The organism is Variovorax boronicumulans, assembly GCF_029892485.1.
GTDB classification, from domain to species: Bacteria; Pseudomonadota; Gammaproteobacteria; order Burkholderiales; family Burkholderiaceae_C; genus Variovorax; species Variovorax boronicumulans_B.
The window spans coordinates 170,848-282,550 of record NZ_JARXVG010000009.1; the positions used below are offsets into that span (position 1 = coordinate 170,848).

Below are 111,703 nucleotides of genomic sequence, written 5' to 3' on the forward strand. Positions count from 1 at the left end.
GATTCGATGCCGGGCGTGTGGAACACCAGGTCGTCGAAATTCGCCGGGCTCTGACGCACGCCAGAAGGGGGAAGCGGTGCGTGCGTGAGCGTCACGCTGCGCGAGCCGCCGCCGGATTTCCAGTGGCCTGCAACGGCGCCGTCGTCACCGAACCAGTCGAGTGCCGCGGCCACGGCGTCCTGCACTTCGTAAGCCTGGCCGGCGTCCTGCAACGCATCGGTCCAGGGGGCGGCGTCGAGGGTGCGGTTGCTGCGGCGTGCGGCGATCAGGGCATCGGCGAGGGCGGTCATGGATGGGTTCATCCGGCGATTCTGTCAGTTGCGAGGCGGCACATCAGGTTTCCACGTGCACGTTGCCGTCCTTCACCACCTTCGCCCACTTGGCAATTTCAGTGCTGATGAACTGCTTGAACTTGTCCTGCGAACCGCCGCCGTCTTCCGCACCGTAGGTGTCCATGCGCTCCTGCACATCGGGCATTGCAAGCACCGTGTTCACATCGCGATTCACTTTCTGCGCAATTGCGGCCGGCAGCTTGCCCGGGCCGACCAGCCCGTACCACGTGGTGGCCTCGAAGCCTGCGAAGCCTTGCTCCTGCATCGTCGGCACGTTCGGGTGACCCTTGGCGCGCTTGGTGCGCGTTTGGGCGACAGCAATCACTCGGCCGTTCTTCACGTGCGGCGTGGCGGCCGTCATGGTCTCGAAGCTGTACTGGATCTGTCCCCCCATCAGGTCGGCGAGCAACGGGCCGCTGCCCTTGTACGGCACGTGCAGCGCATCGACGCCGCCTTGCAGCTTGAACATTTCCAGCGCCAGATGCTGCGCAGAACCCGCGCCGGCCGAGCCGAAGCTCACGGTGCCGGGCGCGGCCTTGCAGGCGGCGACGATGTCCTTCACCGTGAGCCCCTTCTGCGACGGGCCGGCGATCAGCAGGTTGGGCGTGACGCCCACCAGCACGATCGGCACGAAGTCGCGCTCCACGTTGTAGCGCAGCTTGGGCTGCAGGCTGGGCGCGAGTGCGTGGCTGTTGATGTGCGCCATCAGCAGCGTGCTGCCGTCGCTGGGCTGCTGGGCCACGTAGTCGGCCGCGAGCACGCCGGCAACGCCGCCCTTGTTCTCGACGATGACCTGCTGGCCCCACATGATCGTGAGCTTCTGCGCGACCACGCGCGCGAGCGCATCGGTGCCGCCGCCCGGTGGAAAGCCCACCACGATGCGAACCGGCCCCGAGGGCCACTCCTGCGCGAAGAGCCGGGGCACGCCCAGCGTGGCGGCCGCGGCGCCTGCGGCCTGGATGAGGGAACGTCTTTGCATCATCTTTGTCTCCGTGGTGTTGGGGGTCCGATGCGTGCCGGCCTGTTGACAGGTCCGGCAAGGTAGGGGCCGCCGCATCGTTCGAGCGATGCGTTGCGGACGGTGTGTCGCAGGTCTATGCGGCTTTCTGCAAGCCGACCGGCGCCGCCGCGTGATTCGCGAAATGGTCCATCGCCGCCTGCACGCCGCTGCCCGCGAGCTTGATGCCCGAGAGCTTCATGCCCATCTCGACGCCCGCGACCATGGCCACGAGCGTCAGGTCGTTGCTGTCGCCCAGGTGCCCCATGCGGAACATGCGGCCCTTGAGCTTGCCAAGGCCCGTGCCGAGCGAGAGGTCGAAGCGCTGGTGGATCAAGCGGCGCAGTGCGTCGGCATCGATGCCTTCGGGCGTGATCACGCCGGTGAGCACGGGCGAATACACGGCCGGGTCGGCGCACTGGATCGGCAGGCCCCAGGCGTTGACCGCCGCACGCACGCCGGCGGCCCAGCGCTGGTGGCGCGCGAACACGTTGTCCAGCCCTTCGCCGAGGATCATGTCGAGCGATTCCGACAGGCCGTACAGCAGGTTCGTGTTGGGCGTATAGGGCCAGTAGCCGTCCTTGTTCATCTCGACGATTTCGTCCCAGGCCCAGAAGGCGCGCGGAAGCTTTGCGGTCTTCGAGACTTCGAGCGCGCGCGGCGAGAGCGCGTTGAAGCTGATGCCGGGCGGCAGCATCAGGCCCTTCTGCGAGCCGCTGATGGTGACGTCCACGCCCCATTCGTCATGCCGGAAATCCGCGCTCGCGAGGCCCGAGATGCTGTCGACCATCAAGAGAGCAGGGTGGCCGGCTGCATCGATGGCCTTGCGTACCGAGGCGATGTCGGAGGTGACGCCAGTGGAGGTCTCGTTGTGCACCACGCACACGGCCTTGATCTTCTTCTCGGTGTCCTTGCGCAGGCGCGCCTCGATGAGTTCGGCCTGCACGCCGCGGCGCCAGCTCGGCGCATTGGGCAAGTGTTCGTCGGTGCCGGCCACGGCCAGGAATTCGGTCGAGAGGCCCAGGCGCGTGGCCATCTTCTGCCAGAGCGAGGCGAAGTGGCCGGTCTCGTACATGAGCACGTGGTCGCCCGGGCTCAACGTGTTGGCGAGCGCGGCCTCCCAGGCGCCGGTGCCTGACGCGGGGTAGATGGCAACCGGATGCTTCGTCTTGAAGATCTGCTTGATGCCGCCTAGCACCTTCAAACCCAGCGTGCCGAACTCGGGCCCGCGATGGTCGATGGTGGGGAGGCTCATGGCCCGCAGGATGCGGTCGGGCACCGGGCTCGGGCCGGGAATCTGGAGGAAATGGCGGCCGGTGGGGTGGATGTCGAGTTGCAGCATGGACTGTCCTTTCACTTTCAGTTTTGCATTCAAAATGCATTTATGTTCGATGGTTTACCCTTAATCCATGGGGTTGTGAGCCCCATTTTTTGCATTCAAAATGCACTCAAAGGGAACACCCATGACCGCCGAAATCATCGAAATCTCCAGGCTCGCCCTCCATGACCAAGTCGCTGCGCGCCTTCGCACCATGCTGGTCGAAGGGCACATCGCACCCGGCGCCAAGCTCAACGAGCGCGAGCTGTGCCTGCAACTGCGCGTGTCGCGCACGCCGCTGCGCGAAGCCATCAAGCTGCTCGCGGCCGAGGGGCTGGTCGACCTGTTGCCGAATCGCGGCGCTGTAGCGGTGAAGCTCACCGAGGCCAACGTGCTTGACACCTTCGAGGTGCTGGCGATGCTCGAAGGCATGTCGGGCGAGCTGGCCGCCAAGCGCATCACCGACGAAGAACTGGCCGAGGTGCGCGCGCTGCACTACGAAATGCTGGCCTGCTTTTCGCGGCGCGATCTCTCGGGCTACTACCGGCTGAACGCGCGCATCCATACGGCCATCAACGAGGCCGCGGGCAATCCGGTGCTCGCGAGCACCTACCGCTCGATCAATGCGCGCGTGCAGTCGTTGCGCTTTCGCACGAACCAGAACGAGACAAAGTGGAAGCACGCGGTCGACGAGCACGAACAGATGATCCAGGCGCTGGCCGCACGCGATGCGCCGGCGATGCGCAAGGTTCTCATCGCGCACGTGCTGCGCAAGCGCGACACGGTGCTGGAGCTCCTGCGGGCCGGCGAAATCTATCCACAAGCCAACAAAGCGAGCTGAACGCCACGCCATGCGCATAGATCCCGCCAGCCACATGCAGCCAGCCGGAACCGTTCTTCCGCCCAATGACACCTGCGAGCTGCTCGCGCGCCGGCTGCGTGCCGAGACGCAAGGCAAGGTGCTGTTCGACGACGGCTCGCGCGGGCGCTACGCCACCGACGCGTCGATCTACCAGATCACGCCGGTCGGCGCCTTCGTGCCGACCAACGACAGCGACATCGCCACAGCCATCGACATCGCACGCGACCTGAAGGTGCCCGTGCTGGCGCGCGGCGGTGGTACCAGCCAATGCGGACAGACCACGGGCGCCGCGCTGGTCATCGACAACAGCAAGCATTTCCGGCGCGTGCTCGACGTGAACGTGGAGGAGGGCACTGCGACCGTCGAGCCCGGCCTCGTGCTCGATCACCTGAACGCGAAGCTCAAGCCGCTCGGGCTCTGGTACCCGGTCGATGTGTCGACGAGCGCGCAGGCCACGCTGGGCGGCATGGCGGGCAACAACTCCTGCGGCTCGCGCTCCATCGCCTACGGGAACATGGTGCACAACGTGCTGGGCGCGAGCGCGTGGCTGTCGAGCGGCGAGCTGGTCGACTTCGGCCCGACGAGCACGCTCGGCGTAGGCGCAGCCGGCATCGCGCAGTTCGTGCGCAGCCTCGCGCGGCAGCATCGCGATGCGATGGCGGAGAACTGGCCCAAGGTGATGCGCCGCGTGGCCGGCTACAACCTCGACATCTTCGACAACCAGAGCGAGAAGCCGTACACGGCCGATGGCAGCGTGAACCTCGCGCATCTGCTGATCGGTTCGGAAGGCACGCTCGCCTATACGAAGAGCCTGAAGCTCAAGCTCGCGCCGCTGCCGCGCGCGAAGGTGCTGGGCATCGTGAACTTCCCGACCTTCCATGCGGCCATGGATGCAGCGCAGCACATCGTGAAGCTCGGGCCCACGGCGGTGGAGCTGGTCGATCGCACGATGATCGAGCTGAGCCTCGCGAACCCGGCTTTCAAGCCGACCGTGGAGACTGCGCTGATCGGCAAGCCTGCGGCCATCCTGCTGGTCGAGTTCTCGGGCGCCGACAAGGCCGCGCTGCTGCCGCAGCTGAAACAGCTCGTCGAACTGATGGGCGACCTGGGCCTTCCGGGCAGCGTGGTCCAGATGCCCGACGACGCACGCCAGAAGAACCTGTGGGAAGTGCGCAAGGCCGGCCTCAACATCATGATGAGCCTCAAGGGCGACGGTAAACCCGTGAGCTTCATCGAGGACTGCGCGGTGCCGCTCGAACACCTGGCCGAATACACGGATGCGCTGACCGAGGTGTTCGCGAGACACGGCAGCCGCGGCACCTGGTACGCGCACGCCTCGGTCGGCACGCTGCACGTGCGGCCGATCCTCGACATGCGCGCCGACGGCGCCACGAAGATGCGCGCCATCGCCGAAGAAGCCAGCGCGCTGGTGCGCAAGTACAAGGGCGCGTTCAGCGGCGAGCATGGCGACGGCCTGTGCCGCGGCGAGTGGATCGAATGGCAGTTCGGCCCGGCCATCAACGAGGCCTTTCGCGCGATCAAGAAGAAGCTCGACCCGATCGACCTGTTCAACCCCGGCAAGATCATCGACCCGCCGCGCATGGACGACGGCTCGCTGTTCCGCTTCGCGCCGCCGACCGCGCCCAAGCCTTACCGCCGCATCGAACTCAAGCCGGTGCTCGACTGGTCGTCCTGGAACGTCAACGCCGACCCCGTGACCGAGGTGGCCACCGCACCCGGCACCGGCGGCGACAGCACCGGCGGCCTCGCCAAGGCCGTGGAGATGTGCAACAACAACGGCCACTGCCGCAAGTTCGATGCAGGCACCATGTGCCCGAGCTACCGCGTGACGCGCGACGAGCAGCATCTCACGCGTGGTCGCGCCAACACGCTGCGCCTCGCGCTCTCGGGTCAGCTCGGCGCCGACGCCTTCACCAGCGAGGCCATGCACGAGACCATGGACCTGTGCGTCGGCTGCAAGGGCTGCAAACGCGATTGCCCCACGGGCGTGGACATGGCGAAGATGAAGATCGAGTTTCTCGACCACTACAAGAAGCGCCATGGCCACACGCTGAAAGACAAACTCGTGGCCTACATGCCCGACTACGCGCACAGGGCGAGCCGCATGCCGTGGCTGCTGAACCTGCGCAACAGCGTGCCGGGTGCGGCGTGGCTCGGCGAAAAGCTGCTGGGTTTCTCCGCGAAGCGCTCGCTGCCCGAGTGGCGCAGCGACACCTTCTGGCGCGCGAAGGGCAACGAGCCCGGATTGTTCGCCGACCAGGCCTCGGTGCTGTCGGTGGCGGCGCGGGGCGGCAAGGCGGCGGTGCTCTTCGTCGACACCTTCAACGGCACCTTCGAGAGCGAGAACGCCTTTGCGGCGGCGCGCGTGCTCGAAGCGGCCGGGTATGTGCTGCACACCGTCGAGAAAAGCGGCGGCCACCATTGCTGCGGCCGGACTTTCCTGGCCAGCGGCATGGTGGACGAAGCCAAGGTGCGCGCCGAGGCGCTGATCGATGCGCTGCTGCCGCTCGCCCAGGCCGGCATCCCCATCGTCGGCCTGGAGCCTTCGTGCCTGCTCACGCTGCGCGACGAGACGCTGGTGATGGGCTTCGGCGACAAGGCGCAGATCGTGGCGAAGCAGGCGCTGCTGTTCGAGGAATTCATCGCACGCGAAATCAAGGCAGCCCGGTTCAAACTGGCGCTCAAGCCGTCCACGACACCGATCCTCCTGCACGGCCATTGCCATCAGAAGGCCTTCGGCGCGGTGAGCCCGATTCTGGAAGTGCTCAAGCTGATTCCCGGTGCCGAGCCCGAGCTGATCGAGAGCTCCTGCTGCGGCATGGCCGGCAGCTTCGGCTACGAGGCGAGCCACTTCGACGTCTCGATGCAGATGGCCGAGGCGAGCCTGTTGCCCGCGATCCGCGCGAAGCCCGATGCGGTGGTGGTGGCCGATGGCACCAGCTGCCGCCACCAGATCGGCGACGGCGCGCAGCGCGAGGCGGTGCATGTGGCCGTGTTGCTGGCGCGGCACCTGATTCCGGCGAGGCGGTAAACCGCCCGGCTGGCGGGCAGGATCGCGCAGGCTGCCGCAGAATGGGCGCCCCAGATCCGATGTCCTCCGCGCTCACTTCTTCCTCCCTCCGCGCGCAGCCCACGCTGCGGCTTGCGTTCGCGCTGTCGATGGGCGCGGCAGTCTCGCTCGGCATCACCCGCTTTGCCTACGCGCTGTTGTTGCCGCCGATGCGCGACGACCTCGGCTGGAGCTACGCGCTGGCCGGCGGCATGAACACCGCCAACGCGGTCGGCTACCTCGTGGGTGCGCTGGTCACGCCGACGCTGATGCGGCGCTTCGGCGTGGCGCGGCTCCTGATCGTCGGCGCCGTGCTGGCCAGCGTGTTCATGGCGGGCAGCGGCTTCGTGACCGATGCGCCGGCCTTGCTGCTGCAGCGCTTGCTGGCCGGCGTGGCCAGTGCCTGGGTGTTCGTGGCGGGCGGGTTGCTGGCTGCGCGGCTCGGCGAAGCGGACGCACGAACCGGCGGGGCCGCGCGCGGCGGGCTGCTGCTGGGCATCTACTACGGCGGCACCGGCTTCGGCATTTTGTTGTCGGCGTTGCTCGTGCCGCAGGTGCTGCGCTGGGCGTCAGATGTGCCGCACGGATGGACCTGGGCGTGGTGGGCGCTTGCGCTTGCGAGTGCCGCTGCGACCTGCCTGCTGGCCTGGGCCGCACGCGCAATGCCCGATCCGCCGGCCGCGGCAACACCGTCTGCCGTCAGTGCGATGCAGTCCGAGGCCGAGGCCGCGGCGCTGCGTCAATTCGGCTGGGCGCTCGCGGGTTACGCGCTCTTCGGCATGGGCTACATCGGCTACATGACCTTCGTGATCGCGCTGCTGTGGGAGCAGGGCGCCAGCGCCGGCTTCGTCACCTTGTTCTATGCCTTGCTGGGCATCGCTTGCGTGGCCTCGTCGCGCCTGTGGGCCGGGCTGCTCGACCGCTACCGCGGCGGCCAGCCGCAGGCGCTGCTGAACGGGCTGCTCGGCGTGGCCACGTTGCTGCCGGTGCTGAGCCCCTCGGCGCCGGTGGCGTTGGCCTCGGGCGTGCTGTTCGGCGGCGTGTTCCTGTCGGTGGTGGCCTCGACTACCGCGCTGGTGCGCCACAACCTGCCGCCGGCACGCTGGGCGCAGGGCATCAGCCTGTTCACCATCGTCTTCGCGCTCGGGCAGATCGTCGGGCCGACGGTGACGGGCTGGATTTCGGATGGCCCGGGCGGCCTCGCGCGCGGGTTGGTGGCCTCGGCGATCGCGCTGTGGATCGCGGCGGTGCTGGCGTCGCGCCAGCATGCGTTGAAGGAGATTGGATGACGGGACAAGACGACAACGGCTTCGCACTGTTCGAGACCTCGATCGGCATGTGCGCCCTGGCCTGGGGACCGCTCGGACTGGTCGGCGTGCAACTGCCCGCCGACGAGGGCGGCCCGGCCACGCGGGCGCGCATGCGGCACCGCTTTCCGGACCTGCAGGAAGGGCCACCGAACGACATGGCGCAGCGCGCCATCGCCGCCATCCAGGGCCTGTTGCAGGGCGTGCACGACGACCTGAGCCACATCGTGCTCGACATGCGCGGCGTGTCGGAGTTTCACCAGCGGATCTACGCCATCGCGCGAAGCATTCCGCCGGGGCAGACGCGCACCTACGGCGAGATTGCGGAGGAGCTCGGTGACAAGGGCCTGTCGCGTGCCGTGGGCCAGGCGATGGGGCACAACCCCTTCGCACCCGTGGTGCCTTGCCATCGCGTGCTCGCGGCGGGCAACAAGCCCGGAGGGTTCTCGGCTGGCGGTGGCGCGCTGACCAAGCTGCGCATGCTGGGCATCGAGGACGCGCGGCCGAACGGGATGGCGTCGCTGTTCTGAGGCCTCTCGTTCAGAGGCCTGCGAGCCGTTGTCTCATCGACGCGATCCGGGCTTCGCTGCCGGGGCAATCGCCGCCAACACGAAATCGATGAACGCCCGCACCTTCGCCGCCGGCAGATGCCGCGACGGGTACAGCGCATAGAGCGGGAATCGCTCGTCGGGCCAGTCGGGAAACAGGTCGATGAACTCGCCGCTGTCGAGCTGCGACTGGATGCCCACCGCCTTGATCTGTGCCACGCCGACACCCGCGAGCGCGGTGGCGAGGATGGTGCCGGCATCGGTCAGCAGCAGCCGGCCGGTGGTCGGCACCTTGACCAGCTTGCGGCCGCGCTGGAACTCCCATGCGTAAGGCTGCCCCGTGACCGGGTTGCGCACCTGGATGCATGCGTGGTTCACCAGGTCCGCCGGCTTTGCAGGGCGGCCGTGCCGCTTCAGGTAGCCCGGCGTTGCGACGGTGACGATGCGCGTGTCCATGAGCTTGCGCGCCACCAGCGACGACGAAGGCGGCTCGCCGAAACGCACCGCGATGTCGAAGCCCTCGGCCACCAGGTCGCCGAGCTGGTCGCGTGCGACGAGCTCGAGCGAGAGCTCCGGGTGCAGTTCGAGAAAACGCGGGATGTGCGGTGCCAGCAGCAGGCGCGAGGTGAAGGCATCGGTGTTGACACGCAAGCGCCCGCGTACCGCACCGGATGAGCCCGAAGCGATCGTCACCGCGTCTTCGATGCCCAGCACCAGCGGATTGACGTTGGCGTAGAGCAGCCGTCCTTCGTCGGTGAGGTTGAGCGAGCGCGTGGTGCGGTCGAACAGGCGCACGCCGATGCGTGCCTCCAGCCGTGCAATGGCGCGGCTGACGCCCGAGGGGGTGAGGCCGAGGGCAGTGGCTGCGCTCGCGAAGCTGCCGCCTTCGACGACTGCGGCGAGCACGCCCACGTTGGAGAGAAGCCGTCCATCGAGCGCCATGTGTTCATTCGTGATCAGGTGTCATGAATGATATGCCACCAGGTCGCTTTACTCAAAGGCGGGCGCTTTCTACATTCGTTCCATCGCATTCACTCATTCACTGGAACAAAGGTAAATCTCATGTACGCAATCACCGGTATCACCGGCAATGTCGGCGACGCCGTCGCGCGCAGCTTGCTGGCGCAAGGCCATCCCGTTCGCGCGGTGGTCCGCGATGCGGCCAAGGGCAAGGCCTGGGTCGACCTAGGCTGCGAAATCGCCATCGCAGAAATGGAAGACGCCCAGGCGCTGACGCACGCGTTCACGGGCGCTCGAGGCGTCTTCGTGCTGCCGCCGCCGAACTTCGACCCCACGCCCGGGTTTCCGGAGGCAAAGGCCGTCATCACTGCAGTGAGCCGGGCGCTTGTTGTGGCGCGGCCGGCTCGCGTGATCTGCCTTTCGACCGTCGGCGCGCAAGCCGCCCAGTCGAACCTGCTGAGCCAGCGCACCTTGATGGAAGAAGCGTTGGCGGCATTGCCGCTGCCGGTCTCGTTCCTGCGGCCTGCATGGTTTCTCGACAACGTGAGCTGGGACATTCCGCAAGCGCGGGAGCGGGGCGTGCTCTCCAGCTTCCTGCAGCCGCTCGACAGGGCCGTGCCCATGGTCGCCGCGGCGGATGTGGGACGGGTTGCTGCGGAGTTGATGGTGCAGGTGGGCGCTGTCGAACGCATCGTCGAGCTCGAAGGTCCCGAGCGTGTGAGCCCGAATTCGATCGCTGCGGCACTCGCAGAGGTTCTGGGCCGCGCGGTTCAGGCCGAAGCGGTGCCGCGCGAAACCTGGGGTGCACTCTTTCGCGCGCAGGGTGCGAGAGACCCGATGCCGCGCATCCAGATGCTCGACGGCTTCAATGAAGGATGGATCACCTTCGAAGGCGGCGATTCGACCGTGCGCAAGGGCAAGCTCGGGCTGGTGGAGGTCATCCGCTCGCTGGCGGGCTGAGCGGCGAGAGCATCTCCTCGAACCACGCCGCCACATGCCGTGCCTCGGGCGCCGCATCGGGCGCAAGCCCGTAGTAGTAGCGGTCGAGCGTCATGCGCAGCGCAGGCAGCGGCGATTGCAGCCGCCCCGAAGCCAGGTCGTGCGACACCAGCGATGTCGGCGCGAGCGCGATGCCGAGGCCATCGACCGCGGCCTGCAGCACGAAATGCAGGTGATCGAACTGCAAGCGGCCCGCTGGCTTGGTGCGCGGTGCGCCGACCTGTTTCTTCCACGCGTCCCAGTCGTCCTTGCGCGTCTTCGCCGACAACTGAACGTGCGACGACAGCGCGCGCAGGTCCGCGAGCGGATGGGCCTTGAACAGGGCCGGCGCACCGACGACGAGCACCTCGTCTTCGAGAAAGGGATGCACGGCGATGGAGGAGGGCCAGCCTTCGAGCCCGCGGCGCACGGCGATGTCGAAACTGCCCGCTGCCTGCTCGGGCATCACCGTGCTGGTGACCACCTGCGGTTCGATGTCGGGATGGCGCTCGACGAACGAGGGCAGCCGTGGAATCAGCCAGCGCACCGCGAACGAAGGCCGCACGTTGATCCGCACTGCGCGGGCCGGGCCTTGCGCCTGCAGCGCCTGTGCGGCCGCATTGATCTGCGCCAGCGCCGGTCCCGCCTCGGCAAAGAACTGCTGGCCTTCCGCAGTCAGCGTGACCTGGCGGATGCGGCGCTCGAAGAGTGCGACGCCCAGGCATTCTTCGAGGCTCTTGATCTGCCGGCTCACCGCACTGTGCGTGACATGAAGCTCCTGCGCCGCGCGCGTGAAGCTCTGGTGGCGCGCCGCAGCGACGAAGGCGCGCACGGCATTGAGGGGCGGTTCTCGGAGCGGCATGTGTGCAATTTTCTCACGCATGAGGGGCGTTAATCTCGTTTGTCAGCCTGCGGTGCCGCGGCGCACCATGCGGTCTCGATGTCTTCCATGCCCCCCCCGCCAACGCCCCGCGCCACCGACCTGGACTCCCGCCACGCGGCCATCGCGCTCGGGCTTTCGCTGCCGGCCGACGTCGTTCTCTACCTGCTGCTGCCGATGTACGCCGGGCAGTTCGGCGTGTCGCTGGCCGAAGTCGGCATGCTGCTCGCGGCCAACCGGCTGGTGCGCATCGCGGGGTACCGCTGGGTTGCGCGCTTCTATGCGCGCAACGGCGACCGGCCGACCTGCACCATCGCCGTCGTGGCCGCCGCCGTCTGCGGCGTGGGCTACGCGACGCTCTCGGGTTTCTGGGCGCTGCTGCCGCTGCGGCTGATGTGGGGGCTGTGCTTCGCGGCGCTCAATCTTTCCACGCAGGCGCTGGCCACGGCCGACCCGATCGGCGCGGCGCGCCGCAACGGGCGGTCGCGTGCCTTCATCGCGATGGGGCCGGTGCTGGCGCTGCCGCTGGGCGCGGTAATGGCGCACTGGGTCGGGCCGCGCGCGATCTTCGGCGTTCTTGCGGTGTTCTCGCTGCTGGCGGTGTTCGCGACACGGCGGCTGCCGGCGGCACCGCATCGCGTGGAGAGGCCGGCGCGTCGCTTCAAGCGGCCCGACAGCCTCGACGGCTGGTCGTTCATGGAAGGGCTGGCGCTCGACGGGCTCTTCATCGTCGGCCTGTCCTATCTCGGCAAGGACCTGCTGCCGGGCAGCGCGGTGATCGTGGCCGGCCTGCTGCTGGCGTTGCGCTACCTCGCGGAGATCTTCCTGAGCCCGGTCGGCGGACACCTGGCGGAACGCTTCGGTGCCGAGCGCCTGCTGGTGAGTCTTTCGCTCATGACGGCCATCGCGCTCGTGGGTTTCGGCTTCGGCTGGCTCTGGAGCTGCGCCGCGCTGATCGTGGTGCTGCGCGCGTTGCAGTTGCCCTTGCTGCCGCCCATCGTGGCGCGCCGCACGCCGGGGCCCGAACGCGTGCATGCGCTGGCCGCGCGCTCGGTGTGGCGCGACATCGGCGCCGGCACCGGGCCGCTCATCGCGGGGCTGCTGCTGCCGGTCGCGTCGCCGCCGTGGGTCTACGGCATTGCCGCATTGCTGCTGGCGGGCATGGCGCTGGCCTGCGGCCGGAATCCATCGCACCATCCGACATCCCACACGCAGGAGCGAACTTCAAGATGACGACTTCCCATGCCATCGACACCGTGGCCCGGCTCGAAGCCCTGTTCGGCCAGCCCGGCGAAGCCTCGCTCAGGAAGGAGGTGCCGTACCTGCATCCGAGCTACCAAGCGCTGATTGCCGCATCGCCGTTCGCGGTGCTCGCGACGACCGGCCCCGAGGGGCTGGATGCATCGCCGCGCGGCGATGCGCCGGGTTTCGTGGCGGTGCAGGACGAGAAGACGCTGCTGCTGCCCGAGCGCCGCGGCAACAACCGCCTCGACAGCCTGCGCAACATCGTGACCGATCCGCGCGTGGCCTTGCTCTTCCTGATTCCCGGCGTCGGCGAAACGCTGCGCGTGAACGGAAGAGGGCGCATCACCGTCGATCCGGGCGTCATGGCGCGCTTTGCCGTGGAAGGCAAGCTACCGCAATGCGTGATCGAAATCCAGGTGGAGACGGTCTACTTCCAATGCGCCCGCGCGATCCAGCGCTCGAAGCTCTGGGCACCAATGGCTGCGGACGCAAAGCGCGAAGTGCCGACGGCCGGGGCCATTCTTTCTGCGCTGACCAATGCGGCGTTCGACGGCGCGGCATACGACCGGGAACTGCCGGCGAGGCAGCAGGCAACTTTGTACTGAGGACCATTGTGTTTCCAAGGTTCAGCAACATGTCACGCAAAGCAACCGCCAGGGGTGGCAGGGCCTTCCAGGGAGGGGTGGCAGTGTAGACTGCCAGGTTTTTCCAATTGGCGGTAATGGTGCAAGTGTCAAGGCGCACAGGCTTCACCGGCTCGGCGCTGATTCGCTTGCTCGCTCGACTGACCGACATCGAAGTCCCCGAGCCCAGACAGGCTTTCGCGGATCGATTGAGCCAATGGCTCGGCTGGACCGATGCCATCTCCCTGTCTGCGGCGCTGAACGGCGGCGTGGCGCCAGCGTCTTCCGGCGTGCGTTCGGCCGGCAATCCCGAAGAACGCGAATGCAACCGCGTGCGCGCCGCGCTGGCCAGCGCCATCGCGCAAGACATGCAAGGCGCCGCACGGGACGCCACGGCCGACTTTGCGGCCTGTCGCCGGCGCTACCACGCCAGGCAGCAGGCGATGCAGTCGAGCATCGGCCCCTTGCGGGGGCGCATGCGGTCGACGCTGGCAACGCGTTCGCCGGACATGGCACGGCTCGCGGCGGTGGATGTGGTCATGGAGCAGGTGCTGGGTGCACAGGAGCATCGATTGCTGGCGACCGTGCCCGCGATGCTCGAGAAGCACTTCGAGCGGCTGCGGCAGGCCGATACAGATACCGAGGGCGAGCCCGGCGCGTGGCTGGGCGTGTTCCGCAAGGACATGAACGACGTGCTGCTCGCCGAGATGGAAATCCGATTTCAACCGGTCGAAGGGCTGCTCGAAGCCCTTCGCGCAAGGTAACCAGAGTTTCATGACCCAACTTCTTCATCGCATCGTCTTCGTCGTCGGCCTGGCCGTCGTTTGCTGGGTCGGCATCGGATACATCGGCTCGAACCCGCTGGCGCTGGCGATCACCGTGCTCATCGGCGCGTTCTACGTGGTGGGCGCGCTGGAGCTGCACCGCTTCGGACAGGCGACGACCACGCTGACAAGGGCCGTCACCGACATGCCCGCGCCGCCGACCAGCCTGGGCGAATGGCTCGACAAGCTGCATCCTTCATTGCGCAACGCGGTGCGCCTGCGCATCGAGGGCGAGCGCGTCGGCCTGCCCGGCCCGGGCCTCGCTCCGTACCTCGCGGGCCTGCTCGTGCTGCTGGGCATGCTGGGCACCTTCCTCGGCATGGTGGTCACGCTGAACGGCACGGGCACGGCGCTTGAAGGCGCGTCGGACCTGCAGGCCATGCGCGCCTCGCTGGCCGCGCCGGTCAAGGGCCTGGGCGTGGCCTTCGGCACCTCGCTCGCGGGCGTGGCAACCTCGGCGACGCTCGGTCTTCTCTCGGCCCTGAGCCGGCGCGACCGGCTGCAGGCCGCGCAGCTGCTCGACACGCGGATCGCGACCACCTTGCGCGTTTTCTCGCTGGCGCATCAGCGCGAGGAGTCCTTCAAGCTGCTGCAGCGCCAGGGCGAGGCGATGCCCGCCCTGGTCGACCGGCTGCAACTGATGATGGCGACGATGGAGCGCCACAGCCAGGCGCTGAACGAGCGCCTGATTTCCAGCCAGGACAGCTTCCACGGCAAGGCCGAGGCCGCGTATGCGGGCCTGGCGTCTTCCGTCGGCCAGTCGCTCAAAGATGGCCTCGCCGACAGCGCCCGCATCGCCGGCGCGACGATCCAGCCGGTGGTCGAAGCCACCATGGCCGGCATCGCCCGCGAGACCGCCTCGCTGCACCACACCATCGAACAGAGCGTGCAACGGCAGCTCGACGGACTCTCCACCCGCTTCGAGGCCAGCACCACCACCGTGGCCGACATCTGGAAGACCGCGCTCACTGGCCAGCAACGCACGAGCGAAGCGCAAGCCAAGGATTTGCGCGCCACGCTCGACCAGTTCGCGCAGACCTTCGAGCAGCGTTCGGCTTCGCTGGTGGACGGTGTCGCCACGCGCCTTGAAACCACGGTCGAGCGCATGTCGGACAACTGGCGCAGTGCGCTCGCACAGCATGAGCGCGCGAGCGAAACCCTCTCGGGCGACACGCACCGCGCGCTGACCGCAGCAGCCGCCACCTTCGAGCAGCATTCGGCATCGCTGCTCGGCACCGTGGGCCAGGCGCACGCCGACCTGCAGGCCGAGATGGCTTCGCGCGACCAGCAACGCCTGTCCGCCTGGACCCAGGCGCTCGAAGCGATGGCCGTGTCGCTCCAGCAAGAGTGGCAGCAGGCGGGCGCGCGCAGCGAGAACCAGCAGCAGGAAATCTGCACGACGCTGGCGCAGACCGCCAAAGACATTTCCGCCCAGAGCGAAGCGCATGCGAAGAGCACCATCGCCGAGATCGGTCAGCTGATGCAGGCCGCCTCCGAGGCGCCCCGCGCCGCCGCCGAGGTGATCGCCGAGCTGCGCCAGAAGCTCTCGGACAGCATGGCGCGCGACAACGCGATGCTCGACGAGCGCAGCCGCATCCTCGGAACACTTGAAACGCTGCTCGATGCCGTGAACCACGCATCGACCGAACAGCGCTCGGCCATCGATGCGCTCGTGGCCACGTCGGCCGACCTGCTGGACCGCGTCGGCACGCGCTTCACCGACAAGGTCGACACCGAAACCGGAAAGATGGCCGACGTGGCCGCGCAGATCACCGGCAGCGCCGTCGAAGTGGCGAGCCTGGGCGAGGCCTTCGGTTTCGCGGTGAAGCTGTTCACCGAATCGAACGACAAGATGAGCGCGCACCTGCAGCGCATCGAAAGCGCGCTGGGCAAATCGATGGTGCGCAGCGACGAGCAACTGGCCTACTACGTGGCGCAAGCCCGCGAGGTCATCGACCTGAGCATCTCGTCGCAGAAGCAGATCGTCGAAGACCTGCAGCAGCTCGCTGCGCAACGCGATCACCGCGCAACAGCGGGCAGCGAAGCGTGATGACCGAGGACATCGACGCCGGCACCGAGGCCTCGGTGCCGGTATGGGCCGTCTTCGGCGACCTGATGTCGGGTTTGCTGGGCGCCTTCGTGCTGATCCTGGTGTGCGTGATCGGCATGCAGCTCGAACTCGCGACCAAGCTCGAGGCCGAGGTCAAGCAGCGCAAGGTCGAGGCCGAGCGGCTGCAGACGCTCGAGCAGGCACTGGCCGGGCCGCTCGCGGCGGGCCGGGTGACGCTGAACAACGGGCGCATCGGCATCAGCGGCAGCGTGCTGTTCGCGTTGAACTCCGCGGAATTGCAGCCCGAAGGCCGGCAGTTGCTCAAGAGCCTGGCGGCACCGCTGACCGCGTACCTCCAGGCCCGCGACGAGATGCTGATGGTGAGCGGCTTCACCGACGACCGGCAGGTGCGCGGCGGCAACCGCCAGTTCGCGGACAACTGGGAGCTGTCGGCCCAGCGCGCCTTGACGGTGACGCGCACGCTGATCGAGGAGGGCATTCCGTCGTCGTCGGTCTTTGCTGCGGCGTTCGGTGCCGAGCAGGCGGTTGCGTCGAATGCCGATGCCGACGGGCGATCGAAAAACCGGCGCGTGGAGATGGCGCCCACGCCGAAGCGTTCGGACCTGAAGACAAAGCCTCGTGAGTAGCGACGAAGCCAACGGTGTCGACGCGACGCTCGACGCATGGCGCGAGCGCGGGGCACATCGCCTCGACCCGGTCCGTTTTCATTTCATCGAGACGCTGGCCAGGCGCGCCGCAGACCACGGCGGGGATGCGCGGCGCATGCTGGACGAGCGGGTGGCCGCACTGCTTGCGGCTTATGGCGAGGAATTCGAAAGCGCGCCAGACACGGCAACTGCTGCTGTCAGGCAGTCCGTACGCGGGCCGCTCGCGGAGCTGACCGACCACTTGGCGAAGCACGCTTCGTCCGATCGGATGGACCCGGCGACCAACGAGCTGAAGATGCTCCAGTTCTTCCGGAGCACCTGGTCGAAGCTGAGCGCCGAACGCCGCCTCACGCAATCGCTGGCCAGGCTACCGCAGAACGCCGGCCCGCTCAACTCGCACAACCTCGTGCACCAATCGCTCACGCTGATGCGCGAGCTGTCGCCCGAGTACCTCAACAAATTCGTGTCGTATGTCGACGCCTTGCTGTGGGTCGACCAGGCGAATGCCGGCAATGCGCCGTCGGGTGCGGATGCGCCGCGCGCCGAAAGCGGCAAGAAGACGGGGCGCAGCAAGTCCGGCTGACGCTTCCAGCCAGCGCGCCGTCTGATCAGGCCTGCCCCTGCGCCGCCTGCTCCGCCCGCGCATCGTGCCCGATGATCAGCACCAGCACGAACCCCAGCGCCGACAGCAGCGCAAGGAAGAGCACCGCGTAGAAGTCGTTGCCCATGCGGTCCTTCAGCGCGCCGAAGATCGTCGGACCGATGTAGCCGCCGAGGTTGCCGATGGAGTTGATCCACGCAATGCCCGCTGCAGCCGCGGTGCCGCTCAGGATGGCGGTGGGCAGCGTCCAGAACATCGGCAGCGCGCTGAAGATGCCGAACGCGGCGAGCGTCACGGCCGCCATCTTGGGAATGGGCGCGCTGGTTTGCGCGGCCACCACCAGGCCCACGACGATGCACGCGAGCGGGATCAAGAGGAACCACTTGCGCTCCTTCTTCGCGTCGGAGGCACGGGTCCAGAACACCATCGCGATGGCGCCGATCAGGTACGGAAAGGCGTTGATGAAGCCGATCTCCACGTTGCCCAGGCCGCCGAAGCCCTTGATGATCTGCGGCAGGAAAAAGCTCAGGCCATACAGCGGCACGGTGATGCCCATGTAGACGAAACCGAGGCCGATCACGCGCGGGTTCAGCAGCGCCTGCTTCCATGAAATGGTGTGCAGCGCCTCGCGGCTGCGGCGCTCGCCGTCGAGCGTGTTTTGCAGCCAGTCGCGCTCTTCGTTGGAGAGCCACTTGGCATCCTTGGGACCGTCGGGCAGGTAGAACAGGATGAAGAAGGTCAGGATCAGCGAGGGAATCGCCTCGAGGATGAAGAGCCACTGCCAGCCGTGCATGCCGCCCACGCCATCCATGTTGAGGATGAAGCCCGAGATGGGCGAGCCGATCACCGTGGAGATCGGGATCGCGAACATGAACCAGCCCACGATGCGCGCGCGGTACGCCGCCGGAAACCACAGCGTGATGTAGAAGATCACGCCCGGAAAGAAGCCGGCCTCGGCAATGCCGAGCAGAAAGCGCACGACGTTGAAGCTGGTCGAGCCGCCCACCCAGGCCTGGGCCGCGGAAAGAATGCCCCAGCTGAACATGATGCGGGCGATCCAGCGGCGCGCACCGAAGCGCTCCAGCGCCATGTTGCTCGGCACCTCGAAGAGGAAATACGCAAGGAAGAAGATGCCGGCCGCGCTGCCGAACACGGCGGCGGTGAAGCCCAGGTCCTTGGACATCGCGGCACCGGCAAAGCCGAGGTTCACGCGGTCGAGGTAGGCGATGAAGTAGCTGATCATCAAGAGCGGCAAGAGCCGCCAGCTGATCTTCGAGATGGTTCTTTGTTCGATGGGGTTCACGGTGTGTCTCCTGTTATGTGAAGGTTTTTGTGGAGCCTGTCCGGTGACAGGTGGTGGGGGTCAGGACGCCTGATCTTCTTCTTTTTGCTGTGCCCTCATGATCTGGTGGCGTTGCCAGTAGTGGCCGACGGCGCCTCGGAAGTTGTCTTTCTGCTTGCCGAGGCCCGCTACCTTGACCTTGGTGGTGCGCGCGCCCAGCACGCCCTTGTCGTGGTGCGTGACGATCAGCGTGTCGCCGAAGCTGCCGTCCTTGTAGGTGAGGCCCTTCACCTCGTCCCACGCGATCGTCGAGCCGCCGTCCGCGCTCGGATGCAGGCCGGTGTAGTCGACCACGATGCGCTCGCCGCCCTTCAATGCGAACTCGAGCGGCGGAAAGTGGCGCAGCACGACGATGCGTTCTTCTTCGTTGGCCGGTTCGTAGCGGTAGGCCAGGCTCAGTTCGTGGTTCTGGACGAAGCGCTGCTCGTACTCGCTCCACAGGCGTTGCTCGATGGCCGGGGCGGTCTCGATCTCGTCGGCCCAGGTGGCCTGCGGTGCGGTTGCGACGATGGCGCCGTACACGCTCTCGGGCACATGGTGATCGACGTTGCGCATGCGTTCGAGCAGCGGCGGATGGCTGTCGTAGGGGTGGGGCACGTCGGCCGTCTTCATCGTCTCGATGAACGCCTCGGAGCTGGCGTAAGGCGGCAGCCCGTCGGCCACGAAGCGGGCGATGCCCAAAGCGCCGTCGTGCTGGCGGTTCTGCGCGAAGAGCTTCTGCTCGACGTCGTTGCGGTAGCTCGCGTAGGCCGAGATCTTGATCAGCGACTGCACGATGGCGCTCGGCGCCGTGAGACTCGCGGACACGCGGTCGGCCTTGTATTCGCGCTCGCGGCTGTCGCGTGCGAGGGCGAACTCGAAGATCATGCGGTACAGGCGCAGCAGGTAGTGCGCCACGATGGTGAGACCGCCGCTGCGCATCTGCCAGGTGTACTGGTCGAATTGCCGCAACTTGGGGCCCAGCGCCGCGCTGCTGCGGGTATCGCCGCCGCCCAGGTGGGCCAGCTCGTGCGCCAGCACCGCATCGGCCTCGGACTGGTCGAGCACGCGCAGGAGCGGAAGGCTCACGAACAGCGTGCGGCCGTTCAGGGTGCGTCCGCCGACTTCGATGGGCGCTTCAGTCACGAAAAAGTTGGTGTCGATGCCCGCGACGATCTGGTCGGGCGGCGCGGTCTTCACGCGGCCCGCGAGCTGGCGGATGCGCTCCCACAGTCGCGGCGCATCGGCCTGTGCGATGAGCTCGCCATCGATCGCGTTCACTGACGGCAGCTTCTTGAACAGCGTGTAGACCGCATAGAACACGGCCGCAGCGGCCGCGACGCCGGCAATGATGATCAGCTTGACGTAGTAGCTGTGCCAGAAGAAGGCGGTGAGCCAGAACGAGAGCCACACCAGCATCGCGCTCTGCAGCACGACCTCGACGGCACTGGACACCGTCATGAGCCGCCAACCCGCGACGAAGCTCGCATAGCGCAGGCCCCGGTTGGCGAAGGCCAGCGCGCCGAGCACCAGCGCCGCTGCGAGCAGTGCTGCGCCCAGCGCCAGCGTCCAGAGGGCAGCGCGGTCGGCCCAGTGGAACTGCCACTGCATCGAGTAGGGGCTGCACACCTTGTCATGGAAATTCTTGTCTTCCGGTGCGGTGGCGTCGCAGGCCTTGGAGAGCGGATGGCTGCGATAGAACGCGGTGGCCTCGGCCTTGTCGTCGGCGGAGAGACGGGCATCGGAAGTGATGCGTTTTTCAACCGCCTGCAGGAACTCGGCGTCCTGCGAGCGCAGTGCGTACTCGGTGAAGACCAGCGTCGCCGCCGGTATGGCAAAGAGCGACACGAGGGTCAGGAGAAACACGCGAAAAAGATCGGCGTGGATCGTTCGGGCGAAGGCCATGGATAACTCCTCCTGGATGGCAGATGCTGTGAATTGTTGTGGAAGCGGTCCGGGAAGCCGATAGCGTAGCCGCCGAGCGCGTCGCTGTGAAATTTCGTGGCGCGTCAAGCGCATGCGACCGCCGACCAGCCAGCAAATAAGGTTATCGCTTTTGCATCGTTCCACGGCTTGGAACGCAGGTATAGCCTTCGGCCTCACCTATGCCTACAGCCTCTGCATCCACCCCCGATTCCTCTTTCAACCCGGCTCCGTCGCCGGTGGCCTGGATCGCCGGTGTCGGCGCCAGCGCCGGCCTGGGCGCGGCGCTTGCACGGCGCTTCGCGGCCGAGGGATTCCTCGTCGCACTGACCGGCCGCACCCCGTCGCAACTCGCCGCGGTGGCCGCTGAAATCGAAGCCGCCGGCGGGCGGGCCCAGGTGTTCGCGGGTGACGTGGCGAGCGAGGCCGAGATCCACGGCATCGCGCAACGCGTGCAGGCATTGGGCCCGCTGTCGGTGGCGATCTTCAATGCGGCGAGCGCGGTGCGTGCGCCGACGCTGGAGATCTCTGTCGACCAGTTCACGCAGGCCTGGCGCACCAGCGCGCTGGGCGGTTTCATCTTTGCGAAAGAGGCCTTGCAGGGCCTGCTGGCCAACGGCTTCGAGGCCACTGCACCCAGGGCGCGCGGCAGCCTGCTGTTCACCGGCGCCACCGCGGCCCTGCGCGGCAAGCCGCCGTTCGCCGCCTTCGCGGCGGCCAAGGCCAGCCTGCGGTCGTTGAGCCAGAGCCTGGCGCGGGAGTTCGGACCGCAGGGCATCCACGTGGCCCACGTGGTGATCGATGGCGGCATTGACGGCGAGCGCCTGCGCAGCAACGCGCCCCAGCGCGTGGCGCAGGCCGGCGACGACGGCCTGCTGCAGCTCGATGCCATCGCAGAAAACTACTGGCAGCTGCATGTGCAGCACCGCAGCGCATGGACGCAGGAACTCGACCTGCGTCCGTTCAAGGAACCCTTCTGAGGAGTCATGCCGCATGGGCAACGCATCGAATGGCCAACTGGTGGCCGGCACGCTTTCCTCGGTGGAGGCGGAGCTCAACTACCTGAAGGCGGGGCAGGGCAGGCCGGTGAGCTACACCTTCGAGCCGCCGCCCGGCGTGCCCTGGGTAACCGGCGAACTGGAGCCGCGCCGCGTGGCCATCCGCGATGGCCGCCCGCTCGTGGCGCTGCGCGAACTCTCGCTGGACCGCAGCGGCTTCACGCAGATCTCGCACCGCAGCGTGGTGGCCGACTTCTCGCACGACGCGACCATCCGCGATATCTACTACCGCGAGGCCGAGGCGCTGCTGCGCGACGTGACGGGCGCCGAGAAGATCGTCGTCTTCGATCACACGCTGCGCGACAGCGCGCAGGGCTCGCGCCGCACCGCCGAATTGCGCGAGCCGGTGCGGCGCGTGCACAACGACCAGACCTTCGTCTCCGCACCGCGCCGCGTGCGTGACCACCTGCCGCCCGACGAAGCCGAAGAGCGCCTGAAACACCGTTTCGCCATCGTCAACCTGTGGCGCCCGCTGGCCACGGTGGAGCGCCTGCCGCTCGCGCTGTGCGATGCGCGCTCCATCGCGTTCGAGGACATGGTGCCGAGCGACCTTGTGTATCCCGACAAGGTGGGCGAGACCTACTCCTTCACCTGGAACCCCAAGCACCAGTGGTACTGGTTCCCGAGGCTGCGGCCCGACGAGGCGCTGCTGCTGAAGATCTACGACTCGCGCGACGACGGCACCGCGCGCTTCACCGCACACACCGCGTTCGAAGACCCGACCGGCGCGCCCGAAGCGCCGCCGCGCCGCAGCATCGAGTTGCGCGCGCTGGTGTTCTGGCCGGCCGAATGACGCCATGAGCACAAGCAAGCAGCTGCGGCTGGGCGCCTTCATGCGCCCGGTCAGCATCCACACCGGCGCCTGGCGTTACCCCGGCGCATGGCGGGATGCCAACTTCAACTTCGCGCATTTGAAGCAACTGGCGCAGACGCTGGAGCGCGGCCGCTTCGACGCTTTCTTCATGGCCGATCACCTGGCCGTGCTCAACATGCCTATCGAGGCGCTGCAGCGCAGCCACACGGTGACGTCGTTCGAGCCATTCACGCTGCTGTCGGCGCTGGCGCAGCACACGAAGCACATCGGGCTGGTGGCGACCGCATCGACCACCTTCGACGAACCGTTCCACATCGCACGGCGCTTCGCCTCGCTCGACCATCTGAGTGAGGGCCGCGCGGGCTGGAACATCGTGACCACCTCCAACCCCGACGCGGCGCTGAACTTCGGCCGCGACGACCACATGGAACATGACGAGCGCTATGCCCGCGCCCGCGAGTTCTACGACGTGGTCACCGGCCTGTGGGACAGCTGGGCCGACGACGCCTTCGAGCGCGATGCCGAAAGCGGCCGTTTCTTCGACCCCGCGAAGCTGCATGTGCTCGACCACAAGGGCAAGTACCTCTCGGTGCGCGGGCCGCTGCACATCGCGCGGCCGGTGCAGGGCTGGCCGCTGATCGTGCAGGCGGGCGCGTCGGAAGCAGGGCGGCAGCTTGCGGCGGAAACGGCCGAGGCGATCTTCGCGGCGCCGGGCACGCTGGCCGCGGCACAAAGCTTCTATGCCGACATCAAGGGCCGCATGCGCAAGCTCGGGCGCGAGCCGGACCACCTCAAGATCCTGCCCGCGGCCTTCGTGGTGGTCGGCGACACGGTCGAAGAGGCCCGCGCCATCCGCGCGAAGCTCGACAGCCTGGTGCACTACGACAGCGCCATCGCCTCGCTCTCGATCCAGCTCGGCCACGACGCCTCGAAGTTCGACCCCGATGCACCTCTGCCCGACGTGCCCGAGACCAATGCCAGCCAGAGCAGCCGCGCCCGGGTGATCGAGCTGGCCCGCAGCGAGAACCTCACGGTGCGACAACTGGCTCAACGCCTGGGCGGCTACGGCGGCCTGGCCTTCGTGGGCACGGCGCAGACCATCGCCGACGAGATGCAGGAGTGGCTCGAGACCGAGGGCTCCGACGGCTTCAACGTGATGTTCCCCTGGCTGCCGGGCGGGCTGGACGCCTTCGTCGACAAGGTGGTGCCCGAGCTGCAGCGCCGCGGCATCTTCCGGCGTGAATACGAAGGTCGCACCCTGCGCGAGAACCTTGGTTTGCCTCGCCCTGCCAACCGATTCTTTTCCCCGGATTAGCAACGGACCCGGGCCCGCAGGCAACCGACCCCACGCCTGCATCGATTGGCGCGCTTGACGACAATCGGATCAATGCGTTCTTCCCCCTTCTTCAAGATGGCCCTCTTGCTGGGCCTGCTCTCGGCCATCGGGCCCTTCGCCATCGACATGTACCTGCCCGCGCTGCCCGCCATCGGGCAGAGCTTGCGCGCCGACATCGGCGCGGTGCAGATGAGCCTCACGGCGTTCTTTCTTTCGCTCGGCGCGGGCCAGCTGCTCTACGGGCCGATCTCCGACATGGTCGGGCGCAAGCCGCCGCTGTATGCCGGGCTGGTGCTCTTCGCATTGGCCAGCGTGGGCTGCGCACTGGCCACCGACATCCAGACGCTGATCGCGCTGCGCTTCATCCAGGGCCTGGGCGCCGCGGCCGGCATGGCGATTCCGCGCGCCATCGTGCGCGACCTGCACACCGGCACCGATGCGGCGCGGCTGATGTCGCTGCTGATGCTGGTGTTCAGCGTGTCGCCGATCCTTGCGCCGCTCGCGGGCAGCGCGGTGATCGCGGTGGCGGGCTGGCGCGGCGTGTTCTGGGCAGTGACCATCGCCGCGGTGGCGGGCCTCGCGATGATGGTCAAGCTGCTCGACGAAACCCGGCCCGCCTCCGAGCGCGTCGAAAGCAGCCTGGGCAGCGCGCTTTCGGCCTATTGGCTGCTGCTGCGCGACTGGCATTACCTCGGGCTGGTGTTCATCGGCAGCTTCGCGATGGCGGGCTTCTTCACCTACCTGGCCAATTCGTCGTTCGTGATGATCGACCACTACGGTCTCTCGCCCGCGCTGTACAGCGTGGCTTTCGGTGTGAACGCAGCGGCCTTCATCGGCGCCTCGCAGTTCACCGGCTCGCTCGGCGAGCGATACGGGCTGGTCAATCTCGTGAAGTTCGGCGTGGCGTGCTGCGGCGTTGCCATGGTCGGGATGTTCGTCTACTTTGCGATGGGCGGCGACAGCATCTGGGTGCTCATCGTTCTGTACTTCATCGCCTCGGGCTTCATGGGCCTCGTGATCCCGACGACCGGCGTGCTGGCGCTCGAAATGCACGGCGCCATCGCAGGCACCGCCTCGGCGCTGCTGGGCACGCTGCAGATGCTGACGGGCGCACTGGCGATGGCGGTGGTGGGCTTCTTCACCGATGGCCGGCCGCTGCCGATGGTGGCCGGCATGGCCTGCGGTGCGCTGATTGCGGGCGTGCTGACCTGGCTCACGCTGGGCCGCGTGCGTTCCGAACCCACACGAAGGACGCAGGAAGCGTGAGTTCGATACACCCGGGCGCCGCACTGGCGAGCGCCGAAGACAACACCCTCAAGCCCATCGACGGCCTGGCCTCGCCCGCACGCGGCTGGGCCATGCTGGTCATCATCCTCGGGCTGATCGTGGCGGTGCTGGACGGCACCATCGTCAACCTCGCACTGCCGGGCATCGCGCGCGAACTGCAGGCCAGCCCCTCGCAGGCGATCTGGGTGGTCAACGCCTACCAGATCGCCACGCTGGTGATGCTGCTGCCGCTGGCTTCGCTGGGCGACCTCGTGGGCTACCGGCGCGTGTACCTGGTGGGCATGGCGGTGTTCGCGCTGTCGTCGCTGGCGGCCACTTTCGCCAATTCGCTCGGCACGCTGATTGCGGCGCGCGCCTTCCAGGGACTGGGCGCGGCGGGGATCATGAGCGTCAACGCGGCGCTGGTGCGGCTGGTGTATCCCTCGTCGCAACTGGGCAAGGGGATGGCGATCAACTCGCTGGTGGTCGCCACGTCTTCAGTGGCCGGGCCTTCGGTGGCGGCGGCGATTCTCTCGGTGGCCTCGTGGCCCTGGCTCTTCGCGATCAACGTGCCGCTGGGCATCGTCACCTTCGCGCTCGGCATGAAGGCGTTGCCGTTCAACCGCGTGGCACCGGCGGCCGGGCTCCGGTTCTCGCCCGTCGACGTGACGCTCAACGTGCTGATGTTCTCGCTGGTGTTCCTGGGCGTCGACAGGCTGGGCGTGCGTGAAGGCGGCGTGGACGGCGGCGGCGGTCACTGGTCCGCCTGGGCCATCCTGCTGGCCGGGCTGGCGGTGGGCTTCGTCTACCTCCGGCGCCAGCGCACGCAGGCAGTGCCGCTTTTCCCCATCGACCTGCTGCGCATTCCCGTGTTCGCGCTGTCCATGGGCACCTCGGTGGCCGCGTTCTGCGCGCAGATGCTGGCCTACATCGCGCTGCCGTTCCTGCTGCTCGATGTGTACGGCCGCAGCCACATCGAGGCGGGCCTGCTCATCACGGCGTGGCCGCTGGCCATCGTGGTGATGGCGCCCATCGCGGGGAAGCTGATCGGCAAGTATCCGGACGGGTTGCTCGGCGGCATTGGCCTCGGCCTGTTGGCCACCGGCCTCGCGCTGCTGGCCGCGCTGCCGGCGCACCCGGGCAATGCCGACATCGCCTGGCGCATGGCGCTGTGCGGCCTGGGCTTCGGGCTCTTCCAGTCGCCCAACAACCACACCATCGTCAGCTCCCCGCCCGCGCACCGAAGCGGTGCGGCCAGCGGCATGCTGGGCACGGCGCGGCTCACGGGCCAGACCTTGGGCGCGGTCGTTCTGGCAGGGGTGTTCGGCGTCTGGAGCCCGCACGGCGGACACGGCCCGGTGGTGGCGCTGGTGCTGGCTGCCTGTTGCGCGGCAGTGGCGGCAGTCTTCAGCAGTCTGCGGCTGAAGACGACAAATCCGCACCACTGAATAGGGTAGGGTACGGCCCCATGAAGGAAGTACCTGACACCGTGGTCTGCCCGGGTTGCGACGCGGTCTACGCCCGCACACCCCTGCAGCCGCGCGACGTGGCCCGCTGCCCGCGCTGCGGCACCGAGCTGGACAGGCACACCGGCTCGCAGCAGCAGCGCATCCTGCCGCTGACGGTGACGAGCCTGATCATGTTCGCCATCGCCAACCTGTTTCCCATCGTCGAGATCGAGCTTCGCGGCCTGACCAGCCAGACCACGCTGGCCGGCGCGGTGGTGGTGCTGGGGGCGGAGGGCATGTCGTTGGTGGCGCTGCTGGTGCTGGCCACGACCATTCTTTTTCCGCTGCTGCAGCTGTGCATCCTGGCCTACCTGCTGATTCCGCTGCGCCGCGAGCACCGGCCGCTGGGCTTCGCGATCCTGGTGCGCATGATGCAGTCGCTGCGCCCGTGGGGAATGATCGAGGTGTTCCTGCTCGGCGTGCTGGTGGCCATCGTCAAGCTTTCCAGCATGGCGACCGTCGTGCCGGGGCCCGCGCTCTGGGCCTTCATGGCGCTCACGGTCACGCTGACGGCGGTGCTGTCGTTCAACCCGGGCGCGTTCTGGGAAATGACTTTCCGCGCCGCGGGCGACGAAGAGAAGGAGGCTTCCGCATGAAGCTCTTTCCTCGTTCCTTTCCCTTTCGCAGGCCGCGCGAAGCGCAGCCGCCCGCCGAAGAGGCTGCGCACGACCCCGACGCACCCGTCGCCACCGCCGCGTCGCTCGGCCTCCTGGCCTGCCCGCACTGCGCAGCCGTCTGGCAGGGCGCCGAGGAGGGCGACGCCTGCGGCCGCTGCGGCACCCACCTGCATACACGCAAGCCGCAGAGCCTCACGCGCACCTGGGCCTTCCTGATCGCGGCCTGCATCATGTACATCCCGGCCAACATGCTGCCGGTGATGATCACCCGCACGCTGTTCGGCGCGCAGTACGACACCATCCTGAGCGGGGTGATCTATTTCTGGGTGTCGGGTGCGTACGGGCTGGCCGCCATCGTCTTCATCGCGAGCTTCCTGGTGCCCCTCTTCAAGCTGGCGGTACTTTTCGTGCTTGTGGTGATGGCCCAGCGCGCCAGCACCTGGCGGCAGCACGAGCGGGCGAAGCTCTATCACATCATCGAGATCATCGGCCGCTGGTCGATGCTCGATGTGTTCGTGGTGTCGCTGCTGACCGGGCTGGTGCAGATCCAGGGCTTCGCGGTCATCACTGCGGGCGTGGGCATCGCGGCCTTCGGTTCGGTGGTGGTGCTGACCATGCTGGCCTCGCTGAGCTTCGATCCGAAGCTCACCTGGGACAGCAAGGAAGCGCAGGCGGTGCAAGAGAGTTTCGAGAACAGGGAAGAACAAGCAGCATGAGTGAAGAAGATCCGCAACCGCAAGACAAACCGGCGCCGTCCGCGCCACCATTGCCCAAACCCCAGGTCAAGCGCCGCCGCGAGTGGCTGCCCTCGCTGATCTGGCTGATTCCCATCGTGGCAGCGCTGGTCGGCGTGACGCTGGTGGCGCGCATCCTGCTGGAGCGCGGCCCCGAGATCGTGCTCACCTTCAAGACCGCCGAAGGCCTGGAGGCCGGCAAGACCGCCGTGAAATACAAGGACGTGCAGATCGGCCTCGTGCAGAGCCTGCGCCTGGCGCGCGACCGCTCGCATGTGCGCGTGCTGGTGCAGCTCAACAAGGACGCCGAGAGCTTCACCTCCGACGATTCGCGCTTCTGGGTGGTGCGGCCGCGCCTCGATACGTCCGGCATCTCGGGCCTGGGCACCTTGCTCTCGGGCGCCTACATCGGCGCCGACGCCGGTGTGTCGAAGGAAACCGCCGGCGAATTCAAGGGCCTGGAGGCGCCGCCCATCGTCACGCGCGACGACTCGGGGCAGCAGTTCTTGCTGCGCGCCACCGACATCGGTTCGCTCGACGTGGGCTCGCCGGTGTACTTCCGCCGCATCAAGGTCGGCCAGCTCGCCGCCTACGAACTCGACGGCGACGGCCGCGGCGTCACACTGCGCGTGTTCGTCAACGCGCCCTACGACAAGTTCGTGGGCGTCAACACGCGCTTCTGGCAAGCCAGCGGCATCGATGCGCAACTGAGCGCCAGCGGCTTCACGCTGCGCACGCAGTCGCTCGCGACCATCCTCCTGGGCGGCATCGCCTTCCAGGCACCCGACGACGCCATGGGCCCGCTGGCCAAGGAGAACACCGCCTTCCTGCTCGCACAGGACGAAGCCACGGCCATGAAGGAGCCCGACGGCCCCTCGCAGACGCTGCTGATGTACTTCAACCAGTCGCTGCGCGGCTTGGTGCCCGGCGCGGCGGTCGATTTCCGCGGCGTGGTGATCGGCGAGGTCAAGTCGATCGGCGTGGAGTTCGACCGCGCCGAGCGCGAGTTCCGCATGCCGGTGCTGGTGCAGATCTACCCCGACCGCCTGCGCCGCCGCGAGACCGGGCAGCCGCAGGGCACCGAGTCGCGCGCCACGCAGCAGGAGCGCCTGCGCTTCCTGGCCGAGAAGGGGCTGCGCGCCCAGTTGCGCAACGGCAACCTGCTGACCGGCTCGGTCTACGTCGCGCTCGATTTCTTCCCGAAGGCGCCGCCCGCGAAGATCGACCTCACGAAGAGCCCGATCGAGCTGCCCACCATGGCCAACAGCCTGGACGAGATCCAGTCGCAGGTGCAGGAAATCGCGAGCAAGCTCAACAAGGTGCCCTACGAGCAGATCGCGGCCGACCTGCGCACCACGCTCGCCACGCTCAACAAGACGCTCACCAGCGCCGAGCAGACTGTCACGCGCATCAACAACGACGTGACGCCCGAGCTGGCCGCGGCCATGAAGGACGTGCGCAAGACCGTGAACACGGCCGAGCGCACGCTGGCCGACGATTCGCCGCTGCAACAGGACATGCGCCAGACGCTGCGGGAGCTGACCCGCGCCGCGGGCTCGGTGCGCGTGCTGACCGACTACCTGGAACGCCATCCCGAGTCGCTGCTGCGCGGCAAACCGGACGACAAGAAATGATGAAGAAACCTGCATTCGGAAAACCCGCGCTGATCGTCGGCGCTGCCTTGATGGCGCTGGCCGGTTGCGCGAGCAAGCCCGACAGCTACTACACACTCGCCAGCCCGGTCGCGGCCGCCGATGCGGCGCCGTCGACATTGGGCAGCCCTGCGCCGCTCTACATCGAACTCGCACCGGTGGCGGTGCCCGAGCGCTTCGCGCGGCCCCAGATGGTGGTGCGGCAGCCCGGCGGCAGCGTGCAGGTCGAGGTGCTGGAGCAGCACCGCTGGGCCTCGTCGTTCGAGAACGAGCTGCGCGATGCGCTGTCCAGCAACATCTCGAGCCGGCTCGGCGCGCTGGACGTGACCAAGGGCGGACGGCAGAGCTCGCAGCCGGTCTGGCGCGTCGCCGTGCAGCTGCGGCAGTTCGATGCGGTCGATGGCGGCCGGGTCGACGCAAGCTTCAGCTGGACGCTGCGCCGCTCCGACGAGGCGCGCACGGTGGTGTGCCAGCTCGACGTCGGCGAAGCGGTCGGCGGCGGCATGGACGCGGTGGCGCAGGGCGCGCAGCGGGTGACGGCGGCGGCGGCCGCGGCCATTGCGCGCAGTCTGGGCGCGGCGCGGGCGAACCCGGCTTCCACGGCATGTGCGCTCTGATTCTTTGTCTTTCTCCCTCCCCTCCCGGGGGAGGGCGGGGGTGGGGGCGCGCGGCCCTTGATCAGACGCTGCGAATCTGCAAGTGCCGCTTGCCCCCATCCCAACCTTCCCCCGGGAGGGGAAGGAGCAAGACCGAAACCCGATAGATCGGAGACCCCATGGCACAGATCGGCAAGGCGCCCTGCGACGACACGCTGATCCTGCATGGCGCCCGGGCCGGGGAGAGTGCCTGCCCCGAGGCCTCGAAGCCCTGGGTGCTGGCCGCGGCCATCGTGGGCTCGAGCATGGCCTTCATCGACGGCACGGTGGTCAACGTCGCGCTGCCGGCGATCCAGGCCGACCTGCACGCCACGGCTTTCCAGGCGCAATGGGTAGTCGAGTCCTATGCCTTGCTGCTGGCGGCGCTGCTGCTGGTGGGCGGCGCGCTCGGCGACCACTTCGGCCGGCGCCGCATCTTCGCCATTGGCGTCGCCATCTTCGCGGTCTCTTCGGTGGCCTGCGGGCTGGCCGCCAATGTGCAGCAACTCATCGCCGCACGCGCGGTGCAGGGCATCGGCGGGGCCTTGCTGGTGCCCGGCAGCCTGGCGCTGATCAGCGCGGCGTTTCCCGAGAAGGAGCGCGGCAAGGCCATCGGCACCTGGTCGGGCTTCAGCGGCATCACGGCGGCCGTGGGGCCGGTGCTCGGCGGCTTCCTGGTCGATCACTTCTCGTGGACCTGGGCCTTTCTCATCAACGTGCCGATGGCGCTGCTGGTGCTGTGGATCACGTGGCGGCACGTGCCCGAAAGCCGCGGTGCTTCGGCCGGCGGCGGGCTGGACTTCTGGGGCGCGTTGCTCGCCACGGCCGGGCTCGGCGGCGTGGTCTACGCCTTCATCGAGGCGCCCACGCAAGGATGGAATTCGCCCGCCGTGCTGGCGGCCCTGGCCATCGGCATCGTGGGGAGCGCGGGTTTCATCGCGGCGGAGCGCAAGGCGCGCACGCCGATGCTGCCCCTGGGCCTGCTGCGCATCGGCAATTTCAGCGGCGCGAACCTGCTGACCCTGCTGCTCTACGCGGCGCTGGGCGGCGGGCTGTATTTCTTTCCGCTCAACCTGATCCAGGTGCAGGGCTACTCGGCCACGGTGGCGGGCGCGGCGCTGCTGCCGTTCATCTTCATCATGTTCGCGCTCTCGGGCTGGGCCGGGCAACTGGTCGATCGCTTCGGCCCGCGCCTGCCGCTGGTCATCGGGCCGGCCATCGCGGCGGTGGGGTTCGCGCTGCTCGCGGTGCCGGGCGCAGGCGCGAGCTACTGGACCGGCTTCCTGCCCGCGGTCGTGGTGCTGGGCTTCGGCATGACGGTGACGGTGGCGCCGCTCACCACCACCGTCATGAACGCGGTCGGGCCGGACCTCGCGGGGGTCGCGTCGGGCGTCAACAACGCGGTGTCGCGTGCGGCCGCGGTGCTGGCAATCGCGGTGTTCGGCGCGGTCATGGCCTGGGCCTTCGATGCCGCGCTGGCCGATGGTCTGCGCAGCATGGGCGCATCGGCGGAGGTGTCGGCGTTTCTCGAGGGCGAGCGCAGCAAGCTCGCTGGCGCGGCGATGCCGCCGGGCGTCGATGCGGCCACGGCCGCTTCCGTCAAGCGCGTGGTGGCCGAATCGTTCGTGGCGGGCTTCCGCTGGGTGATGCTGCTGAGTGCAGGGCTGGCCGCGCTGAGTGCGTTGAGCGCCTGGCTGATGATCTCGTCGGATCGGGCACCGCGAGCATGAGTCGATGACACGCGCCCCGAATTACGGCGCCGGCCAGTCCGACAAAAGCAGATCGAGCTCCGCCCACAGCGGATCGCATTGCCCCGCCCGGAAGGCAGCCGCCCTGAAGGTCGGGTGCTCCCCGCGATAGGTGTCCCAAAGCTGCCGATGCCCATCGGCCACGCAGGCCCGCACATTGGCAAGCCGGTCCGCCGCCTTGACCACGAGCGCGAGTTCTTCATCGCCCGTCACCAGGGCCATCGCCGCATAGGTCCTGGCCTTGCGCTCCTTGCGGTTGGCGCCCGGCGCATCGGTCAACAGCGACACGCAACGGGCCACGAGGTCGCCGAAGCGCGCCTGCACGTCCGGCACCGTGGCATCGGTGTCTTCCACCACGTCGTGCAGGTAGCCGACGACCCGCGCCTTTTCTCCATAGGGCTGGAGCAGGGCGACCACCGCGTCCAGGTGATGCACGTAGGGATGCGGGCCGTACTTCTGGTCGCCGTGCATTGCGATGGCGTAGTTGCGTGCGGCTTCGGGTGTCGATAAGGTCATTGGGCATCCGTCCGTTGGGTTTTCCATTCTGCCTTTGCGGGCATCCTGCACCCGGGCGAAAGACCGGGTCCGGCCGATGTCGAAGCGCCCGGCCATTTTGTTCGTTTACCCTCGCGGTCCCGGAGCTCGTGCCGGCGTTCCCCGCCCGGATGCCGATGCGCAGGGGTTGTGACGATGAAAACAGGAAGGATTCCGTGAGCAGAATCACCGATGTGGCCCGGAAGGCCGGGGTGTCGACCAGCACCGTGTCGAACGTGCTGAACGGACGCAGCGAACGCATGGCCGCCGAGACGCTGGCCCGCGTCGAAGCTGCGATCCGGGACCTCAAGTACCGGCCCAACACCTCCGCGCGGCAGCTCAAGACGGGCCACACGCCCTTGCTGGGCCTACTGGTGCCGTCGATGGCCAATCCGATGTACGGCTTCATCGCGCGCGAGGTCGAGGCGGCGGCACAGGGGCGCTACGGGTTTCGCATCATGATCGGCAACACCTACCGCGATGCGGAGAAGGAACGGCACTTCTTCGAAGACCTGATGGCGCACGGCGTTCGCGGCGTGATCATCATCTCGTCGATGGTCGATGAGCAGCACGTGGAAGCCGCCGCCCGGCGTGGGCTGGTGGCGGTGAGCTACGACCGGCGCGCCACGCCGGGGGTGCCCTCCGTCATCGACCATGTGACGGTCGACAACTTCGAGTCTGTGCGCATCGCCACCTCGCATCTGGTCGAACAGGGCCACCGGCGGCTGGCTTTCGTCACGCCCTCCGGCCGCACGATGAGCCGGAACGAGAAGATCAGGGGTTTTCTGGCCGCAGCGAAGAGCGCGGGCCTGGAAGGCAGCGCGCAGGTCATCGAGAGCCTGCCGCTGGACGAGTACGGCGATTCGATGATGAGCGAGCTGGGCCGCATGCAGGCCCGCCTGCTCGCGAAAGCGACCGATCGTCCCACGGGCGTGATCGGCGTGAACGACCTGCTGGCCTTCGGACTGATGGCGGGGTTTCGCGACGCGGGGCTTTCGGTGCCGGAGGACGTGTCGGTCGTCGGGATCGACAACGTGTTTCTCTCCACGCTCATGCACCCCGCGTTGACCTCGGTGCGCGTGCCGGTGCCCGAGATGGCGCAGGTGATGGTCGAGCGGGTGATGAGCCGGCTGGCAGATCCGTCGTTGCCGACGCAGGAGTCTGTCTTTGCGCCCACGCTGGTGGCGCGCGATTCGGTGGTGCCGCCGCGCGCTTCATGACCACGGTTTTCGTCAGCCATCCGCAGAGCAGGCTCGCCCACTATTTCGGCGATCGCGCCACGGCCGCGCTGCGGGCCATTGCGCAGGTGCGCTTCAACCCGACGGACAACGAACTCTCTTCTGTTGAACTGGCCGCGCTGGCGCAGGGCTGCGATGCGATCGTGTCCTACCGGCAGACGGCGGGCGACGAAGCGCTATTCGCCGGCCTGCCCGATCTGAAGGCGTTCGTGCGTTGCGCCATCGACATCCGCAACATCGACGTGGCCGCGGCCAGCCGGCACGGCGTGCTGGTGACGCAGGCGAGCGCGGGGTTCGTCGCGGCGGTGTCGGAGTGGATCGTGGGCGCGATGATCGACCTGGCGCGGCACATCAGCGTATCGACGGCGCTGTACCAGGCGGGCCGACCGGCAGTGCCGGCGATGGGCCGCGAGCTGCGCGGCAGCACGCTGGGGGTGATCGGCTACGGGCAGATCGGCCGCTATCTGTGCGACGTGGCGCTGGCGCTGGGGATGCGCATCGTGGTGCACGACCCGTATGCCTCGACCGGGCGCGCGGAGTTGGCGCAGGTCGGCCTCGATGCGCTGCTGGCGCAGTCGGACTTCGTCGCCTGCCTGGCACCGGCCCATGAAGCGAACGAGAACCTGATGAACGCCGCCGCCTTTGCCGCGATGCAGCCGCATGCCTTCTTCATCAATGCCTCGCGCGGCAACCTCGTGGACGAGGACGCGCTCCTCGCCGCGCTAGACGCCGGCACCATCGCCGGCTGTGCGCTCGATGTGGGCCGCGCGTCCGACCAGATGCCGTCGCCGCACGTGGCCGCGCATCCGCGCGTGATCGCCACGCCGCACATCGGCGGTCTCACGCCGCCGGCCGTGGAGCACCAGGCGATGGAGACGGTCGCGCAGCTGGGCGAGATCTTCCGGGGGCGGGTGCCCAAGGGCGCAGTCAATGCGCCGGATGCTTTCCGCTGGCAGAAGGCTTTCGGCTGATCTTCCAGTCGACGCGCTTCATGGCGACGAGGGTAGCCGGCGCCGATCCCCCCGGGCGGCAGGCGGAATGCCTACCCCTCCGAGAACTCGGCTTGACACGGTTTATTCAGGATTGATACTGAACTCCCCGGTTCAAGGAAACGCTTCATGCAAAGAATTACCCCGTGCCTCTGGTTCGACGGCGACGGAGAAGAGGTGCTGAGCTTCTACACCGGCATCTTCCCGAACTCCCGCGTGCTCGACCGGCTGCACTGGCCGGCCAACGGCCCGGGCCCGAAGGACGGCAGCCTGCTGACGGCGACCTTCCAACTCGACGGGCAGGAATTCATGGTGCTCAACGGCGGCCCCGACTACAAGTTCACGCCGGCCATCTCGATGTCGGTGAGCTGCGAGACGCAGGCCGAGGTCGATTACTACTGGGACAAGCTGCTCGAAGGCGGCGGCCAGCCGTCGAAATGCGGCTGGCTCACCGACCGCTTCGGCGTCTCCTGGCAGGTCGCGCCCACGGCCATGGTCCGCATGTTCCAGGACAAGGACCCCGAGAAGGCCGGCCGTGCGATGCGCGCCATGATGGAGATGACCAAGCTCGACCTGGCCACCGTGCAGAAGGCCTACGAGGGCCGCTGACCCTCGCCTGGTTCGGCGCCGTTCACACCAGCTTGTGGATGGACTTCCTACGCCACACCAGCTGGTAGTACGCAGTCTGCAGCAGCAGCATCGCGCCGAAGGTCACGGGGTAGGCGATCCAGATCCCGTCGAGCCCGATGCGGTGGCTCATGACCCAGGCCACCGGCACTTCCACACCCAGGATGCAGACGATGGAGATCAGCGTGGGCACCAGGACCGAGCCGCTGGCGCGCATGATCCCCGAGATGGCCGCGGCCATGCCGAAGATCACCAGGCTCCACAGCATGATGTGCAGCAGCGTCTGCGCGATCTCGATCACCGGTGCGCTGGTGATGAAGAAGCCCATGAGCGGCCGCGAGAACAGGTAGCCCAGCAGCACGAGGCCGCCAGTCAGCAGGAGGTTCATCATCAGCGCCGTTTTCGCGATGGCGCCGAGCCGGTCGGCGCGGCCCGCGCCGATGGCCTGCGCGCCGAGGATCGACGCGGTGATGGCAATGGAGATCGCCGGGAACTGCACATACGCGACCACCTGGTTCACCGCTCCGTAGGCCGCCGTGGCGTTGGAGCCGTAGCTGTTGACCATCGACAGCAGCACCACCTCGGCCAGCGCCACCACGATCATCTGCACGCCCGTGGGCACGCCGATGCGCAGCACCGCCTTCAGGAGCTGCGGCTGGATGCGCAGGTAGCGGAAGAACTCGGCATCGGGCGCCAGCGGGCTCTTGCGCTGGCGCAGGCGAAAGCCCAGCCAGGTGGTCGCCACCGCGAACGACAGCACCGAGGCCCATGCGCCGCTCGCCACGCCCAGCTGCGGCAAGCCGCCCCAGCCGCGGATGAGCGCGGGCGTGACCACCAGGCCGATCAACGTGGAGATCACCAGCGTGAGCAGCGGCGTGACGGTGTCGCCCACGCCGCGCAGCATGGCGGTGGCCAGCAGGAACACGAACACGCCGGGCATCGCGATCAGCATGATGCGGGCGTAGCGCGTGGAGTCGGCCAGCACGTCGGGCGGCGTGCCCAGCGCGGCCAGCATCGGCGTGGTGAAGGCGCCGCCGAACACCGCGATCACCAGGCCCATCAGCACGCCGACGGTGAGCGTGGTGCCGGCCACGGCCTTGGCCTTGGCGGCATCGCGGGCGCCCCAGGCCTGGCCGATCAGCACCGAGGCGCCGGCGCCCAGGCCGATGATGAAGGCAATGAAGAAGAACATCACCGGAAAGAAGCTGGACACCGCCGCCAATGCGCCCACGCCGAGCATCTGCCCCACGTAGACGTTGTTGAGCGTGCCCGAGAGCGACTGCAGGATGTTGCTCAGCAGCATCGGCGCGAGGAAGAAGAGAAAGACCTTCCACAGCGGACGCGCCGCGCCCACGGGTGCCACGGGCACGCCCTTCATGCCGCTCGGGCCGCCCTGGCTGGTCGTGGGGCTCTCTGGGGTTGCTCTCATGCGGGGGTGCTCCAGCCGGCGGCTGACAGTTTTTGAAGATGGGTGCGCAGGTCCGCGGGCCAGGCGTCGATGAGGCCCTCGAAGCGGTTGCGCTCGCCGGCGAACAGCGCGCGCGTGGCTTCCTCGAAGCCGGGCAGGGCGCCGGCGATCGCGGTCATGAAGCGGTAGGTGGCTTCGCGCGAAGCACGCACGGCGTCGCGGTCGGCGTTCACGCGGCTGGCTTCCTGCACCAGCCGCCTGAGCGCAACCGATGCGCCGCCGGGCTGGCGGTTGAGCCAGTCCCAATGGCGCGGCAGCAGGGTGACTTCGCGCGCGACCACGCCCAGCTTGGGCCGGCCCACGCCGCGCGGCGCGTCGTCATGGGCCTCGGTGGCGGCCACGTGCGGCACGACGCCGGCCCGGTTGTGCACATCGAAGTCCAGCGACTCGCCGGTCTGCTCGTCGAACACGAGATAGGGCGTGTCGTCCTTGCGCTCGCGCAGTTGGGCGAGCACGTCGGCCGTGCTGCCTTGGGCAATGCGCTTGAAGCCGGCGAAAACAATGAGGTTGATGGGTGACGTATCGGATGCCATGTCGAATCGTTTGTTCTTTCTTCCGGTCCCGTTCGAAACGAGGTGGGTAATCTACCCGTTGAGCGGCTCGGACGTTCGGTGAGTGTGCGGCGTGCGGGCCAGGCAAAACGCAAGGAGCGCGGCGTGGAGGGGCGGCAGGCTTTCCGGCGCCAGCGATTCCACCGCATCGGCGCAGATCGCCTCGACCGTCGTGACCGCAGCTTGCATCAGTTTCCGGCCGCCGGGGCGGATGGTTGCGTGACGGCGCCTGTCTTCGTCCGCGCCGGCCGTGCGTTCGGCCAGTCCCGTTTTCTCGAGCAGGACCATTTTGCGAAGCAGCGCCGACATCGGCAATCCCAGGCCGTGCGAAAGCCCAGCCATCGCCATGCGGCCGCCTTCGGCATGCAGCAGCAGATGGAGCAGCCTGAAGTCTTCGTAGTCCAGCCCATGGAAGGCGCCCAGGTCTTCCTGGAGCTTCAGGTTCAGGCTGGCATGGGCGCGGCTGATGGCGAGGCAGAAATCCAAAGCATCGGCGGTCATGGCGTGTTGTAGCCCTTGTCGCCGTTGCACTGGAGTTCTTCGCGCCAGAGTTCGAGCAGCTTCCCGAGCTCGGCGGCGCGGTCGAAGGCCGGGTCGTCGCGTTCCTTGACGCGGTCGATCACCTCGAAGCTGAAGTGCCCGGCGCCGTGGGCGATCCAGTCGTGCAACAGCGCCTTGTTGCGGTGCGAGCGCAGGCCGAGTTCGAAGCGGGCCCGGTTCATCGCGCCCTCGACGTCCAGACTGCCGGCCACGTAGACGCGGCCGTCGAGCGTGTTGCGGATGACGAAGACGCCGGCGGGGCGCACCGTTTCCTTGTATTTCCTGACGAGGTCGCGCCGCGTCTCTTGAGGCATGTTCATGCCGCTCATATTACCCGGGTGAAATTGAAAACACAATATAACCCGGGTAAAAAGAATGGATCAGCCTTCCCGCAAACGCTTCCAACCACGGTGGATGCCACGGTTGAACACCCGCACCACCCGCCACGGCCGGCTCTGGCGAACGAGGTTCAACACCTGGTCCTTCCAGGCTTTCCAGCGCGGATACCAGCGGGCGAACAAGGGAATGCGCATCAGCGGGCCTTCGACCAGCTGGAAGATCCGCGCCACGATGGCCGTGCCCGCCAGCTTGGCGAGCAGCAGCACGGCCACGCCTGTCGCGGCATGGCCGTGGGCGAAGAGAAAGAGCGCCAGCATCTTCACCGGCAACAGCAGCAGCACCGGCACGAAGAAAGCCAGCAGGGCCCCCCAGGGCGGCAGGCTGCGCAGGCGTTCTTCCAGGCGTGCCCAGAAGGGAAGACGAGACAGCCGCCCCACCAGGGCCGCCAGCGGCTCCCACCCCCACTCCTCGAAGAGCAGGAAGGGAACGACGAGCGCCGTGGCCACTGCGCGGAGCAGGGAGCGCACGGCGCGCGGAATGCGCATGCGGGATGTCATGCGCAAAGGGTACGGCATCGCGCGGCCGGGTGGTCCGGCCGCGCTGCCGCCTGCAGCGCAGGCAGCGCCGTGCTACTTCCGGGCGGGCCGGAAGAACAGGTACTCGCCGCGACCCAGTTCGGGCGTGACCTCGTAGCCCGAGCACACGTCGCTGCCGCACTGGATCACGACGACGCGCGGCCAGATGGTCGCCGACGTCGGATAGCCGGGCAGGTACTGCGGCACGTGCCAGACACCCAGGTCGCCGACAGGCTCGGCGTTGTCGGTGCCGCTGGCGTTCTGCAGGCCGCTGCCGAAGGTCACCCGCTCGATGCGCAGGTTGGGAACGACAGGGCCGGCGGAGGCGGTGGCCACGCAACAAGCCGCGATCCAGAGGAATACGGTCTTGGTCATCATGGGCTCCACGCGGTCATTGCGAAATGGCCGCAGCCTGCGGTGCCGACGCGATCTCGCCGAGGGGCTCGCTGTCGGGGACGCTGGCAAGCTCGACCGGCATCGCCACCGCGGCCTGGTACTGCTCTTCCTGCGCCTGCTGCGCGGGCTGCACCGCGGCGACCGGTTGCGGCGCGGGTGCCGCCTGGACGACGGGCGCCTGCGGCAACGGCAGCGGTGCCGGCGCGGGTGCTGCCACGGGTACGGCAGCAGGCGGGGGCAGCGATGCCATCGGCGGTGCAAGTGCCACTGCGGGCTGCGGCTGCGCCTGCTCCACCGCTACCGCCTGCACCGGCGGCGCCATCGCGGCAACCGGTTGTCCGATCACCTGCGCGGCGGCGTTCGCCGGCGACGCATACGGCCCGAATGCACTCACGCGCTCCGCGGCGGTCATGGATTGCGGGCACTTCGTGCCGGTCATCTCCAGCGCTGCCATCGCCGCCGAATCCATGCAGTCCATGGCGAGCGAGGCTGCCTTCATGCCCTTGTTCCAGAGCTCGCGGCTCATCTTCAGGCGCTTGCAATGCTCGTCCGTCCAGGTGGTCCCGAAACTGATGCCGACGCCCGGACCGTTCGCACTGGCGCTCGTGCTGCCCATGCAGGTGTCGTTGCTGGTCGTCAGGTTGGGTCCGTTGACCGACGGCACGTTCTTGATCGTGTAGCTGCCCCGGTAGTCCACGGTGTTGGTCGTGGCGCCGGTGTTGTTGATGTTCTGGTTGCTGTTCAGCGTCGAGCGGGTGGTGGTGTCCGCCGGCGTGTTGCTGTTGAAGTTCACGGCCTGGGTGTTGCCCTGCGCCGATGTGGTGGCCGAGCTCGATGACTGGTTGTTGGCGCCGCCCGCCGTCTGCGCAAAAGCGCCGCCCGCGGACAAACCCATCAAGGTCAGGACAATCAGTTTTTTCATGTTCTCACTCCTTTGAAAGCGGAGGAGGGGGCGTGCCCCTCCTCATTTGCGGGTCCGGCAACCGTTGCATGCCCCGTTCAGGGAGCCGATGCGACTGCGCCAGCGCCAGCCGTGCCGCCGGTGCCGCCGCCGTTGCTGATGCCGCCCGCATTGCCGATCGCGAAGTTGGTCACGCCGAAGGAGCCGCCGGCCGAGCCTGCCGTTGCCGATGTGGTCGTGCCGTTGACGAAGCCGTTGATCGCGCCCGACGAGGCGTTGTAGCCCGACGTCGTGCCCGAGGTGCGCGTCACCACGGCCAGACCGCCGCCAGGACCTGCTGCCGTTGCTGCGGTGTTGTTGGTGCTGGAATTCGCGGTGCCGCCTGCAGCGCCGCTGACTGCGTTCGGGCCGCCTGCAGCGTAGTTGGCGCTGGAGCTCGCACCTGCGTTGGCCGATGCGTTGGCACCGCCGAGCGCAACGCCGTTGCCGGTCGTCGCAGCGACGCTGGTCACGCGGCCCTGGGTCGTTGCCGAGCCGCTGGCCGTTGCACCACCGACACGCAGGCCCGGAACGCTGATTGCGCCGCCTGCCGCTGCGGCGTTGGCCGAGGAACTGGAAGTCGCTGCGTTGTAGCTCAGTGCGCTGCCGGTGCCGGAGCTCGCTGCCACCGACCCGGCCGCGCTGGAAGAACCCGTGTTCGTGCTGGTGACGGCAAGGGCGGTGGTGCTTGTCGCCGAGGCCACGCCTGCAAGCAGGACCACGGCTGCCGTGATGAGAGTCTTCTTCATGATGATGCTTCCTCGATAGTGTTGAAACGATCCGATTGCCGGCGGAATCCGGCCATCAGCCAACGGTCAGCGAGCGCGGATTGGATGTTTCCGTTGCGACCGGGATGCAGTTTCAGCGTCGAGGAAGAATCCAAAAATGCCCTGTGATGGGTAATGTGAGGCTATGGCGAAAGCTAGGGGGTAGCGCCTCTCCGGCACCCTGCCGAAAGCCTTGTTTCCGCATGACGGCGCTTGCTACATCTACTTCTTTAGTACACATTAGCCTGGGATTGCAACAAGACGAAACCAAAGTAATCAAAAAATCGACCAAAGAAAATTTGAGTAGAAATGAATTAACTTTTGCTAACGAACTCGCGGTAGTTTGTAGTTTGTGTCACTAGGGGATAGGAATGGAAAATGAACTTGACGTTTCGTTGACCGACATGGGTGGCAGCGCCAGAGGTTTTTCGAACCCTGGCCAGTTCGGCGGGCTGCTCGCGCCCTCTGCCGACACACTTCCCTGGCCTGATTACCTGACGGGGCAACAGACCAAGCCGGTGCGCGTCGTGCTGGTGGACGACGACCCCTTCGTGAGACGCGTCATCGCCCAGGAGTTGCTGGGCGACCTGCGCATCCAGCTCGAAGGGCAGGCAGGCAGCCTGCGCGAAGGGCGGCGCCTCTTGATGCAGCATGAATTCGATGTGCTCATGGTCGACATCCGACTCGGTGACGGCAGCGGTTTCGAGCTGATCGAGGAAGCCAAGAAACACCGCAGCGCCGCCGAGATCATCGTCATCTCGGCGATCGAGGACGAACCCCAGGTGCTGCACGCCTTCGAGCTCGGCGCCTCGGGCTTCCTGGTGAAGAACGCATGGTTCCAGAGCTATGCGCAGGCGGTGCTGCAGGTGGTCAACGGAGGCGCCGCCATCACCCCGCGGCTGGCCCGCCGCCTGCTCGTGCACCTGGACCACCAGCGCACCAACCAGAGCCCGGTGCGCCCGCCCGAGACCAAGGCGGCGCTCTCCGCACGGGAGCGTGAAGTGTTGCGACTTGTAGCCACGGGATATGTGACCGAAGAAATCGCATTGCAGCTCACCATCAGCGCGCAGACCGTGAATGCCCATGTGAAGAACATCTACCGCAAGCTGCATGCGCACACCCGCGCGCAGGCGGTGAGCTTCGCCTCGCACCGGGGGCTGCTCTGACACCGCTTCAACGGTGTGCAACGCGCCGGTCCGTTCATGCTGTCCTCGGTGCTCGCGTTCCCGCACTACCTGGAAGACCAGTTCGTGTGGCTCTCCGTCGCCGCATGGGCCGCGCTGCTCGCCTGGCTGTGGCCCCGCGCCTCGCGACGCCGGATGGTGCTGTGGACCGCGCTGGCCTGCGCGCTGCATTTCACGCCGCTGGCCGCGCAGGTGCTGCGCGCCACCACGGTGCTGACTGTGGAGGGCGGTGACATCCCGGTGGCCTTCTGGGCGCTGCAGGGCGTCAACGTGGCGGTGTTCGGCATGATCGTCGGCATCTGGTATCTCTCGCGCCGCCGCGCCGCGCGCTACCGGCAGGTGCAGGCGGTGCTGGCCGAGCGGCGCCGCATTGCCAGCGACCTGCACGACGGCGTCGGCTCCCGGCTGATGGCGCTCCTGGCCAGCCAGGACCCGCGATCGGCCGAGCCGAGCGAGTTGTCGATGGCGCTGCAGGCCTGCCTGCTGGAACTGCAGATGACCGTGGACTCGCTCGACGACGAGCCCTCGGCCACCATCGCCGAGCGGCTGGCCCATCTGCGCTACCGGCTGCGGCCAGCCTTCGACCAGCTGGGCATCGACCTCGTGTGGAACGTGCACGAGGTGCCGCTCTCGCATGCCATCTCCGCCGAAACCGCGATGCAGGTCTGCCGTATCGCGCAGGAAGCCTTGTCCAACGCGCTGCGCCATTCCCATGCGAGCTGCGTCGAGGTCCGCTTCGGCCCGCTGGGGCGATCGCACGGGCTCATCCTCGAAGTGCAGGACGACGGCCACGGCCTCGATGCCTCGGCCCGCATGCCGCTCGAGCAGATGGGCAAGGGGCTTCGCAGCATGCGTGCGCGCGCCGATGCGCTGCACGGCGAACTGGCCCTCATGGACGCGGTGCCGCACGGGCTGTGCATCCGCCTCGTGCTGTCCGACCAGGCGCTGGCCGCCTCCGCGCCCGAAACCGAGAGCAGCCTGTAACACGCCTGCGGCACTGGCCGCCGGCACCCGCCCGCGCCTATGGCAAACTCCCGCGCTTTGCCAGGGATGCGCTCAAGACATGCAGAAAATCATTCGCCAGCTCGCCACTGAGATCAAGGTCGGCGAGCACCAGGTGAAGTCCGCCGTCGAACTGCTCGACGAAGGCGCCACGGTTCCGTTCATCGCCCGTTACCGCAAGGAAGTGACCGGCGGCCTCGACGACATCCAGCTGCGCGAACTCGAAGCCCGTCTTTCCTACCTGCGCGAACTCGAAGACCGCCGCGTGGCGGTGCTCAAGGCCATCGATGAGCAGGGCAAGCTCACCCCCCAGCTCCGCGCCGCGATCGAATTCGCGCCCACCAAGCAGGAGCTGGAAGACCTGTACCTGCCGTTCAAGCAGAAGCGCCGCACCAAGGGCCAGATCGCCCGCGAATTCGGCATCGAGCCGCTCGCCGACAAGCTGCTGGCCGACCCGACGCTGGACCCGGCCGTCGAAGCGAAGGCCTTCCTGCAGCCCGCCACCACGCTGGACGACGGCAAGCCGGGCCCCGATTTCTCCACCGTGCCGCTCGTGCTCGACGGTGTGCGCGACATCCTTTCGGAGCGCTGGGCCGAAGACGCCGTGCTGGTGCAGCGCCTGCGCGAATGGCTCTGGGCCGAGGGCTTGCTCAAGTCCAGCCTCATGGCCGGCAAGGACGAGAACAACGCCGACATCGCCAAGTTCCGCGACTACTTCGAGTACGACGAGCCCATCGGCCGCGTGCCCTCGCACCGCGCGCTGGCCGTGTTCCGCGGCCGCGCGCTCGACATCCTCGATGCCAAGCTGGTGCTGCCGGTGGAGCCCGAGCCGGGCAAGCCCAGCATCGCCGAAGGCAAGATCGCGCTGCACCTGGGCTGGAGCCATGCCGGCCGCCCCGCCGACGACCTTCTGCGCAAGTGCGTGGCCTGGACCTGGCGCGTGAAGCTCGCGCTCTCCACCGAGCGCGACCTCTTCACGCGCCTCCGCGAAGAGGCCGAGAAGGTCGCGATCAAGGTGTTCGCCGACAACCTGCGCGACCTGCTGCTGGCCGCGCCCGCCGGCCCGCGCGTCGTGATGGGCCTGGACCCCGGCATCCGCACCGGCGTGAAGGTGGCCGTGGTCGATTCGACCGGCAAGCTGGTCGAGACCGCCACGGTGTTCCCGCACGAACCGCGCAAGGACTGGGAAGGCTCGCTCCATACGCTGGGCAAGCTGTGCGCCAAGCACGGCGTGAACCTCATCGCCATCGGCAACGGCACCGCCAGCCGCGAGACCGACAAGCTGGCCGCCGACCTCATCAAGCTGCTGGCCAAGATGGCCGCGCAGGCCGGCGCACCCGAGATGACGGTCGACAAGGTCGTGGTCAGCGAAGCCGGCGCCTCCGTGTATTCCGCCAGCGAATTCGCCTCGCAGGAAATGCCCGACGTGGACGTGAGCCTGCGCGGCGCCGCCTCCATCGCGCGCCGCCTGCAGGACCCGCTGGCCGAACTCGTGAAGATCGATCCCAAGAGCATCGGCGTGGGCCAGTACCAGCACGACGTGAACCAGAGCGAACTCGCGCGCACCCTGCAGGCCGTGGTCGAAGACTGCGTGAACTCGGTGGGCGTGGACCTCAACACCGCGAGCGTGCCGCTCCTGAGCCGCGTGTCCGGCCTCTCGGGCAGCGTGGCCAAGGCCGTGGTGCGCTGGCGTGAATCGAACGGCGCGTTCTCCACCCGCAAGCAGTTGCTCGACGTCACCGGCTTCGGCCCCAAGGCCTTCGAGCAGAGCGCGGGTTTCCTGCGCATCCGCGGCGGCGCCGACCCGCTGGACATCACTGGCGTGCACCCCGAAACCTATCCGCTGGTCGAGCAGATCATCGTGAAGACCGGCAAGCCGATCGCCGAGCTGATGGGCCGCGCCGAAATGCTCAAGACCCTGAAGCCCGAACTCTTCGCCAATGAGAAGTTCGGCGTCATCACGGTCAAGGACATCCTGGGCGAACTCGAGAAGCCCGGCCGCGACCCGCGTCCCGACTTCAAGGTGGCGCGCTTCAACGATGGCGTGGACGACATCAAGGACCTGGTCGAAGGAATGATCCTCGAAGGCACCGTGAGCAACGTCGCCCAGTTCGGCGCCTTCGTCGACCTGGGCGTGCACCAGGACGGCCTGGTGCACGTGAGCCAGCTGAGCCACAAGTTCGTGAACGATGCGCGCGAGGTCGTGAAGACCGGCGACATCGTCAAGGTCAAGGTGATGGAAGTGGACGTGGCGCGCAAGCGCATCGGCCTGTCGATGAAGCTGGATGCGGCGCCCGCGCGCCGCGACGGGCCGCGCGACAACCGCTTTGAAGGCGCCGGGCGCGGCAATCAGCAGCAGCCGCGCCGCGACAACGCGCCGCAGCCCGCGGGGCAGATGGCCAGCGCGTTCGCCAAACTGCAGGGGTTGCGCAAGTAAACCGCGCTGCACGTTTCTTGCTGACCCACCCGGCATGAAAGCCCTGCGCATCTACGCCGGCCCCGCGGCCCGCAAGCACATCCAGCAGAACGGCCTGCGTCCTGAGGACGTGCGCACCATCCCCGGCGCGGCGGGCGGTCCCAAGGGCCTGATCCTCGGGCCGCTCGATCGCTTCATCTTCGGCCGCTGGCTCACGCAGTCGAGCCAGCCGGTGCATCTGGTGGGCGCATCGATCGGCGCCTGGCGGCTCGCGACGGCCTGCCTGCACGACCCCGGGGCCGCCTTCCAGCGCTTCGAGCACGACTACGTGCGCCAGCAGTTCGAGGTGCCGCCGGGGCAGAAGCGGCTGACTCCGCGCCAGCTCAGCGAGCGCTTTGCCCAGAGCCTGGTCGACTTCTACGGCGGGCGCATCGGCGAGGTGCTGAACCATTCGCGCTACCGCCTGCATGTGGTGACTTCGCGCGGGCGCCACATCCTCGGGCGCGAGGGCAGGGCGCGCACGCCCGTCGGCTACCTCGGTGCTTTCGCGTCCAACAGCGTCTACCGCAAGAGCCTGGGCGCGTGGCTGGAACGCTGCGTGTTCTCCACGCCCGGCGCGGCGCTGCCTTTCGGCACGCAGGACTTGCGCACCCGCCAGCACGCGCTGAGCGAAGCCAACTTCAACCTGGTGCTGCAGGCCTCGTGCTCGATCCCGTTCCTGCTCGCCGCGGTGCACGACATCCCGGGCGCGCCGCGCGGTGCGTACTGGGACGGCGGCATCACCGATTACCACCTGCACCTGGACTACCGGACTGCCCACGACGAGGCCGACGAAGGCATCGTGCTGTACCCGCACTTCCAGCGCGCGGTGGTGCCGGGCTGGCTCGACAAGGGGCTGCGCTGGCGCCACAGGTCCACGGGTTTCCTGGACCGCATGGTGGTGCTCGCACCCGATCCGGAATGGGTGAAGTCGCTGCCCAACGGCAAGCTGCCTGATCGCAAGGACTTCATCCATTTCCAGAACGACCCGCAGGCCCGCGTCACGGCCTGGGGCAAGGCCACGCGCGAGGCGCAGCGGTTGTCGGACGAGTTCGAAGGCTGGCTCGTGAACGGGCGCACGCCCGACGTCCTGCCTCTCTGAGCGGGCGAGGGCGTTTGCCGCCGGGGCAAACCCTGACGGGCGTTGCAGGTGGTGCTTCGAGAATGGACCGATCCATTCAGAAGCAACAAAGAAAGAGACAAGCCCTCATGCCGCCTTCCACGCTGACACGCCGCCGATTCACGCTCGCCGCCGCCGCGAGCAGCCTCGCCGTTCCGTCCTTCGCGCAGACCGCGTGGCCGAGCAAGCCGATCCGCATCGTCGTGCCCTACACGCCGGGCGGCTTCACCGACCAGATGGCGCGGCTCGTGCAGATCGGCCTGCAGACGCGGCTGGGCCAGCCCGTGCTCATCGACAACAAGCCCGGCGCCAACAGCCTGATCGGCGTCGACGCCATCGCCAAGGCGCCACCCGACGGCAGCACCTTCGGCGTCGTCATCGCTGCGTATGCGGCCAACACGACGCTGTACCCCAAGCTGCCCTACGACCCGCAAAAGGACCTGGCGGGCGTTTCGCTGATGGGCGTCTCGCCCTTGCTGGCCGCGGTGAACATCGATGCGCCATTCAAGACCGCACGCCAGCTCATCGACTACGCGCGCGCCAACCCCGGCAAGGTGAGCTTCGGCTCCTCGGGCAACGGCTCGGCCGCGCACCTGACGACGGAGCTGTGGAAGTCGCTCACGCAGACCTACATGATCCACATCCCGTACCGCGGTGCCGTGCCCGCGCTGACGGACCTGATGGGCGGTCAGATTCAGCTGTTCTTCGATGCGCCCACCGGACTCATCAACCAGGCCAAGGCCGGCAAGGTGCGGTTGATCGGGGTTGCGGGCGACAAGCGCCTGCCGGCCACGCCCGATGTGCCGACCTTCATCGAGCAGGGCTTCGCGGGTTTCACCGGCAGCACCTGGGCCGGCATGCTCGCACCGGCCGGCACGCCGCGCGACATCGTCAGGCGCATGTCGGAAGAGGTGGCGCGGATCATCCGAAGCGACGAGACGCGCGCCAAGCTCGATGCGATGGGCACGATTCCGGCGGGCAGCACGCCGGAGGAATTCGATGCGTTCATCACGGCGGAGACGGCCAAGTGGGGGAAGGTCATCCGCACGGCGGGGGTGAAGGCGGAATAGCGGCGCCCCTGAAGTGCGGGCAAAACACCCTACATTGCCCGGATGAAAAACTCCGCCTTCGAACACAACATGCGGCCCTGCCTGTACTTCGTTGCCGCCGCGGCCCTGGGTGCCTGCGCCGCACCGGCCTTCGCGGCCGGTCTCGATTGCAGCCGTGCTGCCACCCGTACCGAGAAAGCGATCTGCGCCGACGAGAACCTGCGCAAGCTCGACGTCCAGCTGTCCACCGTCTACGGCCGGCTGGCCTCCGCTCAGCCCGCGCAACGCGGTGCACTGCGGCGCGCACAGATGGACTGGCTCAAGACCCGCGACCGCTGCGGCGCCGACACAGGCTGCATCGCAACACGGCATGAAGAACGGCTGACAGCGCTTCAAACACAGCTGCGCTACGTCAATGCCTACAAGCCCGACGACGTGGACCGCGAGGCGCTCGAAGAGCTGCACCAGGCCGTGGAAGCGATGCGCAAGACCGATGCGGAGTTTCCGCTCGAGAAAGTCATCGACGCGTTGAGCATCAAGACGGGAACGACCTCGTTCTCCAACACGCGCGATGACAACCGATCGGGCGAGGATGCGCATTTCCCCACCATCCAGCCCAAGGGCGTGACAGCCGACGAATGGCGCGCGCTAAGCGCGTCGGGGATCGAAGGCGGCGGCGAAAACGGCGTCGGATCCTATACCTTGATGGACATCGACGGCGACGGTCAACGCGACCTGGTGATCGACTCCTACGTGGGTGGCACCGGGCTCTTCAACGAAATCAGCGTGCTTCGCCGCAAGGGCGCGAAGTTCGGGGGCGTCGGTGCGCCGGCCCCGGCGGGCCAGGCCGATGACAGCGGCGCGTCGACCCTCTACATGACCAACGGCCGCGGCAGCAACCAGCAAGGCGAATGGATTCGCCTGCGCGGGCGCGTCTATGCGGCTTACCGGAATAGTCAGTACGGCGTGGACAACGTCTATCTGCTGAGGCCGCTGACGATCGTCGGCGACGTCCCGATACTGACGGTGCGCTACCGCTATCGGCTCTCGATCCCCAAGGTCCAGAAAAACGAGGAGAAGCGGACTTCGACCACGCTGGACAACGCCTTGCATGCGGCGCTGACGCATGCACTCGGTCTGATCGACACCCGCGCGGCGCGCGATGCAGGCTCCGTGGACAAGCCGCTGTGTCCGGTCCCCGAAGGCACCAGCGACGACGACCGCAGCAACTACACCAGCTACGGCCCCGGCCACTACAGCTACGAGATCGTGGGAGACGTTCCCGTCCGCGTCGGGCAGCAGTGCTACATCGGACGGCTGGTGGACTGGTTCGGCGGCTATTCGGCAAAAAACAAACTGTTCGCGTCGTTCTCGATGCGCAAGCCCGCCGATTCCGCCAGTGAGCAGACCTACACCGTTCAGGGCGTGCGATCCGTTGTTGGAACTGCCGCATCGATTTCGAAATTCGACATCGGCAATTGATCGAAGCCGTCGCACATCAGGCGCAGAGCCTGCGACGGCCCTGGCCCTACATCGACGCTTCGAGCATCGCCTTGTAATCGTCGCGCGAAGCCAGCCGCGGATTGGTCTTGTGGCAGTGGTCGGCCATCGCGCCGTCGATGATCTTCTCGAACAGCGCCGGCGTGACGCCCACTTCAGCCAGGCCCTTGGGCAGGCCGAGGCGCGCATTCATGTCGCGGATCGCATCGCCCAGATCGCCGGCCGAATCGAGGTGCATGGCCTGCGCCATGCGCTGCAGGCGCTGTTCCTTCTGTACCGACTCGGCACCCGCGTTGAAGTGGATCACCGCGGGCAGGAAGAGGGCGTTGAGCGTGCCGTGGTGCAGGCGCGGATCGACGCCGCCGAGGCTGTGGCTGAGCGAATGCACGCAGCCCAGGCCCTTCTGGAAGGCCATCGCGCCTTGCATCGATGCGCTCATGAGATTGAGGCGTGCCTCGCGGTCGCTGCCGTCCTTGGTGGCGCGCTCGATGTGCAGCCAGGCGCGCTCCAGGCCGTCCAGGCCGATGCCGTCGGCCGGCGGATTGAATGCGGCCGACATGAAGGTTTCCATGCAGTGCGCAATGGCATCCATGCCGGTGGCGGCCGTCAGTTTGGGCGGCAGGCCCAGCGTGAGCTCGGGGTCGCAGATCGCGGCCTTGGGCATCAGGAACCAGCTGTGGAAGCCGAGCTTGCGGTGGTCGTCGACGATGACGATCGCGCCGCGCGCCACTTCGCTGCCGGTGCCGCTGGTGGTGGGCACCGCGATGAGCGGCACCGCGCGGTCGGTGATCTTCGGCGAGCCGCCTTCGATGGTGGCGTAGGTCTTGAGCGGGCCTTCGTGCGTGGCGGCGATGGCCACGCCCTTGGCGCAGTCGATGGCCGAGCCGCCGCCCACGGCGATGAGGCCGTCGCAGCGGCCGCTGCGGTAGAGCTCGACGGCCGCGCGCACGGCGGCTTCCGTGGGGTTGGAAGGCGTCTGGTCGAACACCGAGACCTCCAGGTCTGCGATGGCATCGAGCGCCTTCTGCAGCACGCCGGCCGCGCGCACGCCCGCGTCGGTCACGATCAGCGGACGGTGGATGCCGATGCGCGCGCACTCGCTGGACAGCAGCTTGATCGCGCCGAATTCGAACTGGATCTGGGTGAGGTATTGGATGAGGGCCATGGGACGTGGGTGGGGTGCCTGAATGCGTGGGGCAGTACGATTGCCGACCACCCGAATCTAACAACAGGGGGCAGTCTTGCAAATGAACAAAACCCTTGTCGCTGTCGCACTCGGCACATGACTACCCACCCTTCGATGAGCCTCCCCCCACACCCGCTGACTGCGAAGATGGCCAGCGTGGTCGAGCGCATGGCGCGCGCCGGCCATCCGACGCTCGACCAGCTTTCGCCCGCCGAAGCCAAGGCCTCTTACGAAAAAGGTGCCGGCGTGCTCGAAGTGCCCAAGCCCGAGCTGGCGCGCATCGAGGACTTCAGCATTCCCGCGCGCGACGGCTACGCGATTCCCGCACGGCTCTATGCGCCCTCGACGGCGGTGCTGCCGGCGCTGATGTACTTTCACGGCGGCGGCTTTACGGTGGGCAACATCCGCACGCACGACACGCTGTGCCGCGTGCTGAGCCACAAGAGCGGCTGCGCGGTGGTGTCGGTGGACTACCGGCTGGCGCCCGCGTTCAAGTTTCCGACCGCATCGAACGATGCATGGGACGCCTTCGCGTTCCTCGCGCATGAGGGCGGACGCATCGGCATCGACATCACGCGCCTCGCGGTGGGCGGCGACAGCGCCGGCGGCACGCTGGCTGCCGTGTGCGCCATCCTCGCGCGCGATGCGGGCCTGCCGCTCGCGCTGCAGATGCTGATCTATCCCGGCATGACGGCGCACCAGGACACGGCCTCGCACCGGCGCTTCGAGCACGGCCCGCTGCTGACGAAGGCGATGATCGATTTCTTCTTCGCACAGTACGTCCGCACGCCGGCCGACCGCGACGACTGGCGCTTTGCGCCGCTGCTGGCCGACGACGTCGACGGCGTGGCGCCCGCGTGGATCGGCCTGGCCGAATGCGACCCGGTGGTGGACGAAGGCATCGCCTACGCCGACAAGCTGCGCGCCGCGGGCGTGCAGGTCGACCTGGAGATCTACCGCGGCGTGATCCACGAATTCATCAAGATGGGCCGGGCATTGCCCGAAGCGCTGCAGGCGCAGAACGACGCGGCCCGGGCACTCAAGGAAGCATTGACACCATGACAGAGACGGCAGCAAACCGGCGCGAAGACTTCCGCTTTTTCCACCGCCTGCGCGTGCGCTGGGCCGAGGTGGACATGCAGAAGATCGTCTTCAACGCGCACTACCTGATGTACTTCGACACCGCCATCGCCGACTACTGGCGTGCGATGGCGCTGCCGTACGAAGAGGCGATGCATGCGCTGGGCGGCGACCTATACGTGCGCAAGGCGACGATCGACTTTCGCGCCTCGGCGCGCATGGACGACGTGATCGACGTGGGCATGAAGTGCGCGCGCATCGGCAATTCGTCGATCGTGTTCGAGGGCGCGCTGTTCCGGCAGGACCAGTACCTGGTCGGCTGCGAGCTGGTCTATGTGTTCGCGGACCCGGCCACGCAGACCTCGAAGCCGGTGCCCGCGGCGTTGCGCGAAGTGCTCATGGGCTTCGAGGCCGGCGAGCCGATGCGCACCGTGGAGACGGGTGGCTGGGATGCGCTCGGCGAAGGCGCCAGCGCCCTGCGGCGCGCGGTGTTCATCGAGGAGCAGAACATTCCCAAGGAGCTGGAGTGGGATGAACACGACGCCGTGGTGCTGCACGCCGTGGCCCGCAATCGCATCGGGCAGGTCATTGCGACCGGCCGGCTGCTGCATGCGGAAGATGGTGTCTCCCACATCGGCCGCATGGCGGTGCATCGCACGCTGCGCAGCGGCGGGCATGGCGCGGCCGTGATGCAGGCGCTGGAAGAAGCGGCCCGGGCGCGCGGGGACCGCGAAGTCGCGCTCAATGCGCAGCGCAGCGCCGAGCGGTTCTATGCGCGGCTCGGCTATGCGGTGCACGGCGAGCCGTTCGAAGAGGCCGGCATCCCGCACGTCGAGATGCGCCGGTCGCTGCGCTGAACCCTTTCGCTCAGTAGCGAGCGGGCGGGTCCGGCACGTAGCCGGGGTCCGAGCCCGGGAATGGCGATGGGCCGGCCGGACGCGGCCAGCGCGGCGTGGGCGGCACCGGGATCACGCCCGCGGCGATGAGGTTCTCGCGGCTGTCGTAGCGAATGCGGACCACTTCATCGGGCGTCGACTGGGCGCGCTCGAAGTTCGTCTTGCCGACGTAGGAGGTTTCGCGCCGGCCGTGGGCCGTGCCCAGGCTCGGGGCCGGGGCCTGCCGGCGTGCCAGGCTGCCGGCGGGGGCCTCGGCCGAAGCAGCAGCCTCGGCGGGCGCCGACTTGGCCCGGGCATCGCCCATCGAAGACGACTCGCTGCGCAGTTTGCCGTCACGGCTGCTGTACTCGTCGCGAGACGGGGAGGGCGCGACCGACGGCGGGGGCGGCGCCGGAATGTTCTCGCGGAACATCGCGACACCGATCACGCCCACGTCGTCCGGGCGGCCGGTTCGGCTCGCATAGGAGTTGCCGGCGGCAGCGAACTCGAAGGCGGCGATCTGCGAATCGCTCTTGCGCCAGCCGGTGATGTCGCTGAACTCGCGCGCGCCGAACACATAGCCGGTCTGCCCAATGCCCGCGGTTTCGCCGGTGACGACGTTGACGCCGTCCACCGACATCACGGCCATGAGGCGTTCGCCCATCGCATTGCGCGCCCGGATGGCATAGCGCGCGCCGGGGCGGCCGGCCACCCAGTATTCGCCGCGGTGCCGGTAGATCGGCAGCTCGGCGCCGCTCGTGCGGTCGACGATGGCGATCTGCATGAGCGAGCCGATGCGGCTCGAGGTGGTGGGCGGGGCGAAAGGCCGGGCCGGGCTTTCGGCGCAAGCCGACAGGCCAGTGGTGAGGGCGGTCAGGGCCAGGACGGTGGAAAAAACTCTGCGCTTCATGGTGCTCTTCCTTGCCAGGAGTGGATCGATGCAGGCTTCTACGGCGCAGCATCGACGGCGGGGTTAAGCGACGCGCAAAAAAATGGCGCCATCTTTTTCGATGGCGCCGAACGCCCCTCGGATCGGGGCGTTGGGGGAAGAAAGATCAGATGTCTTCGAGCAGCGGATAGGGGAGCGGCTCGACCGACAGTGCCGGGCCGCCGGCCGAGCCGGCATGCAGGCCGCCGGCTTCGAGCGCCGAGATCTGCATCGAGACCAGCGCCGACCAGCCGCCACCGGGCACCTGCGCCGCCTGGGCCACGGTGCCGACGGGCTGTCCGCCATCGCCGGCAGCGAACACTTCCTGTCCCACCGCCACGGCCGCATCGGCCTGCATGAGGTAGGTGCGCCGCTTGAGCGTGCCGCGGAACTGGCTGCGCGCCACGATCTCCTGGCCGGGGTAGCAGCCCTTCTTGAAGTTCACGCCGCCCACCGACTCGTAGTTGATCATCTGCGGCACGAAGGCTTCGATGATCGGCGTCGTCACGGTCACGATGCCGCTGCGGACTTCGCTCCATTGCCAGAGTTCGGGGTCAAGCTTGGGGCCGGCTGGCGCAGCATGGCCCGCGGGGGCGATCCAGAGCGCGCGCGGCACGCCATCGGCCGGGTAGAGCGACACCACGCTGATGTCGTCCCCGATGGCCGTGCGCTTGCCGGGCGGCGTGGCCGCATCCAGGCCGTTGGCGGTGAGCGCGGTGCCGGCCAGGCCGTGCAGCGCGAACTGCTCGGTGGCGTCGGTCAGCTTGACCTTGGCGCGCAGCACATACATCGACAGGCGCTTGAGCGTCGCGGCGAGGATGTCGCGGCTGCACACCAGCAGGATCAGCTCGGGCTGCGGCCGGAGGCCGATGAAGCTCGCAATCACGCGGCCCTTGGCGGTGCAGAGCGCGGCGAGCCGGGCTTCGGTGGCGCCGAGGAGGGAGAAATCCTGCGTCAGCTGCCCGTGCAGGAAGCTGGCGGCGTCGGGGCCTTCGGCGCGAATCACGCCGAGGTGGGAGAGGGTGGCTACCCCGTTGAGAACGACTGTGGTCATCGCTGAATTATCATGGCCGTGCCTGTTCCTTCCGGGCGTCAGGGACTCCTTCCCTTTTCCTCCTCTATCCACTGCTTCCCATCGGATTCGTGCGCAGCTTCTTTCTTACGCTCTTCCTGCTCGCCGCCCTGATCGCGCTCGCGCTCGGCGCCGGCGGACTCTGGTGGGTGCACCAGCCGCTCAAGATGTCGGCGCCGAGTGCCGATCTCTCCATCGAGCCCGGCACCACGCCGCGCGGCATTGCCCAGGCGGTGGCCAATGCCGGCGTCGATGTGCAGCCGCAACTGCTCTACCTGTGGTTCCGCGTCTCGGGGCAAGACCGCCAGATGCGCGCCGGCAGCTACGAGCTGGAGCGCGGCGTCACGCCGAAGCTGCTGCTCAACAGCCTGGTGCGCGGCGAAGAAGCCACCCGCAGCCTGGTGCTGGTCGAGGGCTGGAACATGCGGCAGGTGCGCGCCGCGCTGGGCAAGGCCGAGCAGCTCAAGCCCGAGAGCGTGGGCATGACCGACGAGGCGCTGATGGCCAAGCTGGGCAAGCCCGGCGTCCACCCCGAAGGCCGCTTCTTTCCAGACACCTACACCTACTCGAAGGGCTCGACCGACATCGCCCTGCTGCAGCGCGCGATGCGCGCCATGGACAAGAAGCTCGAAGCCGCCTGGGCGGCGCGGGCGGCCGATTTGCCGCTCAAATCGGCCGATGAGGCGCTGATTCTGGCCAGCATTGTCGAAAAGGAGACAGGAAAGGTGAACGACCGCGCCGAGATCGCCGCAGTCTTTACCAACCGCCTGCGCATCGGCATGCCGCTGCAGACCGACCCGACGGTGATCTACGGCCTCGGTGCCACCTTCGACGGCAACCTGCGCAAGAAAGACCTGCAGACCGACACCCCCTGGAACACCTATACCCGCGGCGGCCTGCCGCCCACGCCGATCGCGATGCCGGGCAAGGCGGCGCTGCTGGCCGCTGTGCAGCCGGCGCAGAGCAAGTCGCTGTACTTCGTTTCGCGCGGCGACGGCACCAGCCAGTTCAGCAGCTCGCTCGACGACCACAACCGCGCGGTCAACCGCTACCAGCGCGGCGGTGGTACCCCCCAACCCAAGGCAACGCAATGAGCGCCGCGCCGGGCCGCCTCAAGCAAGCTTGCACCGCAGCCGAAGGCGGAGGTCATTTTCTATGAGCGACGGTCTGTTTCTGACGCTGGAAGGCATCGATGGCGCGGGCAAGTCGAGCCACCTCGATGCGATGGAGGCGCTCTTCGAGGCGCAGGGCCGCACCGTGGTGCGCACGCGCGAGCCCGGCGGCACGCCGCTGGCGGAAACGCTGCGGGGGCTGATCCTGGAGCAGCCGATGGACCCGCTGACCGAATCGCTGCTGGTGTTCGCGGCGCGGCGCGACCACATCGTGCAGGTCATCGAGCCGGCACTGGCGCGCGGTGACCTGGTGCTGTGCGACCGCTTCACCGACGCGACCTTCGCCTACCAGGGCGCGGGGCGCGGCTTCGATGCCGCCGTGCTCTCGACGCTGGAACAGTGGGCGCAAGGGGGCAGGGCGCAGGGACTGTTGCAACCGCACATCACGCTGTGGTTCGACTTGGCGCCCGAGATTGCGGCGCAGCGGCTGGCCGGTGCGCGTGTGCCCGACAAGTTCGAGGCTCAGCCGGTCGAGTTCTTCCGCCGCGTGGCGCAAGGCTATGCAGACCGCGCCGCCGCCGACGCGCAACGCTTCGTTCGCATCGACGCCAGCCAGGCCCGCGACCAGGTCTGGCAGCAGATCGAAACGGCGCTGGTGGCGCGCGGCGTACTGGCACCTCAAAGCGGAGTTGCGCGATGAGCGTGCCGACCCTTACGCCCTGGCTGCGGCAGCCGCTGGCCGAACTGCTGCGCCAGCGCGGCCATGCCTGGCTGCTGCAAGGCCCCTCGGGCATCGGCCAGTACGAACTGGCTTTGGCGCTCGCAGCCGCCTGGCTGTGCGAGCAGCCGGTGGAAGAGGGCGGTGCCGCCTGCGGCCACTGCCCCAGCTGCCACGCCATCGAGGTCCGCACCCACGCCGACCTGTGCGTGCTGATGCCCGAGGTCGCCATGCAGGAACTCGGCTGGCCGCTCGATGAAAAGGCACAGGCCGACATCGACGACAAGAAGCGCAAGGCGAGCCGCGAGATCCGCGTCGAGGCGATGCGCGATGCGGTCGGCTTTGCGCAGCGCACCAGTGCGCGCGGGCGCGGCAAGGTGGTGCTGGTCTATCCGGCCGAGCGCATGAACACCATCACCGCCAACGCGTTGCTCAAGACCCTCGAGGAGCCGGTCGGCGACGTGCGCTTCGTGCTTGCCAGCGAAGCCGCTTGGCAGTTGCTCCCCACCATTCGCAGCCGCTGCCTGGGCTTCACGCTGCCGTGGCCCGAAACGGCCGAGGCCGAAACCTGGCTCGTCGCGCAGGATGTGCCGGCCGCCGATGCGGCCGCCCTGTTGCGTGCCGCCGGCGGCCGGCCCAGCGATGCCTTGCGGCTCGCTCGCTCCGGCCAATCGCCCAAGGCGTGGTCGCTGTTTCCCAAGGCCATTTCGCGCGGCGATGTCGGGGCCCTGTCGGACCATGCGCCCGCCCAGGCCGTTGGCGCGCTGCAGAAGCTTTGCCACGATCTGATGGCCGTCGGCAACGGCGCCGAGCCACGTTTCTTCGAGGCGGCCGACCTGCCGGCAGCGCCGTCGCGGCTGGCCCTGGCGCGCTGGTCGAAGTCGCTCGCGAATGCCGCGAGAACCGCCGAACATCCGTTCAATGCAGGTCTCATGCTCGAAGCGCTTGTGAGCGAAGCGCGAAGCACCCTAAACTCAGCCGCTCGCCGCCCATGAACCAACCCGTCGCCCCCGCCGCCGCTGCGTCCGCAGCCTCCACGCCCGCCAGGCCGAGCGTCATCCAGCTCGCCATCAAGGAGAAGGGCGCGCTTTATGCGGCGTACATCCCGCTCTTTGCCGAGGGCGGCATCTTCATTCCGACCACGCGCGAATACCGGCTGGGCGACGACGTCTATGTGCTGTTGACGCTGCCTGAAGACCCGCAGCGCTATCCGGTGGCTGGCAAGGTTGCGTGGATCACCCCGGCACGTGCGGCCGGCAACCGGGCGCCCGGCGTGGGCATCCGGTTTCCCTCGGACGAAAAATCGCGCCAGCTGAAGGCGCGCATCGAGGCGGCCCTCGGCGGCTCGATGGCTTCGGACCGCCCTACCCAAACCATCTGAGTCTTCTGCCGTCCCGGTGACGCGGAACTCCGTGCACGGTGCCACCTCCCACGAGCGACGGGTGCAGGTGCACCGGCTCCACTCTATTTCCGATGTTCACAGATTCCCATTGCCACCTGACCTTCCCTGAGTTCGCGGACCAGATGCCGCAGATCCGCGCCGCCATGGCCGCGGCCAAGGTCGATCGGGCCCTGTGCATCTGCACCAAGCTCGAGGAGTTCGACGACGTGCAGGCGCTGGCCGCCAGCTACGACAACTTCTGGGCCAGCGTGGGCGTGCACCCTGACAACGAGGACATCGCCGAGCCCAGCGTCGAAGACCTGGTGCGGCTTTCGGCCCGTCCCCGCGTGGTGGCCATCGGCGAAACCGGCCTGGACTACTACCAGATGGAAGAGCGCAAGGGCGGCCGCAGCATCGCCGACATGGAGTGGCAGCGCGACCGCTTCCGCGTGCACATTCGCGCGGCGCAGCAGACCCGCAAGCCGCTCATCATCCACACCCGCGAGGCTTCGGCGGACACGCTGGCAATCCTGAAGGAGGAGGGCGAGGATGGCTCTGGCGGCGCGGCAGGTGGCGTGTTCCATTGCTTCACCGAAACCGCCGAGGTGGCGCGCGCGGCGCTCGACCTGGGGTTCTACATCTCGTTCTCGGGCATCCTGACTTTCAAGAAGGCGCAGGACCTGCGCGACGTGGCCGCCTTTGTGCCGCTGGACCGCATGCTGATCGAGACGGACAGCCCCTACCTAGCGCCCGTGCCGTACCGCGGCAAGACCAACAACCCGTCGTACGTGCCCTATGTGGCGCAGCAGATCGCCGAACTGCGAAAGGTACCCGTAGAGGCCATCGCCAAGGCCACGAGCGACAACTTCGAAATCCTGTTCAGGGACGCAAAATCATGAAAAACTACTTCAAGAAGTCGTTGTATCTGCTTGTCATGGCTGCATCTTTTGCGGCGCATGCCGGATCGTTCGAAGACTTCTTCCGCGCCGTTCGCGGTGACAACGCCAGCGGCGTGCGCACCTTGCTCAATCGCGGTTTCGATCCCAACACGCTCGACGAACACGGCCAGACCGGGCTGATGATCGCCCTGCGCGAGCCGTCGCCCAAGGTCATCCAGGTGCTGCTCGAATCCCCGCAGCTCAACGTGGACCTGGCCAATGCCAAGGACGAAACCCCGCTGATGCTGGCCGCCATCAAGGGCCAGCAGGACCTGGTCACCCAATTGCTCAAGCGTGATGCCGCCGTCAACAAGACCGGCTGGACGCCGCTGCATTACGCCGCCACCAGCGGCCAGCTGACGATCATGAAGGTGCTGCTCGACAATTACGCCTTCATCGATGCGCAGTCGCCCAACGGCACCACGCCGCTGATGATGGCCGCCATGTACGGCTCTGGCGAAGCCGTGAAACTGCTGCTGGCCGAAGGCGCCGACACGACGATGAAAAATCAGTTGGGCATGACGGCGGTCGATTTTGCGAACAAGGCGAATCGCGCGGAGGCCGCGGAGCTGATCACGGCAGCGATGAATGCAAAGACCAGTCCGAAAGCGCCTCCGAAGGACGGTAAGTGATGAGATTGGGCCGCGTTGTGTTTGCGCTGGGCTTGACGACTTTCATGCTCGATGCCGCGGCTCAGCACGCGGTCTACAAGTGCATCCAGGGCGGCAAGATCGCGTATTCGAACGAGCCGTGCCCTGACGCCAAGAAGGTGGAGATCAGGCAGACCAGGGGAGTGAATTACGAAGGCAGGGGATCCGGAGATTCGCCCAGGCGCTGAGGGCTGAATCCATCGCTTGCAGGCGCGGAGAACATCAAGAAAAGGACGCCTGCGCACTCATGCGAGACTCTGTGAAGAAGGAGAAACAGAGATGAATACGTTCCTATTCATGGCCGTTTTGTTCGCCGCCGGGGTGATAGTGTTCCTGGTGGTGGCCAAGAAAAGGTCCGAACAGAGCCCCAGTGGCTTCGTCGACAAGCCCAAGGCCCGGTCGCCGCTCAGCGCGCGCGAGCAGGCGATGTACAACAGGCTCGTGCAGACACTCCCGGACCTCGTGGTGCTTCCACAGGTCAGTTTCGGCGCATTGCTCACGGCCCGCACGCGCGCGGCGCGCAGCACCTTCAGCCGCAGGATCGCCGACTTCGTCGTGTGCGACCGCTCGTTCAAGGTCGTGGCCGTGGTCGAGCTTGGCGACAAGAACCAGAAAGACAAGGCGCGGCGCGATCGGGACCGTGACGCCATGCTGATCGAAGCCGGATACCGTGTGTTGCGATATCAGCGTGTGCCGGACATCGGGCGTGTGGAGGCGGATTTCGATCCATCGTTGGCTTCTGTCAGTCCGCAGGGTTCCTGAGGGGGCGTGGCGAGACTCTAGGAAAGGCGGTATTCGTTGGTGCATCTAAAGAACACAATGTGTGTTATGTTAAATACCATATCCATTACTCCGTTCGCGATGCGCTACCCGTCCATGTTCTGAAGCCGGTGCTCAAAGCTTCGCCACCTGCGCCAAGCACCGGTCCAGGGATGCACTACTCCTTCTGCGTCATCCGGTCGGAGTAAACACATGGTCTTGCTTCAGCGACACGAACCAGGAAAGTAGTCATTCGGCAACGGGAGCAGCCACGCGATCCAGCGCCTCGACTGCATCCGCCGGCAACGCCAGCTTCCCGGCGGCCAGGTTCTCGCGCAGGTGCCCGACCGACGAGGTGCCTGGAATCAGCAGGATGTTGGGCGAGCGTCGCAGCAGCCAGGCCAGTGCCACCTGCATCGGTGTGGCGCCCAGGCGTTGTGCAACGTCGGAGAGCCCTGAGGACTGCAGCGGGGTGAAGCCGCCGAGCGGGAAAAAAGGAACGTATGGAATGCCGTCGCGCGCCAGGTCGTCGATCAGCGCGTCGTCGTTGCGATGCACGAGGTTGTACTGGTTCTGAACGCAGGCGATGCGGCAGATGCGGCGCCCTTCCGCGACCTGGGCGGGTGTGACGTTGCTCAGGCCGATGTGGCGCACAAGGCCCTGGCGCTGCAGCTCGGCCAATGCCGCGAGCGGCGCCTCGATCGAGCCCTCGACCGGGCCATGCACATCGAACATGATGCGCAGGTTCACCACGTCCAGAACGTCCAGCCCGAGGTTGCGCAGGTTGTCGTGTACCGCCTGGGCCAGTTCCTCTGGAGAGAACGCCGGCAGCCAGCCGCCCGTGTCGGAGCGGCGCGCCCCGATCTTCGTGACGATGACGAGGTCCTTCGCATAGGGCGCGAGAGCCTCGCGGATGATCTGGTTGGTGATGTGCGGCCCGTAGAAGTCGCTGGTGTCGATGTGATCGACGCCGCTGGCGACTGCTTCGCGCAGCACGGCCAGAGCCGCCTCGCGGTCTTTCGGCGGGCCGAACACGCCGGGGCCGGCGAGCTGCATGGCGCCGTAGCCGAGCCGTTGAACCGCGCGGTCGCCGAGGGTGAAAGCGCTGGGAGTCTGCGTGGTGGACATGATGTTTTCCTGGGAGCTGAAGGGATGAACGAGGTGGTGAAGCCCAGTCTAGGCAGCCCGCCTCTGTTTGATAAGTCGCCATAATCGGCACGGGCTGTGCAGGATTCAGAACAATGAAGGTCGACCTCGGGGATCTCAACGCTTTCGTGGCGGTGGCAGGCGCGAAGGGCTTTCGCGACGCGCGCGTCTGAGCGGCGCCAGTGCATCGGGCTTGAGCGAGGCGGTGCGCCGGCTCGAAGCTCAACTCGGCGTACGGTTGCTCCACCGCACGACGCGCAGCGTGCGGCCAACGGAAGCGGGAGAACGCCTGCTCGAGCGGCTGAGGCCCGCGCTCACCGAGGTCGAGGCGGCGCTCGACGTGGTGAACGGCTTTCGCGACCGGCCAGCCGGCACGCTCAAGCTCAACGTTCCGATCAGCGCCGCGCGCCTCGTGCTGCCATCGATCGTGCCGCCCTTTCTTGCCGCTTATCCGGACATCTCTCTTGAAGTGATTGCGGAGGACGGCTTCGTCGATGTGCTGGCGGCCGGTTGCGACGCCGGCATCCGCTATGACGAGCGGCTCGAGCAGGACATGGTGGCCGTGCCGATCGGCCAGCGCTTGCAGCGCTTTGCTGCAGCGGCCGCTCCGTCCTACCTCGATCGCCATGGCCGGCCGGAGCATCCGCGCGATCTGCTTGGCCACAACTGTTTGCGCGGCCGTTTCGCCAGTGGGTCGATGCCGCCGTGGGAGTTCGAGCGCGACGGCGAAACCTTGCGCATCGACGTGACCGGTCAACTGACCGTGCGGATCGGCGCAGCGGCAGAACTCTCGGTCGATGCGGCGATAGCCGGCGCCGGCGTGGTCTACCTGTTCGAAGACTGGCTGCGGCCTCACCTTGACAGCGGTGCGCTCGAACCCATCCTCGAGCCCTGGTGGCCGCGTTTCTCCGGCCCCTTCCTCTACTACCCCGGCCGCCGATTGCTGCCGGCGCCGTTAAGAGCTTTCGTGGATTTCATACAAAGGGCGTCCTAGCTGCGCTGCAGGCGCCCTGCCCTCCGAATCCCGAGCCTGCACCGTCGCACCGTCCCAACCTGTGGGGTCAATGGCGCCCGCGTTGCGCCGCCGCAATCCCTGTCGTAGCCTGCACTTCCCGTGGCCCTGCACTCGTTTCACCCCTCCGTCGCCCAGTGGTTCCTTCGGACTTTTCCCAGCCCCACCTCGGCCCAGTCCGAGGCGTGGCCGGCAATACGTGCCGGGCGCGACACGCTCGTGGCGGCGCCCACCGGTTCGGGCAAGACACTCACGGCCTTCCTGGCGGCCCTGGACGACCTGGTCCATCGGGGACTCGAGCCCGCAGGCTTGCCCGATGAAACCGCCGTGGTCTACGTCTCGCCGCTAAAGGCGCTCTCCAATGACATCCGCCTGAACCTCGAGGCACCGCTCGCGGGCATTCGCGGCGAGCTCGCGGCGCTCGGGCTGCCCGACGTCGACATCCGCACCGCCGTGCGCACCGGCGACACGCCGCAGCGCGAACGCCAGCAGAGCCTTCGCCGGCCGCCGCACATCCTGGTGACCACGCCGGAGTCGCTGTACGTCCTGCTCGGCTCGGCGTCGGGCCGCCAGATGCTGTCCACCGTGCGCAGCGTGATCGTCGACGAGATCCATGCCATTGCCGCGAGCAAGCGCGGCAGCCACCTGGCGCTGTCGCTGGAGCGGCTGCAGGACCTGTGCATGGCACAAGGCGGCGCGCGGCCGGTGCGCATCGGCCTGTCGGCCACGCAGAAGCCCATCGACGAGGTCGCGCGCTTTCTCGTCGGCGCGGGCGCGCTTGGCCCCGACGGCATGGCCGACTGCGCCATCGTCGACATCGGCTATGCCAAGCAGCGCGACCTGGCACTCGAACTGCCGCCGACGCCGCTGGAAGCAGTGATGTCGGGCGACCAGTGGATACAGGTCTATGCGCGCGTGGCCGAACTGGTGTGGCTGCACAAGACCACGCTGGTGTTCGTCAACACGCGCCGAATGGCCGAGCGCGCGGCGCGGCACCTGGGCGACATCCTCGGCAAGGAAGCCGTGGCCGCGCACCACGGCAGCCTGTCCAAAGAGACGCGGCTCGACGCCGAGCAGCGCCTCAAGCGCGGCGACCTGAAGGTGCTGGTGGCCACGGCATCGCTCGAACTGGGCCTGGACATCGGCGACGTCGACCTGGTGTGCCAGCTCGGCTCGCCGCGCGCCATCGCTACCTTCCTGCAGCGCGCGGGGCGCTCGGGTCACGCCGTGGGCGGGGTACCGAAGGCGCGGCTTTTTCCGCAGTCGCGCGACGAACTGGTGGAGTGCGCCGCCCTGCTCGATTGCATCCGCCGGGGCGAGCTCGACGCGCTGCGCGTGCTGCCTGCACCGCTGGACGTGCTGGCGCAGCAGATCGTGGCCGAGACCGCCTGCCGCGAGTGGAACGAGGACGATCTCTTCGCGCTGGTGCGCCGCGCCTGGCCCTATGCGAGCCTCACGCACAAGCGCTTCATGGACGTGGTCCGCATGGTGTCCGAAGGCTTCACCACGCGGCAGGGCCAGCGCGCCGGCTACGTGCACCGCGACGCAGTGAACCACCTGCTGCGCGAACGCAAGGGCGCCCGCATGACGGCACTGACCTCCGGCGGCACCATCCCCGAGACCGGTGACTACACGGTCGTGCTGGAACCGCAGGCCGACAAGATCGGCACGGTCAACGAAGACTTCGCGGTCGAGAGCCTGGCGGGCGACGTGTTCCAGCTCGGCAACACCAGCTACCGCATCCTGAAGATCGAGCCGGGCCGCGTGCGCGTGGAAGATGCGCACGGCGCCGCGCCCAACATTCCGTTCTGGCTCGGCGAGGCGCCGGGGCGCAGCGACGAGCTGTCGTTCGGCGTGTCGCGCCTGCGTGAGGAAGTGGCGCTGGCATTGGAAGCGGGCGGCCGCGACGAAGCGATGAAACTGCTGGTGCACGCCATCGGTCTGGACGACGAGGCCGCGCGCCAGATCGTCGAGCATCTCGCCCATGCGTTCGCGGTACTCGGTGCGCTCCCGACGCAACGCACGCTGGTGATGGAGCGCTTCTTCGACGCCTCCGGCGGCATGCAGCTGGTGATCCACTCGCCGTTCGGCAGCCGGCTCAATCGCGCATGGGGCCTGGCGCTGCGCAAGCGCTTTTGCCGCACCTTCAACTTCGAACTGCAGGCCGCGGCGACGGAGGATGCGATCGTGCTTTCGCTGTCGACCAGCCACAGCTTTCCGCTCGACGAAGTCGCGCGCTACCTGCACTCGGCCTCGGCGCTGCACGTGCTGGTGCAGGCGCTGCTGGACGCGCCGCTGTTCGGCGTGCGGTGGCGCTGGAACGCAACCACCGCGCTGGCGCTGCCGCGCTTCAGCGGCGGCCGCAAGGTAGCGCCGCAGTTGCAGCGCATGCGCTCCGAAGACCTGCTCGCGGCCGTGTTTCCCGACCAGGTCGCGTGCGCGGAAAACATCGTCGGAGAGCGCGAGATTCCCGAGCACCCGCTGGTCGCGCAGACGCTGGACGACTGTCTGCACGATGCGATGGACGCCGATGGCTGGCTCGCGCTGCTGCGGCGCATGGAATCGGGCGAGGTGCGCATGCTGGCGCGCGATCTGCCGGCCCCCTCGCCGCTCGCGATGGAAGCGTTGAACGCGCGTCCCTATGCATTCCTGGACGATGCGCCGCTGGAAGAACGCCGCACGCAGGCCGTGCAGAACCGCCGCTATACCGAACCCGAAAGCGCCGACGAGATCGGCCAGCTCGATCCGGACGCCATCGCCAGCGTGCGCGAAGAAGCCTGGCCGCAGCCGCGCAGCGCCGACGAGATGCACGAGGCGCTGGGCATGCTCGGCGCCTTGAGCGACGACGAAGTGAAGCAACAGGCGGACTGGAAGAAGTGGCTGGCCGCGCTCGCCAAGGCCGGCCGCGTGACGCGCCTGCTGCTCGAAGGCAAGGGCCGCACCGCGCGCGGCCTGTGGGTGACGGCCGAGCGCCTGCACCTGCTGCAGGCCGTGGCGCCCGATGCGCCGATGCAGCCCGCCATCGAAGCCCCCGCCGACGCCGAGCAGCCGGCCGACCGCGACGCAGCGCTGCGCGAACTGCTGCGTTCACGCCTCGGCGGGCTCGGCCCCGTCACCGTGGTGCAGCTGGCGGCGCCGCTGTTCCTTCCGCCCGCCGACGTCGAAGCCGCCCTCCTCGCGCTACAGACCGAAGGCAGCGTGCTGCAGGGCCGCTTCACGCCCGGCACCGCAGAGCTCGAATGGTGTGAGCGCCATCTGCTGGCACGCGTTCACCGCTACACGCTCAAGCGCCTGCGCCGCGAGATCGAACCGGTCGAGCCGCGCGACTTCGTGCGCTTTCTCTTCCAGTGGCAGCACATCGGCGAGAGCTCGCGTGTGCGTGGGCCGGAGGCACTGTCGGGCATCCTGTCGCAGCTCGAAGGCTACGAGGCGCCCGCGCCGCTCTGGGAAGCCGAGTTGCTGCCCGCGCGCGTGGCCGACTACGCCGGCGCCTGGCTCGACGACCTCTGCACCGCGGGACGCGTGCTGTGGACCCGGTTGCGTCCCGCCGCCACCGAGGGCCGCAAGGGTGCGGGCAACCTCTCGCTGCGCGCCACGCCGTTGGTGCTGCTGCCGCGCCGCAGCGCGGCGTTGTGGACCAGCCTGGCGCCTGCCCCGGTGGACGACGACACGCTGGGCTCGCGCGCCGTGCGCGTGGCCGCGCACCTGGCGCAGCACGGCGCCTGCTTCTTCGATGAGATCGCATCGGGCACGCGGCTGCTGCCGGTTGAGATCGAAGAGGCGCTCACCGAATTGGTCGCCAAGGGCCGCGCGCGCTGCGACAGCTACGCGGGCCTGCGCGCCCTCCTGGTGCCGGCGTCCAAGCGCGCCTCGGCGGACACGCGGCGCCGGCGGCGCACGCCGCTGTTCGGCATCGAGGACGCGGGCCGCTGGACGCTGGTGCGGCCGCCCGCCGCCGCCGAAGCAATGGCCGCCAGCTCCGGCGAAGCGATCGAACAGGTCGTGCACGTGCTGCTGCGCCGCTACGGCGTCGTCTGCTGGCGCCTGCTCGAGCGCGAGGCCGCATGGCTGCCGCCCTGGCGCGACCTGGTGCGCGTGTGCCGGCGGCTGGAGGCGCGTGGGGAGATCCGCGGCGGCCGCTTCATCGCTGGCGTGTCGGGCGAGCAGTTCGCGTTGCCCGAAGCGGTCGCGTCGATGCGGCAGGTGCGTCGGCAGCCGGGCGACGGCGCGCTGATCGCGCTCGCGGCCAGCGATCCGGCCAACATGCTGGGCACCCTCATGAACGGACCCAAGGTGCCGCGCGTTGCGGGCTCGCGCGTGCTGTACCGCGACGGCGTGCCGGTCGCGACCAGCGTGGCGGGAGAAATCACGTTGCTGGCCGCGCTCGACACGGCGCAGACGCAGGCCGCGAGGCGTGCGCTCTCGCTGGAGCCGTCGCTGCACGTCTTCGAACTCGTCGCACAGCCCTCCGCTTGAGGCCGAGCTGAAGAACAGGTTCGGCGACACGCTCAGGCGGCGGCCCTGGCTGCGCGCGCGACCTTCGACGCCAAGGACAGATCGGCGAGCCACGCCTTCCACGCGGCGGCCTTCTGTTCGGGATCTCCCCGCAGCAGCGCGGACGGATGCAGCGTCACCAACACCTTGCGCCCTGCCGCATCTTCATGCCATCTCCCGCGCTCGCTCATCACTGCCACATGGCGTCCGAGCAGCGAGCGTGCCGCAACGGCACCCAGCGCGATCAGCGCCTCGGGCTCGACCAGGGAAATTTCACTCTCCAGCCAGTGACGGCAGGCATCCGCCTCACGCTGCGCGGGTGTCTTGTGGATGCGGCGCTTCCCGCGCAACTCGTATTTGAAATGCTTCACCGCATTGGTCACGTACAGCTTGTCGCGCGACCATCCCAGTTCCGCCACGGCGCGGTCGAACAGCCGTCCGGCCGGCCCGACAAAGGGTCGGCCCGCCAGGTCTTCCTTGTCGCCCGGCTGCTCCCCGACCACCATCAGCCGCGCATGCACAGGCCCTTCGCCGAACACCGACTGCGTCGCGTTTTCGCCCAGCGGGCATTCACGGCAAGCGTTTGTCGCCTCGCCGAGTTCCTGCAGGGCGACAAGGGGCTTCAGGCCGCGGCCATGCGCCGACATTCCAACTCGCACTGCTTGCAGGCCTCGGCGCAGCGTTGGCAGTGGTCCATGTCGTGTGTGAGGCATTCGTCGCCGCAGAGCCTGCAGACGTCGGCGCACAGCGCGCATACGAGGCCGGCGTTCTCGCTGTTTCGCGCCATGACGCCTGCGGCAACAGTGCAGATCGCCGCGCAGTCCAGATCGAGCGCAATGCATCGCGCCATGGCGTTCGACCCTTCGCTGGCGCATGCCGCGGCGCAGCGGTTGCAGGCGGTGGCGCAGGCATTGCAGAGCGCGATGCACCGCGAGAAGTCGGGCGGTCCGGTCATGGTCGGGCGCCTCGCCGGGACTGGATCTGGTTGCCTCCGCCTACGTGGCTCTCCCGATCGTGCCGGCTCTCGGGCGTGCGGCGCGGCTCGTTGCGCGGGGTGGGTTCCTGATGGCCAGCCTTGTTGTGCTCCGAGGGCTTGGGGGCATCACGTTCGTCGGCGTCGTTGTCGGTATCACGCGGATTGGGTGTCGTCATTGCTGCTCCTTGGCCAGGTTGAAAATTGACTTTCTCGTCCTGAAGGAGGGCCTGGACTGTGGGAATAGACCTATGCCGGGCGTCGTCCATCGCTCGCGGATGGCATGACGCAGCATCCGTCGACATCGCCTCGGGCAGGCTTGCGCGCTGCTACGCCTTCTTGGCCCAGGCGCTGCACCACCCTTTCGCATTGACCTGCTTGCCGGCAAACAGCGCGCAATTGCCCTGCGCATCCGCCGGCTTGGACTGCCACAGCGCGCAGCCATTGCACAGCTGGGCGTTGTCGTGCTTGGGAAACTTCTTCGCGTCGACCTTCGCCGAATCGGCGGCGTAGCTCAAGGCCACGGCTTGCGGGTCTTTTTCATCGAGCCTGGCCTGGGCCATCGAGCGGGTGGCGGACAAGGCCGTGCCCGTCGCGGCGAGCGTGATCATGAAGGTGCGGCGGCTGGTGTTCATCGTGGATCTTTCGTTGTGTGTGAGAGCAAGACCGGACTGTCCGGCGCGTTGCCGCGCTCGTTCAGGCCCCCGAGCACGAGAACGCCCGTGGCGAGCAGGGTGACGATGCTGAAACCCAGGAACTGGAGCGTTCCTTTCAACATGATGTTCATGGCGCGGCCTCGGTGTGGGGTTGTGAATCCATCGTTCTGGAATGCCGGGATGGCTTGCGGTCATTCTTGAACGCTGGGCAGCGCGCGGCCTTGCGCAAGATCAAACGGCGGGAGCGTTGCGCGGCGCGAACCACGCAAGCCGCGGCCTCACGGTGTCAAGGCCGCGCGCTTCGACACGCGCGGAGGAATCGGGATGTAGCTCCTGTTCGCGCCGCGCATGACCAGCAGCGCCACGGTGTCGCTCTCCGGAATGGTGCGGATCGCCGCATCGAAATCGGCCAGGCCGGCCACACGCACGTCGTTGACGGCGACCAGCGCGTCGCCGTAGCGCAGCCCTGCCCGCTGCGCCGACCCCGAGACGCCCTGCACATAGAGGCCGGGGTCCTGCAGGCTGATGCCGAGCACGCCCTTGCGTTCCGCGAGCTCGAGTCCGAAGCGGAGCTCTTGCGTGTCGGCGCGCGCAACGAGCTTCGGCGCGATGTCCGGCGCGCTCTGGGCCACGCCCACCTGCACCGTCAACGGCGCCCTGTGGCGCCAGATGCGCAGGGCCAGCCGGCTGCCCTGGGTGGCGCTGGCCACGCGCTCCTGGATTTCGGCATAGGGCATCGCCGCAGCAGCGGCACCGACCGCCAGGACCACATCGCCACTGCGAAGCCCCGCGGCCTCGGCCGGACTGTCCGCATCGACGCGCACCACCAGCGCGCCCGATGCGGCCTCCAGGCCGAATGCCTGCGCCAGCTCGGCCGTGAGCGGCTGGGTGCGCGCGCCGATGTGGCCGCGCGTCACCCGCCCGGTGGCGCGAAGCTCGTCCGCCACCCGCATCGCGGTGTCGATGGGCAGGCTGAACGACACGCCGAAGTACCCGCCGCTGGCGGAATAGATCATCGAGTTCATGCCCACCACGTTCCCGTGCTCGTCGAACAGCGGGCCGCCCGAGTTGCCAGGATTGAGCGCGACATCGGTCTGGATCAGCGGCACCCCGTTGCCGCCTGGCATGTAGCGCGGATTGGCGCTCACCACGCCGGCCGTCACGCTGCGCTCGAAGCCGAACGGCGCGCCCATTGCCGCGACCCATTCGCCCGGACAAAGCTCGCTGCTGTGGCCGACGGTCACCACCGGCAGGTTGGACGCCGCAATGCGCAGCAGCGCGACGTCGGTGCGGCGGTCGATGCCCACCACCTCGGCGTCGAAGCGACGCTGGTCCGCCGTGGCGATGGAGATCGCCTGTGCCCCCGTCACCGCATGCGCGCTGGTCAGGATGTAGCCGTCGCGATGCACGACGAACCCCGACGCAAAGCCGCGCCCCCCGCCCTGCCCCAAGCGCGTCGAAGGCTGCATGTCGCCTGCGACTGGCCAGTCGTTGCCCGCCCCCGCGACGGTGATGCTCACCACCGCTGGCGCCTGCCGGGCGGCCGCTGCCACGAAGTCGGCGCCCTGCGAGGCCGAGGCCGGACGGTCCAGGCACGAGCGCGTCTGCGACCAGGCGCCCATGCCGGACGCCATCGCGAGTGCGCCCACGACGGCGGCGATCGTCCTTCGCGCCAGGATGTGGTTGTTCATTCAGCGCACCAGCAGCACCGGCACCGTGCAGGCGGCCAGCACCTTGGTGGCGACCGACCCCAGCACCAGATTCGCCAAGGTACCGTGACCATGCGATCCCATGACGAGGAGATCGAATTTGCCTGCTTGCGCGAACGCTGCGATCTCGGTGGCCGGATGGCCGATGCGATGTTCGAAGCGTGCCTGGATGTCGTGGCCAGCGAACCATGCGCGAACAGGTTCCAGCACCATGCGCGCGTCGTCCTCGTAGTAGCCGTGCACAAGGTCCGGCCCCGCAAAGGCTGCGGCGCGGTGGGGCACCGGCATCACCGCATGGAAGGCCGTGAATGCATGGCCCGCGTTCGCCCATTCCTTGTGGGAGAGCAGGTAGGACAGCATGCGATTCGTGTAGTCGCTGCCATCGACGGCAAGCAGGATTTTCATGATGGCTCCTTGGGCGGGGACGCTCCCCCGGTGAACGAATGGTCGTTGTGCGGCCTCTGGTTCACCTTGCGCCACATCAAGAAAACCAGGGGTGTGCGGCCTGGCTTGTGCAACAGCAGGCTCAGAGCGCCGGCCCCAGTCCAATGGGCGCAGGCACGAGATTCACGATGCGCGTGAAGAGCGCGTTGTATTCGAGGTCGGGTACATGCCCGGTCATCGGGTCGCGGTTCTGGGCGAAGGCTTCGTCCAGATCGAGCCAGTCGTCCTCGGTCAGCACGCGCTCGGCCAGCGGCAGGATCTCGCGCTCTTCCAGCGCCATGTGGTTCAGGTAGAAATCGACGTACTCGGCAACCGTCCTCTCGAAGAGTTCGCGCCGCGATTCACCCAGCATCTCGAACGCGAGCAGCGCGTGCTCGACGTCGCGGATCCTGCGCTCGCCGCGGGCGTGGTCGCTGTCCAGCTTGTCCAGCAGGTCCCGCGAGATGGGCGTCCTGGCGCGCAGCTTGGGAAACAGCAGTTCGGTCTCCTTGCGGTGGTGGCGCTTCTCGGGAAACTCGTCCACGTAGAAGAGCATGGCGCGCAGTGTCGCGAAGTCGGGCAAGGTGCCCTTCTTGCGGTGCTGCTCGAGCAGCATGACGATGGAGCGGAGGATGGCCGCGAGCGCAGCGTGCTCCTGGCGAATGATGCGAACGGTGGCGTGGGTCATGAATGTCTTCCTGTGCATGCCCGAAGGGTTGCGCTTTTGTGTGTGCGCAGGCTTGCTCCAGATCAAACCCTGGCAATCGGCAGGCTTCGCACTTGATCGAAATCAACTCTCGCTGCGTACCCGTGCGGATACTGGAACACCCCCTTCAACGCCACGGAGTCGTGCCATGTACCAGCGAATTCTTGTTCCCATCGACGGCAGTTCCACGTCCAGCCGCGGGCTGGAGGAAGCCATTCAGTTGGCGAAGCTGACGGGCGGGCGCCTGCGCCTCGCGCACGTCATCGACGAGTTGTCGTTCGCCCTCTCCATGGACGCCTACGCAGGCCTTGCCGGCAACTGGCTCGAAGAGTTGCGCGGCAATGCAGCGAAGCTGCTGGAGGCCGCGCGGGCCAAGGCAGCCGAGGCCGACGTCCAGGCCGACACCGTGCTGCTCGATCGCTTCAAGGGCACGGTGCACGAGCAGATCGCCGCGGAAGCCGAGGCCTCAAAGGCCGACCTGATCGTGATCGGCACCCACGGCCGCCGCGGCATCGGCCGCTGGGTGATGGGCAGCAGTGCGGAACACATCCTGCGCACCGCGCCCGTGCCGGTGTTGCTGGTGCGCGCACCCGAAAGCGCCAGGAACGAGCACGAGCGCTTCACGCTGCCGGGCGGGGAACTCGCCAGCCAGTGAGGCTTCGGAAGCCCGGGGCCGCGATGCGCGGGCGATCCGGGCGATGTCCACAGGGTCTGCCTCCAGACCGCTGTGCCTTTCTGTCGATCCTTCTCCAGCGGCCGCTGGCTGGCGGGCTCAGCCGTCCAGCGGCATGCCACCGCCCAGACGGCGGATCCACAGGTCCGTGAACTCGCGCTGCACGGCGCCGGTTGCGCGCTGCCAGCTGGTCAGCATTTCCCATTGCTGGCGCTGCACCAGGAACATGCGCCTGACGGCGTCCATCTGCCAATCCAGGGCGAATTGAAGGCAACCGGTGCCCAGGGGTGCCGGATGCATCGGGGTGGGCGAAAAAGAATCGTCGGGCATGAGGGGTATCTCCGGGAATGTAAGGATCGATCCTAGGCACGCGTCGCCGGGACGGCTTGATGCACATCAAGCCACGCGCGGTTGCCGGTCTGTTGTGGGACTGCACGGTTCACCGGCCTTGATACAGCTGCCGGCGTTCCGGCAGCCGTGCAATCAGTGCCCGTTTGCGCCATGCGCCCCGATGCCGGTCTCCGAGCGCACCTGCTGCGCGATGAAGCCGCCGCGGTCGACCTGGGCCCGGGCGCTGCGGTCCAGCACCGAGAACAGCCAGATGCCCGCGAACGCGATGCTCATCGAGAACAGGCAAGGCGAGGTGTACGGAAACGGCGCCGAGCCCGCCGGGTAGCCGAAGGTGGCTTCCCATACCGAAGGCGAAAGCACCGTCAACCCCACCGAAGACACCAGCCCGAGGAAGCCGCCGATCACCGCGCCGCGCGTGGTGCAGCCCTTCCAGAGCACCGACATGAAGAGCACCGGGAAGTTGGCCGAAGCCGCGATCGCAAACGCCAGCGACACCATGAAGGCGATGTTCTGCTTCTCGAATACGATGCCCAGCACCACCGCCAGCGCACCGAGCGCCAGCGTTGTGATCTTGGACACGCGCAGCTCGGCCGCGCTGCCCGCATCGCCCTTCTTGATGACGGTGGCATACAGGTCGTGCGAGACGGCCGACGCGCCCGACAACGTGAGGCCCGCCACCACCGCGAGGATGGTCGCGAAGGCCACCGCCGAGATGAAGCCCAGGAACACGTTGCCGCCCACCGCATTGGCCAGGTGGATCGCCGCCATGTTGCCGCCGCCCTTGAGCACGCCCTTGGCGTCGAGGAAGTCGGGGTTCGTCAGCACGAAGGTGATGGCGCCGAAGCCGATGATGAAGGTCAGCAGGTAGAAGTAGCCGATCCAGCCCGTGGCCCACATGACCGACTTGCGCGCCTCCTTGGCGCTGGGCACGGTAAAGAAGCGCATCAGGATGTGCGGGAGCCCGGCCGTGCCGAACATCAGCGCCATGCCGAAGGAAATGGCCGAGATCGGGTCCTTCACGAAGTTGCCCGGGCCCATGATCGACTGCCCGATGCTCGCGGCCATCTGCGCCGTCTTGCCGTCCTTGAGTGCCAGGTCGGTCTTGACCTTGACCGCGCCCGCGAACATGGCCTCGGGGCTGAAGCCGAAGTGCCACAGCACCGAGACGGCCATGAAGCTCGCGCCGCCCAGCAGCAGGCCGGCCTTGATGATCTGAACCCAGGTGGTCGCGGTCATGCCGCCGAAGAGCACATAGACCATCATGAGCGAGCCCACGATGACCACCGCGATCCAGTATTCGAGGCCGAACAGCAGCTTGATCAGCTGCCCCGCCCCCACCATCTGCGCGATCAGGTAGAACGCCACCACCACCAGCGTGCCTGAGGCCGCGAAGATGCGCACCGGCGCCTGCTTGAAGCGGAAGGCCGCCACGTCGGCGAAGGTGAACTTGCCGAGGTTGCGCAGCCGCTCGGCCATGAGGAAGGTGATGACCGGCCAGCCCACGAGAAAGCCGATCGAATAGATCAGCCCGTCGTAGCCCGTGGCCATCACCGCAGCCGAGATGCCCAGGAACGATGCCGCCGACATGTAGTCGCCCGCAATGGCAAGCCCGTTCTGGAAGCCCGTGATGCCGCCGCCGGCCGTGTAGAAGTCGGATGCCGAGCGGGTACGCGCCGCTGCCCACTTGGTGATGAAGAGCGTGCCCACCACGAACAGCGAGAACATGCCGATCGCGGTCCAGTTGGTGGGCTGGCGCTGGAGCTGGCCCAGGTCCGCGCCCGCAGCGAGTGCAGCTGCCGAGGCAGCGCCCAGCGCAAGAAAGAGGACAACGGATCGCATGCGCAAGAGACCGGCGTTCATGGCTTGCCCACCTTCTGCACGGCCTTCACCACGGCGTCGGAGAGGGTGTCGAACTCCGCATTCGCGCGGCGCACGTAGTAGCCCGTGATCGCGATGGTGAAAAGGATCACGCCGAAGCCCACCGGCATGCCCAGCGTCATGACGCCGTCGCCGATGCGCCGCGCGAGGAACTCCTTGTCGAAGGCCACCAGCAGCACGAAGCCGTAGTACACGACGAGCATGCACACGGCCAGCGTCCAGCCGAAGCGGTCGCGTCGGCGCCTGAGCTGCTTGTATTGCGGATGCGCGGCAATGCGCGCGACCAGATCGTCTTGCATGGAGTCTCCTGATGGGGGTATCGAACGGGTTCGACCGGATTAGGAACGGCCCCACCGCGCAGAAGCTTGCGCTGGCGCAAGGTTTTCTTCATCGCTGTCGGCAAGATCGCATCACCCTCACGAAAGACACGAGACATGAACGCACCCGACTTCCCATCTCGCCTTCCGGTCTACGCCCCGCCGGAGGCACTCGTCCGCACCGCCCACATCGCCGGCCGTGCCGCCTACGACGCCCTCGTGGCCGAAGCCGAGGCCGACTACGAGGGCTACTGGGCCCGTCTGGCGCGCGAATTCGTCGGCTGGAAAACGCCGTTCACGAAGGTGCTCGACAGCAGCGATGCCCCCTACCACCGCTGGTTCGAGGACGGCACCCTCAACGTGTCGTGGAACTGCCTGGACCGCCAGGTGGCCGCCGGCAAGGGCGACAAGGTGGCCATCGTCTTCGAGTCGGACGACGGCAAGGTCACCCGCACCACCTACGCCCAGCTGCTCGCGCAGACCTGCCGCATGGCCAACGCGCTGAAGGCGCGCGGCGTGAAGAAAGGCGACCGCGTGGTCATCTACATGCCGATGTCGGTCGAAGGCGTGGTGGCCATGCAGGCCTGCGCGCGATTGGGGGCGATTCACTCGGTGGTGTTCGGCGGTTTCTCCGCGCATGCGCTGCGCGACCGCATCGCGGACACCGGCGCCCAAGTGGTCATCACGGCAGACCAGCAGGTGCGCGCGGGCAAGCAGTTGCCGCTGAAGGCGATGGTCGACGAGGCGCTCGCGCTGGGCGGCTGCGAGGCGGTGACATCGGTGATCGTCTATCGCCGCACCGGCGCAGCCATTGCCTGGACACCGCGCGACCTGTGGATGCACGAGATCACCGAGGCGCAGAAAGACAGCTGCGAACCCGAATGGGTGGGCGCCGAGCATCCGCTCTTCCTGCTCTACACCTCGGGCTCCACCGGCAAGCCCAAGGGCGTGCAGCACAGCAGCGGCGGCTACCTGCTGCACGCGGCGCTGAGCACGAAGTGGACCTTCGACATCCATGACGACGATGTGTTCTGGTGCACCGCCGACATCGGCTGGGTCACCGGCCACACCTACATCGCCTACGGGCCGCTGGCCATCGGCGCGACCGAGGTGGTGTTCGAGGGCGTCCCCACCTTCCCCGACGCCGGGCGCTTCTGGCAGATGATCGAGCAGCATCAGGTCACGGTGTTCTATACCGCGCCCACGGCGATCCGCTCGCTCATCAAGGCGGCCGAAGGCAACTCGGCCATCCACCCCGACCGCTACGACCTGCGCAGCCTGCGCGTGCTGGGCTCGGTCGGCGAACCGATCAATCCGGCCGCTTGGGAGTGGTATCGCAAGCACGTGGGCGGCGGCCGCTGCCCGGTGCTCGACACCTGGTGGCAGACCGAGACCGGTGGCCACATGATCACGCCGCTGCCGGGCGCCACCGACCTGGTGCCGGGCTCCTGCACCCTGCCCTTCCCCGGCATTGCCGCGGCCATCGTCGACGAGACCGGCAACGACCTGCCCAACGGCGAGAGCGGCCTGCTGGTCATCAAGAAGCCCTGGCCGAGCATGATCCGCGCGGTCTGGGGCGACGACGCGCGCTACCGTTCGAGCTACTACCCGCCGGAGCTGCGCGGCTGCTACCTGGCGGGCGACGGCGCGGCGCGCGATGCGGCCACGGGCTACTTCACCATCGGCGGGCGCATCGACGACGTGCTGAACGTCAGCGGCCACCGCATGGGCACGATGGAGATCGAATCGGCGCTCGTGGCCTGCACGGCGCTGGTGGCCGAGGCCGCGGTGGTGGGCCGGCCCGACGAGACCACGGGCGAGGCGATCTGCGCGTTCGTGGTGCTCAAGCAGCCACGCCCCGAGGGCGCGGAAGCGGTTCGCCTGGCGGCCGAGCTGCGCGCCTGGATCGGCAAGGAAATCGGCCCCATCGCCAAGCCCAAGGAGATCCGCTTCGCCGACAACCTGCCCAAGACGCGCAGCGGAAAGATCATGCGCCGCCTGCTGCGCTCGGTGGCCAAGGGCGAGGCGATCACGCAGGACGTGTCGACGCTGGAGAACCCGGCGATCCTCGATCAGTTGACCGAGGCGCACTGAACCGGAACCCGTCCTGTTGAAACCCCTCCCCTAGCTCCAGAAAGAAAAACCATGAATCCGGACATCCAGCTCAGACACGATGTCTTCGCCCAACTCAACTGGGACCCGGCCGTCAACGCCTGCGACGTCGACGTGCAGGTGAAGAACGGCGTGGCGACCTTGCGCGGCGAGGTGGCCGACGAGGCCCAGCGCGAGGCCGCGGAACGCGCCGCGCGCCGCACCGACGGCCTGGCCACCCTGTTGAACAGGCTCATCGTCCGGCCGGCCCGGGCGAACGAATCTCGCGACCTCGACGTCCAGCGCTCATTCGCGTGAACAGGGTGGCGTCTGCGCCGGCTGCATTCGCTTGCGCGAGAGAACCATTTGATACAGATCAAGGTTCGTGCAGCGATGCATCGGAAGAATCGGATCTCCAACACCACCCAGGAGTCCGATCTTGGATACGACGCCACTCCAGCAGTCCCCACTGACCCGCGGCGCACCGCGATGGCTTGCAAAGATCGAAAGTGCTCACCTGAAGCCTGTCGATCGAACATCGGCGAATCCGTGGCCAGGCTTTCTGGCCGGCCAGGCGGAGAAGCCGGTCCGGGTGTTGCTGATCGACGAGGACGGCAATGCACGGCGCTCGATCGCCCATGAGTTGCTCGCCGACGCGCGCGTGTGCGTGGCCGGCGAGGCGGGCAATCTGCCGGAAGCGCGGCGCCTGCTGGCACAAGGCGAATTCGACGTGCTCATCCTCGACATCCGGCTCGGTGGCGGCAAGGGATTCGACCTGATCGACGTCGCCAGGCAGCACTGCAGTTCAGCCGAGGTCATCGTGCATTCGACGCTGGACGACGAGGTTCATGTCCGCCGTGCGTTCGCCGCGGGCGCATCGGGGTACCTGGACAAGAACTCCTGGTTCCAGAATTTCACGCAGGCCGTGTTGCAGGTCGTCAACGGCGGCGCCGCCGTCTCGCCCAATGTCACCCGGCACCTGCTCAGCCGGCTGGGGCCGGTCGCTCCCTGGCAACCGGCCGACGACGGCCCGCTCCGCAGGAAGCTTTCGGTGCGGGAGCGGGAAGTGCTGCTGCTCGTGGCCAAGGGCCACCTTACCCAGGACATCGCCCACCAGCTGTCCATCAGCGCACAGACCGTGTGCTCGCACATGAAGAACATCTGCCGCAAGCTGCAGGTGCACACACGTGCGCACGCGGTGACCATGGCCACCAGCCTGGGCTTGCTATAGCCATGCCTTCGTCACCGGCTTGATCGCCATCAACCCCCGCGCGTGCCCGCATGCCCATACTGCAACGTCCACCCCCGAAAGCAGTCACTACATGCCCTCCTCTCCCGACGACCTCACGCTGCTCGATGCCTGGTGGCGCGCCGCCAACTACCTCTCGGCGGGACAGATCTACCTGATGGGCAACCCTTTGCTGCACGAGAAACTTACGCTTTCGCACATCAAGCCGCGGCTGCTGGGGCACTGGGGCACGACGCCGGGCCTGAACTTCATCTACGCGCACATGAATCGCGCCATCAACGCACGCGATCTCGATGCGATCTTCATCGCGGGCCCCGGCCATGGCGGGCCGGGCGTGGTGGCCAACACCTATCTCGAAGGCACCTACAGCGAGGTGTACCCGGCCATCGGCCAGGACGCCGAAGGCCTGCAGCGGCTGTTCACGCAGTTCTCGTTTCCCGGCGGCATTCCGAGCCACGTCGCGCCGGAAACGCCCGGCTCCATCCACGAAGGCGGCGAGCTGGGCTATTCGCTGCTGCATGCCTACGGCGCGGTGTTCGACAACCCGTCGCTGCTGGCCTGCTGCGTGATCGGCGACGGCGAAGCCGAGACCGGAGCGCTCGCGGCGAGCTGGCATTCCAACAAGTTCCTGAACCCCGCGCGCGACGGCGCGGTGCTGCCGATCCTGCATCTGAACGGCTACAAGATCGCCGGCCCCACCGTGCTGGCGCGCATCGAGGAAGAAGAACTCACGCAGCTGCTGCGCGGCTACGGCCACGAGCCGTATTTCGTGGTGGGCGACGAGCCCATGGCCATGCACACGCAGATGGCGGCCGTGATGGACACCGCGCTCGACAGCATCCGCGCCATCCAGGCGAACGCCCGCAAGAACGGCTTTCACACCCGGCCGCGCTGGCCGATGATCGTGCTGCGCTCCCCCAAGGGCTGGACCGGGCCGCGCGAGGTGGACGGCCTGCAGATCGAGGGCACCTTCCGTGCGCACCAGGTGCCGCTCGCGGATTTCGCCAGGAAACCGGGCCACGTCGAACTGCTCGAACAATGGCTGCGCAGCTACCGTCCTGAAACGCTGTTCGATGCGCGCGGCGCCCTGCGTCCCGAGATCGCGGCGCTCTCACCTCAAGGCCGGCGCCGCATGAGCGCCAACCCGCATGCCAACGGCGGGTTGCTGCTCAAAGACCTGGCGATGCCGCCCTTTCGCGCACACGCCGTGCCCGTGACAGCACCCGGTGCGATCGATGCCGAGGCCACGCGCGTGGCGGGCGAGTTCCTGCGCGAAGTGATGCGCGCCAGTGCGCAAGACCGCAACTTCCGGGTGATGGGCCCGGACGAGACCGCGTCGAACCGCCTGGGCGCCCTGTTCGAGGTGACAGGGCGCGCAACGACAGCCCAGGTCTGGCCCGGCGACGACCACCTCTCGCCCGATGGCCGGGTGATGGAAGTGCTGAGCGAGCATCTGTGCCAGGGTTGGCTCGAAGGCTATCTGCTGACCGGCCGGCATGGCTTCTTCTCGTGCTACGAGGCCTTCATCCACATCATCGATTCGATGTTCAACCAGCACGCCAAGTGGCTCAAGGTGGCGCGCGGCATCGGCTGGCGTCGGCCGATCGCCTCGTTGAACTACCTGCTCACGAGCCACGTCTGGCGGCAGGACCACAACGGTTTCAGCCACCAGGACCCGGGCTTTCTGGATCACGTGGTGAACAAGAAGGCCGAGGTCGTTCGCGTGTACCTGCCGCCGGACGCCAACACCCTGCTGTCGGTGGTGGACCATTGCCTGCGCAGCCGCAACTACGTGAACGTCATCGTGGCCGGCAAGCAGCCCGCGCCCCAATGGCTGGACATCGAGGCCGCCACGCGCCACTGCACCACGGGCCTGGGCATCTGGGACTGGGCCAGCAACGACGAAGGCGACACGCCCGACGTGGTGATGGCCTGTGCGGGCGACGTGCCCACGCTGGAGACGATGGCGGCCGTCCACCTGCTGCGCGAGCACGTACCGGCAATGAAAGTGCGGGTGGTGAACGTGGTCGACCTGATGGCGCTGCAGTCGCCCGAGGCGCACCCTCATGGCCTCTCGGATGCCGATTTCGACGCCATCTTCACGACCGACAGGCCGGTGATCTTCGCGTTCCACGGCTACCCGGCGCTCATCCACCGGCTCATCTACAAGCGGCGCAACCACCCGGGCTTCCACGTCCACGGCTACTGCGAGGAAGGCACCACCACCACGCCCTTCGACATGACGGTGCTCAACCGCCTCGACCGCTTCCACCTGGCCGCCGATGCCATCGCGCGCGTGCCGCGCCTGGGCGACAGCACAGGCCACGTGCAGCAGCACCTGCGCGACAAGCTGCTGGAGCACCGCGCCTACATCACCCGCCACGGCCAGGACATGCCGGAGATCGAAAACTGGCGCTGGACGCGATAGCCGTCGGCAAGGCCGCGAGAAGCACCGCAGCCGAAGCTTGCGTGCTACCCTGACCTGGATCCAGGATGTTGACAACATTCGTGCTCCATATCCTTGCCCACGCATGAAACCTGCCTCTCACATCGCGGTTCTCGACGACGAGGTCGATATCACGCTGCTGCTGGCCAACTACCTGCAGGGCCACGGCTTTCGCGTCACCCAGGTGCACAACGGCCGGGCCCTCATGACGCTGATGGAGTCCGATCCCGCCGACCTCGTGCTGCTCGACCTGGGCCTTCCCGGTGAAGACGGCTTCTCGATCGCGCGGCGGATGCGCGAGAGCTGGCGCTGCGGCCTCGTCATCGTCACCGGCCGGGGCGATGCGGTGGACAAGGTGGTGGGCCTGGAGGTGGGTGCCGACGACTACGTGACCAAGCCCTTCGACCTGCGCGAACTGGTCGCTCGCGTGAAGGCGGTGCTGAGGCGGCTGACGCCCGAGCCGCCTCTCTCCGCGGCGCCCGCGGCACCTGCCGCAGCCTCCGCGGACAAGCTGCGTTTCGCCGGCTGGCAACTCGACACCGCCGCGCGCAGCCTCAGGAATCCGCAAGGCGAGGAAGTGACCCTGACTGGTGGCGAGTTCGACCTGCTGCAGGCCTTCGCCCGCCACCCCGGCCGCGTGCTGTCGCGCGACTTCCTGCTGGAGCAGACACGCGGACGCGAAGCCGCGCCCTTCGACCGCACGATCGACGTGCAGGTCGGACGCCTGCGCAAGAAGATCGAGGCAGATGCGGACGACCCGCAGCTCATCAAGTCGGTGCGAGGCGCCGGCTACATCCTGACCCCACCGGTCTCCCATGGTTGACGCCGCGGACAACCCGCCCTTCCTGCCCGACATACCCATCCAGGGGTTGCCCTCGGGCATCGAGGAAGGCAGCGTCTTCCGCTCGCTCTTCATCGCCTACCCGGATTCGCTGCTGCTGGTGGACCAGTCGGGCAGCATCATGATGGCGAACCCTTCGGCCGCCGCGCTGCTGGGCTACTCGGTGGGCGAACTGGTGGGCCTGAACGTCGACGTGATGGTGCCCGACAGCATTCGCCCGCGCCATGCCTCGTACCGCGAAGCCTACGGCCGCGCGCCCCGCGCTCGCCCCATGGGCACGCACATGGAGCTGGCGGCCAAGCGCAAGGACGGCAGCGAGGTCATGGTCGAGATCGCGCTCAGCCCGCTGCAGAGCCATGGGCTGCCTTTCGTGGTGGCGGCCATCCGCGACATCGGTGCCTACCCGCGCGTCAAGCAGGCGCTGCAACGCGCCCGCTACAGCGAGCACCTGGCGCAACTGGGCCGCCTCGCGGTGGACACGCGCGACCTGCAGGTCGTGCTCCAGCACGTGCCGGAAATCATCACCACCGCCCTGCAGGTCGAGGTTGCCGTGGTGTGGCTGCTCGATGGCAACCGCCTCGAATTCAAGGTGGCCAGCGGCGTCGGCCTGCTTGCCGGCGAGGAAATAGGAGCGCGCGTTGCCAACCGGCCGGATACGCCGCCCGGCTTCGTGTTCGCCCAGGGGCGTCCGGTGGTGGTGCCCGACTACCGCCTGGAGCATCGCTTCGAGGTGCCCCGGGCGTATCTGGAAACCGGCCTGGTGAGCGCGCTGGCCGTGCCGCTGAGCGACCGTGGGCGCGTGATCGGCATGCTGTCGGTGCGCTCCAAGGAATCCAGGCGCTTCGGCGACGAGGAGGTTCGCTTTCTCGAATCGCTGTCCAACCTGCTGGCCACCAGCCTGCAGCGCGTGCAGACCGAAGAGGCGCTGAGCCATGCGCAGCGCCTGGAGAGCGTCGGCCAGCTCACGGGTGGCATCGCGCACGACTTCAACAACCTGCTGACCGTCATCCAGGGCAACCTCCAGGTGCTCGAAGAGTTGCCCGCGCTTGCACAGGACGCTCATGCGCAGCAGCTGGTGAGCGCTGCCACGCGCGCCACGCGGCGCGGTGCCGAACTGACCGGCAAGCTGCTGGCGTTCTCGCGGCGGCAGATGCTGCAGCCCAGCGCCGTCGACACGCGGGCGCTGCTGCATTCGCTGGCCGACATGCTGCGCCGCACGCTGGACCAGCGCATCCGCATCGAGATCGATACCGCGCCGGGCTGTCCGCCCGTGACCGCCGACCCGGGACAACTGGAGTCCGCGCTGCTCAACATCGCGATCAACGCGCGCGATGCCATGCCCGAGGGCGGCGCGCTTCGCTTTCGCACCGAGCTGTGCGGTGCGCTGCCGGCAGCCCTGCGCAGCGACCGCAACGACCCGAACAGCGATGCCGCCGCGCGCTTCGTCGCCATCTCCATCGCCGACAGCGGCACGGGCATGTCCGAAGACGTGAAGGAGCGCGCCTTCGAGCCCTTCTTCACCACCAAGGAAGCGGGCCGCGGCACGGGCCTCGGCCTGAGCACTGTGTATGGATTCGCCAACCAGTCCCGCGGCGCCGTCGCGATCGACAGCAAGCCGGGCCATGGCACCACGGTGACGCTCTACCTGCCGTACCACGAAGATGCCCGCCCGTCGGCCGCCATGGAAGAGCCCGCCGACGAAACGATTCCGCCCGGACTTCTTGTCATGCTGGTGGAAGACGACGCGGAGGTCCGCAAGATGGTGGAGACCTTTCTCGCGACGCTGGGCTGCGAGGTGGTCGCGGTTGCCACGGCCGAGCAGGCGCTCTCCACGCTGGACGAAGGCGTCGGGCCCGTCGACCTGCTGCTCAGCGACATCGCCCTGGGTGCCGGCATTCGCGGCACGCGGCTGGCGGCCGAGGTGCAGCGGCGGTTTCCGCAAATGGCGGTGCTGCTGATGTCGGGCTTCTCGTCGGAACTGCTGGATGCCGACCGCGAGGTGCCGCAGAACTGGGAGCTGCTGCGCAAGCCCTACTCGCGATCCGAACTGGCGCAGGCCATGGCGAAGGTGCTGGCCAACCGCGACTGAAATTGCGCGGGACGGGGCCGCCTTACTGGAGCATGGCGGGTGCACGCACCATGGCAGGCGCCAGCGCGGGGGCCAGGCAACGCTGCACGAATGCCGCGAGCGCGCCCACATCGGGGATCTGCACATCGCGCCGCCCCTTCGTCGCGAACCCGATGACCTTGTCGCGCGCCAGCCGCGAGAGCGCGCGGCTCACGCTTTCGAGCGTCATGCCCAGGTAGTTGCCGATCTCGGCGCGCGTCATGCGCAGCGTGATCTCGTCGGTGCGCATGCCGCGCTCGGCCAGCGACTCGGCCCAATGGCGCAGGAACTCGGCCACGCGCGCATCGGCGGGCAGCGTGCAGACGGACATCAGCGAGTCCCGGTCATGCGAGATCTCGAGGCTCATGGCGGTGTGCAGGACCTGCAGCAAGGCGGGGTGCGCCGCACAGGCGGCCAGCAGGGCGTCGTACGACACCGCCCAGATCTCGCCGGTGTCCATGGCCACCGCATCGCACGAGTAGCGGCTGCCCGCGATGCCGTCGAAGCCGAGCCAGTCGCCGCGGAACTTCAGGCCCGCCACCTGCTCGCGCCCATCGGCCGAGAGATTCACGATCTTGAAGAAGCCCGAATTCAGGATGTAGAGGTTGCCGAAGCGCTCGCCGGCCTGGTAGATCACGTCGCCCGTATGCACCACACGGCGCTGCGGCTTGAGCTTCTCGCACAGGAGCTTCAGCGTGTCGGCCGTTTGCCGGCCCGCGCACTCGCTGCCGATGGGTGGCAGGACCGGTGCGGTCTTCGTGAGGGTGGCGGTGTTGAGCATCTGGAATCCTCGGGTGGTCTGTCGCGTGTCGATGGATGGATGCTAGGAAGCCACCGGCAATGCAATGACAACGGCCGGAATCGGTGGGTAACGCTCGGTGAATGCAGTGTGTCCGGCGTGTATCGACGACCTGTGGCGCGCAGCAAGCCATGGGGCCATGGGCCCGCGCCTTGACCTGCATCAAATCCGGGAGCGCCGCTGTCCCTAACCTCGGCAGGTCACATACCGACCATTGCCATGCCCCTCCCTCAAAAGATCCGTGCCCCGGAGCCCGTGCCGCAGCTCTCGCCGCTGAAGGTGACGAGCCTGCTGTGCCGTGCGCGGCTGCTCCAGCACGCCGCGCTGGAGGGGAACACGCCCCGGCTGCTGCGCGGCAAGAACCTGGGGCTGCTGTGCGACACGCCGCCCGACGAAGCGCAGGCACTGTTTCTGCGCGCCGCCGAGGAACTGGGCGCACGTGTGGCCGTCATGCGCTCGGGCATGTCGCTGCTGGATGCGCCGCAGGAGGTGCAGCACACCGCCCGCATGCTCGGCCGTCTCTACGACGCGGTGGAATGCCAGGGGCTGGACCCAGGGTTGGTGCTGTGCATCGGCCAGCACGCCGGGATCCCCGTCTTCGACGGCGCCGCAACGAAAGGCCATTCCGCGGACCGCCTGGCCGAATTGCTCGGCGACCGGACCCCGCTGGCGGACAACCGGCGCTTCGTGCTCCAGGCGCTGCTGCTCGAAGCCATCGCCTGAACTCATCGCCTGCAATGCGTGCACCTGCCGCATGCGCGGTTGATACAGCGCAAGTCGCCCGGGGCATGCGGTTTCTACAGTGAAAGCCACGGTCGCCGCCGGTTTCGCGCGGCGGCCGCCCGCCTCCATTCGTTCACTGCAAGGAATCACCCATGAAGACCGATACCCAACTGCGCAACGATGTCCAGGCCGAACTCAACTGGGCGCCCGAGGTCAAGGCCTCCGAGGTGGGCGTGATCGCCAAGGACGGTGTGGTCACCCTCACCGGCCATCTCGCCAGCCACGCGGAGAAGTACGCCGTCGAGCGCGCCGCACAGCGCGTGCACGGCGTCAAGGCGCTGGCCGTGGAACTGACCGTGAAGCTTCCTTTCGACAACCAGCGCACCGACGCCGACATCGCCCTGGCGGCCGAGCGCGCACTCGCGTGGAACGTGCTCGTGCCCGACGACAAGGTCCACCCCATGATCGAAAAAGGCTGGCTCTCGCTGAACGGCGAAGTCGAGTGGGATTACCAGCGCAGCGCCGCCGAGAACGCCGTGCGCGACCTGATGGGCGTGACCGGCGTGTCTAACCTGGTGAAGGTCAAGCCGAAGGTGAGCCCCGCCGACGTCGAGAAGAAGATTCACGAAGCGCTTTCGCGCCAGGCCGAGCGCGAAGCCAACCGGCTCGCCATCACGGTCAACGGCTCGCAGGTCACCTTGCGCGGCACGGTCAACTCCTGGACCGAGCGCGATGCGGTGCAAGGCGCCGCATGGGCCACGCCGGGCGTCTCGGTGGTGGTGAACGACCTGCTCGTGGACGCCTGAGGAGCAGCTCGCCGCGCTGGACACCGGTGGCGGTGCCGGCGCATCGGGGGCCTCAGTGCGACATCAGCACCGGCAGCGTCATCCACTGCAGGATCGACAGCGTCGCGCCGCCCAGCACCCATTCGCGTGCCCGGCTGTGGCCATAGCAGCCCATCACCAGCAGGTCCGAACCCAGGTCTGCGGCGAAGGACAGCAGCTTGTTGCCGACGTCATCGTCCTTGTTGCCGCCGGCGTGCGGCGTGATGTTCTGAACGCCTTGCATCCGCAGGTAGTCCTGCAGGCGCTCGAGCGATGCCTCCGCGTCTTCGCCGTAGGCCACGGCATGCACCCGGGGCGCCTTGCGCAACCACGGCAGCGCGGCGGTCACGGCGCGCGCGGACTCGCGTGTTTCCTTCCATGCCACCAGCACGTTGCGGCCGATGGGACCGACCGGCCCTGCATAGGGCAGCACGAGCGCGGGACGGCCGCTTTGCACCAGCGTGCTGGCCAGGAAATCGCCGGGGAGCTCACCGTCCATCGGATCGTTCCGGTCGCGCTGGCCCAGGATCATCAGGTCGGCGTAGAGCGCGCGCCGCGCGAATCCCCACGGGCCGTCGCTCTCGGGTTCCGCCCAGTGCATGCGCTGCGAGCCCGCGCTGTGCGCCGCGAAGGTGGCTTGCATCCTGTCGTGCGCGGCCTTGTCGATCTCCTGCATGATCGCCACGGCCTCGGCCGCAGCCTCGATGGAAAACGGATAGCGCATGAGCGCGGACAGGGTGCACGGCAGGCCGGCCACCTCGGCATCGAAGGTCTCCGCGAGCTGGCGGGCCAACTGGATGCGCTCCACCGTACGGGCCGAACCGTCGAGGTGAAGCAGGATGGATTTGGGGGTCAGCATGAGGGCTCCTTGGACTGGCGGAATGCGATGCGCCCACCTTAGGCCCGCGCATCCGACGCGGCCTTGCGCTGGATCAACCGCCCGAAAGCTGCGGGCATGGTGCGGAAACTCGCACAGGTCCCCGCCTGGCTCAGCCGCACCAGGCATCGATCTGGCGGACGAGGTCCGACCACACCGCCTGCGCCGCAACGCCCGCCAGCAGCACGCCGGCCAGCCGCGCGCCCCATGCCTGGTGAGCACCGCCAACCCAGCGAAGCCGCTGCCAGAGCCAGGGGCCGAGCACCAACGAAGCGCCGCTGCCGAGCGCGAACAACGCCATCAACATCGCGCCCTGCAGCGGGCCATTGCCCAGGCTGGCCATCATCAGCGCCGAATAGAGCAGCCCGCACGGCAGCGCCACCCACAGCAAGCCGGTGGCCAGCACGCCCAGCCATGTGCGGCCTGCGAGCGGGCGAAGACGCGATTCGAGGCCGCGGCCGATGCGCTGGGCCCACAGCGGCTGCCGCCCCGTGGCGGCGAGCATCGCGCCCCAGGCGAACACGAAGACGTGCATCAGCACCCACAGCGGCCGCAACGCGGCGACATGGGTGCTGGCCTGGGCCAGGCTTTCGACGCTCGCGGCAGCGATCGCACCTGCCACTGCATAGCTTGCGATTCGGCCCAAATGAAAAGCGGCCGGCGCGGTCATCGCCGGCATGGCGCCCTGCCCCGCCGGGACGGTGGACCTCAGCGGCACGATCCGTATCACCGCCGCCGATGCCGCGCCGCACATCGCCACGCAATGCGGCCCGCCCGCAAGGCCCATCAGGAGCGCAGCACCGGCGAGCGCGAGCTGCATGGTCAGACCACCCGCGAGAAGCGCGCGCGGTGCGCGCGGCAATACCGGTCGAACACCATCGCGACAGCACGCACCAGGAACCACCCTTGTTCGGTAACCACGAGGTCGTGGTCGCTCAACCGCGCCAGGCCCTGGGCCACCAGCGGGCCGAGCGCGGCGAACTCGGTGGCGAAGTAACGGCGGAAGTCGACCGCGTAGGCCTCGCCCATCGCGTTGAAGTCGACGCGGCCGCGGCACATGAGCGCCATGATCACCGCGCGCCGCAGCAGGTCGTCGCGCGAGAGCGCCAGCCCGCGCACCACGGGCAGTCGGCCCTGGTCGAGCAGGTCGTAGTACTCGTCGAGCGTCTTGGCGTTCTGGCTGTAGGTGGCGCCCACGCGGCCGATGCCGGACACACCCAGCGCAACGAGATCGCCCTCGGGCCGCACGCCGTAGCCCTGGAAGTCGCGGTGCAGCCGCCCTTCTCTTTTCGCAATCGCGAGGGGGTCGCCGGGCAACGCGAAGTGGTCCATGCCGATGTAGACATAGCCCGCCTCGGTGAGCTCCGAGATGGCGGCACCGAGCATGCGCACCCGCGCGGCCGCATCGGGCAGCTCGTCGGCCGCGATGCGCCGCTGCGGCTTGAAGCGCTCAGGCAGGTGCGCATAGGCATACAGCGCGATGCGGTCGGGCCGCAGGTCGCGGATCTGCGCCAGCGTGCGCCCGAAGGACGCGTCGTTCTGGCGCGGCAATCCGTAGATGAGATCGACGTTGATCGACTCGAAACCGAGCGCGCGGGCCGCGTCCATGAGCGCGAAGACCTGCGACGCGGGCTGGATGCGGTGCACCGCCTGCTGCACCCCGGGGTCGAAGTCCTGCACGCCGAAGCTCAGGCGGTTGAAGCCCAGCGCGGCCAGGTTGGCCAGGCGCTGCGCATCGACCGTGCGCGGATCGATCTCGATGGAGCGCTCGCCGCCCGGCACGAACGCGAACGAGCGGTGCAGCAACGCCATGAGTTCGCCCAGTTCCGCGTCATCGAGGAACGTGGGCGAGCCGCCGCCCAGGTGCAGTTGGGCGACGGTGGCGCTGCGCCCCAGCTGCGCGACCTGGAACTCCACCTCGCGCGCGAGATAGGCCAGGTACTGCCGGCCGCGCTCGCGGTGGCGCGTGACGATCTTGTTGCACGCGCAGTAGTAGCAGAGCGATTCGCAGAACGGTATATGGACGTAGAGCGACAGCGGCGGCGCCCCGGCGGCCGCTTCGCGCCGGACGCGCAGCGCCTGCGTGTAGTCGTCGGCACCGAAGGCGTCGATGAAGCGGTCGGCCGTGGGATAGGAGGTGTAGCGCGGGCCGGGAACATCGAACTCGCGCAGCAGTTCGAGGGGCAGTACGGCCTGTGCCGAGGCAGGAGCAGGAGCGGGAGCAGGAGCGAAAGCGGGATGGTTCATGGCGGGGGCGTCCGCAAGGAAGCGTCGCGGCGTTCGACCTCGGGCCTCGCGGCCAGCAGCACCGTGCAGGCGCTCGAAGCCGCGGCCATCAGCCAGAAGACGAAGAAGGCCGTCGTGTAGGCACCCTGGCGCGACATGTGCAGCGCATCGGCGCCGCAGTACACGCTGACCGGATCGACGAGCGCGAACACCAGCATCTCCATCGCGCAGGCCACCAGGAAAGACGGCCACAGCACGCCGACGATCTGGCGCAGTCCGGTCACGGCGCCGCCTTTCGTTCGGGCAGCGGCACATCGCCCGCAGGGGTGGCCGCGTGATTGCGGCCGGCCAGCGCAGGCAGCAGCTTCCTGGCGGCCAGGGTCTTGTTGATCTCGACGCCTTCGCGGTAGTAGTCCTCGGACACCAGCGCATCGGGGCTGCGCCAGGCCAGCCAGAAGGTCACGAAGCTCGCAACCACCACCACGGCGGGCCCGCCGATCACCATCCAGAGCAGCGGATGGCGCCACCAGGCATCCATCGGCTTGTCGTTCGTCGTTGCAGCATTCATCTCGACCTTTCAGCGCGGCACCAGGAAGGCCGCTTTTTCAGACACCTGCGCGCCGCCGCCCTCTTCGCGAATGGCGAAATGCACCGTGTGCGAGCCGGCCGGCACGGCGCCGTAGGGCACCTGCAAGCGCACAGCGACCCAGCGCGACTGGGCGGCATCGACCTCCACCACCTCCTCCGGCGACACGCTCAGGCCGTCCAGCCCGTCGGCGGTGATGCGGTAGTGCTGCGGCTTCTCGGTGGCATTCATGATCTGCAGGCGGTAGACGTTCTCCAGCCGACCGCCCTCGGCGATGCGGGCCAGCGAAGCGCGGTCACGCACCACGTCGACCTTGAACGGGGTGCGCACGACCAGGCTGGCCAGCAGGCCCGCTACCAGCAGCGCAAGCACGCCGGTGTAGACCAGCACGCGCGGCCGCAGCACGCGGCGCGACCAGCCAGCCTCGGTGCCGTTCTGCGTGTCGTAGCGGATCAGCCCGGGCGGGTAGGCCATCTTCTGCATCACGGTATCGCAGGCATCCACGCACAGGCCGCAGCCGATGCACTCGTACTGCAGGCCCTGGCGGATGTCGATGCCGGTCGGGCACACCTGCACGCACAGGCCGCAATCGATGCAGTCGCCCAGCGCGAGCGTGCGCGGATCGGGCCCCTTGCGGCGCGGCGCGCGCGGCTCGCCGCGCTGCGGGTCGTAGGTGACGATGAGCGTGTCGCGGTCGAACATGGCGCTCTGGAAGCGCGCATAGGGGCACATGTACTTGCAGACCTGCTCGCGCATGAAGCCGGCATTGCCGTAGGTGGCAAAGCCGTAGAAGAACACCCAGAACACTTCCCAGGAGCCCATTTGCGTCTGCAGGAAGGCCATGCCCAGTTCGCGCACCGGCGTGAAGTAGCCCACGAAGCTGAAGCCGGTCCACATCGCGATGCCGATCCACACGAGGTGCTTGAACCACTTCTTCACCAGCTTCTCGAGCGACATCGGTTCGGCGTCCAGCCGCATGCGTGCGGTGCGGTTGCCTTCGATCTTGTGCTCCACCCACATGAAGATCTCGGTGTAGACGGTCTGCGGGCATGCATAGCCGCACCACAGCCTGCCTGCCACAGCGGTGAACAGGAAGAGCGCCAGCGCGCTCACCACCAGCAAGCCCGAGAGATAGATCAGGTCCTGCGGATACAGCACCAGGCCGAAGATGTAGAAGCGGCGCGCGGCCAGGTCGAACAGCACCATCTGCCGGCCGCCCCACTCGGCCCACGGCAGCCCGTAGAAGACCAGCTGGGTGAGAAAGACCATGGCCCAGCGCCAGCGCGCGAACATGCCGCGCACCGTGCGGGGGTAGATCTTCTGCGTGGCCTCGTACAGGCCGATCTCCTCGCTGCCCGCGCTGACGATGGGAATGATCTTGCGGGTCATGGCGCGGCGCCGTCAGGGCGTGGCCGCGGGCGTGGCCGGGCTGTTGGAGAAACCCCAGACGTACGACGCCAGCATGCGGATCTGCGCCTCGGTGAGGCGGCCTTCCTGCGGAGGCATCTCGCTGTGCTTGCCCGCGTTGATCATCTGGACGATGGCGGCCTCGCCATAGCCGTGCAGCCAGACCTTGTCGCTGAGGTTCGGTGCCCCGAGGGCCTGGTTGCCGACCCCGCCGACGCCGTGGCAGGCCGTGCAGGTGGTGAACTTCGACTTTCCGAGGCCGGCGCGCACCGAGTCGTGCGGCTCGCCCGAGAGGCTCAGCACGTAGTTGGCCACGTTCTTCACGTCGTCCGTCGTGCCGACCGCCGCGGCCATGGGCGGCATCACGCCGATGCGGCCCTTGGTGATGGTCTCCACGATCTTCTCGGGCGTGCCGCCGTGCAGCCAGTCCTTGTCGGTGAGGTTGGGAAAGCCCTTGCTGCCGCGCGCATCGGAGCCGTGGCACTGGGAGCAGTTGTTCATGAACAGGCGCTCGCCGATGGCCCTGGCCTGGGGGTCGCCCGCGACCTCTTCCACCGGCATGGCGGCGTACTTCGCATAGACGGGCGCGAGCTCCTGCGTGGCCTTGGCGACATCGGCTTCGTACTCGCCGCGCGAGCTCCAGTCCGACTGCCCCTTGAAGCTGCCCAGGCCGGGGAACACGACCAGGTAACCCAGCCCGAAAACGATGGTCAGCACGAACAGCCCGACCCACCACATCGGCAGCGGGTTGTTGGCTTCGCGCAGGTCCTCGTCCCACACGTGGCCGGTGGTGTTGTCGGCACTCGATGCCACGCGCTTGCGCGCCGTGAGCCAGAGCAGCACCGCGCAGGCCAGGATGCTGGCCAGCGAGACGATCGCCACGTAGTCCGACCAGAAATGATGGATGAAATCGCTCATCGTGGTTCTCCCTTCAGTCCTGTTCGAACGGCAGGCGGGCGGCTTCCTGGAAGTCTTCCGCGTTGCGGCGCGAATACGCCCAGGCGACGATGCCGATGAAGACGACGAAGCAGGCAACGGTGGCCGCAACGCGCAAGGTGGTGATGTCGATCATTTCTTCGTCCTCCCTACTTGAGCGCCAGGCCCAGCGATTGCAGGTAGGCCACGGTGGCCTCCATCTCGGTCTTGCCGCTCACGGCTTCGGTGGCGCCGGCGATTTCCTCGTCGGTGTAGGGCACGCCGACCCGGCGCAGCGCGCGCAGGTGGGAGGGCATGGCCTCGGCATCGACGAGGGTCTTGTCCAGCCATGTGTAGGCCGGCATGTTCGACTCGGGCACCAGGTCGCGCGGGTTGTTCAGGTGGATGCGGTGCCACTCGTCGCTGTACTTGCCGCCCACGCGATGCAGGTCGGGGCCGGTGCGCTTGCTGCCCCACTGGAACGGATGGTCGTAGACGAACTCGCCGGCCACCGAGTAGTGGCCGTAGCGCAGCGTCTCCGAGCGGAAGGGCCGGATCATCTGCGAGTGGCAGTTGTAGCAACCCTCGCGCAGGTAGATGTCGCGGCCGGCCAGCTGCAGCGGCGTGAGCGGCTTGACGCCGGTCACCGCCTCGGTGGTCGATTTCTGGAAGAAGAGCGGAACGATTTCCACCAGGCCGCCGATGGCCACCACCACGAGGATCAGCACGATCATCAGCAGGTTGTTGGTCTCGATCTTCTCGTGGGTGAAGCCGGTGGGCTTGTTCAGTTTCGGGTTCATGGGGCGTCCTCAGGCGGGGTTCATGGCGGGGACAGGAATCCGGGCGCGCACCGAGGAGCCGGAGATGACGGTCATCCAGACATTCCAGGCCATCACCAGCATTCCCGACAGATAGAGGAGCCCGCCGATCAGGCGCACCAGGTAGAACGGGAAGGTGGCCTTCACGCTCTCCACGAAGGTGTAGGTGAGCGTGCCGTCGGGGTTGATCGCGCGCCACATCAGGCCCTGCATCACGCCCGCGATCCACATGGCCGCGATGTAGAGAACGATGCCGATGGTGGCCATCCAGAAGTGCGCCTCGATGGCCTTCACGCTGTACATCTCGGTGCGGCCGTACATGCGCGGAATCAGGTAGTAGAGCGAGCCCATGGTGATGAAGCCCACCCAGCCGAGCGCGCCGGCATGCACGTGGCCGATGGTCCAGTCGGTGTAGTGGCTCAGGGCGTTGACGGTCTTGATGGACATCATCGGCCCCTCGAAGGTCGCCATGCCGTAGAACGACAGCGCCACGATCAGGAAGCGCAGGATCGGGTCGGTGCGCAGCTTGTGCCAGGCGCCCGAGAGCGTCATGACGCCGTTGATCATTCCGCCCCAGCTCGGCGCCAGCAGGATCAGCGAGAACACCATGCCCAGCGACTGGGTCCAGTCCGGTAGCGCGGTGTAGTGCAGGTGGTGCGGACCCGCCCACATGTAGGTGAAGATCAGCGCCCAGAAATGGACGATGGACAGCCGATACGAATACACCGGGCGGCCCGCCTGCTTGGGGATGTAGTAGTACATCATTCCCAGGAAGCCCGCGGTGAGGAAGAAGCCGACCGCGTTATGGCCGTACCACCACTGCACCATCGCGTCCTGCACGCCGGCGTAGGCCGAGTAGCTCTTCATCCAGCCCGCGGGAATCGCGGCACTGTTGACGATGTGCAGGAGCGCCACCGCGATGATGAAAGAGCCGAAGAACCAGTTCGCCACGTAGATGTGGCGTACCTTGCGGATGCCGATGGTGCCGAAGAACACGATGGCATAGGACACCCAGACGACTGCGATCAGGATGTCGATGGGCCACTCGAGCTCGGCGTACTCCTTGCCGCTGGTGTAGCCCATCGGCAGGCTGATGGCGGCCGCCACGATCACGAGTTGCCAGCCCCAGAACACGAACGACGCGAGCTTCGGCGCGAACAGCGGAACCTGGCAGGTGCGCTGCACCACGTGAAAGCTCGTGGCCATCAGCGCGCAGCCGCCGAACGCGAAGATGACCGCGTTGGTGTGCAGCGGCCGCAGCCGCCCGTAGCTGAGCCATGGAATGCCGAGGTTGAGTTCGGGGAACGTCAGCTGCGAGGCGATGATCACCCCGACCAGCATGCCGACCACGCCCCAGACCACGGACATGAGCGCGAACTGCCGCACGACGGTGTCGTCGTAGGCCGCGGCGGGAGGGTTCGGTTGTTGCATCGTCGTGCCCTTGAATGAGTTGAGGGCAGTTTCGATGCGGCCCTTCCCTCGGGGGTTGATGCAAATCAATCGCCGCGCAGGATGCGGTCGCCTTCGGCGTCGATGTCTTCGAACTGGCCGCGCTCGATGGCCCAGCAGAGCCCGCCGAGGATGGCGAGGACCAGCATCACCGACAGCGGAATGAGCAGGAAGAGGATGTCCATCAGCGGCCTGCCTTGCTGCCGGCAACGGCAACGCCCAGCCGTGCCGCGTTGAGAACCACCACGAGCGAGCTCGCCGCCATGCCCAGGCCCGCAAGCCACGCCGGCAGCCAGCCCGCGACGGCGAGCGGCACGCACAGCGCGTTGTAGCCGGCCGACCAGAACAGGTTCTGCCGCACCACGCGCAGCGTCTTGCGGGCCTGCGCGATGGCCTCCGGAATGCTTGCGAGCCTGTCGCCCGGCACGACGAAATCGGCGCGCGCACGCGACAGCGGCACGGAGCGGCCGAAGGCGAACGAGGCGTTCGCGCGTGCCAGCGAGGGGCCGTCGTTGAGCCCGTCGCCCACCATCGCGATCTGGCGGCCCTCGGCCTGCAGGCGCCAGAGCACGGCCAGCTTGTCTTCGGGCGTGCAGCCGCCCTCTGCGAAGTCGATGCCGGCGCGCGCGCCGATCTCCTTGGCGGCGCTGTCGCGGTCGCCCGAGAGCAGCCGCACCGTCAGGCCCTGTGCACGCAATGCGGCCACCGCGGCAGCGGCGTCGGGGCGGAGTTCTTCGGCCAGCACGAAGCTGGCGACCCATCCCTGGTCGTCGGAAAGATGGACCTGTGCCGTGTCGACATCCAGCGGCTTCACGTTGCAGAAGGTCGATGAGCCCAGGCGCGTGCGCCTGTCTGTCCGAGCGCTCGCACGTGGACGATGCATCGAACCCTCGAGCCCAAGCCCGGCCGTCTCGGTGGTCCGTTCCACGGTCCAGTCGGGCATTGCGCGGAACTGCGCTTGCCATGCATTCACCAGCGCCCGCGCCACGGGATGGATCGATTGCGCCGCGAGCGCCGCGGCCATCTCGAGCGCATCGCCGGGCCGCAGGCCCTGCCGGCAATAGACGCGCTCGAGGCGCGGAATGTCGCCGGTCAGCGTGCCGGTCTTGTCGAACACCACCGTGTCGACCGATGCCAGCGCCTCCAGCGCCTGCAGGTTCGATGTCAGCACACCGCCGCGCGCCAGGGCGCCGGCACTCGCGAGCATCGCGGCCGGCGTCGCGAGCGAGAGCGCACAGGGGCAGGTCACGATGAGCACCGCCACCGCAACCATCAGCGCCTTGCCCGGGTCGGCATGCCACCAGAACATCGCCGCCAGCGCCGCCGATGCGAGCACCGCGACGAGAAACGGCCGCGCCACCCGGTCGGCCAGCAGCGCGAGGCGCGGCTTGCGCGAGGCGGCGCTTTCCATCAGCCGCACGATCTGCGCGAAGCGCGTGCCCTCGCCCACCGATTCGATGCGCACCTGCACCACAGCGGAGAGGTTGTGGCTGCCGGCCAGCACGCGGCTGCCGCAGGGGCGCGGCACGGGGCGGGATTCGCCGGTCAGCAGGGCCTCGTCGGCGCTGGTGTCGCCTTCCGTCACCATGCCGTCGGCCGGAAAGGCCTCGCCCGGGCGCACGCGCACCACTTCGCCGACGGCGAGCCGCCGCACGGCCACGCGGGTCCAGCTGCCATCGGGTGCGAGGCGGTCGATGCTGTCGGGCAGCCGGTTCATCAGCGCCTCGAGGGCGCCCGCGGTGCGGTCGCGCAGGCGTGCCTCGAACCAGCGGCCGGTCAACAGGAAGAAGACGAACATGGCCAGCGAGTCGAAATAGACCTCGTGGCCGAGCGGCCCGCCCGCATCGAAGGTGGCGGCGCTGCTGACCGCGAAGGTCACGAGCACGCCCAGGGCGACCGGCAGGTCCATGCCGATGCGCCCCGCGCGCAGGTCGCGCCACGCGCTGCGAAAGAAGGGACCGCAGGAGAACAGCACCACCGGCAGCGTGAGCACCCAGGAGGCCCAGCGCAGCAGCTGCGCGGCATCGGCCGTCATGTCGCCGGGCCGGGCGATGTAGGCCGGGTAGGCGTACATCATCACCTGCATCATGCAGAAGCCCGAGACCAGCCAGCGCCACAGCGCCATGCGCAGATCTCGCGACCGCTGCGCGCGCGCGAACTGGCTGCCGGCGGGAAGCAGCGGGTAGCCGGCAGCGGCCGAAGCCTCGAACCAGCGCGAAGGCCGCGTGGCCGCGGGCGACCACACCACGCGCGCCCGCTGGCTCCCCGCATTCACCTGCGCTTCGATCACGCCGGGCACCTTGCACAGCGCGGCTTCCACGGTGAGGGCACAGGCGGCGCAATGCATGCCCTGCACCACGACCTGCGAGGTCCACGGACCGGTGCCCGCATCGCCCCCGGCCGCCCGGCCGAACTCCGGCCATTCGGCCGGATCGTCGAGCACCTGCCAGCGCTCGTCGGCGGCCGGTGCGGACGAGGGTTGCGAAGAAACAGGGGAAAGCGAGGCGAGCGCAGCTTGCATCGAAGCGAGGCTAAGGGCCGCCCTCGCCCTGCCCTTTGATCTGCATCAACGTCCGGGGCCGCGGCCTGCCTAAGCTCTTCGCACACCTTCCAGGAGAAGCTTCATGTTCAAACGCATCCTCGTCGCCACTGACGGTTCCACGCTCTCCAAAAAAGCCGTCACCAGCGCGATCGCGCTGGCCGCCCAGAACGATGCCGACCTGGTGGCCCTCAACGTGATCCCGCGCTATCCGCGCAGCTACTTCGAGGGCTCGATGACCTTTTCGCCGGAAGACATCGGCCGCGTCGAGAAGCAGTGGGCAGAGAAAGCACAGGCGATGCTCGACACCGTGAGCGCACGCGCCAGGGAGAGCGGCGTGCGGATCAAGACGGCCACAGCCAACTCGGACCTCGTGGCGGAATCGATCATCTCGGCGGCCCGGAAGCACAAGAGCGACCTGATCGTGATGGCATCGCACGGGCGCAAGGGCATCAAGCGGCTGCTGCTGGGGAGCGAGACGCAGCACGTGCTGGCGCATTCGACGCTGCCGGTGCTGGTGCTTCGGTAACGACGCTCCCGGTGGGCTAGGCCGCGAAGCCGGGCGGGAGCCCAAAAGCGCCACTTCGCTCTGCAGTGGCAGAAAACCATCCTGACGCCATCCATATGGATGGTGGTAGGATGCCACATGCCATCCAAATCCCCGCCGTCACCCGTCATCGCCAAGACCCCGGAGTCCGAGAAGATCACCGTCAACATGGGCTTCGTCGATCTGGGGCACATCGACCTGCTCGTGGCGGAGGGCTTCTATTCGAATCGCACGGACTTCATCCGCACGGCTGTTCGCACGCATCTGGCCTCCCATGCCGACGTGCTGCGCCAGGCGGCGTCGCGCAAGATGCTGGTGCTGGGGCTCCAGAGCTTCTCGGCGGCAGACCTGGAGGCCGTGCGTGCCGCGGGCCAGACGCTCCAGATCCGCGTGCTGGGTCTTGCAGTCATTGCGCCCGACGTCAGCGCAGCGCTCGCGCGGGCCACCATCGACTCGCTCACCGTGCTCGGCGCGCTTCATGCGTCGCCAGAGGTCAAGGCTGCGCTGGCAGGGCGCATCCGATGACTCGCCAACCCACCGATCCACCGTTTACCCGGGCCATCACATCCATGAATCCACTTTTCGCGGGCCTCATGAAGGAGGCTGCCCACCTCACGCGCAACGGTCGCCTGTCCGAGGCCACCGACGCGATCCAGCGCGCCTTGCGCGGCGGGGTCGAGCCACCGCCGGCATCGCCTGTCGCATCGAAGCCGACGCTGGCCGAAACAGACGTGATCGACGTCGAGACGCGGGTGATCGAGACCGAGCCAGACACACACGAAACACCCGTGACGCCCGAGGCCCCCTCCCCGCGCGAACCGGCCACCACCGCCCAATGGACCAAGGGCAGCTTCGCGCACCAGGGCCGGTCCATCGACTACATGCTCTTCGTGCCGGCGGAAGTGCCCGGGCAGCCCGTGGCACCGCGACCGCTGGTCGTGATGCTCCACGGTTGTACCCAGGGTGCGGCGGACTTCGCGGCGGGCACGCGCATGAACGAGCACGCGCGCGAACATGGGGCCATCGTGCTCTACCCCGAACAGGCGCAGCGGGCCCACGGCCAGAAATGCTGGAACTGGTTCAAGTCCCAGCACCAGCAGCGCGGCCGGGGCGAACCGGGCTTGCTGGCCGCCCTCACCCAGCACGTCGTGGAGCAGCAGCAGGCGGATCGTCGCCGTGTCTATGTGGCCGGCCTGTCGGCAGGCGGGGCGATGGCGGACGTCCTGGGCCATTGCTATCCCGATATCTACGCCGCGATTGGCGTGCACTCGGGGCTTCCGCACGGCGCCGCGCACGACATGATGTCGGCGCTGAGCGTCATGAAAACCGGGGCGTCGCCTGCGCGTCCCGATGCGGACGCGACCTTGCGGCCCACCATCGTTTTTCATGGCGATGCGGACACGACCGTCCATGCAAGCAACGGGCTGGCCGTCCTGGCGGGTGCGGCCCCGGGAGAGGTCTCCGAAGGTCGATCTCCGTCGGGGCGTCGCTTCACGCGAACGCTCTATCCCGCATCCGCCGCCCGTGGCGATGCCGAGCACTGGCGTCTTCACGCCGCAGGCCATGCCTGGTCGGGCGGCAGCGCGCAAGGCAGCTATACACAGCCCGACGGCGTCGATGCCAGCCGCGAGATGCTCCGGTTCTTCCTGGCCCATCGGCTGGACGACGCCGCGCAAGGATGAGCCGGGACACCGCCCTGCTTTTCCGATGTCGTCCGACAGCCACGCACGGCCGGCGGTGCGATGGTTCGGCCCTCACATTTCCGGAGGAAGCCTATGCCGATGGATTTTCTCGCCAGCATCGAAGAGGCCTCGTTCCCTCTGGCGGTGCGCGATGAAGCCGACATTCATTGCGCGGCCGTCCTTCATGCGGCGCAGCTCGTCGAGGCCATGCTGCCGCCGGCCCGGAGCGAACCGGGGTCGCGCGTTGCCATCATCCTCAGGATCACGCCGCTCGGCCGCGCCAGGTTGAACTCGAGCGCGCCGGCAGGCGAGCGACGACGCGCGATGTCCCAGGTCGAGACGCCCTCCTGAAACCGCCGTTTCGCTCGCTGCAGCATCTGGAGGAAAGAGGAACCGATGGCCAAGGGCGACGCGCTTTCGACCTACAAGTCCAAACGAAACTTCGCGGTGACGGCGGAGCCGGCCGAAGGCGGCCGGCCGAGCCCGCATGCGCTCACGTTCGTGGTGCAGAAACACGCGGCATCGCGGCTGCACTACGACTTCCGGCTCGAGCTCGACGGGGTGATGGTCTCGTGGGCAGTGCCCAAGGGGCCCAGCTTCGACCCGAAGGAAAAGCGCATGGCCATCCACGTGGAAGACCATCCGATTTCCTATTCCTCCTTCGAAGGCACGATCCCGCCGAAGCAGTACGGCGCGGGCACCGTCATCGTCTGGGACAACGGCACGTGGGAGCCGGTCGGCGATCCGCGTGCGGGCCTGGCCGCCGGCAAGCTGGTGTTCCGGCTGCATGGACAGAAGCTCCAGGGCCTGTGGGAGCTGGTCAATATCGCCAAGGGCGGCGAGCGGCAGGAGCCATGGCTCCTGTTCAAGAAGAAGGACGAGCACGCGCGCGCGCACGCCGACTACGACGTGGTCACCGCCCTGCCCGACAGCGTGATCGCCAAGCCGATCGCCGCGCCCCCTCCCCGTGTTCCTGCTCCCGCAAGGAAGTCCAGGCCGCTCGGCGCCGGCCGCAAGACGGCGCTGCCGGCCGAGATCAAGCCGCAACTCGCGACCTTGGCGGCGGGCGTCCCCTCCGTCGGCGAGTGGCTCTATGAAATCAAGTTCGACGGCTATCGGCTGATGGCACGGCTCGACAAGGGCAAGGTCGCGCTGATGACGCGCGGCGGCCACGACTGGGCGGCGAAGATGCCGGCGCTGGCCGCCGAACTCGGCAAGCTCGGCCTTCGCGCTTCCTTCCTGGACGGGGAAATCGTGGTGCTGGGCCCCAGCGGCGCGCCGGATTTCAACGCCTTGCAGAACGCCTTCGAGCGCAGCCGGGGCGCCGAGCGCATCGTCTTCTTCGTGTTCGATGCGCCCTTCTTCGAAGGCCACGACCTCCGGCAGGTGCCGCTGCGGGAGCGGCGGGAACTGCTCAAGGAGTTTTTCGCCAGCAAGGCCAGCGAGCATGTGAGGTTCAGCGCCGACTTCGAAGCCGACCCGGCCTCGCTCCTGCGCTCCGCCTGCCAGATGCAGATGGAAGGCGTGATCGCCAAGCGCGCCGACGCGCCCTACGTCTCCCGCCGCAGCGAGACCTGGCTGAAGCTCAAGTGCAAGCTGCGCCAGGAGTTCGTCATCTGCGGATACACCGACCGCACCGACGAGAGCGACCAGGTCGGCAGCCTGCTCCTGGGCATCCACGATGCATCCGGAAAACTGGCTTCGGTGGGCAGCGTAGGCACGGGCTGGAATGCGGAAGAAGCGCGCGAAATCAAGCAGAAGCTGTTGCCGCTCGAGGCTCCGAGCCCGCCTTTCTCGAAGGGCGCTTCGAAGCCGGGCCGGTGGTCCAGGCGCAGGGCGGCCAGCGAGCACTGGGTGAAACCGCAGCTCCTGGCCGAAGTGAGCTTTGCGGCATGGACGCCCGACGACCAGATACGCCACGCCTCCTTCATCGGGCTGCGCGACGACAAGCCCGCGAAGGTCATCGTGCGAGAGCGGCCCAAGGCGGTCGGTGCGCCAACGTCCGCGGCAAACACCAGGAAGGCGGCGGCAGCCTCCGCGCCGGGCGCATCGATCAAGGTGACCCACGGCGACAGGGTCATCGATGCCGCCACGGGCGTCACCAAGCTGGACCTGGTGCGCTACTACGACTCCATCGCCGAATTCATCCTGCCGCACCTGAAGGGCCGCCCCTGCTCCCTGGTGCGCGGCCCCACGGGCGTGACCGGCGAGCTGTTCTTCCAGAAGCACGGCGAGAAGATCGGCATTCCCGGCATCACCGAACTGCCCGAAAGCCTGTGGCCGAACCATGCGTCCCTGCTCGAGATCGGCAACGCCAGGGCGCTCGCCGGCGCGGCGCAGATGAACGTGATCGAGTTCCATACCTGGAACTCGTCGGCCCGGAACATCGACAAGCCCGACCGGATGATCTTCGACCTCGACCCCGGGGAAGGCACGGGCTGGGAGCAGGTCCAGGAAGCGGCCACGCTGGTGCGCGCGATGCTCGAAGCCATCGGCCTGCAGGCCTGGCTCAAGACCAGCGGCGGCAAGGGCCTGCACGTGGTGGTGCCGCTGGCGCCGCGGTACGACTACGACACCGTCAAGGGGTTTTCGCAGGCCATCGTCCAGCATCTGGCACGGACCATTCCTTCGCGCTTCGTGGCCAGGAGCGGGCCGGCCAACCGCGTGGGGAAGCTGTTCGTGGACTACCTGCGCAACGGCCATGGCGCGACGACGGCCGCCGCCTTCTCCGCACGCGCGAGGCCGGGGCTGGGCGTCTCGATGCCGATCGCATGGGACGACCTGGCCTCCATCCAGAGCGGATCGCAATGGAACGTCCGGACAGCGCGCGAATACCTGTCCTTCCAGACCGTGGACCCGTGGGCCGGCTACTGGAAGAAACGCCAGGGGCTGGCCGAGCCGATGAAGCGGCTGGGGTACAGGAAATAGCCGGTGGCATCCCACGGCCAGCCCGCCGACGCGCTCGCAGGAACTCCATGAAGTCCTTCTCGCGGCGCTGGCCGACGCACTGCCTGAACGCCCGCGCACATCTTCTGCGCCAGGAGCAATTTCAGCCATGGACCGTCTGTTCGCATCGTTCGCCAACAAGATTGCGCATATTGCAGGAAGCCCCTTCACCTTCCTGGTGTGCGTGGCCGTCGTCATCGCCTGGGCGGTGGCGGGGCCCTTCTTCGGCTTCTCTGAAACCTGGCAGCTGGTCATCAACACCGGCACCACCATCGTCACTTTCCTCATGGTGTTCCTGATTCAGAACACGCAGAACCGCGATGGCGTCGCGCTGCAGACGAAGCTGGACGAATTGATCCGCTCCTCGAACGCGCAGAACGAATTCATGGGCATCGAGAAGCTCACCGACCGGGAACTGATCGCGCTTCACGAGCGCTGCGAGGCCGCGGCGAAGACCAGCCACGCCACGCTCGAACGGACCCGCGCCGAGCGCCGCAGGCGCGGGCACGGGACCGACGATGCGGACAAGGGCAAGGACAAGGACTGACAACGCCCGAGGCGGACGGGACAAGGTTCGGCCAGGGGCCAGATCAGGGAATCAGATTCAGGGCCGCCTCCCGGGCGGTTCGTTGACATGCATGGAGCGAGCGACATGGATCCTAAACAACACCGCAAGCAAGGCGCCCTCGGCCGCCGTCTGATGTGGACCCTGCTGGCGGCCATCGCGGTCGCCGTCGTCATGGTGCTGTTCTTCTACGGCATCAGGGAACCCGAGAAGGGACCGGGCAACCTTCCACCGAGCGGCGGCTCGGCGCCCCACTCGGCAGCGCCCGCGCCGCGCTTTGCATCCCTTCCACACGACGGCGCATTCGGGCGCACCTTGGCGGCGCTGGACTACAAGAGGCTGTGAGCGGGCCACTAGATTCGTGGCGCCGTGCACAGACACCCTTGAAAGAAACCGATGGCCGAAACACCCGCCCCTTCTGCGTTCGTTGCCTGGATGGCAGCGGAAACTGCCGCCTACACGGCCATCCATCAACTCCACCAGCGCACGCAAGGCGGATGCCTTGAGATTCCGAGCCAGCGCATCGAGCAGATCGCCAGGCTTCGCAAGGAGGCCGACCTTCGCTTCGCCGGCCTGTGGGGCGCATTGGGCGCCGCAACGCCGCAAGCCGGCGCGGTTGCCACGGCGCAGCCAAGGCGCGGACGGCATCGGAACTTCGAGCTTCGCTCGCGGCCGGCCGCCGAGCCACGCGACAATCTCGGCATGGCCTGACGCGTGTTCCGCGCTCGGCTTGGGAAGCGTTCTAAGCCCCGAACACCCGCGCCAGTTCATACGGCGGCACCACCTCCAGTTGCGCGTAAGTACAGGCAGCCGGTGGCTTGTCCTGCCGCCAGCGCATGAAGGTCGTGCCATGCCGAAAGCGGTTGCCTTGCAGGTGGTCGTACTTCACCTCGCACACCCGCTCTGTGCGCAGCGGCTCCCACGAGAGGTCCTTGCCGGAACTCCAGCGGCTCCGGGCGCCGGGCATGCGGTGCGTGTCGTCGTTCGATTCGCTGGCCCAGTCCATCCACGGGTGGCCCTCCATCGCGCGCTTGCGCAGCGGCGCCAGTTCCGCGGCCAGCTTCTGTCGCGCCTCCATGCCGAACGACGAGGTCATGCCGACGTGCTGCAGCAGCCCTGCATCGTCGTAGAGCCCGAGCAACAGCGAGCCGATGGCGTCCGGCCCGCCTTCGACGGTGCTCTTGTGCCACCGGAAGCCCGCCACCACGCAGTCCGCCGTGCGCACGTGCTTCACCTTGAACATCGCCCGCTTGCCGGGCTGGTACGGGCCCTCGGCCGGCTTGACCATCACGCCATCGAGACCCGCGCCTTCGAAGTGCTGCAGCCAGCGCTGGGCCAGGGTGTGGTCCGTGGTCATCGGCGTCAGGCGCAACGGCGGTTCGGCACCGCTGAGCAGGGCTTCGAGCAACAGGCGGCGCTCGGCCTGCGGCCGCGCCATGCAATCGCGGCCATCGAGCCGCAGGATGTCGAAGGCAACGAATGCGGCCGGCGTCTCCGCAGCGAGCCGCGCGACCCGCGAGGCGGCGGGATGCACGCGCTGCTGCAACGCGTCGAAGTCCAGGCCCGACGGCGTGGCGATGACGATCTCGCCATCGAGCACGCACCCTTTGGGCAGGCATTCGGCGAATGCCGCATGCAGGTCGGGAAAGTAGCGGTCCAGCGGCTTCTCGTCGCGGCTCTGGATTCGCACGCCGGCCTCGTCGTGGAACGCGATGGCGCGAAAGCCGTCCCACTTCGGCTCGAAGAGGAAGTCGCCTTCGCCGGGCAGGCGCTCGGCCACCTTGGCCAGCATCGGCAGGATCGTGCGGGGCTTTGTCATCGCCCAAGAAGATGCGTTGTCCGACGCGCGCCGGGCCGGCGAAGGCCGGAAGATTCCGCCATCATTCTTCCCGTCCCCCTGGCCTCGCGCCATCCTCACTGCCCGACATGAAGATCGCCACATTCAACGTCAACGGCATCAACAGCCGGCTCGATCGCCTGCTCGAATGGCTCGCGGAGTCCAGGCCCGACGTGGCGTGCCTGCAGGAACTCAAGTCGCCCGACGCCAACCTGCCGCTCGATGCCATCCGGCATGCCGGCTACGGCGTGGTCGCGCACGGGCAGCGCGCCTGGAACGGCGTGGCCATTCTTGCGCGCGGCCGCGAGCCCATCGAAACCGGGCGCGGCCTGCCGGGCATGGAAGAGGACACGCAAAGCCGCTATCTCGAAGCAGTCGTCGACGGCATCGTGGTGGGCTGTCTCTACCTGCCCAACGGCAATCCGCAGCCCGGACCGAAGTTCGACTACAAGCTGCAGTGGTTCGACGCCTTCAACAAGCATGCGAAGAAGCTCTTTGCGAGCGGCATGCCGGTGGTGCTGGCGGGCGACTACAACGTCGTGCCCACCGATGCCGACATCTACAACCCGGCGTCGTGGCGCGAAGATGCGCTGCTGCAACCCGAAAGCCGGGCGGCCTTCGCGCAGCTGCTCGCGCAAGGCTGGACCGATGCGATCCGTGCCTGCCATCCCGAGCGTGCGCCCTTCACCTTCTGGACCTACTGGCGCAATCGCTATCCGCGCGATGCCGGGCTTCGCATCGACCACCTGATGCTGAACGCCGAACTCGCACCCATGCTGCGCAGTGCCGGCGTGGACCGCGACGTGCGCGGGCGCACCGGGGCCAGCGACCACGCGCCCGCCTGGGTCGAACTTGACGTTCCGAAGACCCGGCGAAGCTGACGGTGGTGCATGCATGTGGCGCCCCCGGCCTTGCGGCCAAGCGGCGTTGTCCGACACCTGCGCGCGGCAAAACCCACTAACTTCACGCCACAGCGGTGCCTTGCCGCCCAGGCTTCCAAGACGAGATCGAGAAAATGGCCGATGGCAGCGCCCCAGTCCACACCAACGAAACGGCCCCCGATCTGAGCGCGCCCCTGAACCTGGGATTGATCACCGATGCCGACTACCGGCTGATGATCGAATCCATCACCGACTACGCGATCTTCTTCCTGGACCCCAGCGGCATCGTGCTCAGCTGGAACCCCGGCGCAAGGCAGCTGCAGGGCTACGAACCCCACGAGGTGATCGGGCGCCACTTCTCGATCTTCTACCCCCCCGAACTGCTCAAGAAGAACTGGCCGCAGCATGAACTCGAAGTCGCCGCGAAGACGGGGCGCTTCGAGGAAGAAGGCTGGCGACTGCGCAAGGACGGCCTGCGCTTCTGGTCCAGCGTGGTCATCACCCGGCTCACCGGCCCGGACGGCAAGCTGCGCGGCTTCTCCAAGATCACCCGCGACCTGTCGGGCCGCCAGAAGCAGGACGAGCTGCTGCGTGCCAGCGAGGAGCGCTTCCGGCTGATCGTCGATGGCGTGAAGGACTATGCGATCTTCATGCTCGACCCCGGCGGCTACATCGTGAGCTGGAACACCGGCGCGAAGGCCAACAAGGGCTACGAGGCGAACGAGATCATCGGCAAGCACTTCTCGGTGTTCTATCCACCCGAGGTGGCCGCCACGGGCTTCCCCGACACCGAACTGCGCGTCGCGCGCGAGGTCGGCCGCTTCGAGGACGAAGGCTGGCGCGTGCGCAAGGACGGCAGCCGCTTCTGGGCCAGCGTGATCATCACCGCCCTCTTCGACGAAACGGGCCGCCACCGCGGGTTCGCGAAGGTCACGCGCGACCTCACGGAGCGCCGGCGCATCTCCACCCTCGAGGACGAGGGCCGCCGCATCACGACCTTCCTGGCCATGCTCGGCCATGAGCTGCGCAACCCGCTGACGCCGATTTCCAACGCGGTGGCGATCATGGAGCGGCTGGGGCCCGCGGCCGACGCGGCAACGCTGGCGCGGATGAGCAGCATCATCGGCCGGCAGCTCAAGCAGATCACGCGGCTGGTGGACGACCTGCTGGATGTCGGGCGCATCACGAACGGCAAGATCCACCTCGAATCCAAGCCGGTGAAGCTTTCCGACGTGATCGACGAATCGCTGGAAGTGGTGAAGCCCTCGGCCGATGCCCGGCGCCATGCGCTGGTTTTCGACGGCACGGGCCACGAGCCGTGGATCACCGGCGATCGCGCCCGCATGATCCAGGTGGTCTGCAACCTGCTGAGCAACGCCATCAAGTTCACGCCCGAAGGCGGCCGCATCGAGGTGGCGCTGCGGGAGGTCGGCGGCAGCGCCGAGATCAGCGTGCGCGACAACGGCCCGGGCATCGCGCCCCCTTCCCTGCCGCACATCTTCACGCTGTTCGCACAGGGGGAGCAGGAGATCTCGCGGCCGCAGGGCGGGCTTGGGCTGGGCCTGACGCTCGTGCAGCAGCTGGTGACGCTGCACGGCGGCGAGGTCAGCGCGTTCAGCAAGGGCACGCCGGGCGATGGCGCCGAATTCGTCATCCGCCTGCCCCGCGCCGCGGCACCGCTGGAGAAGAAAAAGGCCGATGCCGCCGAGACGCGAAAGATGGTCCTGGTGGTCGACGACAACCTCGATGCGGCAGAGACGATGTGCCTCCTGGTCCAGAGCCTGGGCTACGCGACCCGCACGGCGAGTGACGGACCTTCGGCGCTGGAGGCGATCAAGGTCGAGCAGCCCGACCTCGTGCTGCTGGACATCGGACTGCCGGGCTTCAGCGGCGTCGAGGTGGCGCAGCGGGTCCGGCGCGAAGTGGCGCATCCGCCGCCGCTGGTTGCCGTCACGGGCTATGGCCAGGCTTCCGACCGGGACGCGAGCATGGCCGCCGGGTTCTACGCGCACCTGACCAAGCCGGTCGATGCGCAGCATCTCGAGGGCCTGCTCCTGCGCCTGTTGGGGCGGCCTGAACTGCCGGCCGCTATTCCTGCGCCACGAAGCTGAAACGGGCCTGCATCGGCCCGGACTCCGGGAGCACGTAGACCACGCCCTTGCGCTGCCCGAGCGCGGGCCGGATGTGGGTGTCATAGAAGCTCGCCGGCACATTGATGCAGCCGTACGAGATGCGGTTGTCGTCCACGCCGGGCGTGGCCAGCCGCTGGAGGCGCCGCTCGGCCTTGTTGTTCGCGCGCACGCGGTGCATGGAGACGGCGGCGTCGTAGTCGATCCACACGATGTCTTCGCCCTGCAGGTTGCGGCCAGGCTCGCTCGCAAAGCGGCCCGCGGGCGTGGTGCGTTCGTCGGGCCTGATCTCGGACATCTTGCGTTCGCCGATGCCGGGCACGGAGTCGTCGCCGTGCGCCAGGCCGAGCAGCACTGGCGCATCGCCCAAGGGCCGGCCGGCGGCATCGAAGACGAAGACGCGGGCCTTTTTCTTGTCGACCACGGCGAAGGCCCCGCCCTGGTTGTCGCCCGAGGCAACGGCCGCTTTCGCGAGCCTCGACGCGTCGGACTCTGCGGCCGCGGCTGCGGTCGAGGCCGCTGCAAGAACGCAGGCCGCGAGCACCGCGGACCCCAGGCCCGCGATGCTCACCCGAGGTTGCGGGCAGTGCTGCATGCCGTCAGTTGCGGTCTGCACGGGCCTGGCGCATGGGAGCCGGCTCGGTGGCCATGGTCGAGCTGCTGCTGCCGCTGCTGCTCGTGCCTTGCGAACCCTGCGCCATGGGTGCGGCGGTGGAGCCCGATGGCGAGGTGTTCTGCGGCGTGGTGCCGGTGGTGCCCATCGGGCCGCCCGAGGGGTTTTGCTGGCCCGCCGCGGTGGCGGGATTCGGCGGGGTGGTGGTGGGCGGATTGCCTTGTGCGAATGCGATGCCGGCCGTGCCGAGCGCGAGGGCTGCAATCAAGCTGGAAGTGCGGTTCATGGGGAGTCTCCTTGGGGTTGCGCCGGGCGGATGCCCGACGAATCCAAAGCTAGAGACTCGCCCATTGCGGCAGGTCGGTGGAATGCGCGGCTCGATGTAGGAATCACGCGGTGCCCACGGCCAGTGCCGCCCACGGCATGTGGCGCAAGGCCTCGGACAGGCGCACGGTGCCTGCATCGGCGGCCACCGATTCGCCGGTCAGCAGGTTGTCGAGCGCCGCCGCACCAAGCCCTTCGGGCAGGCGCACCGTCGTGCCGTTCCAGCGGGCCGCATCCGGCAGGGATGGCGTGGCATCGTCGTCCGCACCGTGCGCCGCGAGGCCCACGAACAGCCGTCCCGCAAGAATCACCAGCACCTGGTCCCCGTGCCGGCGCGCAAACGCCACCACGTGCCGCTGCATCGGTCCTTCGACCACGAGCGGCTCGTAGCTGCCTTCGCGGAACAGCGCAGGGTGCGCGCGCCGCAGCGACAGCAGCCGCCAGATGAGCCAGAGCTTCGCGCGGCCGTCGTGCGGCGAGGCGGCCAGCGCGTGCACGCGCGCCGCGAGGTCCTGCGCACTGGCCATCGCCTGCAGCGCATCGAGATGCCCCTGGCGCAGCGCGTAGTCCACCGGCCGGCGGTTGTCCGGATCGACCAGGCTCAGTTCGACGAGCTCGCTGCCTTGGTAGAGATCCGGCACGCCGGGCGAGCCGTACTTCAGAAGCGTGAGCGTGAGGCTGTTCCAGGCGCCGAACCAGGCGAGCCGGTCGGCCAGCCGCTGGATGTCGGGCAGGCAGGCGTCCTGCTTCGGGTCCGCCAGCAGCTCGCGCACGAAGCCCTCGAGCGCGGCTTCGTAGTCGGCATCGGGATGCGACCAGCGCGTGCGCAGCTTGGCCTCGCGCGCGGCCTTCTGCATGTACTGCCAGATGCGGTCGCTGAAGGCCGGCGCGGTGCCGGCATCGAGCCCGCCCAGGGGCAGGCTGCCGAGCAGCGTCTGGTAGAGCAGGTACTCGTCGGTGCGCGAGGGCGCCTCGCCGGTCGCAAGCTTCTTGCGCGCGCCACGGCACAGGGCGTGCCATCGGGTCAGCGCCCTCACCCATTCGTCGGGCATCTCGGAGAGCACGTCGATGCGGTTGCGCACGTCTTCGGAGCGCTTGTTGTCGTGCGTCGAGGTCGCCAGCATCGTGTGCGGCCAGCGCAGCGCGCGGTCGGCGCTCAGCGCATGGAAGGCCTCGACCTCGATGCCGAACTGGTCCGGCTCGCCGCCCACCTCGTTGAGCGAGCTGAGCGGAAAGTAGCGGTAGAACGCCGTGTCTTCCACGCCCTTGGCCGCCACCGGCGCGCTGAACTGCTGGAAGCGCACCGCGAAGCGGCGCACCCTTTCGCCGAGCCCGGCCGGCGCCGAGGCAACGGCCTCGCCGCGCAGTGCGCTGCGCACGAAATCGAAGATCGAGCGGTCGGCATCGCCGCTCTGGCGCGCGGCTTCGTCGACGGCCTCGTCGATGAAGTGGATGTCCTGCGCCGAGGGCGCCTCGACGATGTAGGTCCGGTACACCGACATGCACGCGGCGACATCGGCCAACGCGCGGCGCAGCGCATTGAGCGTGTAGTCGCGCGTGCTGCGATCGGCCCGCGCGATGCGCAGCAGCTCGGTGGACAGCACGTTCAGTTCCGACGAGAGCGCATTGCGCATCACCTCGCGCCGGCCGGCACGGCAGACCGAGACGAAGTCCTCCATCTCGCCCGTGAAGCGCTGCCATGCGTGCACCACGCCCGCCTCGGCGGCGGTGTCGACCAGCACCCCGTTGGCCACGTTCGCGAAGCGGTAGCCGGTGGTGCCGTGCACATGCCAGCTTTCCGGCACTTCCTCATGGCCGCCCGCGATCTTCTCCGCGACCACATACAGCGGCCGGGCGGGCCGGCCCTGTGCATCGTGCGTAGGCAGCACCAGGCCGGCGCGGCGTGCGTAGCCTTCCTGGAGCTTGCGGAAATAGTCGGCCGGGTCGTACAGCCCGTCGGGATGGTCGATGCGCAGCCCGTCCACGACGCCCGAGGCCGCCAGGTCCAGCGCGAACGACTGCGTGGCCTCGAACACCTCGTCGCGCTCCATGCGCACCGCCGCGAGGTCGTTGATGTCGAAGAAGCGCCGGTAATTGATTTCGTCCGCCGCCACCCGCCAGTGCGCGAGCCGGTAGGCCTGCAGCTCGATGAGCCGGTGCAGCGCATCGCGGGCCTCGGGCGAGGCGAGGTTCAGTTCCGCCACCGAGGCCACGAGCGCCTGCGCGACAGCGGGATGGCGCTGTGCAAGCCGCGCGAGCCGGGCCTTGAGCAGCTCCTTGTCGCGCACACGCTCCGCTTGCGCCTGCGGATCGCTCGTTTCTCGCGGCGGCAAGTGCCCAAACGCGGTCGAAAGGCTCGCGAGCCGCGCCGCCGCCGCCGCGTCGCCGAGCCGCGCGAGCGCCCGCTCCAGCACGACCGGATAGCTCTCGGGCGCGAGCGGAAACCGGTGGTCGTAGTAGCCGACGGCGAAGCTCCCGGTGGCGTCCTCGAAGCGCAGCACCAGCTCGCCGTTGTCCAGCGCCTCGCCGTAATGCACGCCCAGCACGGGCAGCAGCACCTTGCCGGTCAGTTCGACGTTGAGCGGATGCCAGTCGATGTCGAAGTGCTGCGCGAAGAGCGACGCGGGGCCATTCTCCAGCACGTCCATCCACCAGGCGTTGTCGGCGCCGAACACGCCCATGTGGTTGGGCACCATGTCCAGCAACTGGCCGAGGCCGTTGGCCTTCAGCGCCGCGACGAAGCGCGCGAAGCCCTCCTCGCCGCCGAGCTCGGGGTTCACTTCGGCATGCGCCACCACGTCGTAGCCGTGCATGCTGCCCGGGCGCGCCCGCTGGATCGGCGAGCAGTACACATGGCTCACGCCGAGCTTCGCGAGGTAGGGCAGCACGCGGATCGCGTCGTCGAAGCCGAAGTCCTTGTGGAACTGCAGCCGGTAGGTGGCGCGCGGCACGCGGGTCTGCAGGTCCGGCGATGCACTCCCTTCGGCCAGCTCGATCCGGCGCGGCCGGGCCGCACGCAGGGCCTCGCCCAGCGCCCGCATGCGCTCGCCCGCGGCCAGGGCCGCCACCGGCTCGGGCAGCTTGCGCCGCCAGTTCGGGTGCTCGTCCACCGTGCCCGGCAGGTTGGCTTGCGGCACCACGCCGGCCACGTCCTCCAGCTGCACCATCATCAGCGCCGAGGGCGCGGCCGCCAGGAAAGCGTGCGCCGCCTCCACGATGCGCACGGACGGCAGCGCGAGCCCGGCCGCCTCGGCAACCTCCTCGCGCGACACCAGTCCGGCCTGCTGCAGGGCCTGCATCAGCTCGATGCGTTCCTGCGCCCGGTCCATCAGCTGCTTGTCGAAGACCGCGAGGTCGGGGAACAGGTCCAGCGCGAGCCGGCCCCGCAGGTCCTCTGCCGTCCACCAGCCCGCGAAGGTCGCAAGGTCGTGCGTGCTGATCGCGACCAGCGCGGCCTGCGGATAGCTGTCGGGCGGGCTGAAACGCCCGTCGTGCCCCTTCTCGAAATACAGCAGCCGGTACGACAGCACGTCGGCCTTCGCCAGCGCATCGCGCACCGCATCCTCGACCGTTCCGAGGTCTTCGCCCACGACCATGCAGCGGTGCCGGTGGCTCTCGATCGCCACGATCGCCAGCATCTCGTCGAGCGGGTAGTAGACATACGCGCCCTCGCGTGCGCTGCGGCCCTCCGGAATCCAGAACAGGCGCATCAGCCCCATCACGTGGTCGATGCGCAGCGCACCCGCGCCGCGCATGCCGGCGCGCAGTGTCTCGATGAAGAAGCGGTAGCCGTCGGCGCGCAGGCGGTCCGGCCGCAGCGGCGGCAGGCCCCAGCCCTGGCCGGCGGGGTTGAACTCGTCGGGCGGCGCGCCGACGCTGGCGCCTTCGGCAAACACCTGCTGCGCCCCCCAGGTGTCGGAGCCGGCGCGATCGACCGACACGGCCAGGTCCACGTAGAGGCCCACGCCCATGCCCAGCGCCTCGCAGCGCGCCGCAGCGCGCATCAACTGGCGGTGGGCCAGCCACTGGAGGTACTGGTGGAACTGCACGCGCTGCGCATGCGCCACCGCGAAGGCGGTCACCTCGGCGGAGTACG

108 protein-coding genes and 1 pseudogene (2 of these 109 running past the window's edge) are annotated in these 111,703 nt (G+C 67.9%); 61 read left to right on the top strand and 48 right to left on the bottom strand.

Annotated elements, in window-relative coordinates; genetic code table 11:
- From M2282_RS21045 to M2282_RS21055, 3 genes are all read right to left on the bottom strand, one after another.
- Nucleotides 1-290 carry the beginning of a 2-keto-4-pentenoate hydratase gene (locus M2282_RS21045; protein ID WP_280810708.1) on the bottom strand. It extends 472 nt beyond the left edge of the window, so the window shows 290 of its 762 coding nt (coding positions 1-290); the start codon lies at nt 288-290; the stop codon falls past the left edge of the window.
- Between the two features lie 43 nt (nt 291-333).
- The gene (locus M2282_RS21050; protein ID WP_280810709.1) at nt 334-1,311 is read right to left on the bottom strand and encodes a Bug family tripartite tricarboxylate transporter substrate binding protein; all 978 of its coding nucleotides are present in this window, start codon (nt 1,309-1,311) and stop codon (nt 334-336) included.
- Between the two features lie 115 nt (nt 1,312-1,426).
- Nucleotides 1,427-2,671: a pyridoxal-phosphate-dependent aminotransferase family protein gene (locus tag M2282_RS21055; RefSeq protein WP_280810710.1), complete on the bottom strand. Its 1,245-nt coding sequence runs from the start codon at nt 2,669-2,671 to the stop codon at nt 1,427-1,429.
- 121 nt (nt 2,672-2,792) lie between these two features.
- Between M2282_RS21055 and M2282_RS21060 the strand changes: the two genes are divergently transcribed.
- The 4 genes from M2282_RS21060 to M2282_RS21075 are packed head-to-tail and all read left to right on the top strand — an operon-like array spanning nt 2,793 to nt 8,416.
- Nucleotides 2,793-3,488 (top strand): GntR family transcriptional regulator, encoded by a 696-nt coding sequence (locus M2282_RS21060; protein WP_280810711.1) that lies wholly within the window; start codon nt 2,793-2,795, stop codon nt 3,486-3,488.
- A gap of 10 nt (nt 3,489-3,498) precedes the next feature.
- Nucleotides 3,499-6,561 (top strand): FAD-binding and (Fe-S)-binding domain-containing protein, encoded by a 3,063-nt coding sequence (locus M2282_RS21065; RefSeq protein WP_280810712.1) that lies wholly within the window; start codon nt 3,499-3,501, stop codon nt 6,559-6,561.
- A gap of 59 nt (nt 6,562-6,620) precedes the next feature.
- Nucleotides 6,621-7,868 carry a YbfB/YjiJ family MFS transporter gene (locus M2282_RS21070; protein WP_280810713.1) on the top strand — a complete coding sequence of 416 codons (1,248 nt, stop codon included), beginning with the start codon at nt 6,621-6,623 and terminating at the stop codon, nt 7,866-7,868.
- Nucleotides 7,865-8,416 carry a methylated-DNA--[protein]-cysteine S-methyltransferase gene (locus M2282_RS21075; protein WP_280810714.1) on the top strand — a complete coding sequence of 184 codons (552 nt, stop codon included), beginning with the start codon at nt 7,865-7,867 and terminating at the stop codon, nt 8,414-8,416. The genes M2282_RS21070 and M2282_RS21075 overlap by 4 nt, the downstream gene beginning before the upstream one ends.
- Before the next feature lie 33 nt (nt 8,417-8,449).
- Here M2282_RS21075 and M2282_RS21080 read toward each other — a convergent pair whose 3' ends face one another.
- Nucleotides 8,450-9,376 carry a LysR family transcriptional regulator gene (locus M2282_RS21080; RefSeq protein WP_280810715.1) on the bottom strand — a complete coding sequence of 309 codons (927 nt, stop codon included), beginning with the start codon at nt 9,374-9,376 and terminating at the stop codon, nt 8,450-8,452.
- Between the two features lie 120 nt (nt 9,377-9,496).
- Here M2282_RS21080 and M2282_RS21085 point away from each other — a divergent pair, with 120 nt between their 5' ends.
- Nucleotides 9,497-10,354: an NmrA family NAD(P)-binding protein gene (locus M2282_RS21085; protein ID WP_280810716.1), complete on the top strand. Its 858-nt coding sequence runs from the start codon at nt 9,497-9,499 to the stop codon at nt 10,352-10,354.
- On the opposite strand, the gene M2282_RS21090 is transcribed toward M2282_RS21085, so the two are convergent.
- Entirely contained in the window at nt 10,332-11,234 is a 903-nt protein-coding gene (locus M2282_RS21090) for a LysR substrate-binding domain-containing protein (RefSeq protein WP_280810717.1), read from the bottom strand. The genes M2282_RS21085 and M2282_RS21090 overlap by 23 nt on opposite strands.
- An 87-nt stretch (nt 11,235-11,321) precedes the next feature.
- Between M2282_RS21090 and M2282_RS21095 the strand changes: the two genes are divergently transcribed.
- From M2282_RS21095 to M2282_RS21120, 6 genes are all read left to right on the top strand, one after another.
- Nucleotides 11,322-12,485 (top strand): MFS transporter, encoded by a 1,164-nt coding sequence (locus tag M2282_RS21095; RefSeq protein ID WP_280810718.1) that lies wholly within the window; start codon nt 11,322-11,324, stop codon nt 12,483-12,485.
- Nucleotides 12,482-13,102 (top strand): pyridoxamine 5'-phosphate oxidase family protein, encoded by a 621-nt coding sequence (locus M2282_RS21100; RefSeq protein WP_280810719.1) that lies wholly within the window; start codon nt 12,482-12,484, stop codon nt 13,100-13,102. Before M2282_RS21095 ends, M2282_RS21100 begins: the two co-directional genes overlap by 4 nt.
- Before the next feature lie 116 nt (nt 13,103-13,218).
- A complete protein-coding gene (locus M2282_RS21105) occupies nt 13,219-13,884 on the top strand; it encodes a DUF3348 domain-containing protein (protein ID WP_280810720.1) in 666 nt (221 codons plus the stop codon).
- A 10-nt stretch (nt 13,885-13,894) separates the two neighbouring features.
- The gene (locus M2282_RS21110; RefSeq protein ID WP_280810721.1) at nt 13,895-15,994 is read left to right on the top strand and encodes a DUF802 domain-containing protein; all 2,100 of its coding nucleotides are present in this window, start codon (nt 13,895-13,897) and stop codon (nt 15,992-15,994) included.
- Nucleotides 15,994-16,641, top strand: coding sequence for an OmpA family protein (locus M2282_RS21115; RefSeq protein ID WP_280810722.1), 648 nt, complete (start codon nt 15,994-15,996; stop codon nt 16,639-16,641). The genes M2282_RS21110 and M2282_RS21115 overlap by 1 nt, the downstream gene beginning before the upstream one ends.
- On the top strand, nt 16,634-17,245 hold the full coding sequence (locus M2282_RS21120; RefSeq protein WP_280810723.1) for a DUF2894 domain-containing protein: 612 nt from the start codon (nt 16,634-16,636) through the stop codon (nt 17,243-17,245). Before M2282_RS21115 ends, M2282_RS21120 begins: the two co-directional genes overlap by 8 nt.
- Nucleotides 17,246-17,270: 25 nt before the next feature.
- Here M2282_RS21120 and M2282_RS21125 read toward each other — a convergent pair whose 3' ends face one another.
- Nucleotides 17,271-18,566 (bottom strand): MFS transporter, encoded by a 1,296-nt coding sequence (locus M2282_RS21125; RefSeq protein WP_280810724.1) that lies wholly within the window; start codon nt 18,564-18,566, stop codon nt 17,271-17,273.
- Nucleotides 18,567-18,626: 60 nt separating this feature from the next.
- On the bottom strand, nt 18,627-20,489 hold the full coding sequence (locus M2282_RS21130) for a M48 family metallopeptidase (RefSeq protein ID WP_280810725.1): 1,863 nt from the start codon (nt 20,487-20,489) through the stop codon (nt 18,627-18,629).
- Between the two features lie 200 nt (nt 20,490-20,689).
- Between M2282_RS21130 and M2282_RS21135 the strand changes: the two genes are divergently transcribed.
- The 10 genes from M2282_RS21135 to M2282_RS21180 all read left to right on the top strand — a co-directional run bounded on the left by M2282_RS21135 (nt 20,690) and on the right by M2282_RS21180 (nt 31,857).
- On the top strand, nt 20,690-21,487 hold the full coding sequence (locus tag M2282_RS21135) for an SDR family NAD(P)-dependent oxidoreductase (protein ID WP_280810726.1): 798 nt from the start codon (nt 20,690-20,692) through the stop codon (nt 21,485-21,487).
- A gap of 13 nt (nt 21,488-21,500) precedes the next feature.
- On the top strand, nt 21,501-22,358 hold the full coding sequence (locus tag M2282_RS21140; RefSeq protein WP_280810727.1) for a CmcJ/NvfI family oxidoreductase: 858 nt from the start codon (nt 21,501-21,503) through the stop codon (nt 22,356-22,358).
- 4 nt (nt 22,359-22,362) lie between these two features.
- Nucleotides 22,363-23,694, top strand: coding sequence for an LLM class flavin-dependent oxidoreductase (locus M2282_RS21145; RefSeq protein ID WP_280810728.1), 1,332 nt, complete (start codon nt 22,363-22,365; stop codon nt 23,692-23,694).
- Nucleotides 23,695-23,766: 72 nt separating this feature from the next.
- Nucleotides 23,767-24,981: a multidrug effflux MFS transporter gene (locus M2282_RS21150; protein WP_280810729.1), complete on the top strand. Its 1,215-nt coding sequence runs from the start codon at nt 23,767-23,769 to the stop codon at nt 24,979-24,981.
- Nucleotides 24,982-25,073: 92 nt separating this feature from the next.
- A complete protein-coding gene (locus tag M2282_RS21155) occupies nt 25,074-26,429 on the top strand; it encodes an MFS transporter (RefSeq protein ID WP_432422922.1) in 1,356 nt (451 codons plus the stop codon).
- A gap of 20 nt (nt 26,430-26,449) precedes the next feature.
- Nucleotides 26,450-27,085 (top strand): paraquat-inducible protein A, encoded by a 636-nt coding sequence (locus M2282_RS21160; RefSeq protein WP_280810731.1) that lies wholly within the window; start codon nt 26,450-26,452, stop codon nt 27,083-27,085.
- The gene (locus tag M2282_RS21165) at nt 27,082-27,822 is read left to right on the top strand and encodes a paraquat-inducible protein A (RefSeq protein ID WP_280810732.1); all 741 of its coding nucleotides are present in this window, start codon (nt 27,082-27,084) and stop codon (nt 27,820-27,822) included. Before M2282_RS21160 ends, M2282_RS21165 begins: the two co-directional genes overlap by 4 nt.
- The gene (locus M2282_RS21170; protein ID WP_280810733.1) at nt 27,819-29,474 is read left to right on the top strand and encodes an intermembrane transport protein PqiB; all 1,656 of its coding nucleotides are present in this window, start codon (nt 27,819-27,821) and stop codon (nt 29,472-29,474) included. Before M2282_RS21165 ends, M2282_RS21170 begins: the two co-directional genes overlap by 4 nt.
- Nucleotides 29,471-30,109 carry a PqiC family protein gene (locus M2282_RS21175; RefSeq protein WP_280810734.1) on the top strand — a complete coding sequence of 213 codons (639 nt, stop codon included), beginning with the start codon at nt 29,471-29,473 and terminating at the stop codon, nt 30,107-30,109. The genes M2282_RS21170 and M2282_RS21175 overlap by 4 nt, the downstream gene beginning before the upstream one ends.
- A 158-nt stretch (nt 30,110-30,267) precedes the next feature.
- Nucleotides 30,268-31,857, top strand: coding sequence for an MFS transporter (locus M2282_RS21180; RefSeq protein ID WP_280810735.1), 1,590 nt, complete (start codon nt 30,268-30,270; stop codon nt 31,855-31,857).
- A gap of 21 nt (nt 31,858-31,878) precedes the next feature.
- On the opposite strand, the gene M2282_RS21185 is transcribed toward M2282_RS21180, so the two are convergent.
- Nucleotides 31,879-32,391 carry an HD domain-containing protein gene (locus M2282_RS21185; protein ID WP_280810736.1) on the bottom strand — a complete coding sequence of 171 codons (513 nt, stop codon included), beginning with the start codon at nt 32,389-32,391 and terminating at the stop codon, nt 31,879-31,881.
- Nucleotides 32,392-32,585: 194 nt separating this feature from the next.
- Here M2282_RS21185 and M2282_RS21190 point away from each other — a divergent pair, with 194 nt between their 5' ends.
- From M2282_RS21190 to M2282_RS21200, 3 genes are all read left to right on the top strand, one after another.
- Nucleotides 32,586-33,629 carry a LacI family DNA-binding transcriptional regulator gene (locus M2282_RS21190; protein ID WP_280810737.1) on the top strand — a complete coding sequence of 348 codons (1,044 nt, stop codon included), beginning with the start codon at nt 32,586-32,588 and terminating at the stop codon, nt 33,627-33,629.
- Nucleotides 33,626-34,618, top strand: a complete 993-nt coding sequence (locus M2282_RS21195) for an NAD(P)-dependent oxidoreductase (RefSeq protein ID WP_280810738.1) — start codon at nt 33,626-33,628, stop codon at nt 34,616-34,618. Before M2282_RS21190 ends, M2282_RS21195 begins: the two co-directional genes overlap by 4 nt.
- 147 nt (nt 34,619-34,765) lie before the next feature.
- Nucleotides 34,766-35,245: a VOC family protein gene (locus M2282_RS21200; protein ID WP_280810739.1), complete on the top strand. Its 480-nt coding sequence runs from the start codon at nt 34,766-34,768 to the stop codon at nt 35,243-35,245.
- Nucleotides 35,246-35,267: 22 nt separating this feature from the next.
- Here M2282_RS21200 and M2282_RS21205 read toward each other — a convergent pair whose 3' ends face one another.
- From M2282_RS21205 to M2282_RS21240, 8 genes are all read right to left on the bottom strand, one after another.
- On the bottom strand, nt 35,268-36,692 hold the full coding sequence (locus M2282_RS21205; RefSeq protein ID WP_280810740.1) for an MATE family efflux transporter: 1,425 nt from the start codon (nt 36,690-36,692) through the stop codon (nt 35,268-35,270).
- Complete coding sequence (locus tag M2282_RS21210; protein WP_280810741.1) at nt 36,689-37,264, bottom strand: DUF2239 family protein; 576 nt, start codon at nt 37,262-37,264, stop codon at nt 36,689-36,691. The genes M2282_RS21205 and M2282_RS21210 overlap by 4 nt, the downstream gene beginning before the upstream one ends.
- Nucleotides 37,265-37,315: 51 nt before the next feature.
- Entirely contained in the window at nt 37,316-37,783 is a 468-nt protein-coding gene (locus tag M2282_RS21215) for an AsnC family transcriptional regulator (RefSeq protein ID WP_280810742.1), read from the bottom strand.
- Nucleotides 37,780-38,142: a GIY-YIG nuclease family protein gene (locus tag M2282_RS21220; RefSeq protein WP_280810743.1), complete on the bottom strand. Its 363-nt coding sequence runs from the start codon at nt 38,140-38,142 to the stop codon at nt 37,780-37,782. Before M2282_RS21220 ends, M2282_RS21215 begins: the two co-directional genes overlap by 4 nt.
- A 60-nt stretch (nt 38,143-38,202) precedes the next feature.
- On the bottom strand, nt 38,203-38,718 hold the full coding sequence (locus tag M2282_RS21225; protein ID WP_280810744.1) for a hypothetical protein: 516 nt from the start codon (nt 38,716-38,718) through the stop codon (nt 38,203-38,205).
- Nucleotides 38,719-38,790: 72 nt separating this feature from the next.
- Nucleotides 38,791-39,111, bottom strand: a complete 321-nt coding sequence (locus tag M2282_RS21230) for a hypothetical protein (protein WP_280810745.1) — start codon at nt 39,109-39,111, stop codon at nt 38,791-38,793.
- 16 nt (nt 39,112-39,127) lie between these two features.
- The gene (locus tag M2282_RS21235) at nt 39,128-40,054 is read right to left on the bottom strand and encodes a hypothetical protein (RefSeq protein WP_280810746.1); all 927 of its coding nucleotides are present in this window, start codon (nt 40,052-40,054) and stop codon (nt 39,128-39,130) included.
- 77 nt (nt 40,055-40,131) lie between these two features.
- Nucleotides 40,132-40,821: a hypothetical protein gene (locus M2282_RS21240; protein ID WP_280810747.1), complete on the bottom strand. Its 690-nt coding sequence runs from the start codon at nt 40,819-40,821 to the stop codon at nt 40,132-40,134.
- Nucleotides 40,822-41,210: 389 nt separating this feature from the next.
- On the opposite strand from M2282_RS21240, the gene M2282_RS21245 reads away from it, so the two are divergent.
- The 6 genes from M2282_RS21245 to M2282_RS21270 all read left to right on the top strand — a co-directional run bounded on the left by M2282_RS21245 (nt 41,211) and on the right by M2282_RS21270 (nt 49,131).
- Nucleotides 41,211-42,005: a response regulator transcription factor gene (locus M2282_RS21245; protein WP_280810748.1), complete on the top strand. Its 795-nt coding sequence runs from the start codon at nt 41,211-41,213 to the stop codon at nt 42,003-42,005.
- A 15-nt stretch (nt 42,006-42,020) separates the two neighbouring features.
- Nucleotides 42,021-43,007 carry a sensor histidine kinase gene (locus tag M2282_RS21250; protein ID WP_280810749.1) on the top strand — a complete coding sequence of 329 codons (987 nt, stop codon included), beginning with the start codon at nt 42,021-42,023 and terminating at the stop codon, nt 43,005-43,007.
- Between the two features lie 79 nt (nt 43,008-43,086).
- Nucleotides 43,087-45,462, top strand: a complete 2,376-nt coding sequence (locus M2282_RS21255) for a Tex family protein (protein ID WP_280810750.1) — start codon at nt 43,087-43,089, stop codon at nt 45,460-45,462.
- 34 nt (nt 45,463-45,496) lie between these two features.
- A complete protein-coding gene (locus M2282_RS21260) occupies nt 45,497-46,582 on the top strand; it encodes a patatin-like phospholipase family protein (protein ID WP_280810751.1) in 1,086 nt (361 codons plus the stop codon).
- 107 nt (nt 46,583-46,689) lie between these two features.
- Nucleotides 46,690-47,670 carry a tripartite tricarboxylate transporter substrate binding protein gene (locus M2282_RS21265; RefSeq protein ID WP_280810752.1) on the top strand — a complete coding sequence of 327 codons (981 nt, stop codon included), beginning with the start codon at nt 46,690-46,692 and terminating at the stop codon, nt 47,668-47,670.
- A gap of 69 nt (nt 47,671-47,739) precedes the next feature.
- A complete protein-coding gene (locus M2282_RS21270) occupies nt 47,740-49,131 on the top strand; it encodes a lysozyme inhibitor LprI family protein (protein WP_280810753.1) in 1,392 nt (463 codons plus the stop codon).
- Nucleotides 49,132-49,177: 46 nt separating this feature from the next.
- Here the strand turns inward: M2282_RS21270 and M2282_RS21275 are convergent, their stop codons facing one another.
- Entirely contained in the window at nt 49,178-50,314 is a 1,137-nt protein-coding gene (locus tag M2282_RS21275) for an iron-containing alcohol dehydrogenase (RefSeq protein ID WP_280810754.1), read from the bottom strand.
- A 135-nt stretch (nt 50,315-50,449) separates the two neighbouring features.
- Here M2282_RS21275 and M2282_RS21280 point away from each other — a divergent pair, with 135 nt between their 5' ends.
- Both M2282_RS21280 and M2282_RS21285 read left to right on the top strand, forming a co-directional pair.
- Nucleotides 50,450-51,397 carry an alpha/beta hydrolase gene (locus tag M2282_RS21280; protein ID WP_280810755.1) on the top strand — a complete coding sequence of 316 codons (948 nt, stop codon included), beginning with the start codon at nt 50,450-50,452 and terminating at the stop codon, nt 51,395-51,397.
- Entirely contained in the window at nt 51,394-52,272 is an 879-nt protein-coding gene (locus M2282_RS21285; RefSeq protein ID WP_280810756.1) for a YbgC/FadM family acyl-CoA thioesterase, read from the top strand. The genes M2282_RS21280 and M2282_RS21285 overlap by 4 nt, the downstream gene beginning before the upstream one ends.
- Before the next feature lie 10 nt (nt 52,273-52,282).
- Here the strand turns inward: M2282_RS21285 and M2282_RS21290 are convergent, their stop codons facing one another.
- Both M2282_RS21290 and M2282_RS21295 read right to left on the bottom strand, forming a co-directional pair.
- Nucleotides 52,283-53,200: a hypothetical protein gene (locus M2282_RS21290; protein ID WP_280810757.1), complete on the bottom strand. Its 918-nt coding sequence runs from the start codon at nt 53,198-53,200 to the stop codon at nt 52,283-52,285.
- 145 nt (nt 53,201-53,345) lie between these two features.
- Nucleotides 53,346-54,272 (bottom strand): YgfZ/GcvT domain-containing protein, encoded by a 927-nt coding sequence (locus M2282_RS21295; RefSeq protein WP_280810758.1) that lies wholly within the window; start codon nt 54,270-54,272, stop codon nt 53,346-53,348.
- Nucleotides 54,273-54,361: 89 nt separating this feature from the next.
- On the opposite strand from M2282_RS21295, the gene mltG reads away from it, so the two are divergent.
- The 8 genes from mltG (at nt 54,362) to M2282_RS21335 (ending at nt 59,851) form a co-directional block, all read left to right on the top strand.
- Nucleotides 54,362-55,384, top strand: coding sequence for an endolytic transglycosylase MltG (gene mltG, locus M2282_RS21300; protein WP_280810759.1), 1,023 nt, complete (start codon nt 54,362-54,364; stop codon nt 55,382-55,384).
- 61 nt (nt 55,385-55,445) lie between these two features.
- Nucleotides 55,446-56,102, top strand: a complete 657-nt coding sequence (gene tmk, locus M2282_RS21305; RefSeq protein WP_280810760.1) for a dTMP kinase — start codon at nt 55,446-55,448, stop codon at nt 56,100-56,102.
- A complete protein-coding gene (locus tag M2282_RS21310) occupies nt 56,099-57,115 on the top strand; it encodes a DNA polymerase III subunit delta' (protein ID WP_280810761.1) in 1,017 nt (338 codons plus the stop codon). The genes tmk and M2282_RS21310 overlap by 4 nt, the downstream gene beginning before the upstream one ends.
- On the top strand, nt 57,112-57,501 hold the full coding sequence (locus M2282_RS21315) for a PilZ domain-containing protein (RefSeq protein ID WP_280810762.1): 390 nt from the start codon (nt 57,112-57,114) through the stop codon (nt 57,499-57,501). The genes M2282_RS21310 and M2282_RS21315 overlap by 4 nt, the downstream gene beginning before the upstream one ends.
- A 92-nt stretch (nt 57,502-57,593) precedes the next feature.
- Nucleotides 57,594-58,400, top strand: a complete 807-nt coding sequence (locus M2282_RS21320; RefSeq protein ID WP_280810763.1) for a TatD family hydrolase — start codon at nt 57,594-57,596, stop codon at nt 58,398-58,400.
- A complete protein-coding gene (locus M2282_RS21325; protein WP_280810764.1) occupies nt 58,397-59,071 on the top strand; it encodes an ankyrin repeat domain-containing protein in 675 nt (224 codons plus the stop codon). Before M2282_RS21320 ends, M2282_RS21325 begins: the two co-directional genes overlap by 4 nt.
- Nucleotides 59,071-59,277 carry a DUF4124 domain-containing protein gene (locus M2282_RS21330; RefSeq protein ID WP_280810765.1) on the top strand — a complete coding sequence of 69 codons (207 nt, stop codon included), beginning with the start codon at nt 59,071-59,073 and terminating at the stop codon, nt 59,275-59,277. The genes M2282_RS21325 and M2282_RS21330 overlap by 1 nt, the downstream gene beginning before the upstream one ends.
- Before the next feature lie 91 nt (nt 59,278-59,368).
- A complete protein-coding gene (locus tag M2282_RS21335) occupies nt 59,369-59,851 on the top strand; it encodes a DUF2726 domain-containing protein (RefSeq protein WP_280810766.1) in 483 nt (160 codons plus the stop codon).
- A gap of 246 nt (nt 59,852-60,097) precedes the next feature.
- On the opposite strand, the gene M2282_RS21340 is transcribed toward M2282_RS21335, so the two are convergent.
- Nucleotides 60,098-60,976: an aldo/keto reductase family oxidoreductase gene (locus tag M2282_RS21340; protein ID WP_280810767.1), complete on the bottom strand. Its 879-nt coding sequence runs from the start codon at nt 60,974-60,976 to the stop codon at nt 60,098-60,100.
- 113 nt (nt 60,977-61,089) lie between these two features.
- On the opposite strand from M2282_RS21340, the pseudogene M2282_RS21345 reads away from it, so the two are divergent.
- Nucleotides 61,090-61,988: pseudogene (locus M2282_RS21345) on the top strand (LysR family transcriptional regulator).
- A gap of 120 nt (nt 61,989-62,108) precedes the next feature.
- Nucleotides 62,109-66,482 (top strand): DEAD/DEAH box helicase, encoded by a 4,374-nt coding sequence (locus M2282_RS21350; protein ID WP_280810768.1) that lies wholly within the window; start codon nt 62,109-62,111, stop codon nt 66,480-66,482.
- A 32-nt stretch (nt 66,483-66,514) separates the two neighbouring features.
- Here the strand turns inward: M2282_RS21350 and M2282_RS21355 are convergent, their stop codons facing one another.
- The 8 genes from M2282_RS21355 to M2282_RS21390 all read right to left on the bottom strand — a co-directional run bounded on the left by M2282_RS21355 (nt 66,515) and on the right by M2282_RS21390 (nt 70,949).
- The gene (locus M2282_RS21355) at nt 66,515-67,147 is read right to left on the bottom strand and encodes a UdgX family uracil-DNA binding protein (RefSeq protein WP_280810769.1); all 633 of its coding nucleotides are present in this window, start codon (nt 67,145-67,147) and stop codon (nt 66,515-66,517) included.
- Nucleotides 67,123-67,455, bottom strand: a complete 333-nt coding sequence (locus M2282_RS21360) for a four-helix bundle copper-binding protein (RefSeq protein WP_280810770.1) — start codon at nt 67,453-67,455, stop codon at nt 67,123-67,125. Before M2282_RS21360 ends, M2282_RS21355 begins: the two co-directional genes overlap by 25 nt.
- Nucleotides 67,452-67,652 carry a hypothetical protein gene (locus M2282_RS21365; protein ID WP_280810771.1) on the bottom strand — a complete coding sequence of 67 codons (201 nt, stop codon included), beginning with the start codon at nt 67,650-67,652 and terminating at the stop codon, nt 67,452-67,454. Before M2282_RS21365 ends, M2282_RS21360 begins: the two co-directional genes overlap by 4 nt.
- Before the next feature lie 150 nt (nt 67,653-67,802).
- The gene (locus M2282_RS21370) at nt 67,803-68,108 is read right to left on the bottom strand and encodes a high-potential iron-sulfur protein (RefSeq protein ID WP_280810772.1); all 306 of its coding nucleotides are present in this window, start codon (nt 68,106-68,108) and stop codon (nt 67,803-67,805) included.
- Nucleotides 68,105-68,260 (bottom strand): hypothetical protein, encoded by a 156-nt coding sequence (locus M2282_RS21375; RefSeq protein WP_280810773.1) that lies wholly within the window; start codon nt 68,258-68,260, stop codon nt 68,105-68,107. Before M2282_RS21375 ends, M2282_RS21370 begins: the two co-directional genes overlap by 4 nt.
- Before the next feature lie 147 nt (nt 68,261-68,407).
- Nucleotides 68,408-69,820, bottom strand: a complete 1,413-nt coding sequence (locus tag M2282_RS21380) for a trypsin-like peptidase domain-containing protein (RefSeq protein ID WP_280810774.1) — start codon at nt 69,818-69,820, stop codon at nt 68,408-68,410.
- Nucleotides 69,821-70,243: a universal stress protein gene (locus tag M2282_RS21385; protein ID WP_280810775.1), complete on the bottom strand. Its 423-nt coding sequence runs from the start codon at nt 70,241-70,243 to the stop codon at nt 69,821-69,823. It lies immediately after the preceding gene.
- A 121-nt stretch (nt 70,244-70,364) separates the two neighbouring features.
- Entirely contained in the window at nt 70,365-70,949 is a 585-nt protein-coding gene (locus M2282_RS21390) for a hemerythrin domain-containing protein (RefSeq protein WP_280810776.1), read from the bottom strand.
- A gap of 166 nt (nt 70,950-71,115) precedes the next feature.
- Between M2282_RS21390 and M2282_RS21395 the strand changes: the two genes are divergently transcribed.
- Nucleotides 71,116-71,622 carry a universal stress protein gene (locus M2282_RS21395; protein ID WP_280810777.1) on the top strand — a complete coding sequence of 169 codons (507 nt, stop codon included), beginning with the start codon at nt 71,116-71,118 and terminating at the stop codon, nt 71,620-71,622.
- 117 nt (nt 71,623-71,739) lie between these two features.
- On the opposite strand, the gene M2282_RS21400 is transcribed toward M2282_RS21395, so the two are convergent.
- The 3 genes from M2282_RS21400 to M2282_RS21410 all read right to left on the bottom strand — a co-directional run bounded on the left by M2282_RS21400 (nt 71,740) and on the right by M2282_RS21410 (nt 74,168).
- Nucleotides 71,740-71,970 carry a hypothetical protein gene (locus M2282_RS21400; protein ID WP_280810778.1) on the bottom strand — a complete coding sequence of 77 codons (231 nt, stop codon included), beginning with the start codon at nt 71,968-71,970 and terminating at the stop codon, nt 71,740-71,742.
- A gap of 153 nt (nt 71,971-72,123) precedes the next feature.
- Nucleotides 72,124-73,851, bottom strand: a complete 1,728-nt coding sequence (locus M2282_RS21405; protein ID WP_432422920.1) for a cation acetate symporter — start codon at nt 73,849-73,851, stop codon at nt 72,124-72,126.
- Nucleotides 73,848-74,168, bottom strand: a complete 321-nt coding sequence (locus tag M2282_RS21410) for a DUF485 domain-containing protein (protein ID WP_280810779.1) — start codon at nt 74,166-74,168, stop codon at nt 73,848-73,850. Before M2282_RS21410 ends, M2282_RS21405 begins: the two co-directional genes overlap by 4 nt.
- A gap of 135 nt (nt 74,169-74,303) precedes the next feature.
- Between M2282_RS21410 and acs the strand changes: the two genes are divergently transcribed.
- The 6 genes from acs (at nt 74,304) to M2282_RS21440 (ending at nt 82,902) form a co-directional block, all read left to right on the top strand.
- Complete coding sequence (gene acs / locus M2282_RS21415; protein WP_280810780.1) at nt 74,304-76,280, top strand: acetate--CoA ligase; 1,977 nt, start codon at nt 74,304-74,306, stop codon at nt 76,278-76,280.
- A gap of 51 nt (nt 76,281-76,331) precedes the next feature.
- Complete coding sequence (locus M2282_RS21420) at nt 76,332-76,595, top strand: BON domain-containing protein (protein ID WP_280810781.1); 264 nt, start codon at nt 76,332-76,334, stop codon at nt 76,593-76,595.
- A 121-nt stretch (nt 76,596-76,716) separates the two neighbouring features.
- Complete coding sequence (locus M2282_RS21425) at nt 76,717-77,508, top strand: response regulator transcription factor (RefSeq protein ID WP_280810782.1); 792 nt, start codon at nt 76,717-76,719, stop codon at nt 77,506-77,508.
- 91 nt (nt 77,509-77,599) lie between these two features.
- Nucleotides 77,600-79,954 carry a phosphoketolase family protein gene (locus tag M2282_RS21430; RefSeq protein ID WP_280810783.1) on the top strand — a complete coding sequence of 785 codons (2,355 nt, stop codon included), beginning with the start codon at nt 77,600-77,602 and terminating at the stop codon, nt 79,952-79,954.
- Between the two features lie 103 nt (nt 79,955-80,057).
- Nucleotides 80,058-80,795 carry a response regulator transcription factor gene (locus M2282_RS21435; RefSeq protein WP_280810784.1) on the top strand — a complete coding sequence of 246 codons (738 nt, stop codon included), beginning with the start codon at nt 80,058-80,060 and terminating at the stop codon, nt 80,793-80,795.
- Complete coding sequence (locus M2282_RS21440) at nt 80,788-82,902, top strand: PAS domain S-box protein (protein ID WP_280810785.1); 2,115 nt, start codon at nt 80,788-80,790, stop codon at nt 82,900-82,902. Before M2282_RS21435 ends, M2282_RS21440 begins: the two co-directional genes overlap by 8 nt.
- A gap of 22 nt (nt 82,903-82,924) precedes the next feature.
- On the opposite strand, the gene M2282_RS21445 is transcribed toward M2282_RS21440, so the two are convergent.
- Nucleotides 82,925-83,701, bottom strand: coding sequence for a Crp/Fnr family transcriptional regulator (locus tag M2282_RS21445; protein WP_280810786.1), 777 nt, complete (start codon nt 83,699-83,701; stop codon nt 82,925-82,927).
- Nucleotides 83,702-83,938: 237 nt separating this feature from the next.
- On the opposite strand from M2282_RS21445, the gene M2282_RS21450 reads away from it, so the two are divergent.
- Together M2282_RS21450 and M2282_RS21455 are read left to right on the top strand one after the other, a co-directional pair.
- Entirely contained in the window at nt 83,939-84,442 is a 504-nt protein-coding gene (locus tag M2282_RS21450) for an ornithine carbamoyltransferase (RefSeq protein WP_280810787.1), read from the top strand.
- Between the two features lie 152 nt (nt 84,443-84,594).
- The gene (locus tag M2282_RS21455; protein ID WP_280810788.1) at nt 84,595-85,248 is read left to right on the top strand and encodes a BON domain-containing protein; all 654 of its coding nucleotides are present in this window, start codon (nt 84,595-84,597) and stop codon (nt 85,246-85,248) included.
- A gap of 52 nt (nt 85,249-85,300) precedes the next feature.
- Here M2282_RS21455 and M2282_RS21460 read toward each other — a convergent pair whose 3' ends face one another.
- From M2282_RS21460 to M2282_RS21515, 12 genes are all read right to left on the bottom strand, one after another.
- A complete protein-coding gene (locus M2282_RS21460) occupies nt 85,301-86,125 on the bottom strand; it encodes a universal stress protein (RefSeq protein ID WP_280810789.1) in 825 nt (274 codons plus the stop codon).
- A 130-nt stretch (nt 86,126-86,255) separates the two neighbouring features.
- Nucleotides 86,256-86,963, bottom strand: a complete 708-nt coding sequence (locus M2282_RS21465) for a sulfite exporter TauE/SafE family protein (RefSeq protein WP_280810790.1) — start codon at nt 86,961-86,963, stop codon at nt 86,256-86,258.
- Nucleotides 86,964-86,965: 2 nt separating this feature from the next.
- Complete coding sequence (hemN, locus tag M2282_RS21470; protein ID WP_280810791.1) at nt 86,966-88,390, bottom strand: oxygen-independent coproporphyrinogen III oxidase; 1,425 nt, start codon at nt 88,388-88,390, stop codon at nt 86,966-86,968.
- A complete protein-coding gene (locus M2282_RS21475; RefSeq protein WP_280810792.1) occupies nt 88,387-88,653 on the bottom strand; it encodes a hypothetical protein in 267 nt (88 codons plus the stop codon). Before M2282_RS21475 ends, hemN begins: the two co-directional genes overlap by 4 nt.
- Nucleotides 88,650-88,937, bottom strand: coding sequence for a FixH family protein (locus tag M2282_RS21480; protein ID WP_280810793.1), 288 nt, complete (start codon nt 88,935-88,937; stop codon nt 88,650-88,652). The genes M2282_RS21475 and M2282_RS21480 overlap by 4 nt, the downstream gene beginning before the upstream one ends.
- A gap of 9 nt (nt 88,938-88,946) precedes the next feature.
- On the bottom strand, nt 88,947-90,344 hold the full coding sequence (gene ccoG, locus M2282_RS21485) for a cytochrome c oxidase accessory protein CcoG (protein WP_280810794.1): 1,398 nt from the start codon (nt 90,342-90,344) through the stop codon (nt 88,947-88,949).
- A 12-nt stretch (nt 90,345-90,356) separates the two neighbouring features.
- Nucleotides 90,357-91,280: a cytochrome-c oxidase, cbb3-type subunit III gene (gene ccoP / locus M2282_RS21490; protein ID WP_280810795.1), complete on the bottom strand. Its 924-nt coding sequence runs from the start codon at nt 91,278-91,280 to the stop codon at nt 90,357-90,359.
- A 13-nt stretch (nt 91,281-91,293) separates the two neighbouring features.
- Nucleotides 91,294-91,434 (bottom strand): cbb3-type cytochrome oxidase subunit 3, encoded by a 141-nt coding sequence (locus M2282_RS21495; protein WP_280810796.1) that lies wholly within the window; start codon nt 91,432-91,434, stop codon nt 91,294-91,296.
- 13 nt (nt 91,435-91,447) lie between these two features.
- Nucleotides 91,448-92,077, bottom strand: a complete 630-nt coding sequence (gene ccoO / locus M2282_RS21500; protein ID WP_280810797.1) for a cytochrome-c oxidase, cbb3-type subunit II — start codon at nt 92,075-92,077, stop codon at nt 91,448-91,450.
- Nucleotides 92,078-92,086: 9 nt separating this feature from the next.
- Complete coding sequence (gene ccoN / locus M2282_RS21505) at nt 92,087-93,526, bottom strand: cytochrome-c oxidase, cbb3-type subunit I (RefSeq protein ID WP_280810798.1); 1,440 nt, start codon at nt 93,524-93,526, stop codon at nt 92,087-92,089.
- Nucleotides 93,527-93,591: 65 nt separating this feature from the next.
- Nucleotides 93,592-93,729, bottom strand: a complete 138-nt coding sequence (gene ccoS, locus M2282_RS21510; RefSeq protein ID WP_280810799.1) for a cbb3-type cytochrome oxidase assembly protein CcoS — start codon at nt 93,727-93,729, stop codon at nt 93,592-93,594.
- Complete coding sequence (locus M2282_RS21515) at nt 93,729-96,065, bottom strand: heavy metal translocating P-type ATPase (RefSeq protein WP_280810800.1); 2,337 nt, start codon at nt 96,063-96,065, stop codon at nt 93,729-93,731. The genes ccoS and M2282_RS21515 overlap by 1 nt, the downstream gene beginning before the upstream one ends.
- A 103-nt stretch (nt 96,066-96,168) precedes the next feature.
- On the opposite strand from M2282_RS21515, the gene M2282_RS21520 reads away from it, so the two are divergent.
- From M2282_RS21520 to M2282_RS21555, 8 genes are all read left to right on the top strand, one after another.
- Complete coding sequence (locus M2282_RS21520; RefSeq protein WP_280810801.1) at nt 96,169-96,612, top strand: universal stress protein; 444 nt, start codon at nt 96,169-96,171, stop codon at nt 96,610-96,612.
- 117 nt (nt 96,613-96,729) lie between these two features.
- Nucleotides 96,730-97,155: a CopG family transcriptional regulator gene (locus tag M2282_RS21525; RefSeq protein WP_280810802.1), complete on the top strand. Its 426-nt coding sequence runs from the start codon at nt 96,730-96,732 to the stop codon at nt 97,153-97,155.
- Between the two features lie 44 nt (nt 97,156-97,199).
- Nucleotides 97,200-98,312: an extracellular catalytic domain type 1 short-chain-length polyhydroxyalkanoate depolymerase gene (locus M2282_RS21530; RefSeq protein ID WP_280810803.1), complete on the top strand. Its 1,113-nt coding sequence runs from the start codon at nt 97,200-97,202 to the stop codon at nt 98,310-98,312.
- A gap of 99 nt (nt 98,313-98,411) precedes the next feature.
- Nucleotides 98,412-98,663, top strand: coding sequence for a hypothetical protein (locus tag M2282_RS21535; RefSeq protein ID WP_280810804.1), 252 nt, complete (start codon nt 98,412-98,414; stop codon nt 98,661-98,663).
- Nucleotides 98,664-98,708: 45 nt separating this feature from the next.
- Nucleotides 98,709-101,240, top strand: a complete 2,532-nt coding sequence (gene ligD / locus M2282_RS21540) for a DNA ligase D (RefSeq protein ID WP_280810805.1) — start codon at nt 98,709-98,711, stop codon at nt 101,238-101,240.
- Nucleotides 101,241-101,367: 127 nt separating this feature from the next.
- The gene (locus M2282_RS21545) at nt 101,368-101,805 is read left to right on the top strand and encodes a low affinity iron permease family protein (protein ID WP_280810806.1); all 438 of its coding nucleotides are present in this window, start codon (nt 101,368-101,370) and stop codon (nt 101,803-101,805) included.
- A 105-nt stretch (nt 101,806-101,910) separates the two neighbouring features.
- Nucleotides 101,911-102,168: a hypothetical protein gene (locus M2282_RS21550; RefSeq protein WP_280810807.1), complete on the top strand. Its 258-nt coding sequence runs from the start codon at nt 101,911-101,913 to the stop codon at nt 102,166-102,168.
- A 51-nt stretch (nt 102,169-102,219) separates the two neighbouring features.
- Nucleotides 102,220-102,534, top strand: coding sequence for a hypothetical protein (locus tag M2282_RS21555; protein WP_280810808.1), 315 nt, complete (start codon nt 102,220-102,222; stop codon nt 102,532-102,534).
- Nucleotides 102,535-102,565: 31 nt separating this feature from the next.
- On the opposite strand, the gene M2282_RS21560 is transcribed toward M2282_RS21555, so the two are convergent.
- A complete protein-coding gene (locus tag M2282_RS21560) occupies nt 102,566-103,642 on the bottom strand; it encodes an ATP-dependent DNA ligase (RefSeq protein ID WP_280810809.1) in 1,077 nt (358 codons plus the stop codon).
- A gap of 107 nt (nt 103,643-103,749) precedes the next feature.
- On the opposite strand from M2282_RS21560, the gene M2282_RS21565 reads away from it, so the two are divergent.
- The gene (locus tag M2282_RS21565) at nt 103,750-104,541 is read left to right on the top strand and encodes an exodeoxyribonuclease III (protein ID WP_280810810.1); all 792 of its coding nucleotides are present in this window, start codon (nt 103,750-103,752) and stop codon (nt 104,539-104,541) included.
- Nucleotides 104,542-104,675: 134 nt separating this feature from the next.
- A complete protein-coding gene (locus tag M2282_RS21570; protein ID WP_280810811.1) occupies nt 104,676-106,652 on the top strand; it encodes a PAS domain-containing hybrid sensor histidine kinase/response regulator in 1,977 nt (658 codons plus the stop codon).
- On the opposite strand, the gene M2282_RS21575 is transcribed toward M2282_RS21570, so the two are convergent.
- The 3 genes from M2282_RS21575 to M2282_RS21585 all read right to left on the bottom strand — a co-directional run.
- The gene (locus tag M2282_RS21575; protein ID WP_432422923.1) at nt 106,630-107,265 is read right to left on the bottom strand and encodes a L,D-transpeptidase; all 636 of its coding nucleotides are present in this window, start codon (nt 107,263-107,265) and stop codon (nt 106,630-106,632) included. The two genes, M2282_RS21570 and M2282_RS21575, sit on opposite strands and share 23 nt — an antisense overlap.
- A 4-nt stretch (nt 107,266-107,269) precedes the next feature.
- A complete protein-coding gene (locus tag M2282_RS21580; protein ID WP_280810813.1) occupies nt 107,270-107,569 on the bottom strand; it encodes a proteophosphoglycan ppg4 in 300 nt (99 codons plus the stop codon).
- Between the two features lie 103 nt (nt 107,570-107,672).
- Nucleotides 107,673-111,703: the 3' portion of a malto-oligosyltrehalose synthase gene (locus tag M2282_RS21585; protein WP_280810814.1), read on the bottom strand. Its footprint extends 1,123 nt past the window's final position; only the last 4,031 of its 5,154 coding nucleotides appear in the window; the start codon falls outside the window, past its right edge; the stop codon is at nt 107,673-107,675.

Bases quoted from the DNA above. Each gene is read 5' to 3' on its own strand.
- M2282_RS21265 (WP_280810752.1), top strand. From the start codon at position 46,690: ATGCCGCCTTCCACGCTGACACGCCGCCGATTCACGCTCGCCGCCGCC.
- M2282_RS21155 (WP_432422922.1), top strand. From the start codon at position 25,074: ATGCTGGTCATCATCCTCGGGCTGATCGTGGCGGTGCTGGACGGCACC.
- M2282_RS21450 (WP_280810787.1), top strand. From the start codon at position 83,939: ATGCCCCTCCCTCAAAAGATCCGTGCCCCGGAGCCCGTGCCGCAGCTC.
- M2282_RS21180 (WP_280810735.1), top strand. From the start codon at position 30,268: ATGGCACAGATCGGCAAGGCGCCCTGCGACGACACGCTGATCCTGCAT.
- M2282_RS21550 (WP_280810807.1), top strand. From the start codon at position 101,911: ATGGATCCTAAACAACACCGCAAGCAAGGCGCCCTCGGCCGCCGTCTG.
- M2282_RS21260 (WP_280810751.1), top strand. From the start codon at position 45,497: ATGAAAGCCCTGCGCATCTACGCCGGCCCCGCGGCCCGCAAGCACATC.
- tmk (WP_280810760.1), top strand. From the start codon at position 55,446: ATGAGCGACGGTCTGTTTCTGACGCTGGAAGGCATCGATGGCGCGGGC.
- M2282_RS21275 (WP_280810754.1), bottom strand. From the start codon at position 50,314: ATGGCCCTCATCCAATACCTCACCCAGATCCAGTTCGAATTCGGCGCG.
- M2282_RS21395 (WP_280810777.1), top strand. From the start codon at position 71,116: ATGTACCAGCGAATTCTTGTTCCCATCGACGGCAGTTCCACGTCCAGC.
- M2282_RS21535 (WP_280810804.1), top strand. From the start codon at position 98,412: ATGGATTTTCTCGCCAGCATCGAAGAGGCCTCGTTCCCTCTGGCGGTG.
- M2282_RS21455 (WP_280810788.1), top strand. From the start codon at position 84,595: ATGAAGACCGATACCCAACTGCGCAACGATGTCCAGGCCGAACTCAAC.
- M2282_RS21280 (WP_280810755.1), top strand. From the start codon at position 50,450: ATGAGCCTCCCCCCACACCCGCTGACTGCGAAGATGGCCAGCGTGGTC.
- M2282_RS21145 (WP_280810728.1), top strand. From the start codon at position 22,363: ATGAGCACAAGCAAGCAGCTGCGGCTGGGCGCCTTCATGCGCCCGGTC.
- ligD (WP_280810805.1), top strand. From the start codon at position 98,709: ATGGCCAAGGGCGACGCGCTTTCGACCTACAAGTCCAAACGAAACTTC.
- M2282_RS21085 (WP_280810716.1), top strand. From the start codon at position 9,497: ATGTACGCAATCACCGGTATCACCGGCAATGTCGGCGACGCCGTCGCG.
- M2282_RS21130 (WP_280810725.1), bottom strand. From the start codon at position 20,489: ATGGCCTTCGCCCGAACGATCCACGCCGATCTTTTTCGCGTGTTTCTC.
- ccoG (WP_280810794.1), bottom strand. From the start codon at position 90,344: ATGACCCGCAAGATCATTCCCATCGTCAGCGCGGGCAGCGAGGAGATC.
- M2282_RS21330 (WP_280810765.1), top strand. From the start codon at position 59,071: ATGAGATTGGGCCGCGTTGTGTTTGCGCTGGGCTTGACGACTTTCATG.
- M2282_RS21560 (WP_280810809.1), bottom strand. From the start codon at position 103,642: ATGACAAAGCCCCGCACGATCCTGCCGATGCTGGCCAAGGTGGCCGAG.
- M2282_RS21310 (WP_280810761.1), top strand. From the start codon at position 56,099: ATGAGCGTGCCGACCCTTACGCCCTGGCTGCGGCAGCCGCTGGCCGAA.
- M2282_RS21495 (WP_280810796.1), bottom strand. From the start codon at position 91,434: ATGATCGACATCACCACCTTGCGCGTTGCGGCCACCGTTGCCTGCTTC.
- M2282_RS21440 (WP_280810785.1), top strand. From the start codon at position 80,788: ATGGTTGACGCCGCGGACAACCCGCCCTTCCTGCCCGACATACCCATC.
- M2282_RS21225 (WP_280810744.1), bottom strand. From the start codon at position 38,718: ATGACATCCCGCATGCGCATTCCGCGCGCCGTGCGCTCCCTGCTCCGC.
- M2282_RS21160 (WP_280810731.1), top strand. From the start codon at position 26,450: ATGAAGGAAGTACCTGACACCGTGGTCTGCCCGGGTTGCGACGCGGTC.
- M2282_RS21050 (WP_280810709.1), bottom strand. From the start codon at position 1,311: ATGCAAAGACGTTCCCTCATCCAGGCCGCAGGCGCCGCGGCCGCCACG.
- M2282_RS21295 (WP_280810758.1), bottom strand. From the start codon at position 54,272: ATGACCACAGTCGTTCTCAACGGGGTAGCCACCCTCTCCCACCTCGGC.
- M2282_RS21480 (WP_280810793.1), bottom strand. From the start codon at position 88,937: ATGAATGCTGCAACGACGAACGACAAGCCGATGGATGCCTGGTGGCGC.
- M2282_RS21070 (WP_280810713.1), top strand. From the start codon at position 6,621: ATGTCCTCCGCGCTCACTTCTTCCTCCCTCCGCGCGCAGCCCACGCTG.
- hemN (WP_280810791.1), bottom strand. From the start codon at position 88,390: ATGAACCATCCCGCTTTCGCTCCTGCTCCCGCTCCTGCTCCTGCCTCG.
- M2282_RS21080 (WP_280810715.1), bottom strand. From the start codon at position 9,376: ATGGCGCTCGATGGACGGCTTCTCTCCAACGTGGGCGTGCTCGCCGCA.
- M2282_RS21105 (WP_280810720.1), top strand. From the start codon at position 13,219: ATGGTGCAAGTGTCAAGGCGCACAGGCTTCACCGGCTCGGCGCTGATT.
- ccoO (WP_280810797.1), bottom strand. From the start codon at position 92,077: ATGAACCCGAAACTGAACAAGCCCACCGGCTTCACCCACGAGAAGATC.
- M2282_RS21210 (WP_280810741.1), bottom strand. From the start codon at position 37,264: ATGGCATCCGATACGTCACCCATCAACCTCATTGTTTTCGCCGGCTTC.
- M2282_RS21420 (WP_280810781.1), top strand. From the start codon at position 76,332: ATGAATCCGGACATCCAGCTCAGACACGATGTCTTCGCCCAACTCAAC.
- M2282_RS21320 (WP_280810763.1), top strand. From the start codon at position 57,594: ATGTTCACAGATTCCCATTGCCACCTGACCTTCCCTGAGTTCGCGGAC.
- M2282_RS21075 (WP_280810714.1), top strand. From the start codon at position 7,865: ATGACGGGACAAGACGACAACGGCTTCGCACTGTTCGAGACCTCGATC.
- M2282_RS21055 (WP_280810710.1), bottom strand. From the start codon at position 2,671: ATGCTGCAACTCGACATCCACCCCACCGGCCGCCATTTCCTCCAGATT.
- M2282_RS21380 (WP_280810774.1), bottom strand. From the start codon at position 69,820: ATGAACAACCACATCCTGGCGCGAAGGACGATCGCCGCCGTCGTGGGC.
- M2282_RS21220 (WP_280810743.1), bottom strand. From the start codon at position 38,142: ATGAACATGCCTCAAGAGACGCGGCGCGACCTCGTCAGGAAATACAAG.
- M2282_RS21215 (WP_280810742.1), bottom strand. From the start codon at position 37,783: ATGACCGCCGATGCTTTGGATTTCTGCCTCGCCATCAGCCGCGCCCAT.
- M2282_RS21095 (WP_280810718.1), top strand. From the start codon at position 11,322: ATGCCCCCCCCGCCAACGCCCCGCGCCACCGACCTGGACTCCCGCCAC.
- M2282_RS21240 (WP_280810747.1), bottom strand. From the start codon at position 40,821: ATGAAGAAGACTCTCATCACGGCAGCCGTGGTCCTGCTTGCAGGCGTG.
- M2282_RS21405 (WP_432422920.1), bottom strand. From the start codon at position 73,851: ATGAACGCCGGTCTCTTGCGCATGCGATCCGTTGTCCTCTTTCTTGCG.
- M2282_RS21115 (WP_280810722.1), top strand. From the start codon at position 15,994: ATGACCGAGGACATCGACGCCGGCACCGAGGCCTCGGTGCCGGTATGG.
- M2282_RS21110 (WP_280810721.1), top strand. From the start codon at position 13,895: ATGACCCAACTTCTTCATCGCATCGTCTTCGTCGTCGGCCTGGCCGTC.
- M2282_RS21430 (WP_280810783.1), top strand. From the start codon at position 77,600: ATGCCCTCCTCTCCCGACGACCTCACGCTGCTCGATGCCTGGTGGCGC.
- ccoS (WP_280810799.1), bottom strand. From the start codon at position 93,729: ATGGACATCCTCTTCCTGCTCATTCCGCTGTCGGTGATGCTGGTCCTC.
- M2282_RS21175 (WP_280810734.1), top strand. From the start codon at position 29,471: ATGATGAAGAAACCTGCATTCGGAAAACCCGCGCTGATCGTCGGCGCT.
- M2282_RS21235 (WP_280810746.1), bottom strand. From the start codon at position 40,054: ATGAAAAAACTGATTGTCCTGACCTTGATGGGTTTGTCCGCGGGCGGC.
- M2282_RS21325 (WP_280810764.1), top strand. From the start codon at position 58,397: ATGAAAAACTACTTCAAGAAGTCGTTGTATCTGCTTGTCATGGCTGCA.
- acs (WP_280810780.1), top strand. From the start codon at position 74,304: ATGAACGCACCCGACTTCCCATCTCGCCTTCCGGTCTACGCCCCGCCG.
- M2282_RS21545 (WP_280810806.1), top strand. From the start codon at position 101,368: ATGGACCGTCTGTTCGCATCGTTCGCCAACAAGATTGCGCATATTGCA.
- M2282_RS21255 (WP_280810750.1), top strand. From the start codon at position 43,087: ATGCAGAAAATCATTCGCCAGCTCGCCACTGAGATCAAGGTCGGCGAG.
- M2282_RS21200 (WP_280810739.1), top strand. From the start codon at position 34,766: ATGCAAAGAATTACCCCGTGCCTCTGGTTCGACGGCGACGGAGAAGAG.
- M2282_RS21375 (WP_280810773.1), bottom strand. From the start codon at position 68,260: ATGAACATCATGTTGAAAGGAACGCTCCAGTTCCTGGGTTTCAGCATC.
- M2282_RS21445 (WP_280810786.1), bottom strand. From the start codon at position 83,701: ATGCTCAACACCGCCACCCTCACGAAGACCGCACCGGTCCTGCCACCC.
- M2282_RS21365 (WP_280810771.1), bottom strand. From the start codon at position 67,652: ATGACGACACCCAATCCGCGTGATACCGACAACGACGCCGACGAACGT.
- M2282_RS21140 (WP_280810727.1), top strand. From the start codon at position 21,501: ATGGGCAACGCATCGAATGGCCAACTGGTGGCCGGCACGCTTTCCTCG.
- M2282_RS21230 (WP_280810745.1), bottom strand. From the start codon at position 39,111: ATGACCAAGACCGTATTCCTCTGGATCGCGGCTTGTTGCGTGGCCACC.
- M2282_RS21400 (WP_280810778.1), bottom strand. From the start codon at position 71,970: ATGCCCGACGATTCTTTTTCGCCCACCCCGATGCATCCGGCACCCCTG.
- M2282_RS21060 (WP_280810711.1), top strand. From the start codon at position 2,793: ATGACCGCCGAAATCATCGAAATCTCCAGGCTCGCCCTCCATGACCAA.
- M2282_RS21410 (WP_280810779.1), bottom strand. From the start codon at position 74,168: ATGCAAGACGATCTGGTCGCGCGCATTGCCGCGCATCCGCAATACAAG.
- M2282_RS21245 (WP_280810748.1), top strand. From the start codon at position 41,211: ATGGAAAATGAACTTGACGTTTCGTTGACCGACATGGGTGGCAGCGCC.
- M2282_RS21515 (WP_280810800.1), bottom strand. From the start codon at position 96,065: ATGCAAGCTGCGCTCGCCTCGCTTTCCCCTGTTTCTTCGCAACCCTCG.
- M2282_RS21340 (WP_280810767.1), bottom strand. From the start codon at position 60,976: ATGTCCACCACGCAGACTCCCAGCGCTTTCACCCTCGGCGACCGCGCG.
- M2282_RS21195 (WP_280810738.1), top strand. From the start codon at position 33,626: ATGACCACGGTTTTCGTCAGCCATCCGCAGAGCAGGCTCGCCCACTAT.
- M2282_RS21205 (WP_280810740.1), bottom strand. From the start codon at position 36,692: ATGAGAGCAACCCCAGAGAGCCCCACGACCAGCCAGGGCGGCCCGAGC.
- M2282_RS21090 (WP_280810717.1), bottom strand. From the start codon at position 11,234: ATGCCGCTCCGAGAACCGCCCCTCAATGCCGTGCGCGCCTTCGTCGCT.
- M2282_RS21465 (WP_280810790.1), bottom strand. From the start codon at position 86,963: ATGCAGCTCGCGCTCGCCGGTGCTGCGCTCCTGATGGGCCTTGCGGGC.
- M2282_RS21530 (WP_280810803.1), top strand. From the start codon at position 97,200: ATGAATCCACTTTTCGCGGGCCTCATGAAGGAGGCTGCCCACCTCACG.
- ccoN (WP_280810798.1), bottom strand. From the start codon at position 93,526: ATGCAACAACCGAACCCTCCCGCCGCGGCCTACGACGACACCGTCGTG.
- M2282_RS21170 (WP_280810733.1), top strand. From the start codon at position 27,819: ATGAGTGAAGAAGATCCGCAACCGCAAGACAAACCGGCGCCGTCCGCG.
- M2282_RS21370 (WP_280810772.1), bottom strand. From the start codon at position 68,108: ATGAACACCAGCCGCCGCACCTTCATGATCACGCTCGCCGCGACGGGC.
- M2282_RS21575 (WP_432422923.1), bottom strand. From the start codon at position 107,265: ATGCAGCACTGCCCGCAACCTCGGGTGAGCATCGCGGGCCTGGGGTCC.
- M2282_RS21570 (WP_280810811.1), top strand. From the start codon at position 104,676: ATGGCCGATGGCAGCGCCCCAGTCCACACCAACGAAACGGCCCCCGAT.
- M2282_RS21165 (WP_280810732.1), top strand. From the start codon at position 27,082: ATGAAGCTCTTTCCTCGTTCCTTTCCCTTTCGCAGGCCGCGCGAAGCG.
- M2282_RS21065 (WP_280810712.1), top strand. From the start codon at position 3,499: ATGCGCATAGATCCCGCCAGCCACATGCAGCCAGCCGGAACCGTTCTT.
- M2282_RS21290 (WP_280810757.1), bottom strand. From the start codon at position 53,200: ATGAAGCGCAGAGTTTTTTCCACCGTCCTGGCCCTGACCGCCCTCACC.
- M2282_RS21565 (WP_280810810.1), top strand. From the start codon at position 103,750: ATGAAGATCGCCACATTCAACGTCAACGGCATCAACAGCCGGCTCGAT.
- M2282_RS21555 (WP_280810808.1), top strand. From the start codon at position 102,220: ATGGCCGAAACACCCGCCCCTTCTGCGTTCGTTGCCTGGATGGCAGCG.
- M2282_RS21385 (WP_280810775.1), bottom strand. From the start codon at position 70,243: ATGAAAATCCTGCTTGCCGTCGATGGCAGCGACTACACGAATCGCATG.
- M2282_RS21185 (WP_280810736.1), bottom strand. From the start codon at position 32,391: ATGACCTTATCGACACCCGAAGCCGCACGCAACTACGCCATCGCAATG.
- M2282_RS21580 (WP_280810813.1), bottom strand. From the start codon at position 107,569: ATGAACCGCACTTCCAGCTTGATTGCAGCCCTCGCGCTCGGCACGGCC.
- M2282_RS21390 (WP_280810776.1), bottom strand. From the start codon at position 70,949: ATGACCCACGCCACCGTTCGCATCATTCGCCAGGAGCACGCTGCGCTC.
- M2282_RS21270 (WP_280810753.1), top strand. From the start codon at position 47,740: ATGCGGCCCTGCCTGTACTTCGTTGCCGCCGCGGCCCTGGGTGCCTGC.
- M2282_RS21100 (WP_280810719.1), top strand. From the start codon at position 12,482: ATGACGACTTCCCATGCCATCGACACCGTGGCCCGGCTCGAAGCCCTG.
- M2282_RS21520 (WP_280810801.1), top strand. From the start codon at position 96,169: ATGTTCAAACGCATCCTCGTCGCCACTGACGGTTCCACGCTCTCCAAA.
- M2282_RS21460 (WP_280810789.1), bottom strand. From the start codon at position 86,125: ATGCTGACCCCCAAATCCATCCTGCTTCACCTCGACGGTTCGGCCCGT.
- M2282_RS21335 (WP_280810766.1), top strand. From the start codon at position 59,369: ATGAATACGTTCCTATTCATGGCCGTTTTGTTCGCCGCCGGGGTGATA.
- M2282_RS21435 (WP_280810784.1), top strand. From the start codon at position 80,058: ATGAAACCTGCCTCTCACATCGCGGTTCTCGACGACGAGGTCGATATC.
- M2282_RS21315 (WP_280810762.1), top strand. From the start codon at position 57,112: ATGAACCAACCCGTCGCCCCCGCCGCCGCTGCGTCCGCAGCCTCCACG.
- M2282_RS21360 (WP_280810770.1), bottom strand. From the start codon at position 67,455: ATGACCGGACCGCCCGACTTCTCGCGGTGCATCGCGCTCTGCAATGCC.
- ccoP (WP_280810795.1), bottom strand. From the start codon at position 91,280: ATGAGCGATTTCATCCATCATTTCTGGTCGGACTACGTGGCGATCGTC.
- M2282_RS21355 (WP_280810769.1), bottom strand. From the start codon at position 67,147: ATGTCGGCGCATGGCCGCGGCCTGAAGCCCCTTGTCGCCCTGCAGGAA.
- M2282_RS21150 (WP_280810729.1), top strand. From the start codon at position 23,767: ATGCGTTCTTCCCCCTTCTTCAAGATGGCCCTCTTGCTGGGCCTGCTC.
- M2282_RS21285 (WP_280810756.1), top strand. From the start codon at position 51,394: ATGACAGAGACGGCAGCAAACCGGCGCGAAGACTTCCGCTTTTTCCAC.
- M2282_RS21135 (WP_280810726.1), top strand. From the start codon at position 20,690: ATGCCTACAGCCTCTGCATCCACCCCCGATTCCTCTTTCAACCCGGCT.
- M2282_RS21525 (WP_280810802.1), top strand. From the start codon at position 96,730: ATGCCATCCAAATCCCCGCCGTCACCCGTCATCGCCAAGACCCCGGAG.